At 69.0% G+C, this 112,668-nt stretch carries 104 protein-coding genes, 2 tRNA genes and 2 pseudogenes (1 of these 108 only partly in view); 42 read left to right on the top strand and 66 right to left on the bottom strand.

What is annotated here, in order from left to right; translation table 11 throughout:
* The 4 genes in view from EIZ45_RS31975 to EIZ45_RS31960 are tightly spaced (at most 9 nt apart) and all read right to left on the bottom strand, a layout consistent with a single transcriptional unit that may run on beyond the window.
* A protein-coding gene (locus EIZ45_RS31975) for an SDR family oxidoreductase (RefSeq protein WP_134667471.1) crosses the window boundary here: on the bottom strand, window positions 1-66 show its 5' end (the start). 672 nt of this gene lie to the left of the window's left edge; 66 of the gene's 738 nt are visible here — the first part of the coding sequence; it begins with the start codon at window positions 64-66; its stop codon lies off the left edge, out of view.
* Window positions 67-75: 9 nt separating this feature from the next.
* Complete coding sequence (locus tag EIZ45_RS31970; protein WP_134667472.1) at window positions 76-444, bottom strand: DUF1707 domain-containing protein; 369 nt, start codon at window positions 442-444, stop codon at window positions 76-78.
* Window positions 441-1,010, bottom strand: a complete 570-nt coding sequence (locus tag EIZ45_RS31965; RefSeq protein WP_134667473.1) for a phosphatase PAP2 family protein — start codon at window positions 1,008-1,010, stop codon at window positions 441-443. The genes EIZ45_RS31970 and EIZ45_RS31965 overlap by 4 nt, the downstream gene beginning before the upstream one ends.
* Window positions 1,007-1,609: a DedA family protein gene (locus EIZ45_RS31960; RefSeq protein WP_134667474.1), complete on the bottom strand. Its 603-nt coding sequence runs from the start codon at window positions 1,607-1,609 to the stop codon at window positions 1,007-1,009. The genes EIZ45_RS31965 and EIZ45_RS31960 overlap by 4 nt, the downstream gene beginning before the upstream one ends.
* Window positions 1,610-1,699: 90 nt before the next feature.
* On the opposite strand from EIZ45_RS31960, the gene EIZ45_RS31955 reads away from it, so the two are divergent.
* Window positions 1,700-2,077: a BlaI/MecI/CopY family transcriptional regulator gene (locus EIZ45_RS31955; RefSeq protein ID WP_043828018.1), complete on the top strand. Its 378-nt coding sequence runs from the start codon at window positions 1,700-1,702 to the stop codon at window positions 2,075-2,077.
* A 3-nt stretch (window positions 2,078-2,080) separates the two neighbouring features.
* Complete coding sequence (locus EIZ45_RS31950) at window positions 2,081-3,079, top strand: M56 family metallopeptidase (RefSeq protein ID WP_205670191.1); 999 nt, start codon at window positions 2,081-2,083, stop codon at window positions 3,077-3,079.
* A 156-nt stretch (window positions 3,080-3,235) separates the two neighbouring features.
* Here EIZ45_RS31950 and EIZ45_RS47045 read toward each other — a convergent pair.
* A pseudogene (locus tag EIZ45_RS47045) lies at window positions 3,236-3,679 on the bottom strand (polysaccharide deacetylase family protein); the annotation flags it as partial.
* A complete protein-coding gene (locus EIZ45_RS31940) occupies window positions 3,676-4,686 on the bottom strand; it encodes a glycosyltransferase (protein ID WP_134667475.1) in 1,011 nt (336 codons plus the stop codon). The pseudogene EIZ45_RS47045 and the gene EIZ45_RS31940, both read right to left, overlap by 4 nt.
* A gap of 209 nt (window positions 4,687-4,895) precedes the next feature.
* On the opposite strand from EIZ45_RS31940, the gene EIZ45_RS31935 reads away from it, so the two are divergent.
* The gene (locus EIZ45_RS31935) at window positions 4,896-6,362 is read left to right on the top strand and encodes an LCP family protein (RefSeq protein WP_134667476.1); all 1,467 of its coding nucleotides are present in this window, start codon (window positions 4,896-4,898) and stop codon (window positions 6,360-6,362) included.
* A gap of 696 nt (window positions 6,363-7,058) precedes the next feature.
* Here EIZ45_RS31935 and EIZ45_RS31930 read toward each other — a convergent pair.
* Window positions 7,059-8,228: a thioester domain-containing protein gene (locus EIZ45_RS31930; RefSeq protein WP_167756612.1), complete on the bottom strand. Its 1,170-nt coding sequence runs from the start codon at window positions 8,226-8,228 to the stop codon at window positions 7,059-7,061.
* Between the two features lie 256 nt (window positions 8,229-8,484).
* On the opposite strand from EIZ45_RS31930, the gene EIZ45_RS31925 reads away from it, so the two are divergent.
* Window positions 8,485-9,315: a TIGR02569 family protein gene (locus tag EIZ45_RS31925; protein WP_134667477.1), complete on the top strand. Its 831-nt coding sequence runs from the start codon at window positions 8,485-8,487 to the stop codon at window positions 9,313-9,315.
* Here the strand turns inward: EIZ45_RS31925 and EIZ45_RS31920 are convergent.
* Both EIZ45_RS31920 and EIZ45_RS31915 read right to left on the bottom strand, forming a co-directional pair.
* Window positions 9,308-10,201 carry a 2-hydroxyacid dehydrogenase gene (locus tag EIZ45_RS31920; protein WP_134667478.1) on the bottom strand — a complete coding sequence of 298 codons (894 nt, stop codon included), beginning with the start codon at window positions 10,199-10,201 and terminating at the stop codon, window positions 9,308-9,310. The two genes, EIZ45_RS31925 and EIZ45_RS31920, sit on opposite strands and share 8 nt — an antisense overlap.
* Entirely contained in the window at window positions 10,198-11,475 is a 1,278-nt protein-coding gene (locus EIZ45_RS31915) for an MFS transporter (RefSeq protein WP_134667479.1), read from the bottom strand. Before EIZ45_RS31915 ends, EIZ45_RS31920 begins: the two co-directional genes overlap by 4 nt.
* A gap of 120 nt (window positions 11,476-11,595) precedes the next feature.
* On the opposite strand from EIZ45_RS31915, the gene EIZ45_RS31910 reads away from it, so the two are divergent.
* Window positions 11,596-12,336, top strand: a complete 741-nt coding sequence (locus EIZ45_RS31910) for an IclR family transcriptional regulator (protein ID WP_134667480.1) — start codon at window positions 11,596-11,598, stop codon at window positions 12,334-12,336.
* A gap of 4 nt (window positions 12,337-12,340) precedes the next feature.
* On the opposite strand, the gene EIZ45_RS31905 is transcribed toward EIZ45_RS31910, so the two are convergent.
* From EIZ45_RS31905 to EIZ45_RS31890, 4 genes are all read right to left on the bottom strand, one after another.
* The gene (locus EIZ45_RS31905; RefSeq protein ID WP_167756611.1) at window positions 12,341-13,207 is read right to left on the bottom strand and encodes a trypsin-like serine protease; all 867 of its coding nucleotides are present in this window, start codon (window positions 13,205-13,207) and stop codon (window positions 12,341-12,343) included.
* 611 nt (window positions 13,208-13,818) lie between these two features.
* Window positions 13,819-15,387 (bottom strand): amidase, encoded by a 1,569-nt coding sequence (locus EIZ45_RS31900; RefSeq protein ID WP_134667481.1) that lies wholly within the window; start codon window positions 15,385-15,387, stop codon window positions 13,819-13,821.
* 13 nt (window positions 15,388-15,400) lie between these two features.
* Window positions 15,401-17,971, bottom strand: a complete 2,571-nt coding sequence (locus EIZ45_RS31895) for an FtsX-like permease family protein (protein WP_134667537.1) — start codon at window positions 17,969-17,971, stop codon at window positions 15,401-15,403.
* Between the two features lie 5 nt (window positions 17,972-17,976).
* Window positions 17,977-18,717, bottom strand: a complete 741-nt coding sequence (locus tag EIZ45_RS31890; RefSeq protein ID WP_037820432.1) for an ABC transporter ATP-binding protein — start codon at window positions 18,715-18,717, stop codon at window positions 17,977-17,979.
* 147 nt (window positions 18,718-18,864) lie between these two features.
* Between EIZ45_RS31890 and EIZ45_RS31885 the strand changes: the two genes are divergently transcribed.
* The 3 genes from EIZ45_RS31885 to EIZ45_RS31875 all read left to right on the top strand — a co-directional run bounded on the left by EIZ45_RS31885 (window position 18,865) and on the right by EIZ45_RS31875 (window position 20,965).
* A complete protein-coding gene (locus tag EIZ45_RS31885; protein ID WP_167756610.1) occupies window positions 18,865-20,064 on the top strand; it encodes a sensor histidine kinase in 1,200 nt (399 codons plus the stop codon).
* Complete coding sequence (locus tag EIZ45_RS31880; RefSeq protein WP_043836645.1) at window positions 20,052-20,693, top strand: response regulator transcription factor; 642 nt, start codon at window positions 20,052-20,054, stop codon at window positions 20,691-20,693. The genes EIZ45_RS31885 and EIZ45_RS31880 overlap by 13 nt, the downstream gene beginning before the upstream one ends.
* A 71-nt stretch (window positions 20,694-20,764) precedes the next feature.
* Window positions 20,765-20,965: a hypothetical protein gene (locus EIZ45_RS31875; protein ID WP_037820428.1), complete on the top strand. Its 201-nt coding sequence runs from the start codon at window positions 20,765-20,767 to the stop codon at window positions 20,963-20,965.
* A gap of 44 nt (window positions 20,966-21,009) precedes the next feature.
* On the opposite strand, the gene EIZ45_RS31870 is transcribed toward EIZ45_RS31875, so the two are convergent.
* The 13 genes from EIZ45_RS31870 to EIZ45_RS31810 form a co-directional block, all read right to left on the bottom strand.
* Complete coding sequence (locus tag EIZ45_RS31870) at window positions 21,010-24,318, bottom strand: serine hydrolase (RefSeq protein WP_134667483.1); 3,309 nt, start codon at window positions 24,316-24,318, stop codon at window positions 21,010-21,012.
* Between the two features lie 106 nt (window positions 24,319-24,424).
* A complete protein-coding gene (locus EIZ45_RS31865; protein WP_134667484.1) occupies window positions 24,425-25,387 on the bottom strand; it encodes an ABC transporter ATP-binding protein in 963 nt (320 codons plus the stop codon).
* A 121-nt stretch (window positions 25,388-25,508) separates the two neighbouring features.
* Window positions 25,509-27,416, bottom strand: coding sequence for a dipeptide/oligopeptide/nickel ABC transporter permease/ATP-binding protein (locus EIZ45_RS31860; protein WP_134667485.1), 1,908 nt, complete (start codon window positions 27,414-27,416; stop codon window positions 25,509-25,511).
* A gap of 1 nt (window position 27,417) precedes the next feature.
* Window positions 27,418-28,398 carry an ABC transporter permease gene (locus EIZ45_RS31855; protein WP_043836638.1) on the bottom strand — a complete coding sequence of 327 codons (981 nt, stop codon included), beginning with the start codon at window positions 28,396-28,398 and terminating at the stop codon, window positions 27,418-27,420.
* Entirely contained in the window at window positions 28,398-29,990 is a 1,593-nt protein-coding gene (locus EIZ45_RS31850) for an ABC transporter substrate-binding protein (protein WP_134667486.1), read from the bottom strand. The genes EIZ45_RS31855 and EIZ45_RS31850 overlap by 1 nt, the downstream gene beginning before the upstream one ends.
* A gap of 10 nt (window positions 29,991-30,000) precedes the next feature.
* Window positions 30,001-30,894, bottom strand: coding sequence for a serine hydrolase (locus EIZ45_RS31845; protein WP_134667487.1), 894 nt, complete (start codon window positions 30,892-30,894; stop codon window positions 30,001-30,003).
* Window positions 30,891-32,276 (bottom strand): serine hydrolase, encoded by a 1,386-nt coding sequence (locus tag EIZ45_RS31840; protein ID WP_134667488.1) that lies wholly within the window; start codon window positions 32,274-32,276, stop codon window positions 30,891-30,893. The genes EIZ45_RS31845 and EIZ45_RS31840 overlap by 4 nt, the downstream gene beginning before the upstream one ends.
* Before the next feature lie 119 nt (window positions 32,277-32,395).
* On the bottom strand, window positions 32,396-33,283 hold the full coding sequence (locus tag EIZ45_RS31835; protein WP_134667489.1) for a serine hydrolase: 888 nt from the start codon (window positions 33,281-33,283) through the stop codon (window positions 32,396-32,398).
* Window positions 33,284-33,439: 156 nt separating this feature from the next.
* Complete coding sequence (locus EIZ45_RS31830) at window positions 33,440-35,092, bottom strand: CdaR family transcriptional regulator (protein WP_134667490.1); 1,653 nt, start codon at window positions 35,090-35,092, stop codon at window positions 33,440-33,442.
* Between the two features lie 77 nt (window positions 35,093-35,169).
* The gene (gene menC / locus EIZ45_RS31825; protein WP_134667491.1) at window positions 35,170-36,276 is read right to left on the bottom strand and encodes an o-succinylbenzoate synthase; all 1,107 of its coding nucleotides are present in this window, start codon (window positions 36,274-36,276) and stop codon (window positions 35,170-35,172) included.
* Entirely contained in the window at window positions 36,273-37,151 is an 879-nt protein-coding gene (locus EIZ45_RS31820) for a GNAT family N-acetyltransferase (RefSeq protein WP_205670194.1), read from the bottom strand. Before EIZ45_RS31820 ends, menC begins: the two co-directional genes overlap by 4 nt.
* Window positions 37,152-37,198: 47 nt before the next feature.
* On the bottom strand, window positions 37,199-38,356 hold the full coding sequence (locus EIZ45_RS31815; protein WP_240690845.1) for a M20 family metallopeptidase: 1,158 nt from the start codon (window positions 38,354-38,356) through the stop codon (window positions 37,199-37,201).
* Window positions 38,353-39,828, bottom strand: coding sequence for an amidohydrolase family protein (locus EIZ45_RS31810; protein ID WP_134667493.1), 1,476 nt, complete (start codon window positions 39,826-39,828; stop codon window positions 38,353-38,355). Before EIZ45_RS31810 ends, EIZ45_RS31815 begins: the two co-directional genes overlap by 4 nt.
* A 151-nt stretch (window positions 39,829-39,979) precedes the next feature.
* Between EIZ45_RS31810 and EIZ45_RS31805 the strand changes: the two genes are divergently transcribed.
* Window positions 39,980-40,366 (top strand): VOC family protein, encoded by a 387-nt coding sequence (locus EIZ45_RS31805; protein WP_134667494.1) that lies wholly within the window; start codon window positions 39,980-39,982, stop codon window positions 40,364-40,366.
* 4 nt (window positions 40,367-40,370) lie between these two features.
* Here EIZ45_RS31805 and EIZ45_RS31800 read toward each other — a convergent pair whose 3' ends face one another.
* The 7 genes from EIZ45_RS31800 to EIZ45_RS31770 form a co-directional block, all read right to left on the bottom strand.
* Window positions 40,371-41,258, bottom strand: coding sequence for an MBL fold metallo-hydrolase (locus EIZ45_RS31800; protein ID WP_134667495.1), 888 nt, complete (start codon window positions 41,256-41,258; stop codon window positions 40,371-40,373).
* Complete coding sequence (locus EIZ45_RS31795) at window positions 41,233-42,459, bottom strand: MFS transporter (RefSeq protein ID WP_037820409.1); 1,227 nt, start codon at window positions 42,457-42,459, stop codon at window positions 41,233-41,235. Before EIZ45_RS31795 ends, EIZ45_RS31800 begins: the two co-directional genes overlap by 26 nt.
* A complete protein-coding gene (locus EIZ45_RS31790; protein ID WP_134667496.1) occupies window positions 42,456-43,709 on the bottom strand; it encodes a carboxylesterase family protein in 1,254 nt (417 codons plus the stop codon). Before EIZ45_RS31790 ends, EIZ45_RS31795 begins: the two co-directional genes overlap by 4 nt.
* Before the next feature lie 115 nt (window positions 43,710-43,824).
* Window positions 43,825-44,013, bottom strand: coding sequence for a hypothetical protein (locus EIZ45_RS31785; protein ID WP_134667497.1), 189 nt, complete (start codon window positions 44,011-44,013; stop codon window positions 43,825-43,827).
* A 4-nt stretch (window positions 44,014-44,017) separates the two neighbouring features.
* The gene (locus EIZ45_RS31780; protein ID WP_134667498.1) at window positions 44,018-44,560 is read right to left on the bottom strand and encodes an RNA polymerase sigma factor; all 543 of its coding nucleotides are present in this window, start codon (window positions 44,558-44,560) and stop codon (window positions 44,018-44,020) included.
* A gap of 6 nt (window positions 44,561-44,566) precedes the next feature.
* Entirely contained in the window at window positions 44,567-44,758 is a 192-nt protein-coding gene (locus tag EIZ45_RS31775; RefSeq protein WP_205670195.1) for a ferredoxin, read from the bottom strand.
* A complete protein-coding gene (locus EIZ45_RS31770; RefSeq protein ID WP_134667500.1) occupies window positions 44,755-46,164 on the bottom strand; it encodes a fatty acid desaturase in 1,410 nt (469 codons plus the stop codon). The genes EIZ45_RS31775 and EIZ45_RS31770 overlap by 4 nt, the downstream gene beginning before the upstream one ends.
* Before the next feature lie 121 nt (window positions 46,165-46,285).
* On the opposite strand from EIZ45_RS31770, the gene EIZ45_RS31765 reads away from it, so the two are divergent.
* The 6 genes from EIZ45_RS31765 (at window position 46,286) to EIZ45_RS31745 (ending at window position 52,690) form a co-directional block, all read left to right on the top strand.
* Window positions 46,286-47,527 carry a CdaR family transcriptional regulator gene (locus EIZ45_RS31765; RefSeq protein ID WP_199818188.1) on the top strand — a complete coding sequence of 414 codons (1,242 nt, stop codon included), beginning with the start codon at window positions 46,286-46,288 and terminating at the stop codon, window positions 47,525-47,527.
* A 120-nt stretch (window positions 47,528-47,647) separates the two neighbouring features.
* Window positions 47,648-49,342, top strand: coding sequence for a GMC oxidoreductase (locus tag EIZ45_RS31760; protein WP_134667501.1), 1,695 nt, complete (start codon window positions 47,648-47,650; stop codon window positions 49,340-49,342).
* Between the two features lie 211 nt (window positions 49,343-49,553).
* Window positions 49,554-49,820, top strand: coding sequence for a hypothetical protein (locus tag EIZ45_RS31755; protein ID WP_134667502.1), 267 nt, complete (start codon window positions 49,554-49,556; stop codon window positions 49,818-49,820).
* A 456-nt stretch (window positions 49,821-50,276) separates the two neighbouring features.
* Window positions 50,277-50,420 (top strand): type VII secretion target, encoded by a 144-nt coding sequence (locus EIZ45_RS46260; RefSeq protein WP_167756609.1) that lies wholly within the window; start codon window positions 50,277-50,279, stop codon window positions 50,418-50,420.
* Window positions 50,420-52,102, top strand: a complete 1,683-nt coding sequence (locus EIZ45_RS31750; protein WP_134667503.1) for an alpha/beta hydrolase — start codon at window positions 50,420-50,422, stop codon at window positions 52,100-52,102. The genes EIZ45_RS46260 and EIZ45_RS31750 overlap by 1 nt, the downstream gene beginning before the upstream one ends.
* 9 nt (window positions 52,103-52,111) lie before the next feature.
* Window positions 52,112-52,690, top strand: coding sequence for an LppA family lipoprotein (locus tag EIZ45_RS31745; RefSeq protein ID WP_134667504.1), 579 nt, complete (start codon window positions 52,112-52,114; stop codon window positions 52,688-52,690).
* Window positions 52,691-52,780: 90 nt separating this feature from the next.
* Here the strand turns inward: EIZ45_RS31745 and EIZ45_RS31740 are convergent.
* The 3 genes from EIZ45_RS31740 to EIZ45_RS31730 all read right to left on the bottom strand — a co-directional run bounded on the left by EIZ45_RS31740 (window position 52,781) and on the right by EIZ45_RS31730 (window position 55,031).
* Window positions 52,781-52,854: transfer RNA gene (locus EIZ45_RS31740), tRNA-Leu, on the bottom strand.
* Between the two features lie 80 nt (window positions 52,855-52,934).
* On the bottom strand, window positions 52,935-54,263 hold the full coding sequence (locus tag EIZ45_RS31735; RefSeq protein ID WP_043836597.1) for an NAD(P)/FAD-dependent oxidoreductase: 1,329 nt from the start codon (window positions 54,261-54,263) through the stop codon (window positions 52,935-52,937).
* Between the two features lie 84 nt (window positions 54,264-54,347).
* Window positions 54,348-55,031 (bottom strand): uracil-DNA glycosylase, encoded by a 684-nt coding sequence (locus tag EIZ45_RS31730; protein ID WP_134667505.1) that lies wholly within the window; start codon window positions 55,029-55,031, stop codon window positions 54,348-54,350.
* 52 nt (window positions 55,032-55,083) lie between these two features.
* Here EIZ45_RS31730 and EIZ45_RS31725 point away from each other — a divergent pair, with 52 nt between their 5' ends.
* Window positions 55,084-56,574 carry a S10 family peptidase gene (locus tag EIZ45_RS31725; protein WP_043836594.1) on the top strand — a complete coding sequence of 497 codons (1,491 nt, stop codon included), beginning with the start codon at window positions 55,084-55,086 and terminating at the stop codon, window positions 56,572-56,574.
* Window positions 56,575-56,614: 40 nt separating this feature from the next.
* Here EIZ45_RS31725 and EIZ45_RS31720 read toward each other — a convergent pair whose 3' ends face one another.
* Window positions 56,615-57,217 carry a DNA-binding response regulator gene (locus tag EIZ45_RS31720; RefSeq protein ID WP_037820278.1) on the bottom strand — a complete coding sequence of 201 codons (603 nt, stop codon included), beginning with the start codon at window positions 57,215-57,217 and terminating at the stop codon, window positions 56,615-56,617.
* Entirely contained in the window at window positions 57,214-58,347 is a 1,134-nt protein-coding gene (locus EIZ45_RS31715; RefSeq protein WP_205670192.1) for a sensor histidine kinase, read from the bottom strand. Before EIZ45_RS31715 ends, EIZ45_RS31720 begins: the two co-directional genes overlap by 4 nt.
* Window positions 58,348-58,482: 135 nt before the next feature.
* Between EIZ45_RS31715 and EIZ45_RS31710 the strand changes: the two genes are divergently transcribed.
* From EIZ45_RS31710 to EIZ45_RS31695, 4 genes are all read left to right on the top strand, one after another.
* Window positions 58,483-59,367, top strand: coding sequence for an ABC transporter ATP-binding protein (locus EIZ45_RS31710; RefSeq protein ID WP_134667506.1), 885 nt, complete (start codon window positions 58,483-58,485; stop codon window positions 59,365-59,367).
* 18 nt (window positions 59,368-59,385) lie between these two features.
* The gene (locus EIZ45_RS31705; protein WP_037820275.1) at window positions 59,386-60,105 is read left to right on the top strand and encodes an ABC transporter permease; all 720 of its coding nucleotides are present in this window, start codon (window positions 59,386-59,388) and stop codon (window positions 60,103-60,105) included.
* A gap of 164 nt (window positions 60,106-60,269) precedes the next feature.
* Window positions 60,270-61,787 (top strand): alpha/beta hydrolase, encoded by a 1,518-nt coding sequence (locus EIZ45_RS31700; RefSeq protein WP_240690846.1) that lies wholly within the window; start codon window positions 60,270-60,272, stop codon window positions 61,785-61,787.
* 38 nt (window positions 61,788-61,825) lie between these two features.
* Window positions 61,826-63,334, top strand: a complete 1,509-nt coding sequence (locus EIZ45_RS31695; protein ID WP_205670193.1) for an alpha/beta hydrolase — start codon at window positions 61,826-61,828, stop codon at window positions 63,332-63,334.
* 41 nt (window positions 63,335-63,375) lie between these two features.
* Here the strand turns inward: EIZ45_RS31695 and EIZ45_RS31690 are convergent, their stop codons facing one another.
* The 7 genes from EIZ45_RS31690 to EIZ45_RS31660 all read right to left on the bottom strand — a co-directional run bounded on the left by EIZ45_RS31690 (window position 63,376) and on the right by EIZ45_RS31660 (window position 71,952).
* Window positions 63,376-65,076, bottom strand: coding sequence for a S8 family serine peptidase (locus tag EIZ45_RS31690; RefSeq protein ID WP_240690849.1), 1,701 nt, complete (start codon window positions 65,074-65,076; stop codon window positions 63,376-63,378).
* Between the two features lie 98 nt (window positions 65,077-65,174).
* Window positions 65,175-66,173: an ABC transporter ATP-binding protein gene (locus EIZ45_RS31685; protein WP_043836585.1), complete on the bottom strand. Its 999-nt coding sequence runs from the start codon at window positions 66,171-66,173 to the stop codon at window positions 65,175-65,177.
* Complete coding sequence (locus EIZ45_RS31680; protein ID WP_037820264.1) at window positions 66,166-67,191, bottom strand: ABC transporter ATP-binding protein; 1,026 nt, start codon at window positions 67,189-67,191, stop codon at window positions 66,166-66,168. The genes EIZ45_RS31685 and EIZ45_RS31680 overlap by 8 nt, the downstream gene beginning before the upstream one ends.
* A gap of 5 nt (window positions 67,192-67,196) precedes the next feature.
* Window positions 67,197-68,153: an ABC transporter permease gene (locus tag EIZ45_RS31675; protein ID WP_037820263.1), complete on the bottom strand. Its 957-nt coding sequence runs from the start codon at window positions 68,151-68,153 to the stop codon at window positions 67,197-67,199.
* A complete protein-coding gene (locus EIZ45_RS31670) occupies window positions 68,146-69,072 on the bottom strand; it encodes an ABC transporter permease (protein ID WP_043836579.1) in 927 nt (308 codons plus the stop codon). The genes EIZ45_RS31675 and EIZ45_RS31670 overlap by 8 nt, the downstream gene beginning before the upstream one ends.
* Window positions 69,073-69,175: 103 nt before the next feature.
* Window positions 69,176-70,804, bottom strand: coding sequence for an ABC transporter substrate-binding protein (locus EIZ45_RS31665; RefSeq protein ID WP_037820261.1), 1,629 nt, complete (start codon window positions 70,802-70,804; stop codon window positions 69,176-69,178).
* 194 nt (window positions 70,805-70,998) lie between these two features.
* Window positions 70,999-71,952, bottom strand: a complete 954-nt coding sequence (locus EIZ45_RS31660) for a Ppx/GppA phosphatase family protein (protein ID WP_043836576.1) — start codon at window positions 71,950-71,952, stop codon at window positions 70,999-71,001.
* A gap of 180 nt (window positions 71,953-72,132) precedes the next feature.
* Here EIZ45_RS31660 and EIZ45_RS31655 point away from each other — a divergent pair, with 180 nt between their 5' ends.
* A complete protein-coding gene (locus EIZ45_RS31655; protein ID WP_134667508.1) occupies window positions 72,133-72,870 on the top strand; it encodes an oxidoreductase in 738 nt (245 codons plus the stop codon).
* Window positions 72,867-73,601: an SDR family oxidoreductase gene (locus tag EIZ45_RS31650; protein ID WP_134667509.1), complete on the top strand. Its 735-nt coding sequence runs from the start codon at window positions 72,867-72,869 to the stop codon at window positions 73,599-73,601. Before EIZ45_RS31655 ends, EIZ45_RS31650 begins: the two co-directional genes overlap by 4 nt.
* Window positions 73,602-73,605: 4 nt before the next feature.
* On the opposite strand, the gene EIZ45_RS31645 is transcribed toward EIZ45_RS31650, so the two are convergent.
* Window positions 73,606-74,499 (bottom strand): LysR family transcriptional regulator, encoded by an 894-nt coding sequence (locus tag EIZ45_RS31645; protein ID WP_134667510.1) that lies wholly within the window; start codon window positions 74,497-74,499, stop codon window positions 73,606-73,608.
* A gap of 61 nt (window positions 74,500-74,560) precedes the next feature.
* Here EIZ45_RS31645 and EIZ45_RS47715 point away from each other — a divergent pair, with 61 nt between their 5' ends.
* Window positions 74,561-74,884: a hypothetical protein gene (locus EIZ45_RS47715; RefSeq protein ID WP_370318207.1), complete on the top strand. Its 324-nt coding sequence runs from the start codon at window positions 74,561-74,563 to the stop codon at window positions 74,882-74,884.
* Between the two features lie 155 nt (window positions 74,885-75,039).
* Here the strand turns inward: EIZ45_RS47715 and EIZ45_RS47710 are convergent.
* The 5 genes and pseudogenes from EIZ45_RS47710 to EIZ45_RS31620 form a co-directional block, all read right to left on the bottom strand.
* Window positions 75,040-75,489: pseudogene (locus EIZ45_RS47710) on the bottom strand (hypothetical protein); the annotation flags it as partial.
* A gap of 793 nt (window positions 75,490-76,282) precedes the next feature.
* Window positions 76,283-76,804 carry a DUF501 domain-containing protein gene (locus EIZ45_RS31635; protein ID WP_199818177.1) on the bottom strand — a complete coding sequence of 174 codons (522 nt, stop codon included), beginning with the start codon at window positions 76,802-76,804 and terminating at the stop codon, window positions 76,283-76,285.
* Between the two features lie 481 nt (window positions 76,805-77,285).
* Entirely contained in the window at window positions 77,286-77,651 is a 366-nt protein-coding gene (locus tag EIZ45_RS31630) for a septum formation initiator family protein (RefSeq protein ID WP_078870811.1), read from the bottom strand.
* Window positions 77,652-77,844: 193 nt separating this feature from the next.
* A complete protein-coding gene (eno, locus tag EIZ45_RS31625; protein WP_037820247.1) occupies window positions 77,845-79,131 on the bottom strand; it encodes a phosphopyruvate hydratase in 1,287 nt (428 codons plus the stop codon).
* Window positions 79,132-79,246: 115 nt separating this feature from the next.
* The gene (locus EIZ45_RS31620) at window positions 79,247-79,738 is read right to left on the bottom strand and encodes a glyoxalase/bleomycin resistance/extradiol dioxygenase family protein (protein ID WP_037820310.1); all 492 of its coding nucleotides are present in this window, start codon (window positions 79,736-79,738) and stop codon (window positions 79,247-79,249) included.
* A 70-nt stretch (window positions 79,739-79,808) separates the two neighbouring features.
* Between EIZ45_RS31620 and EIZ45_RS31615 the strand changes: the two genes are divergently transcribed.
* The gene (locus tag EIZ45_RS31615) at window positions 79,809-80,213 is read left to right on the top strand and encodes a tetratricopeptide repeat protein (RefSeq protein WP_037820246.1); all 405 of its coding nucleotides are present in this window, start codon (window positions 79,809-79,811) and stop codon (window positions 80,211-80,213) included.
* A 206-nt stretch (window positions 80,214-80,419) separates the two neighbouring features.
* A complete protein-coding gene (locus EIZ45_RS31610; protein WP_037820244.1) occupies window positions 80,420-80,602 on the top strand; it encodes a hypothetical protein in 183 nt (60 codons plus the stop codon).
* 399 nt (window positions 80,603-81,001) lie between these two features.
* Here the strand turns inward: EIZ45_RS31610 and EIZ45_RS31605 are convergent, their stop codons facing one another.
* Window positions 81,002-81,802: a murein transglycosylase gene (locus EIZ45_RS31605; RefSeq protein ID WP_134667511.1), complete on the bottom strand. Its 801-nt coding sequence runs from the start codon at window positions 81,800-81,802 to the stop codon at window positions 81,002-81,004.
* Window positions 81,803-82,070: 268 nt separating this feature from the next.
* On the opposite strand from EIZ45_RS31605, the gene efeU reads away from it, so the two are divergent.
* The 5 genes from efeU to EIZ45_RS31580 all read left to right on the top strand — a co-directional run bounded on the left by efeU (window position 82,071) and on the right by EIZ45_RS31580 (window position 86,917).
* Window positions 82,071-82,922, top strand: a complete 852-nt coding sequence (efeU, locus tag EIZ45_RS31600; protein ID WP_037820241.1) for an iron uptake transporter permease EfeU — start codon at window positions 82,071-82,073, stop codon at window positions 82,920-82,922.
* A gap of 2 nt (window positions 82,923-82,924) precedes the next feature.
* A complete protein-coding gene (efeO, locus tag EIZ45_RS31595; protein WP_134667512.1) occupies window positions 82,925-84,076 on the top strand; it encodes an iron uptake system protein EfeO in 1,152 nt (383 codons plus the stop codon).
* Window positions 84,073-85,332: an iron uptake transporter deferrochelatase/peroxidase subunit gene (gene efeB / locus EIZ45_RS31590; RefSeq protein ID WP_134667513.1), complete on the top strand. Its 1,260-nt coding sequence runs from the start codon at window positions 84,073-84,075 to the stop codon at window positions 85,330-85,332. Before efeO ends, efeB begins: the two co-directional genes overlap by 4 nt.
* 105 nt (window positions 85,333-85,437) lie before the next feature.
* Entirely contained in the window at window positions 85,438-86,502 is a 1,065-nt protein-coding gene (locus EIZ45_RS31585; RefSeq protein ID WP_240690847.1) for an LLM class flavin-dependent oxidoreductase, read from the top strand.
* A 4-nt stretch (window positions 86,503-86,506) separates the two neighbouring features.
* Complete coding sequence (locus EIZ45_RS31580; protein ID WP_037820238.1) at window positions 86,507-86,917, top strand: PPOX class F420-dependent oxidoreductase; 411 nt, start codon at window positions 86,507-86,509, stop codon at window positions 86,915-86,917.
* A gap of 74 nt (window positions 86,918-86,991) precedes the next feature.
* On the opposite strand, the gene EIZ45_RS31575 is transcribed toward EIZ45_RS31580, so the two are convergent.
* The 7 genes from EIZ45_RS31575 to EIZ45_RS31545 all read right to left on the bottom strand — a co-directional run bounded on the left by EIZ45_RS31575 (window position 86,992) and on the right by EIZ45_RS31545 (window position 93,616).
* Entirely contained in the window at window positions 86,992-87,555 is a 564-nt protein-coding gene (locus EIZ45_RS31575) for a hypothetical protein (RefSeq protein WP_134667514.1), read from the bottom strand.
* Window positions 87,555-88,895 carry a hypothetical protein gene (locus EIZ45_RS31570; RefSeq protein WP_134667515.1) on the bottom strand — a complete coding sequence of 447 codons (1,341 nt, stop codon included), beginning with the start codon at window positions 88,893-88,895 and terminating at the stop codon, window positions 87,555-87,557. Before EIZ45_RS31570 ends, EIZ45_RS31575 begins: the two co-directional genes overlap by 1 nt.
* Complete coding sequence (locus EIZ45_RS31565; RefSeq protein ID WP_037820234.1) at window positions 88,895-89,698, bottom strand: ABC transporter ATP-binding protein; 804 nt, start codon at window positions 89,696-89,698, stop codon at window positions 88,895-88,897. The genes EIZ45_RS31570 and EIZ45_RS31565 overlap by 1 nt, the downstream gene beginning before the upstream one ends.
* Before the next feature lie 21 nt (window positions 89,699-89,719).
* Entirely contained in the window at window positions 89,720-90,508 is a 789-nt protein-coding gene (locus EIZ45_RS31560; RefSeq protein ID WP_037820233.1) for a zf-HC2 domain-containing protein, read from the bottom strand.
* A 29-nt stretch (window positions 90,509-90,537) separates the two neighbouring features.
* The gene (locus EIZ45_RS31555; RefSeq protein WP_037820232.1) at window positions 90,538-91,092 is read right to left on the bottom strand and encodes an RNA polymerase sigma factor; all 555 of its coding nucleotides are present in this window, start codon (window positions 91,090-91,092) and stop codon (window positions 90,538-90,540) included.
* Window positions 91,093-91,706: 614 nt separating this feature from the next.
* The gene (locus EIZ45_RS31550) at window positions 91,707-92,621 is read right to left on the bottom strand and encodes a MazG family protein (protein WP_043836545.1); all 915 of its coding nucleotides are present in this window, start codon (window positions 92,619-92,621) and stop codon (window positions 91,707-91,709) included.
* A complete protein-coding gene (locus tag EIZ45_RS31545; protein WP_336162092.1) occupies window positions 92,618-93,616 on the bottom strand; it encodes a hypothetical protein in 999 nt (332 codons plus the stop codon). The genes EIZ45_RS31550 and EIZ45_RS31545 overlap by 4 nt, the downstream gene beginning before the upstream one ends.
* Before the next feature lie 81 nt (window positions 93,617-93,697).
* Here EIZ45_RS31545 and EIZ45_RS31540 point away from each other — a divergent pair, with 81 nt between their 5' ends.
* Window positions 93,698-94,111 carry a hypothetical protein gene (locus tag EIZ45_RS31540; protein WP_134667518.1) on the top strand — a complete coding sequence of 138 codons (414 nt, stop codon included), beginning with the start codon at window positions 93,698-93,700 and terminating at the stop codon, window positions 94,109-94,111.
* Window positions 94,112-94,505: 394 nt separating this feature from the next.
* Here the strand turns inward: EIZ45_RS31540 and mfd are convergent, their stop codons facing one another.
* Together mfd and EIZ45_RS31530 are read right to left on the bottom strand one after the other, a co-directional pair.
* Window positions 94,506-98,084 (bottom strand): transcription-repair coupling factor, encoded by a 3,579-nt coding sequence (gene mfd / locus EIZ45_RS31535; RefSeq protein WP_167756607.1) that lies wholly within the window; start codon window positions 98,082-98,084, stop codon window positions 94,506-94,508.
* Between the two features lie 6 nt (window positions 98,085-98,090).
* Window positions 98,091-99,032 (bottom strand): LLM class flavin-dependent oxidoreductase, encoded by a 942-nt coding sequence (locus EIZ45_RS31530; RefSeq protein WP_134667519.1) that lies wholly within the window; start codon window positions 99,030-99,032, stop codon window positions 98,091-98,093.
* A gap of 87 nt (window positions 99,033-99,119) precedes the next feature.
* On the opposite strand from EIZ45_RS31530, the gene EIZ45_RS31525 reads away from it, so the two are divergent.
* Window positions 99,120-99,896 carry a helix-turn-helix transcriptional regulator gene (locus EIZ45_RS31525; RefSeq protein ID WP_134667520.1) on the top strand — a complete coding sequence of 259 codons (777 nt, stop codon included), beginning with the start codon at window positions 99,120-99,122 and terminating at the stop codon, window positions 99,894-99,896.
* Here EIZ45_RS31525 and EIZ45_RS31520 read toward each other — a convergent pair.
* Both EIZ45_RS31520 and EIZ45_RS31515 read right to left on the bottom strand, forming a co-directional pair.
* Window positions 99,874-100,380 (bottom strand): DedA family protein, encoded by a 507-nt coding sequence (locus EIZ45_RS31520; protein ID WP_134667521.1) that lies wholly within the window; start codon window positions 100,378-100,380, stop codon window positions 99,874-99,876. The genes EIZ45_RS31525 and EIZ45_RS31520 overlap by 23 nt on opposite strands.
* Entirely contained in the window at window positions 100,352-100,987 is a 636-nt protein-coding gene (locus tag EIZ45_RS31515; protein WP_134667522.1) for a methyltransferase domain-containing protein, read from the bottom strand. The genes EIZ45_RS31520 and EIZ45_RS31515 overlap by 29 nt, the downstream gene beginning before the upstream one ends.
* Before the next feature lie 116 nt (window positions 100,988-101,103).
* On the opposite strand from EIZ45_RS31515, the gene EIZ45_RS31510 reads away from it, so the two are divergent.
* Genes EIZ45_RS31510 through EIZ45_RS31500 form a run of 3 tightly spaced genes read left to right on the top strand, consistent with a single transcriptional unit; the run spans window position 101,104 to window position 104,055 of the window.
* Complete coding sequence (locus EIZ45_RS31510; RefSeq protein WP_134667545.1) at window positions 101,104-102,228, top strand: sensor histidine kinase; 1,125 nt, start codon at window positions 101,104-101,106, stop codon at window positions 102,226-102,228.
* Window positions 102,225-102,878, top strand: coding sequence for a response regulator transcription factor (locus EIZ45_RS31505; protein ID WP_134667523.1), 654 nt, complete (start codon window positions 102,225-102,227; stop codon window positions 102,876-102,878). Before EIZ45_RS31510 ends, EIZ45_RS31505 begins: the two co-directional genes overlap by 4 nt.
* 19 nt (window positions 102,879-102,897) lie before the next feature.
* A complete protein-coding gene (locus EIZ45_RS31500; RefSeq protein ID WP_134667524.1) occupies window positions 102,898-104,055 on the top strand; it encodes a sorbosone dehydrogenase family protein in 1,158 nt (385 codons plus the stop codon).
* 2 nt (window positions 104,056-104,057) lie between these two features.
* On the opposite strand, the gene EIZ45_RS31495 is transcribed toward EIZ45_RS31500, so the two are convergent.
* On the bottom strand, window positions 104,058-104,774 hold the full coding sequence (locus EIZ45_RS31495; protein WP_134667525.1) for an SDR family NAD(P)-dependent oxidoreductase: 717 nt from the start codon (window positions 104,772-104,774) through the stop codon (window positions 104,058-104,060).
* A gap of 31 nt (window positions 104,775-104,805) precedes the next feature.
* Here EIZ45_RS31495 and EIZ45_RS31490 point away from each other — a divergent pair, with 31 nt between their 5' ends.
* From EIZ45_RS31490 to EIZ45_RS47040, 3 genes are all read left to right on the top strand, one after another.
* Window positions 104,806-105,339: a MarR family winged helix-turn-helix transcriptional regulator gene (locus EIZ45_RS31490; protein ID WP_134667526.1), complete on the top strand. Its 534-nt coding sequence runs from the start codon at window positions 104,806-104,808 to the stop codon at window positions 105,337-105,339.
* 10 nt (window positions 105,340-105,349) lie between these two features.
* On the top strand, window positions 105,350-105,748 hold the full coding sequence (locus EIZ45_RS31485; protein WP_167756606.1) for an NUDIX domain-containing protein: 399 nt from the start codon (window positions 105,350-105,352) through the stop codon (window positions 105,746-105,748).
* Window positions 105,749-105,867: 119 nt separating this feature from the next.
* Window positions 105,868-106,128 carry a VOC family protein gene (locus tag EIZ45_RS47040; protein WP_255443566.1) on the top strand — a complete coding sequence of 87 codons (261 nt, stop codon included), beginning with the start codon at window positions 105,868-105,870 and terminating at the stop codon, window positions 106,126-106,128.
* Between the two features lie 4 nt (window positions 106,129-106,132).
* On the opposite strand, the gene EIZ45_RS31475 is transcribed toward EIZ45_RS47040, so the two are convergent.
* Both EIZ45_RS31475 and EIZ45_RS31470 read right to left on the bottom strand, forming a co-directional pair.
* Window positions 106,133-106,723, bottom strand: coding sequence for a TetR/AcrR family transcriptional regulator (locus tag EIZ45_RS31475; protein WP_134667546.1), 591 nt, complete (start codon window positions 106,721-106,723; stop codon window positions 106,133-106,135).
* 139 nt (window positions 106,724-106,862) lie between these two features.
* Entirely contained in the window at window positions 106,863-107,822 is a 960-nt protein-coding gene (locus EIZ45_RS31470; protein ID WP_037820201.1) for an acyl-CoA desaturase, read from the bottom strand.
* Window positions 107,823-108,019: 197 nt separating this feature from the next.
* Between EIZ45_RS31470 and EIZ45_RS31465 the strand changes: the two genes are divergently transcribed.
* From EIZ45_RS31465 to EIZ45_RS31450, 4 genes are all read left to right on the top strand, one after another.
* Window positions 108,020-108,091: transfer RNA gene (locus EIZ45_RS31465), tRNA-Gln, on the top strand.
* 90 nt (window positions 108,092-108,181) lie between these two features.
* Window positions 108,182-109,861, top strand: coding sequence for a diguanylate cyclase (locus EIZ45_RS31460; protein WP_134667528.1), 1,680 nt, complete (start codon window positions 108,182-108,184; stop codon window positions 109,859-109,861).
* Window positions 109,862-109,906: 45 nt separating this feature from the next.
* Window positions 109,907-111,403, top strand: a complete 1,497-nt coding sequence (glmU, locus tag EIZ45_RS31455; RefSeq protein WP_134667529.1) for a bifunctional UDP-N-acetylglucosamine diphosphorylase/glucosamine-1-phosphate N-acetyltransferase GlmU — start codon at window positions 109,907-109,909, stop codon at window positions 111,401-111,403.
* Complete coding sequence (locus EIZ45_RS31450) at window positions 111,400-112,380, top strand: ribose-phosphate diphosphokinase (RefSeq protein WP_037820198.1); 981 nt, start codon at window positions 111,400-111,402, stop codon at window positions 112,378-112,380. The genes glmU and EIZ45_RS31450 overlap by 4 nt, the downstream gene beginning before the upstream one ends.
* The last annotated feature ends 288 nt before the right edge of the window (window positions 112,381-112,668 follow it).

The raw sequence follows: 112,668 nt of genomic DNA, 5'->3' as shown, positions 1-112,668 counted from the left end.
CGCGACCGCCCTGCCGATCCCGCGCGAACTCCCGGTGACCAACGCGACGCCCGTTCCCCTCTGCATGGCGTCAGTTTAGCGGTGCCCGAAGTGCTCTCCTTCGTCCGCGAAACCATGCATGGCAAGGAAAACCATCGCCGCCACCGCGAACATCAGCAGAATTCCGACCGCCAGCTTCCGCCGCGGCGGCGCGGCTCCGAAGTCTGTGACCAACTGGTGTCCGGCCAGCAGAAGCAGTGGCTGCCAGCTGGGCCTCGGCGCAGGTGCGGGCAGGTCCGCGACCACCGCGTCCAGCTCGTGCCGGTATTGCGCCGCGTAGACGACCGTGACCCGTTCCTCCACCTCGGCCAGGCTCAGCCGTCCTTCGCCCGCCGCGTTGTTCAGGGCTTTCGTCGTCTGCTCGCGTTCGGCGTCGGAGCAGCGGACGGGTCGATCGTCAGTCATGTTTTCCTCCCGGATACGACTGGAATCAGCCGAACCGCCACCTTCGCCAGCGGTTCGCGGACCACGAGCCCGAGCGCCCCGATTCCAGCCCCGACCACGAACCCCGCGAGCACGTCGTGCGGGTAGTGCGCCCCGACGTACACCCGCGAAATCCCCATCAGCACCGCGAAAACGAGCGCCCAGAGCCCCCATTTGCGGTTGACCAGCAGCAACGCCACCGCGAACGCGGCGACGATGACCGTGTGGTTGCTGGGAAACGCGTAGTCGGCCGGCGGATCGCACGGCAGCAGCGTGTGCACGCCCGGAACCACGCGGCATGGCCGGATCTCGGCGAACACGGACTTCAGCACGGTGTCCACGGCGAGCGCCGCCGCGATCGCGATCGGCACCCACGCCGCGGCCGCCAGCGCCGCCGGTCCGCGTGTCCGCGCTCGCCAGAGCAGCGCGAGGATCACCGGTGCCACCAGGAAAACCCCGTACTCGCTGAAGGTTGTTGCGATGCCCGCCAGCCAGTGTTGTGACCAGGCGAAATCCGTGACGTCGCGATACAAGCCAGCGTCGATCATCGCGGCACGCTCCGGCGGGCTCGGACGAGTTCGACCAGCAGCGGGCTCAGCGAAAGCAGCACCACCACGGCGATGATCGGCAGCAGGTACGTGTCGATGTTGGGCACCGACGCACCCAGCGCGTACCCGGCGAGCGTGACCCCGACCGTCCACAACAGACCGCCGATCACCTGCCACAACGCGAATTTCGCGGCAGGCATCCCGGCGATGCCGACGAGCGGGTTCAGCACGGTCCGGACCACCGGGATGAACCGCGCCAGCACGACCGCCTTGCCCAGCCCGTACCGGCTGAGCAGCGCCGATCCGCGCGCGATGCCCTCGTGCAGGTGCTTGCTGCGCACGCGAACGAGCAGCGCGCCTCCCCCGCGGCGGCCGAGGACGAATCCGGCCTGTGCGCCGAGCAGTGCGCCGGCCGCCGCGGCGACGATGACGGCCGCGAGGGGCAGGTGCAGCTTCGACGAGGCCGCGAGCACCCCGGCGGTGAACAACAGCGAATCGCCCGGCAGGAAGAAGCCCACGAGCAGGCCGGTCTCGGCGAACATCACCGCGAAGACGCCGAGCGGGCCGAACGCGGCCAGCAGCCACTTCGGGTCGAGCATGCCCACCTCCAACTACTACACAACTGTCGAAATTCTACATGAACGTAGTAGCGGGCTGGGCTGCTTCGACAAACCGGTAGAATTTGGGCCATGCGCAACGGACGGGGCGAGAGCGCCCGGCGGGCTCCCGGCGAGCTGGAGGCCGAGGTGCTCGCGGTGCTGTGGGAATCCGACGAGCCGATGTCGGCCGCCGGCGTGCAGGAACGGATCGGCGGCGGACTGGCCTACACCACCGTCGTGACGATCCTGTCCCGGTTGTTCGAGAAGGGCGTCGCGACCCGCGAGAAGCAGGGCCGCTCGTTCACCTACCGCGCCGCCGACGACGAACCCGGGCTCGCCGCCCGCCGGATGAGCAAGGTGCTCGACGCCGAAGCCGACCGGTCCAGCGTGCTGGCGAAATTCGTGTCGAACCTGTCCGAATCGGACGAGGCCGTGCTGCGCGACCTGCTGCGCCAGAACGGCGGCTGAGGCGTGAACCTCGACCTGCTCGTTCCGCTGCTGCTGCCGCTGGCGTCCTGGCCGGTGGCGCGCTGGGTCGCGCCCCGGTTGTCGCCGCGGCTGGGCAGCTGGCTGCTCGCCGGTTCCGCGCTGGTGCTCGCCGTCGGCAGCACGGCGACGCTCGCGGTCCTCGCGGCGGCAGGGCTCGCGCAGCTGCCGTTCGTCGGCGAGCTGGGCGATTTCTCCGCGGTCGCGTTCCGCGGGGCCGACGCGGTGAACCTGCCGCTGGCGATCGCCAGCGGGGTCGCGCTCGTCGTGGCCGGGGTCGCGTTGACGCGAGCGACGACGCAACACGTGCGCTGGCACCGGAAGGTGCACGCCGAGCTGAACGCGCACACCCGCGAGGCTGGCTTCGTGCTGCTGCCGGGCGAGGAACCGGTCGCGTTCGCGGTGGCAGGCGGCGGCGGCCGGATCGCGGTGTCCAGCGGGATGCTCGCGGCGCTGGAACCGCAGGAACGGCGCGCGTTGCTGGCCCACGAACGCGCGCATTTGCGGCTGCGGCACCACGTTTTCGCCGCGATCGTGACGGTCGCGACCACGGTCAACCCGGTGCTGCGTCCGCTCGGCGCGGCGGCCCGGTTCGCGCTGGAACGCTGGGCGGACGAGGCGGCCGCGGACCGCGTCGGCGACCGGAAACTGGTGGCCACGGCGGTCGCGAAGGCCGCGCTGGCCAGCCGGTCCCAGCCGTCGCTCGCGCTGGCCGCGACCGGCGGGCCGGTGCCGCAACGCGTGCGTGCGCTGCTTTCCGCCCCGTCGTCCGGTTCGCGGCGGAACCCGTTGGCGGCAGTGGCCGTGGCGGTCGTGCTGGGTGCGTGCGCCTGGTCAGCGGCCAGCACGCTCGACGCGGCGACCGATCTCCACTCCGGACTCGAGACCGCGCAGCACGCCGCTTGCGTGCTCGCGCAGGGGACCCACGGCGAACCCGCGCTCCAAGCATTCCGACACCAGCACCGGGACTGCGCCGAGCGCTGACCGCCATGCTCCCGGCGCGGCGGCGACGTCGGAGTCGTGCAGCAGAATCGTGCCGCCGCCGGTCAGTCGTCGGCACGCGGTGCGCACGACCGAGCGCGGAGTGGCGCGATTGGTCCAGTCAAATCCCCAGGTGCTCCACAAAACGGGCTGAAGTCCGAGCACGCGCGCTGAAAGCAGGGCGCTCGCGCTGAACACTCCGTACGGCGCGCGCAACCACTGCGGTCTCGTGCCGGTGATGAGTTCGATCAGGTCGACGGTGTGTGCCAGGTCGTCGTGCAGGGCCTTCGGGGAGCGGCGCAGGAAGCAGCGGTGATCCCAGCCGTGAACTGCGACCTCGTGCCCGGCGGCGGCGATCTCCCGGCCTAGTTCCGGTGCGGCGGCCAGTTCCCGGCCCAGTACGAAGAAGGTCGCGCGGACGTCCAGTTTTTCGAGGATTCGGAGGAATTGCGGCGTGGACTCCGGGTTGGGGCCGTCGTCGAAGGTCAGCGCCACGTGGCTGGGGTCGCCTCGTCCGGCGAGTCTTGCCGTCCGCAGCTGCGGTACGAACAATGCGGCTGGCGCTGCGTGTGCGACGGCTGCCGCGGCGAGCCCGCGGATCATCCGGCTGCCTTGACCGGTCGGCGCAGCAACCACTCGAGCGCCTCGGTCAGTTCGCTCGGCGAATGGACCCACGGGACGATGCCGTCGTTGTGCAGCACGGCGGCGTTGGCTCGGCCGTGGCCGGGCAGGCAGCGGTAGGTCAGCACCGGGAGGCCGGTCGCGAGCGCCTCCGACGTCGTCAGCCCGCCCGCGTTCTGCACCACGACGTCGCACGCGCGCATCAGTTCCGGCATCCGGTCGACCCAGCCGAAAACGTGCCGATGTCCGGTTTTCCGCAGTCTTTCCGCCAGCGCTTCGTTGCGGCCGCACACTACGACCGGTTCGACGAGGCCGGTCGCGAGGAGGTCGTCGGCGGTCTGTCCGATTTGGCCTACGCCCCAGGATCCGGCCACGACCAACGCGAGCGGGCCGTCATGCGGAAGGCCGAAGGTGAGCCGGAGCCGCAGCCGTTCGGTGATCCCGGCGGCGGGCCGGAAGGCGGGCGCGACCAGCGGACGCGAGACGAGCGTGCGACCGGCCCCGAGCGCTCGGGCTTGGCGAGCGGCGGTTTCGTTGGGAGCGACGGTGAGCGTCGCGTCCGGGCTCACGCACAGGCGGTGCACCGACGGGTCGGTGAGGTAGACGACCAGCGGCGCAGTCAGTTCGTTGGACCGCCGCAGCCGGGCGACCGCGTGCGTCGCAAGCGGATAGGTCGAGACGACGACGTCGGTGTTCTCCCCCAGCAGCTCGCGCAGTCGCGGCGTAGCGAGGCCGGCGAACCGACGGGCGGCTCCGGCCAGCGCGGGGGTGCCCAGTGCGCTGAGCAGCCAGTCCCAGCTGCGCGGCACGGTGTTGAGCTGCCGGTGGTAGGCGCCGCAGAGCAGTTCGCCGAGTCTTCCCGGCAGCAGGTCCAGGAAATCGGCGCGGACGACGTGTGCGCCGCGGCTGGAAAACCACCGGTCCAGCTCCCTGGCGGCACCGTCGTGTCCCGCTCCGATCCGGGCGGACACGATCACCACGCGGGCCATCGGGCACCTCTTTCTGCTTCTACACGGGTGTAGTAAAACTACATCCCTGTAGAATGAGAGTCGAGGCCGGACCGCCCGCGGCGATACACCCTCGGTCCGACATTCCGGGCGCCCTCTCCGCAATTTGGGGTAAGCGGTAACCCGTCCAGGTGAGACGCCCGCTACCGTGGGTCTTTCGACCACCGGATGTGGCAGGAAGAGGAACCCCGATGCGTCGCAAGACTTCCAGCGCGCTCCGCGTCGCCCAGGTGCTCCTGGCCGTCGTCTCGCTGCTGGTCCTCGGCGGCACCGCGTTCGCGTGGTCGAAGCTGAACCAGATCACCGACGGCCTGACCAGGTCCGATGTGATCGGCTCCGGGTCGAACTCGCCGATGGACGAGCAGAACATCCTGATGGTCGGCCTCGACACGCGCACCGACGCGGAGGGCAATCCGCTGCCCGAGGACGTACTCGACCAACTGCACGCTGGCGGCGCCGAGGACGGCGGCGACACGACGGACACGATGATCGTCGTGCACATCCCGGCGGGCGGCGGGAACGCCACGGCCATCTCGATCCCGCGTGACTCGTATGTCCAGCTTGCCGGGAAGTTCGGGAAGCACAAGATCAACTCGGCTTATACGTATGGGCAGACTGCTCGGAAGAACGAGCTGAAGGCACAGGGGGAGTCTGGGCCTCAGCTCGAGACGGACTCGGCGCAGGCTGGGGCCAAGACGGCGATCGAGACTGTGCAGCAGTTGACCGGGCTGACCATTACGCACTATGCGGCGGTCAATCTGGCTGGGTTCTACTACGTGAGCCAGGCTGTGGGCGGAGTTCCGGTTTGCCTTAAGGCCCCGGTTCGGGATTCTTACTCTGGGGCTAATTTCCCTGCTGGGCCGCAGAATGTTGCCGGAGCGCAGGCGTTGCAGTTCGTGCGGCAGCGGCATGGGTTGCCCAATGGGGACTTGGATCGGATCAAGCGGCAGCAGGTCTTCATGGCGAGTATGGCTAAGACTATTCTTTCCGCTGGCACGTTGACGGATCCGGGTAAGTTGGATGCGTTGATCGGGGCGGTCAAGAAGGCTGTCGTTGTTGATACCAACTGGGATTTGCTCGGGTTTGCTCAGCAACTGCATGGGATGAGTGCTGGGAGTATCAACTTTGTCACCGTGCCGGTGGTTAGCATTACTTTGAAGACGCCTAATGACGGGGATGCCGTGCAGGTGGATCCTCAGCAGGTGCAGAAGTTTGTCCGGGAGCAGACCGGGGCTGCTACTTCTGCTCCGTCTTCTTCTGCGCCGCCGTCTTCGGCTGCTGGGGATCCTGCGTTGGCTTCTTATGTGGTGGATGTGCGGAACTCGTCTGGGGTGGACGGGTTGGCCAACCGGGTTGCGGACAAGCTTGCTGCTGCTGGGTATCAGCGGGGGTCTGTCACTAATAGTGCTACTCGGCGGACTTCTACTGTCTATTACGGGCGGGGGCAGCGTAGTCAGGCTGAGGGTATCGCGGCGAAGCTCGGTGGGGTTGCGGTGGCTTCGGACAGTTCTTTGGACAAGGATCATTTCCGGGTTTATTTGGGGCAGAAGTATTCGGATGATTCCGGGGTGCATCCGGCTTCCGCTCCGGCGGTTATGGAGCCTCCTGCCGGGGGTGCTCCGGAGATTACTGCTGATGGGGTTACTTGTGTGAACTGACCCGGCTCGTGCTTCGCACATCGCGGGGCGGGAGTGCGGCGGGGCACCCCGAAGCTTGATTGTGATGACGGTCTGGGGTGGCTTGTCAAGGCGGGAAAGATGCCTTGACAAGCCACCCCAGACCGCATTTTGGCTTCGTATCGGGGCGCGGGGGTGGTGTGGGTGCACCGATCGTTGGGTGCATCGGCTGCGGATTGGTGAGCGGGGTGCTTGGCTTGGGTGCACCGGTTGCGGGTTGGCGGGTGGGGCGCGCGGCTTGAGCGCATCGGCGGCGGATTGGCGGGCGGGGCGCGGCTTGAGCGCTTGGTTGAGTGGGTTCGCGGCCGCCGGTTGCGGGGGCCGTGGAGCGCTGGCGAACTGAGGGACGCGAGCAGGTGCGTGAGGGGCCCCTCACGCACCGTCGGGCGGTCGTGAGGGGAACCCTGAGGGAATCAGCGGCCGTGAGGGTGGCCCTCACGGCACATTGTCGTCCGTGAAGGGCTCCTTGAGGGAACCCAAGTCCGTGAAGGAGTCCCTCACGGACCGGCCGCGCGTCGTGAGGGTGGCCCTCACGCACCGGCCGCGGGGGCGTGAAGGGCTCCTTGAGGGAATTAGATTCCCCCAAGGAGCCCTTCACGGACTTCCCGGGCGGGGAAGCAAAACGGGCCGGTCCTAAAAGGACCGGCCCGTTGCTAAAGCAGGGTCAAGCAGAGTAAATCAGGCGTTGCTGCGACGACGGCGAACCACCAGGATCATCGCGCCGCCCGCGATGACCAGGGCTGCGCCGATTCCGATGGGCAGGGCGGCGTTCACGCCGGTGTTCGCCAGCGGGGTCTGGCCCGAGTTGTTGCCGGCCGCGGGGGCGGTCGTGGCGGGCGCGGTGGTGACCGGGCCCGTTTCGGTCCAGGTGCCGGTGGCCGCGGCCTCGACCGCGCTCTTCTGCGACTGTGCCACGATCAGCGACTGCGCCGGGTTGCTGTCGTAGTTCTTGGCCACGAACAGGCGGCCCGTGTTGACGTCGCCGGTGGCCTTGATCGCGAGTTCGGCCGTGCCGGGCTTCGCGTCCTTCGGGACATCCAGGAACAGCTTCGTGCCGTTCTTGATCGCCGAGGACTTGAGCTCCTCGCCATTCTCGCCGACGACCTTCACGCCCTCGGGGAGCTTGCTCGTGAAGTCGGTGACGCTGCCGGTGGTGGCGACGGTGAACGGGCCGATCTTGGTGCCCGCTTCGCCGGTCGCCTTCGCCGGGGTGATGCTCAGCGCCGGCTTCTTCTCCTCGACGCCGGTGTTGGCGTCGCCGGTGAGGTACTTGTACAGCGCGAGAACGTCGGCCGCTTCGTCCGGGGAGCCGTTGGCCAGCGGGTTCTCGGCGTCGAGGTCCTTCGCGTCGCTGTAGTGCCACACCGCGGCCTGGGTCGCGGTCAGCGCTTCCTTCGTGGACAGACCGTCGTGGAGCTCGACGCCCTTGCCGGTCAGCGCCTTCTCGATGGAGGCGACGTCCTGCGACGGGTAGCTGTGGTGCAGCACCCAGTTGATGTTCTTGTTGTTCTTGCGGAACGGCGACTTCGCGTCGGGGTAGTCGTTCCAGGCGTGCTCGACCATGGTCTCGCCGAACCGCGCGCCGACCTCGATCTGCACGCAGTACATCTTCGAGATGGCGCCGTCGGACAGCTTGAAGTTGAACAGCGTCGTCTGGACCTTGCCCTTGTCGGCGATGTTGACGTCGAAGCCCGACGTGCCGCCGTACACCAGCTCGCCCGAGGCCGCGCCGCTGCGCGCCGTGGGGGCGTTGTCGTCCGCGAGGGCGACCGGCGCGGCGATCATGAGCGCCGCTGCCGCGGAAGCCGCCGCGGCCCCTCCCCGGACCAGAATTGACCTGCCGTGCATGCTTTCTCCCATCGAGTCCCGAACCACGAACGACGGACCGCGTGAGACCACATCTCCCCGACCACGGCGGCCACCAATTCGGGTGAAGAATCCACCCAGTCAAGCGATGGCGAAGCATACACAGGGCTCACATGTGCACTGTGGGTGGTCCCCTGAATGCGCTTCTGTACCTTCAGGGGGAGTCGTTCCTCCCCTTGCGTTGCTCTGGGTAGATATGCGAAGAGCTGCGGAAACCCGAGAGAAAAGGCGCAGAACGTTGAACAAGCAACCATCGGTGGACGTGCTGGACGCGTTCGGCTGCGCCGAGGACCCGGTTCGGTTGGAGGGCGGGAAAGGCGAGACCTGGCGCGCCGGGGACGTCGTGCTGAAACCGGTGGAGTTCGCTCCGGAAACGCGATGGCGGGCGGCGGCGCTCGCCGAGGTGGCGGAATCGGCGGAGTTCCGGATCGCTCGTCCGCTGCAGGCTCGCGACGGGGAATGGATCGCGGGAACATCCGTCGGCCAGAATTCATCCGGCGGTCATCCGTCGCTCGGCTGGGAGGCGAGCCGGCTCGTCCCCGGCCGCCCGGACACTTCCCGGCCTGACGACGCGATTCGGGCCGGGATCGCGTTCCATCAAGCGATCGCACACCTGTCGCGGCCGGATTTCCTCGTTTTCCGGACTGACCCCTGGGCGATCGGAGACCGGGTCGCCTGGGCGGAATTGCCGCCCGAAGGCACGGCGCCCGCTCGTGACCTCCTCCGCCCGTTGCTCGAGGCGCGCCGTCCGGTCGAGTCGGCCGCGCAGGCGGTGCACGGCGACCTTCCCGGCAACGTCCTGTTCGCGCCGGGACAGCCGCCCGCGGTGATCGACTGGGCGGTCTACTGGCGTCCGCCGGCCTGGGCCGCCGCGGTGGCGGTCGCCGACGCGTTGTGCTGGTACGGCGCGACTCCCGGGCTGATCGACCGCTGGGCGCATCTGCCGGAATGGCGGCAGATGCTGATCCGCGCGCTCGTCTACCGGATCGTCACGCACGACATCTCCGGCTCCTGGACGCCCGACCAGATCGCCGCCTACCAGCCCGCGGTCGAGTCCGTACTCAGCTGACGAGGTTCTCCAGCGGCTCGCCCTTCGCGTAGTGCGCGAGCTGGCGTTCGGCCAGCCGCTTCGCGCGCGGGTAGAAGGAGTCCGAGCCACCGGCGATGTGCGGAGTGATGATCGCGCCGTCGAGGGTCCACAGAGGATGGTCGGCGGGCAGCGGTTCCGGGTCCACGACGTCGAGCGCGGCGCGCAGGCGACCGGCGGAAACCTCGGCGGTGAGCGCGTCCGTGTCCACAGCGGTGCCGCGGCCGACGTTCACGACCAGCGCGGTGTCCGGCAGCAGCGCCAGTTCCTTGGCCCCGAAAAGGCCGCGCGTCTGCGCAGTGTCGGGCAGGACCAGGACCACGATGTCCGCGGTCGGCAGGAGCTCCGGCAGCTCGTCGATGCCGTGCACACCGGAGCGCGCGGTGCTGGCGACCCGGACCACCTCGGCCTCGCCGGCCTCCAGGTACCGCTCGATGGCTTGGCCGATCGAGCCGTAGCCGACCAGCAAGACGCGGCAGTCGGCGAGCGAGCGCGTGTGCACCCGGTCCCACGAGCCCTTCTGCTGCTGCGCGAACCAGCGCGGGAAATACCGTTGCGCGGCAAGGATCAGCGCGAGCGTGTGCTCGGCGACGCTGAGGTCGTGCAGGCCCCGGCCGTTCGCCAGCTGCACCCCGGACGGGACGAGCGGCAGCAGATTGTCGTACCCGGCGGAAAGCGTCTGGACCGCGCGCAGCGACGGCAGTTCCGGAATAAGCTTCGCCGCCGCCGGGCCCTGGTCGTAGGGCAGGACGTAGAACTCGACGTCGTCGAGGCCGTCCGGCGGGGTGCCGCGGCCGTCCCAGACGACCGCGTTCAGTTCGGCCGGGACGGAAATGTCGGACCAGGGCACCAGTACACGCGCGGTCATGCTCGCCTTTCCTTCGTCTTCACCGGAACCGCGAGCACCAGCACCGCGGCTGCGGCCATTGTCCCCGCCAGCATCAGGAACGCGGCAGCCGTGCTGCCGGTGACCGATTCGAGCCAGCCGACCAGGTAGGTCCCGAGGAACCCGCCGAGCGCGCCGGCGGCGTTGACCACGGCTACCGCCACCCCGGCGGTCCGCTGCGGCAGGAGTTCGGAAATCATCGCGAAGAATGGGCCGTACGGCGCGTACAAGGCGACCGCGGCGATCGCCAGCAGCACGAACGCCCACCAGAAATGCTGCTTGCCCAAGAGATACGAACCGTAGAACGCGACCGCGCCGGCGAGCAGCCACGGCCACACGAACCGCCGCCGCGCCCCGGTCCGGTCCGAACCGCGCGAGTTGATCAGCATCGCCACCACGGCGAACGCGTACGGGATCGCCGACAGCAAACCGGTCGCGCCGATCCCGGCCGACGAGCCTGCCTTGACGATCGACGGCAGCCAGAACACGAAGCCGTACACGCCGATGCTCCACAACAGATACTGCGCGGCCAGCAGCAGAACCGCCTTGGACCGCAACACTTCCCGCACCGGCCGCGCAGCCGGTTCCGGCAGCTGCGCCTGTTCCGCGGCGATCGCGTTTTCGACCGCGGCGCGACCGGCCGGGTCGAGCCAGGGAGTGTCGGCGGGCCGGTCGCGGACCTGCGCGCGGAACACGAAAGCCCAGATCAGCGCCGGAATTCCCTCGATGATGAACATGCCGCGCCAGGACGTCGCCTCGATCAGGTACCCGGACGCCGCCGACAGCCACATCACCGTGACCGGGTTGCCCAGGATCAGGAACGCGTTGGCCCGGCCGCGTTCGGCCTTCGTGAACCACCGGGCGAGCAGCACGACGAGCGCGGGCAGGACCGCCGCTTCCACCGCGCCGAGCAGGAACCGGACCACGATCAGCACCGGCACCGAACTGAGCAGGCCCTGCGCGGTCGCCAGGACTCCCCACGCGAGCACCGACCAGAAGATCAAGCTCCGCACGCTGCGGTGGTCGGCGTAGAGCACGCCCGGGACCTGCAGCAGGAAGTAGCCGAGGAAGAACGACGCGGCGATCAGGCCGGACGTCGTGCTCGTGAGGTGCAGTTCCTCGGCCATGCCGCCCGCGGTCGCGATCGAGAAGTTCGACCGGTCGAGGTAGGCGAGGCTGTAGGTGACGAAGACGATCGGGATCAGCCGCAGCCAGCGCTGCCTCCCGAGCGTGCCCGCCTGCTCGACGGTGTTCATCCGGTACTCCTGTCGCCGCTGACCCAAGTCCTTGACGAGCTTTCCGTCATATGGAAAGCTATTCCGCAATGCGGTGAGAGGCAGTGTGCGTCGCCGCGCGCGGGACGTCAAGGGGGTCCGATGGCGGACATGGTCGGCAAGGCTTTGCGGGTGCTGTCCCTGCTCGGCGGCTACCCCGAGGGCGTGCCGCTGTCCGAGCTCGCGCGCGCCGCCGGGTATCCGGTGAGCACCACGCATCGGTTGCTCAGCTCCTTGCAGAGCGAGGGATTCGCGCGCAATGACCCGGTGTCGAAGCGGTATTCGCTGGGGCTGCGGCTGTTCGAGCTGGGCCAGTCGGTGTCGCAGGCGCGCGGGTTCGCCGGTGTCGCGCTGCCGGTGATGCAGAAGCTGTCCGCGGAGACCGGCGAGCCGACGCTGCTGGCCGTGCTGGACGGGCACAACCAGGTTTACGTGCACTCGGTGCAGGGGTCGCAGCGGCTGCAGATCCGCGGCGAACCGGGCGCGCGCGGGCCGTTGCACTGCACGTCGATGGGGAAATGCCTGGTCGCGTTCACGCCGAACCGGGATGAACTGGTCGCTTCGCTTGAACTGCCGGCGCTGGGCCCGCGCACGATCACTTCGCGCGAGGCGTTCGCGGCGGAGATCGCGGCGGTGCGCGAACGTGGTTACGCGATCGCTGACGAGGAGCACGAGGAAGGCATCCGTGCGGTCGGCGTTCCGATCCGGACTCCGGACGGGACCGCGATCGCCGCGTTGTCCACCGCCGCACCGGCTTACCGGCTAAGCGTGGCTCAACTCGAGGAGTTCGTGCCCGCTTTGCGTGCTGCCGCGCGGGAATTGGCGGCGCTGCTGCCCCGGTGAGCGCTTACGCGCCGATCTCGCCCCGGATCCACGAGACGAGCTGGTCGACGCGCGCCGCGGTTTCGATGCCGGGCTGAGGACAGTCCGGTCCGAAGTTCTCGACCGCGATCAGCGTGTTTTTGCCCTTGATCGGCACGAAGAACGGCGAACCCGAGTCGTCCGGGCAGGGGCTGTTCTCGACGGTGCGCTTCTTCAGCGGTTCGAGGGTGATCTCGTTCTTGCGCACTTCGTCGACCTGGAAGTCGCCGCGTTTGATGTGGTCGGTCTGCACGATGACCTTCGAGGACAGCGAACCCCAGCCGACGAACGTCGTGTGCTGCCCCGGGTCCGGCGGACCGTCCGGCAGCGCGAGCGGTTCGATGTCAGTGACCGGCTCGGACAGCTTGGCGAGCGCGAGGTCGTTCACCGCGGACTGGCGCGTGTCCACGATCTTCAGCACGTGCCCGCGCGGATCGGAGTCGGTGAGCTTCCCGATCGCGGCGGTCATCGTGTAGTCGGGTTTGCCGCTGACGCGCGTGCTGTCGAGGTCGTGGAAGCAGTGTCCCGCGGTGACGATCCACTGCGGGGCGATCAGCGACCCGCTGCACCCGCCGGTGCGGACGCCGCCGCCCTTCTCTGGAATGTCCTTTGAGGACAGTTTGACGCTGAACGGGGTCGGATGATCGGGCAGCGCGGGCGGCTGCGCGGAGGACTTGCCGCCGGTGTTGCCCGTGCCGCCGCTGACTGTGCTGCTGGCGTTGCCCGCGTTGCCGCCGGCACTGCGCGCGACGGCGACGTTCGACACCGGTTTGGCCGTCTCCGCCTCCGCCGTCCGGTGCAGGCCGACGTAGGCCCCGGCGAGCCCGGCCCCCAGCACCGTGGCAGCCGCCACGGCGCCCAGCCGAAGGCTCGCCCGCTGAGCGGAACGTGACTTTGCGTGCACCACGGGGTCCAAGATAGCGAAGTTGTTAACCCGAATGAGTGAGAGTGCCCGATTAATCCGGTGACCAGGGTAGAAACTGACGGCCTCGATACGCCGGGTTCGCGGTTGGTCACGGAATGCTAACGGCGGCGGGGTGTTTTGCCTGGAGGCTGGGCCGTTTGGCGGCAGGGGGCGGATTGTGGGGTTGTTCCCGATCAGCGGGACATCTGCGGGGCTGGCTTGGGTTGGGCGGGCTCGGTTCGGGCTGGCTCGGGTCGGGCGGGCTCGGCTCCGGCGGGCTCGTCCGAGCGGCGTCGGGTCGGGCCGCCTCGATGGGGTTGCTCGGGTGCGCGGAGGGTCAGCAGTGGCGGTGTCGGCGAGAGCGCTGCGGAGGACGGGCCGACGAAAACGTGCCGGACGGCTCTCGCTCGCGCCGAAGTCCGTGAAGGGCTCCTTGAAGGAATCTGGTTCCCTCAAGGAGCCCTTCACGGACCACTGGCATCACGCGCCTGGTCCGCCGCGGCTGGGGCGCGCGCCGGATCTCGGCCGCTTCTCCTCCCGCAGCCGGGAGCTCGACTCGGCTAGGCAGCGGGCAGGTACCGAGGAGCCTGCCGCGCGTGTGACGCCTGCTCGTACGCGTAGGCGAAGTTGAGCAGCTGCGCATCGTGATACTTCGTGCCCAGGAACGAGACCCCGACCGGCAGCGGACCCGCGAAACCGGCTGGCACGGTGATGTTCGGGTAGCCCGCGACGGAGGTGTTTCGCGTGCTGCTCATGAACTTCGGGTCGCCTGGGCGGTCCAGCGGCGAAGCAGGCAAGCCGCTCAGGGTGACGATTGCGTCGAGGCTCTTCGAGGCAAGGACGTCGTCGATCGACCGTTGTGCGATGCCCGTCGCGGCGGCGCGCTGGCGGCGGTAGGTCTGGTCGGTCAGGTTGCCGTCGGCCTTGTTCGCTTCGATCAGCAGGCTTTGGTCGAACAGCGGCATCTCGACGTCGCGGTGCTGGTCGTTGTAGGCGATCAGCTCGGACAGGTTCCGCGGGTGGTTGCCGGGGGTCGCGCTGAGGTAGGCGTTCAGGTCGTGTTTGAACTCGGTCAGCAACGCCGGGAAAAGGTCCGGTTTGACTGACCAGGAAATGTCCTCGACGTCCGCGCCCTCGACGACCGTCGCGCCCAGTGAGCGCAGAGTGTGCACTGTGGACTCGAAGACGCGGTCCGCCTGCTGATCGATGCCGGTGTGGCCCTTGCGCCAGATGCCGATTCGCTTGCCGCGCAGGGCGTTGCGATCCAGACGGAGGTCCTTGGGAATCGCGGGCGCGGCGGCGACTGAGGCGAGATCAGCTGGGTCGGCACCGGTGATTACGGCGAGGGTGAGTGCGGCGTCGGTGACGTTGCGGGCGATCGGGCCGGGGGTGTCGTGCTGGGTGGTGATCGGCACGACGCCGCTGCGGCTCACGACGCCTAGGCTGGTTTTCACGCCGACGGTCGAGGTCGCGGCCGCTGGGCACACGATCGAACCGTCGGTCTCGGTGCCGATGGCGACCGTCGCCAGACCGGCTGCGGCAGCGACTGCCGAGCCGCTCGAGGAGCCGCACGGGCTGCGGTCCAGTGCGTAGGGATTGCGGGTCTGGCCCGCGACTCCGCTCCAGCCTGGGATTTGCCCGCCAGAGCGGAAATTCGACCATTCCGACAGGTTCGCTTTGCCGAGCACGATCGCCCCGGCGGCGCGCAGGCGCTGGACCAGGAACGCGTCTTTGGCGGGGCGTGAACCGAGCATCGCGGTGGACCCGGCGGTGGTGGTTTGCCGGTCTGCGGTGTCGGTGTTTTCCTTCAGCAGAACCGGAATTCCTTCCAGGGCACTGCGGGAGGAGTGGGTCCGGCGGCGGGCGTCGCTTTCCTTCGCCGCCGCCAGTGCGTCCGGATTGGTTTGCACGACGGCGTGTAGTTTGGGGTTCAGTTCTTCGATCCGGCGCAGGTAACCGCGCGTCAGCTGTTCCGACGTCAGTTGCCTGCGGTCCATGGCGCGCTGCAAATCGGGAATGGTGGACTGGTCGAGGAAACGAGCCGGCGAGGCGTCCGCCGCGGCGGGCAGGAGCAGGCCCGCCGCGGTGAGGGCCGCCACCGAAAGCCGTTTCAGCGAGGTGGTGCGCATGGGTTCTTCTTTCTTATTCGCGGAGGCCGATGGCGTCGATGGGCTTGGCGCGCAAGGTGACCCGAGTGGACAGACCGAGCGAGACCAGGCTGAGCAAGAAGGCTCCGGCGATGATTCCGCCGAATACCGCGGGGGTTCCGGACGGGAGCGGAGTGTCGCGCAGGGCAAGGTTGAGAATCGCCAACGGAATCGCCGCCACCACGGTGCCGATCAGTGCCGCGATGCCCGCGGTCGTCAACGCTTCCAGGCGCATCATCCGCACGACCTGGCCCCGGGTGGTGCCGATCAACCGCAGCAGGGCGAATTCCCGCGAACGCTGCGCGGTGGTCATCACCAGCGTGTTGGCCACCGAGATCACCACGTAGCCGAGGATCACACCGACCGCGACGAGGTTCAGGTAGAACTGCTGCTGTGCCGAAGCGCTTTCCAGCGCGGAAACCGTGGAGCTCGGAGTCACGGTGAGGCCTGGGTAGCGCGCGCTGAGGTCGCGCAACGCGGCGGTCACTGCGGCTGGGTCCGCGTTCGGGTCTTGGCGCACCAGAACGGAACTGTCCATCCGGTCCCCGGTGTGCGCGCGGGCGAGATCGGCGGGCAGCACGTACTCGCCGAACGCCTGGTTGTGCGTGTAGACCGCGACCAGTTTCACCTTCGCGGGGCTGCCGTCGCCGAACCAGAAGTCGACCTCGTCGCCGATTTTCTTGTCGTACCAATCGGCTTCGCTCTTGCTCATCGCGACGGTGTCGCCGCGCAGGTCGGCCAGATTCCCGGACACGACGCCGAGGTCGAGCACGCCGCGGACCTGGTCGCCGTTCAGCCCCTGCGCCGGGTACTTCATGACGCGCAGCCGCTGGTCCTCCTTGACCGTGGTGACGACGTCGGTGCGGATCACCGAGGTAGCCGCCGCGACTCCGGGGATGGCCCGCGCCGCCGCGGCGACCTCCGGGGACAGCGCGCCGGTCGTGCTCGTCAGGACGTGGTCCGCGGTCGTCGACCGGACCGCCTGCTCCCGGGTGGCGGCGGCGGACGACGTCTGGCTGTAGAACATCGAGATCGCGAACGCGACCGCCAGCATCACCGGGGTCACCGCCGAGGCGAGCCGCCGGGCGTTGGCCTGGTTGTTCGCCGCGGCGAGGTAGCCGCTGATGCGCGAGAAGCCGGAGTACAGCGGGCCGATGATCCGCGTCATGAAGGCGACCACCTTCGGCCCGAGCACCGAAAGCCCGATCACGACCACCAGCGCGGACATCGAGGAGGCGGCGAGCGCGCCCGGTCCGGTCACGTACATCGGGACGGTCGCGCCGCCGAAGCCGAGCGCCACCAGCACCCAGCCGACGACGAGGCGGGCCCGGCCGAGTTCGCGGCGTTCGACAGCCGCCTCGCCGAGCGCTTCGATCGGGCGGATCGACGACGGACGCCGTGCCGCCGACCACGCGGCCAGCCGGGCCGCGCCCAAGCCGAGCAGGAACGCGACGACGAGCGGGAGCGGGCCGATCGCGAGGCCGAAGTCCTGCGGGATCACGCCGACCGCGGCGAAGGAGTTGCGCAATCCGTAGCCGACGGCCACGCCGAGACCCGCGCCGAGCACCCCGGCGATCGTCGCGACCAGCATGGTTTCGGCGCTGATCAGCTTGCGGATCTGCTTCGGGGTGGCGGCGATCGCCCGCAGCAGCGCGAATTCCCGCCGTCGCTGGTTGATCACCAGCGCCAGCGTGCTCGCCACGACGAACACCGCGACCAGGATCGCGTACCCGCCGAACGCGCCCGCGAGGATGAACAGCAGCATCCGGGTCTGGCTCACGTCGAGGAATTCGACCGTGCTGCGTTCCATCCCCGCGGTCACCGTGACGGGTTCGCCCTTGACCGCCGCGTTGACGCGGTCTTCCAGATCGCCCGCCGCGACCCCGGGAGCGGCGAGCACGCCGATCGCGTGGACCTGCCCGGGCTTCCCGGAAAGATCGGCGGCGCGCGCGGCGGAGAAGTACAGGGCCGACTGCCGGCTCAGCCCGCTGGCGGACTGGGGCGTGGCGATGCCGCTGACCCGGAACTCCATCGGCGTGGACCGGGTCGAGACCCGCACTGTGCTGCCGACTGAAACTCCGGCGCGGGCGGCCAGTTCCGCGTCGAGAACGACTTCGTTCGCCGCTTCGGGCGCGTGGCCTTCCCGGATGGAGAGCGGGGCGAGCACGGCCGCGTCCCAGTTGTGCCCGCGCGACTGGGTGCCGTTCGGGCCGGTGAGCACCTTGCCGCCGGACGTCACGACGTTCGCCGGGAAGTCCTGCTCCGGCACCGCCTGGCGCACCCCTGGCACCGACGCGATCCGGTTGACCAGCGTCTCCGGCACCGTGGTCTGTTCGGTGACCTGCTCGGACTCGCCGAAATCCGATCCCGGCGGTTTCGTGGTCTGCACCCCGCCGACCACCACCGACGCGTCGGCGTAGCGCTCGGTCGGGACTCCGGCCCGGAGACCGGATTCCATGAGGATGCCGCAGCCCGCGACGAGCGCGGTGCCGCAGAGAATCGCGATGAACGCGCCGACGAACCCGCTCAGCCGGGCCCTCGTCGTCTGCCAAGCCAACGACCACATGGCGGTCACCACTCCCCGAGGTGCGTCAGCCGCTGCGCGACCCGCTCCGGGGTCGGCTGCGCGAGGTGGCCGGCGAGCTTGCCGTCGGCGAGGAACAGCACTCCGTGCGCGGCGGACGCGGCGACCGGGTCGTGGGTGACCATCAACACGGTCTGGCCCATCTGGTCGACCACGGTGCGCAACAGGTCGAGCACCTGGCGCGCGGTGCGGGTGTCGAGCGCGCCGGTCGGTTCGTCGGCGAGCACGACCTCGGGCCGGGTGATCAGCGCGCGGGCGATCGCGACGCGCTGCTGCTGCCCGCCGGACAGCTCCGCCGGGCGGTGCTCGAGCCGCTTCGCGATGCCGACGCTGTCGACGATCTCGCGCAGCCAGCGCGCGTCGGGTTTCTTGCCCGCCAGGCGCATCGGCAGGGTGATGTTCTGCAGCACGTTCAGCGACGGCAGCAGGTTGTAGGCCTGGAAAATGAACCCGATCCGGGTCCGGCGCAATTCAGTGAGCGCGCGCTCCCGGAGTCCGCCGAGCTCGGTTTCGCCGAGCAGCACCTTTCCCGAACTCGGCCGGTCGAGCCCGGCCGCGCAGTGCAGGAAGGTGCTCTTGCCGGACCCGGACGGCCCCATCACCGCGGTGAACGAGCCTCGCTGGATCCCGACCGACACCCCGTCCAGCGCGGTGACCGCGCCGTCGCCGGAGCCGTAGATCTTGCGCACCGCTTCCAGCCTCAGGGCGTGTGTTCCGCCTGTGTTCATGTTCGTGTCGCTCCTCGGACCAGCAGATTTCTGTCTCTACGAAGCTATGGCGGCGGCGAAGCGGAAACGATCCCGAGCGCGAGAGTCTTGGGGGTAGCGCAGGCACCACCACGCCCGGTAGGGAGGTCCTAATGGGACACTGTGCGGGTGAAAAGGTGGCTGCGCTCGTGGTGGTCCGGACTCCGCTATTTGCTGGTGGGAGCCGCGACCGCGTTTCTCGCGATGCTGCTCTTTTTCGCGATGGCCATCGTGCTCGCGACGTGTTTGATCGGCGTCGGGATCCCGGCGCTCCCGGTCGCGCTGAAACTGCTCCGCTACCCGCTGCGGTTCGAACGCCGCCGTGCCGGGCGCAGGCTCGGCGAGCCGATCGCGGAGCCGTACGCCAACGTTTCGCCCATTCGTGACCCAGCGAGCCTGCGCGACCTCGCGTGGCTCGCGGTGCACGCCGTGGTCGGCTTCCTCGTCGGGGTGCTCGCGTTCGGCCTGCCGCTCGGCGGACTGCGGCAGATCCTCACCGGCGTGTTCTGGTGGCTGGTGCCCGGCGGGATCCAGAGCTCGCTGGAGTTCATGGTGAACTCGTGGCCGTCGGCCGCGCTCTGCATCTTCAGCGGGATCGTCATGATCGCGCTCACCTTTTGGGCCGCGCCGCTTGCTCGCTGGCAAGCCCTGGCGACGCGGGCGCTTCTCGGCCCGCGGCCCGGTGCCTCACTGACCGACCGGGTCGTCGAGCTGACCGCGACCCGCGCCGCCGCGCTGGAGGCGCATGGCGCCGAACTCCGCCGTCTCGAACGCGATCTGCACGACGGGACGCAGGCGCGGCTGTCCGCGGTCGTGCTGCAACTCGGGATCGCCGATCAGCTTTTCGAGGGAAATCCGGCCAAGGCAAGGGAATTGCTCGGCAAGGCGCAGGACGCGGCGACCGAAGCGCTCGCCGAATTGCGCACGGTCGTGCGGAGCATCCACCCGCCGCTGCTGACCGACCGCGGGCTCGGCGGCGCGATCACCGCGCTCGCCGACCGATGCGCGGTTCCGTGCACTGTGGACGTTCGCAGCTCCGCGCGCCGCCCGGCTGCGGTCGAGGCGGCGGTGTACTTCATCGTCGCCGAAACGCTCGCGAACGTGACCAAGCATTCGGGCGCGGAACACGCGTCGATTACGCTCGACGGCACCGTCGACACCGTGCGGATCGAAATCCGCGACGACGGCCGCGGCGGCGCGGACGAATCCCAGGGCAGCGGACTGGCCGGGATCCGGAAACGCGCCGAAGCTTTCGACGGGACGGTCACGCTGACGAGTCCGCCCGGTGGACCGACTGTTCTGGAAGTGGAGTTGCCATGCGGGTCGTGATCGTCGAGGACGACGCCCTGCTGCGAGAAGGTTTGGTGCTGCTGCTGGACACCTCGGGCATCGAGGTGGCCGCCGCTTTCGACCACACCGACGACTTCCTCGCGTTCGTCCGCGAGGACCGCCCGGACGCGGTGATCACCGACGTCCGGCTGCCTCCGACGCACACCGACGAGGGCCTGCGCGCGGCCGTACAGGCGCGGCAACTGCACCCCGGGCTGCCAGTGCTGGTGCTCTCCGCGCACGTCGAAACCCGCTACGCGGCGGAACTGCTCGCGGACGGCAAGGGTGCGGTCGGGTACCTGCTCAAGGAACGCGTCGGCAAGGTCGCCAAGTTCCTCGATTCGCTCCAACGGGTGGTCGAGGGCGGCACGGCGATGGACCCGGAGGTGGTGACCCAGCTGCTGGCCCACCGCCGCGACCCGCTCGACGCGCTGACCGCACGCGAACGCGAGGTGCTCGGGCTGATGGCGGAGGGCTACAACAACGCCACGATCGCGGAACTGCTGGTGGTCAGCGACGGGACGGTGCTCAAGCACATCCGCAACATCTTCGCGAAACTGGGACTGCCGGAGGACAACGGACACCGGCGGGTGCTCGCGGTGCTGGCTTACCTGAACGGGAAGAGGTAGCGCAGGCGCTACCGTGAAGTTGGGTGCTTACGGCCTGTTTGCGCCCTTCGCCGCTGCATAGTGTTCTCGGCATGGAGACTTCCCGAAGCCGCACCGCCGGCGGCCCTGTTGTGACTACCTTGCTGTGGCTGGTTTTTCTCGCCGGTGCCGCCGCCAACTCGATCGGCCAGTTCGCTGGCTTGGAGGCGACTTACCGGTATATCGGCGGCGGGATAGCGGTGGCGTGCCTGGTGTTGCTGCTGGTGCGTTACCTGGCGCGCCGCAAGGACTGACCAGGGTTGAGGGGCCGGGCAGCGCATGCCCGGCCCCTCAAGCCTCAGGACACCTTCGGCGTCGCCCGCGCGCCGAAGTGCAGGTACGGCTCCCCCGTCGGCAGCGTGTAGAACAGCACCGGCGTCCAGAACTGCCCGCCCGGCATGCGGAGCAGGAACAGCGTGTCCGTGACCGCCACCAGGTCGAACTCCTGGACCTTGTCCGGCGTCAGCTCCGCCAGCGGTCCGGTCGTCGTGTACACGACGCGCAAACCGCCCTCGCGTTCCACGACCTCGACGTGCGCGCCAGCCCGTTCGTACACCCCGACGTGGCGGCTCGCGTCCACCGTGACCGGCGTGGCCGGGGGTTCGAGCGGGCGCGGCATGGCGACGTCGGCGAGTTCGGCGAAGATTTCCCGGTACAGCTCGGTGTACAGGTCCCGAGCGTGGCCGCCGTTCGTCAGCAGGGTGACCGCGAGGCCCGCGTCCGGCAGCAGGCGCAGGAACGCCGACTGGCCGATCGTGTTGCCGTCGTGGCCGATGACGCGGCGGCCGCCCCACTCGTCGCGGATCCAGCCGAGGCCCCACGAATCGCCGAGGGTGTGCTTGTCCGGGACGTCGGCCTGCTTGTCCGCCATGGCCGCGGCCGATTCCGCCGACAGGATCCGCGTGCCGTCCTCGGTCAGGCCGCCGGTGAGGTGCAGGCGGGCGAAGGCGAGGACGTCCTTCGTGCGCGAGGTGATCAGGCCGGCCGGTCCGGCCGAGCGGGGCAGCTGCCAGACCGGAGCCGGAGCCAGTTCTTCGCCCTCCGGCGCGTCGTGGCCGACGGCAGCGCGGAACAGCAGCGCTTCCTCCGGCAGCGTGACGGTGTGCGTGAGGCCGAGCGGTGTGTACAGCTTGTCCCGCATCGCGGCGTCCCAGGTTTTCCCGGTGAGCTTCTCGATCACCCGGCCCATGAGGACGAAACCTGAGTTGCAGTAGGAGAAAGTCGCGCCGAGAGGATGGTTCTGCGCGGCGTCCTCCAACAGGTCGACGAACTTCTCGACGCAGTCGTCGCCGCGGCCGGTGTCGGTGAAGATGTCGCCGTCAATACCGCTGGTGTGCGTCAGCAGGTGCCGCATGGTGACGCGCTTGGTCACTTCCGGATCGGACAGCCGCAGTTCGGGCAGCACGTCGACGATCGGGGCGTCGAGGTCGAGCAGCCCCTCGTCCACGAGCTGCATCACCACGGTCGACGTCCACACCTTGGAGATCGAGCCGATCTGGAACAGCGAATCCTCGGTGACCTCGACCTCGGTCGCCTTGCTCAGCACGCCGTGGGTCGCGAACACCTCCTCGCCGGTGTCAACGCGCAGGATGCCCAGCGACGCACCGGGAACGTCGTGCTTGCGCGCCAGTTCCGCCAGGCGGCGGCTCCAGTGCGCGGCCTCGATCGGCACCCGCGAACCGGCGTACTGCTCGACCCAGTCGACCACGCGCCGGTTGTAGTCGACGCGGTGCGACGGCGGACCGTCCAAAATGAACAGATGCGCGCCGCCCGGGTACAGCACCAGCCGGGACGGCACGTCGCGCTCGCGCAGCGCGGTGAACCACTGCTCGGCCTGCCCGACCGGGCACCGGACGTCCTCGCCGCCGTGCAGGATCAGCGTCGGGGTGCGGACATTCTCGACCTGCGCGTGCGGGGAGGAGTTCTCGTATTGACCCGACGAGAGCCCGGCGAATTCGTTGACAGCCATGAAGTGTCCGCCGTCGGACGTCCCGGCCAGGCTGGTCAGGTCGCTGACTACGCCACCGGCCACCGCGGCGGCGAAGCGGTCGTCACGGCTGGTCAAGTAGCAGGTCATGAAGCCGCCGTAGCTGTAACCCGTCACGGCGAGCCGGTCCGGGTCGGCGAGGCCTTCGGCGACGAGCTGGTCGATTGGTTCGAGGAAGTCCGGTGCGTCCGCCTGACCCCACGCGCCGATCGCCGCGGTGTAGAACGCTTCGCCGTAACCGTCGCTGGCTCGCGGGTTGATCAGCAGCACTGCCCAGCCGCGTGCGGCAAGGGTCTGGTGGTACAGGTGAATCGAGTCCGCGGCACCGTTCCAAGCGTTGTGCGGACCGCCGTGGATATCGATCAGCAGCGGCTGCGCGCCAGTGCGTTCGGTGTCGCGGATGAGCCAGCCCTGCACGACGGTGCCGTCGCTGATGGTGAATTCGCGCGATTCACGGGTGAACAATTCCGCTTCGGACACCGCGTCGCCGTGCTTCGTGCGCACGTCGACCTTGCCCGTGGTGCGGTCGACAACGGCGACCTCGCCGAAGGAATCGTTGGTAGTCAGCACAATCGCGGCCCGGTCGCCGACCAAGTCCAATCCGGACACTACGTTGCCGTCGCCGGTCAGCACCGCACGAGGCTCGCCACCGGCAAGGTCCACTTCGTACAGATGGGTGCAGCCGCGGTCGCGGATCGCGAACACCACGACGTCGCCCGCCTCGGTCAGCTGCGGCAGTGCGCCCGGGTAGCCGGGGCCGCCGGGCATCACGTTGCGATCGAGGCCGGCGGCCAGGTCGACCGTCTCGCCGCCGTCCAGCGGGACGCGCAGCAGGCCGAGGTGCCCGGTGGCGGTGTCGGTGCGGCCGACCACCAGGAGCGCCGTGCCGTCCTTGGTCCAGCCGGCCGTGCCCGCCATGCCCTGGTCGGTGCCGACCAGGCGCGGTTCGGCGTTTCGCTCGGTGACGTCGAGAACGTAAGCGGCGGAACGGAAAGTGAGGTCGGCGTCGGCGTCCAGGGCCGCGGTGAACGCGACGTGCTTGCTGTCGGGCGACCAGGCGGGCTGGCCCGCGTGCCAGTCGCCGGAGGTGCGCTGCTGGACTTCGCCGGTCGCGACGTCCAGGACGTGCACGTGGCTGCGGAGCGTCTTCAGCAGGCCGGGGCCGTCGGACTTGTAGTCCAGCCGCTCGGCGACGATCGGCGTGTTCGCCGGCGGCGCTTCGACGACCGCGGCGAGATCGATCGCCGAGGAGAACGCGATCTTGCTGCCGTCCGGGCTCCACACCGGTGCGCCCGCGCCGAGCGGCAGCTTGGTGAGCTGCTCGGCCTCGCCGCCGTCCGCCGGGAGGACCCAGATCTGCGGCGGGCCGTCCTGGGCGCGCAGGAACGCGAGCCGGGAACCGTCCGGGGACCATTTCGGCGCCGCGTCCGCATTGCCGCGCGTGAGCTGGCGGGCTTCGCCGGAGGAGGCGCCGACCGTCCACAGCGCGTCGACGTTCCGGTCCTCCTCCCGGTCCGCGGTCCGGACCACGTAGGCGATCCGGCTGCCGTCCGGCGAAAGCGCGGGCTGGCTGGGCGCGGCGAGGTCGTAGAGGTCATCGATGCCGAGACGGCGGGTCATACGCTGGCTCCTTGAGAGATCGCGGGCTCATGGCCCTCGGATTCGGCACTGTGCTGATCGTTCCTAATCCGGCCACAGCCACGGCCTAATGGCTTCTCAGCAACGGTTACGTGCCGAGTGGGGGGCGGCCTTCTTTTGGCCGGATTAGGAAATGGCAGGCCGATGCGTGCCGCCGGGGCGCGGCGTTCTCGGCCGGATCGGCCCGGAGGCAGATCTCGCGGTCGCTGCGCACCAGCGGGCCGACCGGGCAGCGCGGGTGGTACCGGCAGCCGGCGGGCGGATGGTGCGGGTCCGGCGGTTCCGCGTCCGCGGTCGCGCCGGGCTCCTGGTCGAACAGCGACTTGTGCGCCGACGGGGCGGCGTCGAGCAGGTCGCGGGTGTAGGGATGCTGCGGATCGGCGAGCACCTGCTCGGCCGGTCCGGCTTCGACGATCCGGCCGAGGTACATCACCGCGACGAAATCGCTGAGATACCGGATCACGGCGAGGTTGTGCGAGATGAACAGCATCGACAGGCCGAGCTGCCGCTGCACCGAACGCACGAGGTTGAGCACCGCGCCCTGCACCGAAACGTCGAGCGCGGAGGTGATCTCGTCGGCGATCAGCGCCTGCGGCTGACCCGCGAGCGCCCGGGCGAGCGCGACGCGTTGCCGCTGCCCGCCGGACAGCTGCCCCGGCAGATGCGCGGCCCGCTCGGGATCGAGATTGACCAGTTCGAGCAGCCGGGCGACCTCGGCCGAGCGGTCCGCCCCGCGCGGCATCGCTTCGGCGATCGACTCGCCGATGGTCATCCTGGGGTTGAGCGAGGAATACGGGTCCTGGAACACCATCTGCAGCGGGCGTCGGCGCGGCAGTTTCCGCACGTCGACGCCGCCGAGCAGCACCCGACCCGCACTCACCGGCGACAATCCGACGGCCGCCTTCGCGAGCGTCGACTTGCCCGAACCCGATTCGCCGACAAGCCCGACGACCTTGCCCGCCGGGACGGTCAGCGACACGCCGTCCACCGCGGTGAGCCCGCGCCGCCCGCCATACCGGACGCTGACCGAATCGAAAACCAGCTCGCTCATTCCGCCCCTCCCGCCACTGCTTCGTTCCGCCCGGCGCGATGGTCCGTGAAGGGCCCCTTGAGGGAATCTGATTCCCTCAATGAGTCCTTCACGGACCTTGGCCAGCGGAGGTCAGGGTCGGTCATTTCGTGCCTCCCGAGGCGGTGGCGACTGCTTCTTCCGGCAGTGCCGCATCCGGATGCCAGCACGCCACCCGGTGTTCCGGCGCGAGCACGGTCAGTTTCGGGTCCTCCTCGCGGCACCGGTCGGTCGCCACCGGGCAGCGGCTCGCGAACGCACAGCCGGGCGGCATCTGGTCCGGTTCCGGCGGACGGCCGGGGATCACCGCGAGCGGCGCTTCCGGGTCCGTCTCCAGGTCGAGCGTCGTGGCCAGCAGCGCCCGCGTGTACGGATGCCGCGGCGTGATGTCCGGTCCGGCGGCGGGCAGATCCTCCACGATCCGTCCGGCGTACATCACCAGGATCCGTTCGCAGGTTTGAGAAACGACCGCGATGTCGTGGCTGATCAGGATGATCGCGGTGTCCCGTTCGGCGCGGGTCTGGGCCAGCAACCGCAACAGCTGCCGTTGCACGGTCACGTCCAGCGCGGTCGTCGGTTCGTCGGCGATGATCAGCCGGGGATCGCCCATCAGGCCCATGCCGATCATCGCGCGCTGCCGCATGCCGCCGGAAAACTCGTGCGGGTACTGCTTCGCTCGCCGTTCCGCCGCCGGAATCCGTACCGCACGCAGCCGGTCGACGGCCCGCTCGAAGGCCTTGGCCCGCGAAAGCCCGTGGTGCTGCTCGGAAACCTCGGCGAGCTGGCGGCCGATCCGCCGGGTCGGGTTCAACGACGTCATCGGGTCCTGGAACACCATCGCCAGCGACGTCCCGAGCAGCGTCCGCAATTCGCGTTCCGGCGTGGTGAGCACGGGCGTTCCGGCGAAGTCCAGCCGGTCCGCGGTCACCGAACCGGGCGCTTCGATCAGCCGCGACACCGCGAGCCCGGTCAAGCTCTTGCCCGAACCGGATTCGCCGACGACTCCGATCGCCTCGCCCGCTCGCACGGTGAAGCTCACGCCGCGCACCGGAACCGTCCAGCCCGTCGGCCGCGGGAACGCGACTTCCAGGTTTTCCACCACCAGCACGGCGTCGTCCGCGGAGACGGGGTCCACTTTGGACTTGCGCCGTACGCGGGGCGTCAACCGGGGCAACCGGGTCCGCACGCCGATCACCCCGGCGACAGTCTCGCCGAACAGGTTGAACGCGAGCCCCGCGATCACCACCGCGACACCGGGCGCGAGCGCCGCCGCCGGGCTGATGTAAATGCCGTTGAGACCTTCGTTGAGCAGCCGTCCCCAGTCGTAATCCGGGGCCTGCACGCCGATGCCGAGGAACGACAGTCCGGAGAACGCGAGCAGCGAACCGCCGGCGCCGATGGTGGCGTTGACCGCCAGCGGCTCGCCGATGTTCGGCAGGATGTGCCGGAACAGCAACCGGATCCGGCCCACTCCGGCGACCCGGGCCGCGGACACGAAGTCCCGCCCGGCCACCGAAGCCGACAACGTCTGCGTCAGCCGGGCGAACTGCGGAGCCAGCGCGAACCCGATCGCCATCACCGCGCCTTGCGTGCCCACGCCGAAGATCACCGCGAAGAACAGCACCAGCAGCAGGCCGGGGAACGCGACCGCGATGTTGATCGCCGCCGTCAGCAGTCTGCCGAGCGGACGCGGCAGCACCGCGGGAAGCATGCCGAGCACCAGACCGGTCGCGACGCCGAGCGCCGCGGCGATCAGCGCCAGCAGCACCGACAGCCGGGTCGCCACGAGCACGCGGTAGAAAATGTCGCGGCCCAGTTCGTCGGTGCCGACTAGGTGGTCGCCCGAGGGACCCTGGCTGATCGCGTTCGTGTCGATCGCCGAAGCCGCGTCCTGCCACAGGATCGGGCCCAGCACCGCGATCGCGACCACCAGCACGAGCAGGGCGGCGGCGAACGCGCCGAGCGGGGTGCGCACGGCGGCCAGCCACTGTTGTCCGCGCCGTTTCGCCATCTCAGTTCTCCCGGATCGTCGAACGCGGATCGAGGACCGCCAGCAGCAGGTCCACGATGAGGTTCACCAGCAGCACGCCGATGCCGTACACGAGCACGATCCCCTGCACCAGCGGATAGTCCTTCTGCAGAATGGATTGCGAGATCGTGGAGCCGAGGCCGGGCCAGGCGAAGACGTTCTCCACCAGCACGGTGCCTGCGACGAGGCTGGTGAGCATCAGCCCGCCGAGCGTCAGGGTCGCGGTCAGCGCGTTCGGCAGCGCGTGCCGCAGGTAGACCAGCCGGGCGGGCAGCCGTTTCGCCCGCGCGGTGCGGACGAAGTCGTTGCCCAGCACGGAAAGCGTCTCCACTCGGACGATCCGGGACAGCGTCGAGGTCGGGCCCAGCGCCAGCGCGATGATCGGCAGCACCAGCGAACCCGCGCCGTCGTGTCCGGCCACCGGGAACCAGCCGAGCTGCACCGCGAAGAACGCCACCAGCGCCACCGCGACCAGGAACTCCGGGATCGCGGCGAACAGCACGGTGGCCGAGGTGAAGCCCAGCTCGGCGCCGCGGCGGCGGCCGCCGCGGGTCAGCACGGCGAACGTCAGCCCGATCGGGATCGCCAGCCCGATGACCACGACGAACGCGGGCAGGGCCAGCTGCAGGGTCGCCGGGAGCCGGTCGGAGATGACGTCGCCGACCGGCTGCCCGGTCAGCATCGACGTGCCGAAATCGCCGCGGAAGAGTCCGCCGAAGTAGTCGAGGTACTGCTGCCACAGCGGATGGTCCAGCCCGAGCGCGGCGCGGCGGGCGTTGATCAGCTCGATCGGCGCGGTCAGGCCGAGCGCGGCGCGCACCGGATCGCCCGGGATCAGCTGGATCATCAGGAACGCCATGGTCACCAGCACCCACAGCGACACCACGAACCGCCCGAGGCGGCGGGCGCCGAAGGTCAGCCAGGGACTGACCTTCGGGCCCGCGACGGCGATCGCGCCGGTCATCAGGCGTACATCCGGATCGTGGTCGGCTTGAGGTAGCCGTTGACGATCTCGAACTTCGCGTTGCTGCCGTAGGTCGGGACCACCGTGTTCGCGAACTGCACGACGTCCTGCTTCTCGAACAACGCCGATTCCGCGGCCATCCAGTCCGCGCAGCCCGCTTGCCCGGCCTGCGTGGCGGCCTTGGCGACCAAGGCGTCGTACTGCGGGTTCTTGATGTGCGCGAAGTTCGTGCCCTGCGGCGGCTGCCCGCCGGACACGAACGGCACCAGCTGGCTGGGCAGGGTGAGACCGAGCGGCGCCATCGAGATGTCCCACTCGCCGGTGGCGAACAGTGCCTGGCTGATGCCCGGGCTGTCGAGGCCCTTGAGCGTGACGTCGACGCCGACGGCCTTCCAGCCCTGCTGCATCAACTCCGCGCTGGGAGGCATCGTCGGACCGGCCTGCGTGCCGTAGATCGCGGTCAGCGAGAGCCGCTTCCCGTCCTTCACGCGGATGCCGTCCGGTCCCGGTTTCCAGCCCGCCGCGTCGAACGCCGCCTTGGCCGCGGCGACGTCGAAGCCGGGGATCTTCCCGGTGACCGAATCGCCCTCGCACGGCGGTGGTTGCGCCGTCACCATTCCCTTGACCGGAGCACTGCTGTCCCGGGTCAGCACCTTCGCGACCTGCGGAAGGTCGATCGCTTGGGTCAGCGCGCGGCGCATCGCCTGGTCCGCGCCGAACCGGCCGGGCGCCTGGTTGAAGAACAACTCGCCGAGCGGGGCCACGAGGTCGGCGTGGTACAGCCGCTGCGCCTTCAGCCGCTGCTGGTCCTGCCCGATCACCGAGCCGGCGTTGACCTCGCCGGACAGCAGCAGGTTCGACGTCGTCGTCATGTTCGGGATGACCCGGATGTTGATCTTCTCCGGCAGTCCCTTCTGCTTCGGGTCGAACTGGCCGGGACCCCACGTGTAGTCCTTGCGCCGGGTCAGCGTGTAGTGGTCGTTCGGGACGATCTCGGTCATGGTGAACATGCCGGTGCCGTTCTCGCCCTTGGCGAGCGTCTTCCGGTCGGCCAGTCCCTTGGCGCACACGATCGGCAGACCGGCGATGTTGCGAAGCAGGAACGCGTCCGGCGCGCCGCTGGTGATCGTGACCTGGTCCGCGTTGGCGACCGCCTTCGTGCGCGGGGCCACTGTCACGCCGGCGAGCGGGGACTTGTTCGCCGGGTCGCCGATGAAGTTGATGTTCGCCGCCACGTCGGCCGCGGTCAGCGGGCTGCCGTCGGAGCAGGTGATGCCCTTGCGCAGAGTGAACGACGCGGTGGTCGTCGTGGCTTCCCACTTCTCCGCGAGTGCCGCCTCCGGTTCTCCTTGGGAGTCGAGATTGATCAGGCTGTCGTACAGGAACCCGTCGAGGTTGCGGGCGACCGACAGCACGGTGATCGCCGGGTCCAGCGTTCCCGGATCAGTCGGGATCGCGTAGGTGAAAGTCTTGCCGTCGACCAGTTTCTGATTCGCGGTCCGGTCCGTCCCGGATTGCGCTGATCCCCCGCACGCGCTCACGGTCAAGGCCACCACGCCCGCCATCGCGGCGGTGAGCCGGGCAGTTTTCATGGGATTTCTCCTACGGGGTCACGCTCTGGAGGTGGTCGACAGCCAGCCGGGCGGCGGCGCCGATGGACGCGTCGACCGCGGGAAGGCGGTCTTCGAGAGAGTGCGCGCGAGTGAACACCGCGACCGCGAACCGGCGGCCGTCCCCCAAGGTCACCACGCCTGCTTCGTTGCGGATTCCGGGCAGCGTCCCGGTTTTCGCCGCGATCGCGACGCCGGACGGGAAGCCCGACGACAGCCGGTGCGGCCAGATCTGCTGCGCCATGATCGTGCGGACCCGTTCGCACGCTTCGGGTTCGCCCGCGCGCTCGGTCCAGATCGCGTCGAGCAATTCGGTGATCTCGCGCGGCGTGGACGACGTGGTGCGTTCCGGATCCCGGACCGACAGCTTGTCCAGCTGCTCCGGCGCGGCCCCGCCGAGCAGAGCTTCGAGATCGGACTCCGGCGTGCCGCCGAGATCGGAGACGACCGACGCGAACAGGTCCTCGCAGCAGCCGATCAGCCGGGTGCGCTCGAGGCCGAGGTCGTTCAGCACCCGGTCCACCGTTTCCTGGCCGAGCCGGTGGTAGAGCACGTCGGTCGCGGCGTTGTCGCTCATCGTGAGCATGAAGTGCGCGAGGTCGCGCCAGCTCATCTCGACGTCGTCGGCGCAGCCCGCGGTGCCGATGCCGCCGATCCGGTACCGCGCGGTCACCTTCGTCCGTTCGGTGTCGTCCAGCCGTCCGGCGGCGACCTCGCGGGCGTAGGCGAGTGCCACCGGGATCTTGAACACCGACGCGAGAACGACCGGGTCGTCCCCGCCCGCCGACACTTCCGGACCCGGCACGCCGATTTCCCGGGCGTGCAGGAACCCTTCCGCGCCGGCGTCGGCGAAGACGGCCTCGATCCGCTCGCGGATCCCGCTCACTGGGAGACCCGTCGGTCCGCGCGTCCAGTGTGGAGGAACTGCGCGCGGCCGTGGCCGTCGTCGCCGACGAACGCGTGTGCCATGTAGACACCTGGCATCTGCTCGGTTTTCGCGACGAACGTGTCGCCCTGGCACGGCAGCAGTTCTTCCTTCCCCGAAGGCGCGCCGATCTCGGCGAAGATTCCCTTCGGGGTGCGTTCCATCCAGAGCTTGCCGTCTTCCTCGCTGACGACGGTGTCGGCGACCATCGAGGTGTACTCGCCCACGTACCGGAAAAAGTCGGCCGGAGCGGCCGCGGGGTTCGGCTCGGGTCGTGCCGGGACAGTGACGCCCGCGAGTTCGTCCAGCAGCTTCGCGAAGATCTCCTGGTACACGTTCATCGGCTGACCGCCGTTGGTCAGCAGCGCGACCGCCACGCCCTTCTCCGGAACCACGCGCAGGAAGGCCGACTGGCCGATGGTGCCGCCGTCGTGGCCGATCACCTTGCCGCCGTCCCAGTCGAAGAGCATCCAGCCGAGGCCCCAGTGGTCGGACATACCGAGGTAAGGCACGTCCACCTGCGCTTCGCGCATCGCGAGCAGCGACTCCGGCTGCAAGACCTGGGTGCCGTCGTCGGCCTTGCCGTCGTTCAGGTGCATCCGGACGAAGGTCAGCAGGTCGCGCGGGCGCATCGCGAGCGTCGACCCGGCGGGCGAGTTCGAGCGGGTGAGCGCCCAGACCGGCGCGGGCACCGGGTCGTCGCCCGGTTTCGGGGTGACGTGACCGATCGCGGCGCGGTAGCGGATCGCGTCGTACGGACCGGACGCCGCATGGGTCAGGCCGAGCGGCGCGAAGAGGTGGTCGCGCACGCAGTCGTCCCAGCACTTGCCGCGCAGCACCTCGATGACGCGGCCGAGGACGCAGTAACCGGCGTTGTTGTAGGAGAACCGCTCGCCTGGCGGGAAGAGCTGCGGCACGTCGGACAGCGTCGCGACGAGCTTCTCCACGCAGTCGTCGCCGGGTCCGGTGTCGGTGAAGATGTCGCCCTCGAAACCGGCGGCGTGACAGGTCAACTGGCGGACGGTGATCGCCGCCGCGGCCTCGTCGTCGCCGAGCACGAACTCCGGCAGGTAATCCCGCACCGGCCGGTCGAGGTCCAGCTTGCCCTCGTCGACCAGCTGCATGGCCAGCGTGGTCGTCCACACCTTGGTGATCGACCCGATCTGGAATACCGAGTCCACAGTGGACTCCACGCCGGTGCCCTTGTTCACGACGCCCGCCGCGTGGTCGATCACCTCGCCGTCGGCGAGCACCGCGATCGCGGCTCCGGGAACCTGATGTTTGGCCAGCAAAGCAGCGAAATTCTCCTGAAGCCAGGTCTCGATTTCGGAAATTTTCGACATGTGCACCTTCTGTCCGAGGGATGGTGGACCGGCGTTTCGGAAATGCTAGGTCGGTGGCGGACGTCACTTGTTCGTCCGGACCGAGGAGAGCGCGGGGAAAGTTCCTCCGCTCCGACGAATCAGGCCGTGCGCAGCGACTCCACCGCCGTCGCGGCGGCGAAACCGATGAACGCGTCGCGCTCGGGCACCCGGGAGCGGGAGTCCTCGGCGCGGGTGAACACGGCGACCGAGTACCGGCCGCCGTCCGGGTACTCGACCACGCCGACCTCGTTGCGCACGGCGGGCAACGTGCCGGTTTTGCCGCTCGTGCGGATCCCGTCGTCCGGGAAGCCGGAACGCAGGCGATGCGGCCACACCTGCAGTTCCATCCAGCGGCGGACGTCCGCGCACGCCTCCGGCGCGGCCGCTTCGTCGCGCCAGATCAGTCCCAGCAAGCGGGTCATTTCGGCGGCGGTGGTGCGGCAGGACTTTTCCGGTTGCAGCGCGCGCAACCCGGAAACCTGTTCGTAGGTCAGTTCGGCGAGCGCCCGTTCGTCGTCCTCGTAAGAGATGCCGAGATCTTCGCCGATCGTGGCGAGCAGTTCGCCGCAGTCCTGCGGCACGACGGTCTGCGTGAATCCCAGGCGGCGCAACGTGCTATTCACCGCGTCTTTGCCGACCTCGGCGAGAATCAGGTCGGTGGCTACGTTGTCGCTGATTCCGATCATCAGGATCGCCAAATCGTGCCAGGACATCCGGACTTCGTGGCGGAAGGTGGCGAGACCGTACGGACTCGGCGTCGGGTGCCCGGGTTCGACGGTGACGGGGGCGCCCAGATCGAGCGTTCCTTCGGCGGCCTGACGCGCCAGCTCCAGCGCGATCGGGACCTTGAACACCGACGCGGGGACGACCGGGACGTCCTCGCCGATGCCGAGACTTCGGGTCCCGTCGACCTCGGCGGCGTGCAGCCGGACCTCGACGCCGACCTCCTCGGCGCGGCGGGCGATCGTTTCGGATGCGGTAGCCATGACCCTCCTGTCTACAGTGGACACTTCGGGCAGGAAGTTCTTGGCGTGAACCGGGAATCGCCGCCTGCCGGTCTCCCATTGTCTCGGCGGGGCCGGGGCCGGGGTTGCTGCGTTCGCGGGAAGGTCGCGGTCCGTTTCCCGTCAGGAGAGCAAGACTCAGGCCTCTTCGGGCTTCTCGATGCGCGGCAGCAAGTGCAGTTGCACCATCGCCGCGAACCGGTCCCCCGGATCGTCGAGGTCGATCCCGCCGACCTCGGCGAGGCGGCGCAACCGGTACCGGAACGTGCTCGGATGCACGTACGCCGCCGCCGAAGCCGCGCTGATGTCCCCGAACGAATCGAGCCAGCACCGCAACGTGTGCACGAGCTGGGATTGATGTTTGGTGTCGTACTCCAGCAACCGCGCGATCGGCCCCGTCGCGACGTCGCCGCGCGCCGCGGAAAGGTCGGCCAGCTCCAGCATCAGCGCCTCGATGTGCGCGTCCTCGGCGGCGATCACCCGCTTCGAGCCGCCGTTGGTGAGCAACACGCGCAACGCTCGGTCGGCCCCGTCGCGAGACGCGCGCAACCCGGATCCGTCGAGAGCCAGCGGCCCGATGCCGATGGCCGCGGCGACCCGGCGGCCGGTGCGTTCCAGGAAGGTCGACGCGACGCGTACCGAGCGTTCGCGGCAATCGCCGTGGTTCCCGGGCATCGGGACGATGCCGTAGGCGACGTCGCCGACCAGCGCTACCGCCGATCGGGGCTGGACCGCGCTGAGGTGCATGGCGAACGCGTCGGCGACCCGCTGGCGTTCCGCGACCAGCCGGAGATCGTCGTCGGGCGCCTCGAGCAAGCCCATGGCGAGCACGATCGTCGGCTGCCCCAGCAACCCGAGCCGCGCGATGGCTTCCTGCGCCCCGGAACCGCCTTCGAGCGCGGTGCTGACCAGATCGGCCCGCAACCGGCGTTCGACGTCGGCGCCCGCGCGGAGCCGAAGCATGTGCAGCGCAACGATTTTCGAAGCGTCGATCAACGCCGCGGTACGTTCTTCGCTTAGCTCTTTGTCGACAGCGGCCCAAATCGACCCGAGAACTTCGTCACCGGCCCGGACCGCGAGCGCCGCGCGCGGCATGACGATCTTCTTGTCGTAGCCGTCTCCCGGATAGACGTAAACCGGGCCCTGATCGCGGTACAGCCGCTCGAAAACGCCGTCCTTCTCCAGCTCGCGAGTGAACCGTTCGGGCACCTGGCGGCCGAGGATCGTCTCGACGCGCGAGGGGTCGGCCTCGTCCTGACGGCCGGAGAACGCGAGCACGCGCGAGTTGCGGTCCTCGATGGTGACCGGCGCGTCGAGCAGCGCGGCGATGGCGTTGGCGAGGGCGAAAAGATCGCCGGATGGCATCCCGCCGAGTGTCTGCGGGGAAACGTCGCCGACGTCGCCCTCGGCGAGCAGCGTGCGGAGCATGGCGGCCAGCTGCGCCCAGGACGCGCCGCTGGCGAGCCCGAGCAGCGCGACCCCGGAGGAATTAGCCGCCCGCACGAGTTCTGTCGACGCGGCGACCGGCGACCGCACGACCAGCGCGGTCGCCCCGCGTGCGGCGACGGCGTGCATGAGCTGCACGATCTCGTCGGATTCGCGGACCCCGACGCCGAGGACCACCGCCTGCGCCGGGAACTCCGCGTCGTCGTGCGGATCGTGGATCACCACCCCGCCGAGGTGGCGGCGCGTGTCGCGGCCGACCGCGACCGGTTCGAGGAGCACGTCCCCGAGCGCTTCGAGGACGCGTCCCAGACTCGTGTGCGGCTTGCTCGGCACCGGTGTCAGCACCCCCCGAAGGTAGATCCGGCCTCGCCTCGACCGGCTGGTCCGATCCGACCAAATCTACCTCCGGAATTCGTAGCGGGCTACGAACCGATCCACACCTTTGCCGTGGTCACCTCGTCGAGCAGCTCCGGAATCGGTGCCACGCCGAGTCCCGGTCCGGTCGGCACCGGCAGGTGCCCGCCGTCCAGCACGAAGGGCTCGGTGATGTCGGTCCGGTAGAACCGGCCGGACGCCGAGGTGTCGCCGGGCAGGGTGAAGTTCGGCAGCGAGGCCAGCGCGACGTTCGCCGCCCGGCCGAGGCCGGTCTCGATCATCCCGCCGCACCACACCGGGATCCCGTGCGCCGCGCACACGTCGTGCACCCGCCGCGCTTCCAGGTAACCGCCGACGCGGCCGGGTTTGATGTTCACGATCTGGACCGCGCCCAGTTTGATCGCGTCCGCCGCCGCGCGCGCCGACACGATCGACTCGTCGAGGCAGATCGGCGTCTGGATCCGCCGGGCGAGTTCGGCGTGGCCGAGCACGTCCTCCTCTTCCAGCGGCTGCTCGATCAGCAGCAGGCCGAACGGGTCGAGCTTGGCCAGCTGCGGTGCGTCGCCGAGGGTGTAGGCGGTGTTCGCGTCGACCTGCAGCAGCACGTCGTCGCCGAAGCGTTCGCGGACCGCGCGCACCGGCTCGACGTCCCAGCCGGGCTCGATCTTGAGCTTGATCCGCACGTAGCCCTCGTCGAGGTACCCGCCCACGACGTCGAGCAGCTGCGGAATGGTGTCCATGATCCCGACGGAAACGCCGCAGGGCACGGAATCGCGCACCGACCCGAGTTCGGCGGCGAAGGACCGCTCGTGCGCGCGCAGTTCGGCGTCGAGCACCGCCATTTCCAGCGCGCCCTTGGCCATCCGGTGGCCCTTGAACTTCGCCAGCAGCGGCGTCACCTTCGCCGCGGTGACGTCTTCCGCGGCCAGCAGCGCCGGGATCAAGTGGTGCTGCAGCACGTGTTCCGCGCCGTCGTTGTACTCCGACGAGTACACCGGTCCGGCCATCGTCACGCATTCGCCCCAGCCCTCGCCCGCCGGCGTGACCGCGCGCAGCAGCAACAGCTCGCGCACGGACTGAGTGCCGAACGAAGTCCGGAACGGGGCGACGAGCGGCATCTGCACCCGGCGCAGTTCCACACCGCTGAGTTTCACTGCTCCTCCTTGGAGATCACGTAGAAGCCGGCTCGGTCGAAGCCGGTCACCCGGCCGCCGGCGGCCATCAGCCCGCCGAGCGATTCGCGCAGCGCGGCCCGCCACGCGTCCGCCTTGCCGAGATCGGTGGTGCGCAAGCCTTCGATGTCCGGCGGTACCGCGACGAGCACCACCGGGGCGTCCGCTTTGCCGTCGGCCGGACCGCCGTCCGCGGCAACTTCGAGCGCCACTGCCGCGCCTTGGTCGAGCAAAACCTTCGCGTCCGTGCGGATCGGTTCGCCGAACGCGGCGGTCCGCACGGACGGACTGGCCAGGTCCCAGGACACCATCAGCCGATCGGTGTCGCCGGAACCGTTGATGCCGTCCGCCATCGGCCCGTAGAAGTCCCGCAGGTACCGCACCGGGAGCGCGCCGAGTTTGCCGAGGTTGAAATAGGCGTTGCGGCGCACCAGCGGATCGAAGGTCCATTTGATCGCCGAGACGTCCTGCGCCAGCGCCCAGCCGCGCTGATGCAATTTCAGCGCGTACCCGATTCCACGACCGGCGCCGGCCTTGGAAACTCCGGCGATGTGACTGTGCAGGCTGCCTTTTCCGGGATTTCCGAAAAAGCCGACGCAGGCGCCGAGCATTTCCCCGTCGGCGAACGCACCTGCCACGTAATTCCCCGCCGACGACAGCGCGCGCAGCAGTTCCGTGGTCACCGGCCGGGTTCCTGGCGCCGACCGCCAGATCGTCTCGAACAGCACCCCGACCGCGGTCATTTCCGCGATCTCGGTGATTTCCCGGACTTCGACCCCCGAAGCGACGGCCGCCGCCTGAGCGGCCGCGACCGCCTCGTCGCACGTTTCCGCCGCGACGGGTCTTTCCGTGTTCATCGCAAGATTCGTCACGGGACGATCCTTTCCCGGCTTCCCCCGAAGAGTCACCGTCGTGCTCGACCAGAATCGCCGGTCGGATTCGTCGGAACCGACGGACTCCCCTTCGTCAGCACGTTCTCCACCAGCGCGGCCAGCAACGCCGTCCGCCGCGGCAATTCCTCGACCAGGACATGTTCGTGGTCAGCGTGCGCGCCGCCGCCGACCGCACCGAGACCGTCGAGCGTCGGTACGCCCAGTCCGGCGGTGTAATTGCCGTCCGAAGCACCGCCGACGGCCGCCTCGGTCAATTCCGGCAAGCCCAGTTCCGCAGCCAATTCCTTGGCCAGGCCGTACAACGCGGCCGACGAGACCGCGTCGAGCGGCGGCCGGTTGATGCCGCCGGCGACCCGGACTTGCGCGTCTTCCAGCACCGGTTGCAACGCGCGCACCGCACGGTCGACGCGAAGCTGCTCTTGTTCGTCCCACACGCGTACGTCGACCTCAACCGCGGCGGCGGCGGGAACGGTATTCACTGTGGTACCAGCCGAAAGCACCGTCGGCACGACGCTGGTTCCCCGCTCCGGACTGGCGAGCGCGGCGACCGCGAGCACCTGATGCGCGATCTCGATCCCGGCGTTGATCCCCTTTTCCGGCTCGAGACCGGCGTGCGAGGCGCGTCCGATCACTTCGATCCGGTAGTGGGACACGCCCTTGCGCCGGGTCTTGATCGCGCCGCCGTCCGCCGAAGCCTCCAGCACGAACGCCGCCGCGCAGCCCTGCGCCTCTTCCTCGATCAGCCCCCGCGACGACGGCGAACCCAGTTCCTCGTCTCCAGTGACCAAAATGGACAGTCCACTTCGGTCTGCCAGCGAAGCCGCGACGTGCAGCGCCATCACGACGCCGGTCTTCATGTCGAAGCAGCCCGGACCGCGCAAGACCCCGTCCTGCACGGAAAACGGATGCGTCTCCAGCGAGCCCATCGGCCAGACCGTGTCGTGGTGACCGAGCAGCAGGACCCGCGGCGGACCGTCACCGAACCGCCAGCGCAGATGCGTCCGTCCATCCAGGACAATCCGCTCCGGTTCCACGCCAAGCAAGGCCTTGCCGACGCCGGTCAGCACGTCTGCGCTGTGCGCCACCGCGTCGAGATCAGACGATGGGGATTCACAGCACACCAACGTTTCGATATCGGCGAGCAGAGCGTCCACATTGAACTCGGTCATCGCGGCTCACCTCGCAGCGGCTGGCCGGGGAACGCGTCGGTGAGCAGCTGCCCGTCACGCACCACCGGGGTGCCCGCGACGAACAGGTGGCGTACGCCGACCGCGGGCCGGGTGGCGTCGAAATACGTTGCGGTGTCGGTGATCGTGGCCGGGTCGAGGACGACGATGTCCGCGTCCGCACCCACGTCCAACCGGCCCTTGGCCCGCGCACCGGGCGCGACCTCGTCAAGCACCCGCGCCGGAAGGTAGGAGCAGCGCCGGAATGCCTCCAGCCAGGTCCAGACCCCAGCCTCGCGCACCATCAGCCGCAGCGACTTCGAGAACGTCCCCGCCGTCCGCGGATGCGTCGCCCCTCCCGGCGGCAACGGCCATTCGGTGGATTCGTTCGCCCCGTTCTGCCAGTACACCGGCATGGCGTCGCTCGCGACGATCGAGTCCGGGAACGCGAGTGTCTGGTGCAGCAGCGCGCGGTCCACCGGGTCTTCCTCGTCGAGAAACTCCAGGATGCAGGGCGCACCTGGCGTCTCGGCGCGGACCTGCAGCAACCGGCCTTCGTCCGCGATCCGCTCGCCGGTCTCCAGCAGGATCACGCGAGTCGGGTTGAGCCCCTTCATTTTCAACCGCTCCGGCGAGATGAAGAACGCGCCGACCGCGGTGCTGCCCGCGCCGTACGGATAGGCCTCGACCGTCACCCGCGACCCGGCGGAGCGGCCCGACTCCAGCGCGGCGAGCACGCGGTCGATGTGCCGTCCGGAAGTGCTGTTGACGTGGCAATGGTGCATCGCCGCACCGGTCTCGGCCGCGATGATCGCGATCTCCTCCGACCCGTCGGCAGGCGTGCCCGGATCGACCTCGACCAGCTCGCGGACGTGCGTGTACGTCGGCGCCTCGGCCTGTTTGGCGAGCTTCGCCAAGGCCAGGAACTCCGCCGGATCGCTGGCCGGCGCGTACCCGAGCAGCACGCCGACGCCGAGCGCGCCCGCCGCCAGCTCACCCTCCACAAGGGACAGCCACGCGGCCAGCTCGGTCTTCGACGACGACCGCTGCCAGGCCGGATTGCCGAGCACGGAAAGCCCGGTGTTGATGTTCGCGTCCGGCTCGATGCCCGCGAGCACCTTCGCCCGCGCGGAACCCCACGAAGCCGAGAAGCCGTAGTGCAGCGGACGCCCCGCCGCGGCGGCCTCGGCGTAGGCCCGTTCGACCGGCATCAGCCCGGCCTCGAGGTCGAGCGCCGTCGTGACGCCGTCCATCGCCTGCAGCCGCTGTCCCGCGATCGAATGCACGTGGCTGTGCAGATCGATGAACCCCGGTCCCACGATGTACCCGGCGACGTCGATCTCGACCTGGTCGTCCGCGCTCGGCAGTCCCGGTCCGACCGCGATCACCTCGCCGTCGGATACCAGCACGTCAGCCGTACCGTCGAAGCCCGTAGCCGGGTCGATGACGCGACCGCCACGCAGCAGTGTCCGCATGCTTGCCTCCTCGCCTCGCTGCTGGCGACCCTAGGAGGTTTCCCGGGCAGTACGTTCGTGCGCGCGGACGAATCCGGGGCGGCAGATCTATCCGCGCGCACAAACCGGAATTCGCTGGGCCGGGGTGCGCGCGGGCCTTAAGCTCGCGCACATGGCCTGCCGGATCACCGAACTCGTCCTCGACTGCGCCGACCCGCAACGGATGGGTGATTTCTGGTGCGAAGTCCTCGGCTACGTCGAACTCGGCTGGGACGGCGAAGACCTCGAAATCGGCCCGCCCGACGCCGGTTTCGGCGGCCCGCAGCCCACCTTGATCCTCAGCCGCAGCACCGACCCGAAGCCGGCGAAACTGCCGCTGCACCTGGACGTGAACCCGACCGACCGGGACCAGGACGCCGAACTGGAACGCCTGCTCGCGGCCGGTGCGCGGCCCGCCGACGTCGGGCAGACCGGGGAGGAGTCGTGGCACGTGCTGGCGGACCCGGAGGGGAACGTGTTCTGCCTGCTCCGCCGCCGGGTCGACCCGGTACCCGGCTGAGCGGCTACGCCCGGTAGCGGAACTGCCCGGACCGGAGCAGATCGGCGGCGAACTCGAAGCCGTACCCGTCCCGGCCACGCCGGACCCGCCCCGCCGAGGGGGCCGGGAAATGCGTCGGGAGCAGGACCGAATCCTCCGCGGCCGCAAGCAGGCGGCTCCGGACCCGTGCCGCCTCCCCCGGATCAACGCAGTACCTCGTGCTCAGCTCCGGATGCCGGATCTGCACCCCGTGGTGCATCGTGTCCCCAGCAAGCAGCATGGTCCCGGCACTGCCGCGCACCCGCACGCACACGTTCCCCGGCGTGTGCCCAGCAGCGGGTACGAGTTCGGCGTGCTTGCCGACCACCGCATCCGGGGCGACGAAACTGAGCTGTCCAGCCTGCTCGATCGGCAGCACGCTGTCGGTCAGGTAGTCCCCAGTCCGGCGCATCGCCGCCCCGCCAGCCTCGCTCGACCAGTACCGGAACTCCTCCTCGACCACGAAGTGCGGGGCGTCCGGAAACACCGGTTCCCGCTGCACAGTGGCGGCCCCGACGTGATCGGTGTGCAAGTGGGTGAACACCACCGCGTCGACGTCCGCGGGCCGCAGCCCGGTCGCGAGGAACTGCCGCATCCATCGGTCCGGCAGGTGGTCGAACTCCGCGCGCTGGCGCTCCTTCCCCGCCCCGACGCACGCGTCGACCACCAGCACCTCGTCCGCCGAGCAGACGAGGAACGACTGGATGACGAAGACCAGCTTCCCCGCCGCCCGGTCGAACCACGGCTCCTGGGCGTACCAGTCGGACAGGTCCGGTTCGAGTCCCGGGAAGAACTCCCCGGGCTCGATCAGCAGCCGGTCGTCCTCGACGAGGGGAACGACCGCGACGTCACCGAGATCGAACCAGTGCGCCATCGCGCTCCCTCCTCGCCGCCGGCCGCACGCGGCTCAATCCCACCGCGCAAGCGATTGCGACCAGCACCGGAACGGCGGTCACCAGGACGATCGTCTGCGCCGACAACGCCAGCGCGAGCAGCAAACCCGCGACGCCCGGTCCGACGATCGACCCGATCCGCCCCAGCGCCGCGGCCCAGCCGACGCCAGTGGTGCGCGTGCGGGCGGGATAGATCGAAACCGCGAGGGTCAACTGGCCGATCTGCCCGGCCGTGACCCCGAAACCGGCACCGGCCAGCAGCACGAACAGCAGCGTCTCGCCGACCGGCACGGTCGCGACGAGAACCATGCACACCGCCCCGATCGCGGGCATGAGGATCAGCGCGCGGGCGATCCCGATCCGCGCGGCCAACGGAATGAGCACCAGGCCGCCCGCGATGCCGCCCAGGGTGAGGAACGCGAGTCCCAGCGGGGCCTTGCCAGCCGCGAAACCGTATCCGGTGAGCAGCGTCGGAACCCAGGAAATCAGGACGTACGCGGTGATGAAGATGAGGAACGAGAACGCCCAGATGAGCGACGTCGGCAGGCGCAGTCCCGGTCCGAAGAGCCTGCTCACCTTGGCTTCCTGCTTCGCGCTGCTCTCCACCGACGGCTCGCGGGCGGGCAGCACCACGGCCATGACCGCGGCCAGCACCAACGGAGCCAGCCCGGCGACGTAGAAGACGCCGGCGGACCCGACGCTGTGCAGCAGTTTCCCGCCGAAGAACCCGCCGAGGCTGCTCCCGGAAGCGAGCCCGAGGGTGACCGCCACCGAGACCAGTTCCCGGCGGCCTTCCGCGCTGTGTTTCGTCGCGAGCGACACCCCGGCGGGCAGCACCAGCCCGAGGCCCAGCCCCGTGACCAGGCGTGCCGCCGCGAAGACCGGCATGGACTTCAGGTGCAGGATCGCGGCGGTCAGCACGGTCGCGCCCGCGAAGATCAGGACGCCGGTGAGCACGACGGACCGTGCCTTCATCCGGGCACCGATGTAACCCGCGGCCAGGTATCCCATGACGACCCCGATGTTGGTCAGCACCAACGGCAGGGTGAAGGCAGCCGGAACCGCACCCCATTCATGCGACAGCGTCGGGATCGTGAACGACAGTGCGGCGGTGTCGAAGCCGTCCAACAGGACAGCGAGGAAGCAGAGCAGGACGACGGGCCAATGAATGCTCTTGCTCATGGCGTGTTCTCCAGTGTCTGAAGGGAATTCCCGATCCGGACGCCGCTCCGCGGTCCTGGCGAGCCCGATCGCGCGAATTCCGTCCACCACAAGCGCATTTGGGTGCCGAGGCGTTCGACCTCGGCCCAGCTGGTGTCGCCCAGCATCGGGCTTCCCCGCCAGGATTCCGGAGTGCCCAGCAGGAACGGCAGTTCGAGACAGTGGATCGCGCCGTAGCCGCCGTGTTCCGGAGCCCAGTCGAATTCGTAGGAGTACGCGCCGTACTGCTGTGCCAGCTCACGCGCCGGACGACCGAAAAGCGGATCGGTCTGGTCCAGGATCGCTTGCCGGATCCCCTCGTCCGGCAGCCCGATCGCGAACGCCGCACACTCCCGCGTGGTGTATCCGATCATCAAGTCCGGCAACGGATCGGACAGTCGCACGTCCAGATCGACCAGCCCGAACGGCGGCCGGGTAGACGTCGGGTCCTTCGCGGCGTTCCATCGGAGAGTGCGCAGCTGTGCGGCCAGCAACTGGTCCACCGAAGCGGTGGCCGGGTCGCCGTCGACCGCGTCGGCGAAATACTGGCCGATCTCCAGCGCCGTCGCACGTTTCTGAATGATCCCGGGGTCCGGCGAACTCTGGACGATCGCCCGGCGGATGAGCGGACGACTGTCCGGTTTGGACAACAAGGCGAGCGTCGACAGCGCGCCCGCGGACTGCCCGAAGAGGGTGACGTTGCCCGGGTCACCACCGAACGCCGCGATGTTGTCGCGCACCCATTCAAGCGCGAGCGCCTGGTCCGCCAGGCCGAGATTGCCCTCGCTGACGCCGTCGCAGACCAGGTAGCCGAACGCCCCCAGCCGGTAGTTGACCGACACGACGACCACGTCGCCGTCCGCGGCGAGCCGTCCCCCGTCGTACCAGGGAAGGGTGCCGCCTCCGCTCAGGAAACCGCCGCCGTGCAGCCACACCAGCACCGGACGTGAGCCGCTCAGCGCAGGCGTCACGACGGCAAGATTGAGACAGTCCTCGGACTGCGGCGGTTCATCCCGCGGCGGCCCCATCGCGGCTTCCAGACGCGAGCCGAGCTGCGGGCAGATCGGCCCGGGCAGGCTGGCGTCGGAACGAGGCGCGGCAGGCAGCGGCAGCTGGAACCGCTCGGCGGTGCCGTACCGCACGCCACGGAACCGCAGCAAACCGTCGTCGCTGTGCTCGCCGATGACCGGACCGGACGGCGGCTGGGCAGTGACAGGCTGGCATTCGGTCATCTCGGCTCTCCTTTGAGCGGGTGTCCGGCACCTTCGACCCGCTGTCAGGCTAAGAAAGTCCGGAATGCCTGACCAATGCTCTTTGCCGCCCGAGACATGTTTGCCCGGCTATACCTCACCGCCCAACGCGGCTCCCTGCCTCCACCCGCGCCATCCGAGGCGCGGGCTCGACGCGCTTGCCACCGCCGGAGAAGGCGTCCGAGAGCTTCCCGATCAGCATTCCGAGCAGCGGAAGCCAGATCGGGCACAGCATCAGCACCAGCAGTGGTCCCATGATCTTGAAAATCTCGAGGAATCCGTGCATGCCCTCACGCCTTCTCGGTCTCGGCCAGCAGCGTCGCGAGCGTGCGCACCGCGCGGTGCTGCAGCGCCCGGATGCTGTTGGGGTTCTTGTTCATCGTTTCGGCGACCTCGGCGACGGACAGTCCGGCGAAAAACCGGAGCCGCACGCACTCGCGCTGCGGTTCGCTGAGGTCGGCCAGGCATCGCCGCAGCGCCGCCGCTTCGATGCGGGCCAGCGCGAGCCGGTCGGCTCCGCCGCGGAGGTCCGGTCCGTCGTGGTCTTTCCCGTCGAGGAGTTCACGCCGGTAGCGGGCCGATTTGCGGTGGTCGCGCAGCAGGTTGTCGGCGATCGTGTACAGCCAGCCGGTGAACGAGCCGACGTCCGGCCGGAAGTCCGGCAGTTTCCGCCACGCGCGCAGAAAAGCCTCGCTCGTCAGGTCTTCGGCGACCGTCGGCGTCGGCACCCGCATCCGCAGGTAGCGGAAGACCGGCGGCGCGTGTTCCCGGTAGATGACGGCGAACGCGGCCTGGTCGCCAGACCGCGCCCGCCCCAGCAGCTCCGTCTCCACCGGGCCTCAATCCTGCAGCCGCAACGCCGCGACCGGACACGCGCGCACCGCTGCATCGACGAAGTGCCGCTCCGCTTCGGGCGGGGTCTCGTCGAGGACCTGCACCACTCCGTCGTCGCCGACCTCGAAGAACTGGTCGGCCATCGCTTCGCACATGCCGAGGCCTTCGCATTTGCCGTGGTCCGCGAAGATCTTCAGCACGCCGCCTCCCGCACCACGGGCACGAAGTCGACCTTGTCGCGCACGCCGCAATCGGGGCACGTCCAGTCGTCCGGGATCTCCGACCACGCGGTTCCCGCGGCGAAGCCCTCCAGCTCGTTGCCCTCCGCGACGCGGTAGATGTAGCCGCAGCCAGGGCACCGCGCGGCGTCCACGTCGTCGGCCAGCTTCGCCCGCGTGTCCGCGACGGGTTCGTCCGCGGCAGCGGCGACGACCGGGTATTCCCTCAGCAGCGACGGGAGTTTGCCCGGCTGCACGTTCGCCTGCCGGATGTCGCCGTCGAAATGCCGGTAAACCCGCGGGTCCATCACCTTGCGGAACCACGCCGGGACCAGCGCGACGACCATCATCCCGGTGTAGCCGGTCGGCAGAACCGGGCTTTCCTTGAAGTCGCGCAAAGTCTGGAACCGGCGCGTCGGGTTCGCGTGGTGATCGCTGTGCCGTTGCAGGTGGTACAGCAGCACATTCGTCGCGACGTTGTTGGAGTTCCAGGAATGCGCCGGAGTGACCCGCTCGTACCGGGTCTTGGCGCCGTGGGTGACCTGCTTGCGCAGCATCCCGTAGTGCTCCATGTAATTCACGATCTCCAGCAGCGAGAACCCGAACACCGCCTGAATCACCAGATACGGCAGGATCCCGACGCCGAGCCAGGCGATCAGCACGCCCCACAGCACCACGCTCATCAACCATGCGTTGAGCACGTCATTGCCGAGGTGGAACGGGTGAGTTTGCTTGCGGGCGTACCGTTTCCGCTCGACACCCCAGGCGCTGCGCAGCGAACCGAAAACCGTGCGCGGCCAGAAACGGTAGAAGCTTTCGCCCAACCGGCTCGACGCCGGATCCTCCGGAGTGGCGACGCGGACGTGGTGCCCACGATTGTGCTCGATGTAGAAATGCCCGTAGAAACACTGCGCCAGCGCGATTTTCGCGGCCCAGCGCTCAGTGCTTTCCCGTTTGTGGCCGAGTTCGTGCGCGGTGTTGATCGCGATTCCGGCGACCGTGCCCAACGTGATCGCGAGGCCGATTTTGCCCCCGACGGACAGTTCGCCGCGCGCGAGCATCCACGCACCCGCCACGAAACCGGCGTACTGCAACGGCAGGAACAGGTAGGTGATCCAGCGGTAATAGCGGTCTTCCTCCAGCGCCTCCATCACCTCGTCCGGCGGGTTGGTGTGGTCGTATCCGGCGACGAGGTCGATCAGCGGCACGAGCACCAGCACGACGAGCGGGCCGAGCCACAGCACAGCGTCGGATCCGGTCGCGGCGTGCAATCCGATCGCGCCGAACGGCAGCAGCGGCACCACGAGCCCGAGCAGCCACAGGTGCCGCTTCCGGTCGTGCCAGGCGGTTTCGCCGTTCGGTCCGGCGAGGCGGTACTTCTTCATGGCGGCCTCCACTGTCGTTTTCCTGAAGGTAGGAATTCGCGGGCGGCGGGACACTGTGCGCGAAACCGAAACGCTCGGCTGCGTTGGGTCTCGGGCACGAACCGGGCGTACGGTGCTGCCTGTGACGTCGACGGCTGCCGCCACGCTGGCCAAGGTCGCGGACTCGGTCCTGGCCGAGCTCGCGCTGCTCCGCGCGCGGATCGTGGCGGAGGTCTCCGCCGAACTGCCATCGCTCGCCCCGGACGCGCAGGCCGCTGAGCTGCTGGACAGCACGGTGAGAGAGAACCTGGTCGCCGCGCTGAGCGTGCTCGGCGGCGCGACCGAACCGGTCGACGTGGGGGCACCGCCGGTCGCGCTGGAGTTCGCCCGGCGGCTGGCCCAGCGGCGGGTGCCGATCACCGCGATGCTGCGTGCGTACCGCCTCGGCCAGGCGGCCTTCCAGCAGGAGATGATCGCCCGGATCGCCGCCGAGCCGGTGGAGGCCGCGGACGTCGCGGTCGCCGCCACCGAGCTGTCGCAGGTCGCCTTCACCTACATCGACAAGATCTCCGAAGAGGTCGTCGAGGCCTACCAGCTGGAACGCGACACCTGGCTGCGCCACCGCAACGCGGCCCGGCTCGCGAAGGTGCAGGCAGCGCTGTCCGGCAAGCCCGTCGACACCGCCGACGTCGAGAAGACCCTCGGCTACGCGCTCTCGGACCGGCACGTCGGCGCGGTGCTGTGGTGCGGCCCTGAGCTGGACGAAAGCACCCGGCTGACCACCCTCGAACGACACGCGGCCCTGCTCGCGAACGCCCTGGGCGCCACGCCGCTGGTCGTCGCCCCGGACGCCTCGACCGTGTGGGCCTGGTTCCCGGCCGCGACGCTCGACCTCGACGCGGTGTCCGCCGCGCTCGCCGGCTCACCCGATCCGGTGCGCGTCGCGCTGGGCGACCCGGCGAACGGGCTGGCCGGGTTCCGCACCACCCACCAGCAGGCCCGGCAAGCCGAAGCCGTCGCGCAGATGACCGAGCGGACCCAGCCGCGCCCGGTCACCGCGGCGGCGCAACTCGGACCGTTGGCGCTGGTCGCGGCGGATCCGTCGGCGGTCGCGGGCTGGGTCCAGTCGGTGCTCGGCGCGCTGGCCGACGACGACGAGGGGCACCACCGGATGCGCGAGACGGTGTGGGCGTACCTGTCGAGCGGGAGCAGCCTGATGGTCGCCGCGCAAGAGCTCCACCTGCACAAGAACACCATCCAGTACCGGCTGCGCAAGGCCGAGCAGGAACGCGGCCGTCCCCTGTCCGAGGGACGGATCGACGTCGAAGTCGCGCTGCTGGCGTGCCGGCTGCTCGGTCCGGCAGTGCTCCGGCCGGTCGACTGATTTTTGTGCCGCGGGACCAGTCGGGCCCCACCCTCCCGGTCCGCGGACCGATGCCCCGCGCCTGACCTGGCGAGAAGACTCCGGGGTGACGAGTTCGCCACCGCGTCTGCGAGGACAACGATGAACGACCCCCGCGAAGAAACCGACGTCCTCGTGATCGGCTCCGGCTTCGGCGGCTCGGTAGCCGCACTGCGACTGTCCGAAAAGGACTACCGAGTCACCGTACTGGAAGCGGGACCTCGCCGTACCGAGAAGACGCTGCCCAAAACCTCTTGGGACGTCCGGAATTTCCTGTGGGCACCGCGGCTCGGCTGCTATGGAATCCAGCGCATCCACCTGCTCCGAGACGTCGTCATCCTCGGCGGCGCAGGCGTCGGCGGGGGTTCCCTGAATTACGCCAACACCCTCTACGAACCGCCCGCACCGTTTTTCGAGGACCCGCAATGGGCGCACGTCACCGACTGGCAAGCCGAACTGAAACCGCACTACGACCAGGCCCGCCGGATGCTCGGCGTCACCCAGAACCCCACTGTCACCAAGGCTGACGAGGTACTCCGCGAAGTCGCCGACGACCTGGGCGTCGGCTCGTCCTTCCGGCTCACCCCAGTCGGCGTTTTCTTCGGCGACAAGAACACCCCCGCCGGAACCGCCGTACCAGACCCATTCTTCGGCGGCGCCGGACCAGCCCGCAAAACCTGCACCGAATGCGGTTCCTGCATGACCGGCTGCCGCGTCGGCGCGAAGAACACCTTGGACCGCAATTACCTCTACCTAGCCGAAAAACGCGGCGCGAACATCATCCCCATGACCACAGTGCTGGACGTACGCCCCACAGACGGCGGCTACCTCGTCACCGCAGTCCGCACTGGAAAATCGCCGCGCCGCCGCAAAAACGTGCGCACCTTCTTCGCCCGCGACGTGATCTTAAGCGCAGGCACCTACAACACACAGAAACTTCTCCACCAAGCCCGCGAAACCGGCGCACTGCCGCGAATCTCCGCCAGCCTAGGCCGATTGACCCGGACGAACTCGGAATCCATCCTGGGCGCGAAATCGAAACGCAAGGACGTCGACTTCACCCACGGCGTCGCGATCACGTCGTCCATCCACCCCGACGAGCACACGCACATCGAACCGTGCCGCTACGGCAAAGGCAGCAATGCGATGTCGCTGCTGCAAACCGCCCTCACCGACGGCGGCAAACCAGTCCCGCGCTGGCTCACCTGGCTCGGCGCGTTCGCCAAAAACCCGCGCAACCTCACCTGGTTCTCGCCGCGCCGCTGGTCCGAACGCACCATCATCCTGCTGGTGATGCAAACCCTGGACAATTCCATCACGGTCTCGAGCAAACGCACCCGCACCGGACGGCGCAAACTGACCTCCAGCCCCGGCCACGGCGAGCCAAACCCCACCTGGATCCCCGCCGGAAACGATGCGGCCCGCCGCGTAGCCGAGAAAATCGACGGCATCGCCGGCGGCACCACCGGAGAAATCCTGAACATCCCCATGACCGCCCACTTCATCGGCGGCTGCGCCATCTCCACCGACCCGGCAACCGGTGTCCTGGACCCCTACCACCGCATCCACGGCCACCCAGGCCTCCACGTCGTCGACGGCTCGGCAATCTCCGCGAACCTGGGCGTCAACCCATCCCTGACGATCACCGCCCAAGCCGAACGCGCGATGTCCCTGTGGCCCAACCGCGGCGAGGCAGACCGGCGGCCTCCGCTGGGCGCACCGTATGCACGCGTCGAGTCGGTGGCGCCACGGAATCCTGTGGTTCCGGCTGGTGCTCCCGGTGCACTGATTCCATGATCGCTCGAGGCGACCAACGACGAATCCGCACCGGCGCTTCGAGGGCGAACTCCACCGAATTCGTCGACCGCCTCCCCACGTGCCTGGAACCCAACAGGCGAACACGGCGGCATGCTGTCCGGCGGCAAACGACTGGTCATCGCCCCCTACGGCAAGGTTCCCGATCTCGCCGTTCTGCGTAGCCCCGTCCCGCTTCGCTTACCGTTAATGGGTGACCACTGGAAAGCAGCCGGACTTGGACGAGATCGAGGCGCATTTCGTCGCGCTTCTCGAGGGACGGATGACCCGCGACGCTGTCGACCGATGGGCCGGTCGTTGGCTGACCGACGACAGTCTCTCGTGGAAGGCGCTGGACTGGTGGGCTTTGGATCTTCTTCACGGAATCGACCTGCGCGGTGGCCCCGGTGGTACCTACCTGCATGACGACAGCCAGGTGCGGGATTGGCTGGCCGAGTTGAGGAGCCGCCGCACCCGGTAACGGCGCCCCGGACTCACGACCGACTGCTGGCTGTCGACTGGACACCGCTGATGAAACCGCTTTTGCCCGGACGTCGGATCAGGTTTCCGGGGAGTGCGCGATGATCGCGTCGGAATAGGACAGATCAGCACACGGCCAGGGATACCACGACGCGTTCCTGAGTAGGCCTACTCAGGCAAGCCTGAGTAGGCCTTCGCGTTTTCGCAGCTAGCTACCCCTTCCAGGGTGAGAAACGTTGATCTCCCCGGGCCCGCACCCGTAGCGTGATCGGATGGCTACGGGAGGGCAGTCATGAGTTTCACGACGGTGCCGGACGCATTGAGAGCAGCGGGGAGATCGGCCGGGGAAAAGACTGCGAGTCTGCGCGACGCGGACTGCGCAGAAGCAGCGGGCAAGATCGCCAGCGCGATCAGAGGCGGAAAGGCTGCGGTCTCTGCCGGACGCTGCCGAGAGTCCATGTCCGTCACCTTCGCGCAGTGGTGCGACCAGGCCCAGCGGTTCAGCGACAACCTGGGCGTCGCGGCCGAGCGGTATCAGCGCGGCGACCACGCCGCGGCCGGAGTCTTTCCAACCGCCCCTACGATGCGGGGACCGCGCTGATGGTGTCGCTTGCCGATGTCCGGGCCTGGAACCCCGGCACGTTGGACGAAATCTGTTCCGTCCTGCGGACCCGGGCGCAGATCCTCGTCAACGACGGCGACGACTACGGCAAAATCCTGCCCGTCGAAAGCTGGACCGGGCCCGCCGCCGACAATGCCGCCGTCCAGCACAAGAACCACATGCAAGCGCTCGACACCTATGTGGCCGGCGTCTCCGCCCTGGGCAAGGCAGTCGGGCAGGCCGCGGACGCGATCCTCGGAGTGCAAGCCGCCATCCGTGACGCTGACGAACTGGCCCGCAAGTACGGGTTCGCGATCACCGCCGACGGCGCGATCGTCTGCGTCTACGCTGGCCAGCCACCGCCGGACCTGCACCCACAAGACCGAGCACGGGCGCAGCAACAGCTGACCGACGACGTCGCGCAGATCCTGCGCACCGCCGATGACATCGACACCGATCTCGCCTCCGTGCTCGACAGAGCCGCCGCCGGGCAGTTCGGTACCGGCAACGAAACGACCGTCGCCGCCGCAGCCGCCGACGGGCTGAAAGACCCGGGTCTGACGTTGCCCGAACCTCCTGCCAACGCGACCCCGGCTCAGAACGCCGCCTGGTGGGCGACTCTGTCCAAAGCCGGGCGGGACATCATGATCCGCGACCGTCCGGGCACGATCGGCGCGATGGACGGTCTGCCGGGCGGAGCCCGCGACAGGGCCAACCGAGCAGTGCTCGCGCAACAGCAAGCGGATCTCCAGCGGCAGCGCGCCGACCTCCAGCGTCGGATGGACGGGCTGAAGATGTCCGACCCCCAGCAGCAGAACGAGCACCATGACCTGCAAGTGCAACTGGACCGGATCAACGACCGGCTGTCCGAACTGAGCAAGGTCGACCAGGCGCTGCAGTTGCCGGGAGGTCGGCAGCTGCTGGTCCTCGACGGCAGCGGCGAACATCTGAGAGCGGCAGTCGCGTCCGGAAACGTAGACACCGCACGCAATATCGTCACGTTCACCGGCGGGCTCGGGTCCTCCGTCAACGGCGATCTCCTCGACTACGACAACCGAATGGACCAGATCCGGCAGGACGCCGACGACATGGCACGGAAATCCGGGGACGGCGGCAAATCGGCTGCGGTGACCTGGATGGGGTATGACGCACCACAGTCGCTCGACGTTCTCAGCACCGGGAAAGCCGAGAACGGCGCTGCGAAGCTGGCACCGTTCCTGGAGGGCCTGGACGCCTCGCGCGAGGGCGACCCGGCACGGCTGGTCGCCCTCGGGCACTCATACGGCTCCACCACTACTGGAATCGCACTCCGCCACGCAGGCGTCGACGCGGCGATCTTCGCCGGGTCCCCCGGGCTCGACACCGGTTCCATCTCCGATCTGAAAGTCCCACCCGGCGAGTCCTACGTGCTCAAGAACGATGGCGATCCCGTCGCCACTTCCGGCTGGTTCGGTACCGACCCGGCCCAGATGCCCGGCGTCCACCACATGTCCACTGACCGCTCGTTCCCGGCGGACGGCCCGCCGCTGGAAGCTACGACCGGGCATTCCAGCGTGGAGGAGTACCTGCGGCCCGGTACCACCAGCCAGCACAACATCGCCGCCGTTGTCGCCAACACCCCCGCCGAACGCACACTCCTGGACCAGCCGGGCTTCGAATACCAGCTGCCCGGAGGACGGTAGAAATCTCTTATGCCCCTGCACCGACCGCCCACCCGCCGCCCGACCTCGCGGGCCGCCGCCCGCCTCGCGGCGCTGGCCCTCGCGCTCGCCATGGCCGGCGGCTGCGGGCAGAAAGGACCCGACGTGTCCGACGCCTACGACCAGCTGATGAAACGCCCTGACGTCGATCAGGCTCAAGCCGCCTACACCGCCATGACCGCCGCCATCCGTGAGCGGCTCACCGCCGAATTCGGCCGCACCTGGGAACAAGGAGGCGAGCTCAGCGGAGGAACCTGCGGCAACGACTACCCCGGTCTCGACGCCGACGGTCGCGAGTTGCGCCTGCCCCGCTGGGATTCGCCCGGCAACCTGCCCGACAACGACTGGTCCCGCGCCCAGGCTCTGGTCGGCCAGATCGCCGCGGGCTACGGCTTCAACTCCACGCCCAAGGTCTTCACCAACCAACCCGGCACCCACACCGTGGCCTACGGCAAGCCCGACGGCGCACTCCTGCACTTCGGCACCGGCAAGTACACCACTCTACGTGTGGAGACCGGCTGCCATTTGACGGCCGAAGCACACCGCCGCGGCGGCCCCAAGCCCGATTAGCAGCAAACCCGCCCGGCGACCGAACGCACCAGCCGGGTGGTCCATACCTTTACCGAGCAGGCGGCGCACACCCGGGCGCAGCGATAACGGTGCCCCCGACGGGGTTCGAACCCGCACTGGGTCGATTTTAAGTCGACTGCCTCTGCCAATTGGGCTACGGGGGCCCACCCACCCTAGCGAACCCGCCCCCGGACACGACAAAGCCGGGCCGCCCGAAGACGACCCGGCTTCATCGGAAAACCGCTCAGCCCTTGCTGGCCCGGTTGAACTCTTCCTTCGGGTTGTTGATCTGCCCCAGCGAGATGACCTCGCGCCGGAACAGGCCGCCCAGCATCCAGTCGAACAGGATGCGGATCTTGCGGTTCCACGTGGGCATCGCCTTGAGGTGGTAGGCGCGGTGGAAGAGCCACGCCGGGAAGCCCTTGATCTTCAGGTTCAGCGCGTCCGCCACGCCCTTGTGCAGGCCGAGGCTCGCGACCGCGCCCAGGTTCTTGTGGAAGTAGTCCTTCGGCTGTCCGCCGCGGATCACCTTGATGATGTTCTTCGCCAGCAGGCGGGCCTGGCGGACCGCGTGCTGGGCGTTCGGCGGGCAGGTCGCCGTCGGGTCCTGTTCGGTGCGCGACAGGTCCGGGATGGCCGCGTTGTCGCCCGCGGTCCAGACGTCCGGGTGGCCGACCACCTGCATCGCGGCGGTGGCCTCGACGCGGCCGCGCTTGTCGAGCGGCAGGTCCGAGCCGGCGAGGACCGGGTTGGCCTTCACGCCCGCGGTCCAGATGATCGTGTCGGTGTCGAACTCGGTGCCGTCCGAGAGCACGACGTGGCCGTTTTCGAACGACTTCGCCGCGGTCGACAGGTAGACCTCGATGCCGCGCTTCTCCAGCTGCTGCACCGTGTACACACCCAGCGTCTCGCGCACCTCGGGCAGGATCCGCCCGGCCGCCTCGACCATCACCCAGCGGATGTCCGCCGGCTTGATGTTCGGGTAGTAGTTCTCGACCGCGAAGCGGGTCATGTCCTCGAGCTCGGCCAGCGCCTCGATGCCCGCGAACCCGCCGCCGACCACGGTGAACGTGAGCAGGCGCTTGCGCAGCTCGGGGTCGAGCGTGCTGGCGGCCTCGTCCAGCTTGGTCATGATGTGGTTGCGCAGGTAGATCGCTTCGCCGATGGTCTTGAAGGCGATGCCCTCCTCGGCGAGGCCGGGGATCGGCAGGATCCGCGCGACGGCACCGAGCGCGACCACGAGCACGTCGTAGTTCAGCGTCTCGATGTGGCCGTCGGCCGCCTCGACCGTGACGGCCTTGCGCTCGTTCTCGATCTTCGTGACCCGCGCGGTCAGCACGTGGCAGCGCTTCAGCACGCGGCGCAGCGGCACGACCACATGCCGCGGCTCGATCGCGCCGGCCGCCGCCTCGGGCAGGAACGGGGCATAGGTCATGTGCGGCTGCGGGTCAACGACGGTCACGGAGGCCTCGTTGGCGCGCAGCATCTTCTGAAGCCCGTACGCGGTGTACAGGCCGACGTATCCACCACCGAGGACGAGGATCCGAGTCGGTTCCGACTTCGCAGCAGCCATGTACCTATAGTCGCACTTCCGAAGCGGCTCCGCTCGGGTACCCCACCCCGCTGTGACCAGCATCGCCACGCTGGTTGTCACGATTCAGATGAGCCCGGCCGCCGAGGCCGCGGCGGTGAACGCGCTCACCACCATGGGCTGTGTCACACGACCGGTCTGGACATTGCGCGGTGACACGTGGTAGCAGCCGAACACCGCAAGGTCGCCGACCTGCATCCAGGCGCCGTGCGCGAAGGCCGGACGCGGTTTCGGCACCGGCCAGCCGGCGGCGGAAAGCACGGGCAGCAGCGCCTGCCAGCCGAACGCGCCGAGCACGACGATCGAGCGCAGGGTCGGGCGCAGCAGGTCCAGCTCGTCGGCCAGCCAGTGCCGGCAGGTGTCCCGTTCAGCGGGGGTCGGCCGGTTCTCCGGCGGCGCGCAGCGGACCGGCGACACGAGCCGGGTGCCGCGCAGCGTGAGGCCGTCGCCGATGGCGGCGGACACCGGCTGGGACGCCAGACCGACCTCGTACAGCACGCGGAAGAGGAAGTCGCCGGACGGATCGCCGGTGAACATCCGGCCGGTGCGGTTGGCCCCGTGCGCGGACGGCGCGAGCCCGACCACGGCCAGCGCGGCGTCCTCCGCGCCGAAACCGGGCACCGGCCGCGCCCAGTACTCCTGCCCGGCGAACGCTGCCTTCGTCCCCGCCACGCCCTCGCGCCATTCGACGAGCCGCGGGCACGCGCGGCACCGCACCAGCTCCGCGTCGAGCTCGGCGAACGTGCGCATCGATCTCCTCCGCTTGGTGTGCTGCCACGGTAACGCGGGATAGGTTGGGGCCATGGCCGACACCACCGCGGACGAGACCGCCGAGAAGACCAAGGACGAGGAGACGAAGGCGGCCGAGCCCGTCGACGACCTCGTCACGACGCAGCACACGCTCACCGTCAAGCGGCGCAAGCTCGCCTACACCGCCCAGACCGGCCGGATCGTGCTCCGCCAAGAGGTCAAGAAGGACGGCAAGTCCGAGGGCCACCAGGCCAAGGCCGAGGTCTTCCTCACCGCCTACACCCTCGACGACGCCGACCCCGGCACGCGACCGGTCACCTTCGCCTTCAACGGCGGCCCCGGTTCCTCCAGCATCTGGCTCCACATGGGCCTGCTCGGACCGCGCCGGGTGCTGTCCGGCGACGTCAACGACCCGGTGCCGCCGCCGTACGGGCTCGAGGACAACCCGGAAAGCCTGCTCGCGCACAGCGACCTGGTGTTCATCGACCCGGTCCAGACCGGCTACTCGCGGGTGACCGAGGGCGGCGAATCCCAGCCGTACACCGGTTTCCAGGGCGACGTCGAATCGGTCGCGGAGATCATCCGGCTGTGGGTTTCGCGCAACCAGCGCTGGCTGTCGCCGAAGTTCCTGGCCGGCGAGTCGTACGGCACGCTGCGCGCGGCCGCGCTGGCCGGGCACCTGCAGGAGCGCTACGGCCTGTACCTCAACGGCCTGATGCTCATCTCGTCCGTTTTGGACCTCGGCACGCTGCGGTTCCACGAGGGCAACGACCTGCCGTACTCGCTGTTCCTGCCCACCTACGCGGCGATCGCGCACTACCACGGCAGGCACGGCGAACGGCCGCTCGACGACGTGCTCGCCGACGCCGAGGACTTCGCCTCGAAGGAACTGCCGTGGGCGCTTTCCCGCGGCGCGCGGCTGTCCACTCAGGACCGCACCGAGGCGGTGCAGACGCTGGCGTCGCTCACCGGGCTCAGCGAGTCCTATGTGGACCGGGTGAACCTGCGGATCGAGCACGTCCGGTTCTTCACCGAACTGCTGCGCGACCAGGGCAAGACCGTCGGCCGGATGGACGGCCGGTTCACCACGTGGGAACCGGACGGCGGCGTCGAGCACATGAGCGACGACCCCTCGGTGTCGCGGATCATCGGCGCCTACTCCGCCGGGTTCAACCACTACGTGCGCGCCGAACTCGGCTACGAGAACGACCTGCCGTACGAGATCCTGTCCACCGAGGTGTTCAAGGCCTGGTCCTACAAGGAGTTCGAGGGCCGGTCGGTGTCGGTTGTGGACACGTTGAGCGCGGCGATGCGGGCCAACCCGCACCTGCAGGTCCACGTCGCGTTCGGACACTACGACGGCGCGACGGCCTACTACGCGTCCGAGTATGTGCTTTCGCAGCTGAAGATTCCGGAGGAGCTGCGGGAGAACATCGACACGGCTTACTACCCGGCCGGGCACATGATGTACGTGCACGAACCGTCGCGGGTGCAGCAGTCGAAGGACCTGGGCAAGTTCGTGAAGAAGGCGTCCAACCGCTGACCTCGTGAGTGCCTATGCCGGTTAGAACCGGCATAGGCACTCACAACCAGTCGTGCTCCCGCGCATACCGCGCCGCTTCGTGCCGCGTCCTCGTCTGCGTCTTCTGCATCGCGTTCGACAGGTAGTTGCGCACCGTCCCCTCCGCCAGGTGCAGCTGCGTCGCGATGTCCGCGACCGAATACCCCTCCCGCGTCGCCCGCAGCACGTCGATTTCCCGCACGGTCAACGGACAATCGTCCACCACGGCGAGCGCCGAGACGTCCGGGTCGATCCAGCGTTTGCCCTCGTCCAGCGTCCGGATCACCGCCGCGATGTGCGCCGGTTCCGCCGATTTGCTGACGAACCCCTGCACACCGAGCTTCAACGCCTTGCGCAGCACACCCGGCCGCGCGTGCCGGGTCAGCATCAGGATCACCTGCTCCGGCCGCTCCCGCCGGATCCGCGCGACCGCACCCAGACCGTCCACATTGGGCATCTCCAGGTCGATCACCAGCACGTCCGGCCGATGCTCCACAGTGGCCCGCACCGCCGCCTCGCCGTCTTCCGCCTCGGCGAGCACGGTGATCTCGTCCTCCATCGGCAGCAACGCGGCCATCGCCTTGCGGAGCAGGGCTTCGTCGTCAGCCAGCACTACCGTCGTCATCGCTTCTCCGGGAAGGCCGCGGCCGTCACGAATCGGCCGTCCTTCTGCTCCACGGTCAATTCTCCGCCCTCATCCGCCAGCCGGTCCGCCAAAGTGGACAGTCCACTCAGTACCGGCTCCTCGCGGTCCGGAACGCCGTCGTTGACGATGCTGATCCCCGTTTCGGTCAACGTGATCCGCACCTGCCGGGCCTGCGCGTGCCGCAGGATGTTCGTGGTGGTCTCGCGCAACACCTGGCCAAGCAGTTCGTCCGCCCCCGAACCGACCTCCGCGAGCCGTTCGACCCGCACGTGGATTCCCGCCGCCTCGAAGAGGTTCTTCGCGTTCTCCAGCTCCGCGGACAGATTGAGCCTGCGCTGGGCGTAAGCGAGTTCCTTGGTCTGCACGATGGTTTCGCCGACCAGGGTGTGCACCTCGCGCAATTCCTCTTGCGCGCGTCCGAGATCCCGGTGCAGCAGCTTCTCCGCGAGCGCGACCTTCAGCTTGACCACGTGCAGCGTGTGCCCCTGGATGTCGTGCAGCTCGCTGGCGAACCGGACGCGCTCCCGGACCACCGCCAGCTCGGCTTCCTTCTCCCGGGACTCCTCCAGCTCCACGACGAGGTCGTAAAGCTTCTGGCTGGCGAACATGAACACGGTCGACAGCGCCGCGGCCAGGGCCGGGGCGACGACAAAAGCGAGCAGCCGCCCGCCGACCTTGTCGTCGTACACCAGCAGGTTCGTCGCGCCGATCGCGCCGGTCAGCACCGCGAGGCCGACCAGTGCCGCGAACCGGTGCCGCACCAGCGGCGGGATCAGGAACGACCCGACCATGGTCAGTCCGTAGAACGCCGCGCTCTTGTCGCTGAGCGCGCCGGCGAGCCACACGAACGCGGTGAGCACCAGACACGGACGCGCGACGCGGAGGAAGTCGCCGGCGGTCCAGCGTTCCGCGGTCACCACGGCGGCCAGCAGCCCGATCACCTGGATGACGACGTGCCACCAGGTCTTCGACGCGAACACCACCAGCAGCAGCCCGACGAACACCAGCGGCGGCATCACCGTGATGAGGTTGAGCCGTCGCAACCGGTCCTGGACCACGCTGCTGGCCCAGGCCGTGCGGCGAGTCCACGGAGGACGGATCTCGATCATGGTGCTCCAGCTTCGGCCACGGAATTCGGTCCCAGCATGCCGCAGCCGCCAAGTGCCCACCAGTGACGCAGCGTCATGTCTTCGGCTGACGTGGCCGTACTACTCCCGACCAGCGGATCCGGCTGGAATCGGAGCATGTCCACGACCCCAGTCATCGAAGTCGACCGCCTGAACCTCACTTACGGCGACTTCCAGGCCGTGCGCGATCTGTCGTTCCAGGTCGCCCGCGGCGAACTGTACGCGTTGCTCGGCACGAACGGTGCCGGCAAGACCTCGACGCTGGAGACCGTCGAAGGCCACCGCAAACCCAGCTCCGGCTCCGTGCGGGTGTTCGGAAAAGACCCGCGCGACCGCGCTTCGGTGCGTCCCCGGATGGGGATCATGCTGCAGGAAAGCGGCTTCTCGCCGGACCTGACCGTGCGCGAGTCGATCCGGCTGATCGGCAGCCTGACCCAGCGCGACGACAACGTCGAGCGGCTGCTCGGCATCACCGACCTCACCCGCAAAGCCGCCACCAGGGTGTCGCAGCTGTCCGGCGGCGAGAAACGTCGGCTCGACTTCGCGACCGCCGTGTACGGGACACCGGACCTGGTCTTCCTCGACGAGCCGACCACTGGTCTGGACATCCAGTCGCGCGACGCGCTCTGGGATGCCGTGGACCGGCTCCGCGAGGACGGCACCACCATCATCCTGACCACGCATTACCTCGAGGAAGCACAGCAGCGCGCCGATCGCATCGGCCTGATGCACCAGGGCACGCTCAACCGCGAAGGCACCGTTGCCGAACTGACTCGGACGCTGCCCGCGACCATCCGCTTCGGACTTCCGCCGCACGCCCCGGCACCGCCGCTGCAAGCGACCCGCGAAGAGGACGGCCGGTTCCTCATCGAAACCTTCGGCCTGCAGAAAGACCTGCACACCCTGCTCGGCTGGGCAGCGGACTACGCCGTGGAACTAGCAGAACTAGAAGCCGGACCGACGCGTCTGGACGACGTCTTCCGCGCCATCAGCAACGCTTAAGCACCGAAAGGCTTTCCCATGCTCTCCATCGCCCGCGGCGAACTGATTCAGCTCTTCCGAAATCGCCTCGTGTTGGTCACCTCATTGATCCTGCCCGTCGCATTCAGTGCTTTTTTCATCTCCCGGCACGAAACCTTCGCTAAACTCGGCAGCCTCGGTTATATCGCAGCACTGACGCTTTTCTTCATTACCGCGATCGGCCTGTACACCACCACCGTCACCACTCTCGCCGCTCGACGGCAGAACCTCTTCCTCAAACGCCTGCGCTCCACCGCGGCGAGCGACTCCGGCATTCTCGTCGGCCTGCTCCTGCCGATCACCGCGATCACCACCATCCAGGTCGGCGTCATCCTCGCCGTGCTCGGCGCGGTCACCGGCGCGCCGAAAAACCCGCTGCTGCTGGTCGTCGCGGTCGTCGCGACCATCGGCATGATGGTCGCGCTCGGCCTGGCCACCGCCGGCCTCACGAACTCCCCGGAGCACGCCCAGGTCACCACGCTGCCCATCACGGTCGCGGTCCTCGCGGTAGCAAGTTGGATCGGAATCACCGGAACCGAACAGCTGCCCCTGCTGAAACGCCTTCTTCCCGGCGGCGCGGCCACCGAACTCGTATTGAATTCCTGGAATGGCGGAACCTCGACAACCGACTCGCTAGTCCTGTTCGGCCCGATCGCGGCGTGGCTGATTCTCAGCGTCACGCTGGCGACCCGGCTATTCCGCTGGGAACCGCGCCGCTGACCCCTTCCGGTGCCGAGGAGATCGGAGTAACGTCGGCGGCGTTCTCGATCATCGACGCGGCCGGGGGTCGGCCTGACCAGCGGTCGAACCGTCCGTGAACACAGCTTTCGTGCATTTCCCTTCAGTTCCTGAGTTCGCTTGTTCTCAGCAAAGGACGGAAACCCGTGCGAAAACAATTGCTCGCCGTACTGGCGGCCGCCACGCTCACGGCGACCGCCGTTCCCGCCCACGCCTCCCCGGCGAAATCCACGGTGAACTGGGGCGCGTGCCCGGCCGACGTCGCGTCGCCCGGATTGCAGTGCGCGTCGCTGGAAGTGCCGCTGGACTACCGGCATCCCGACGGGAAGAAGATCAGCCTCGCGATTTCCCGGCTGCCGAGCACCGACCCGGCCAAACGGCGCGGAGTGCTGCTGTTCAACCCGGGAGGCCCTGGCGAACCCGGGCTCGCCTTCCCGCCGACCTGGGCGCGGATCGGAGTGCCCGCGAGCCTGCTCGCCGAGTACGACCTGATCGGCTTCGATCCGCGCGGGGTCGCCCACAGCACGCCGGTGAGCTGCGATCTCGCTCCGGAGCAACTCGCCTTCACCCCGAAATACGCGCACAACCGCGAAGAAGTCGTGCAGGCCTCGGCGGCCGCCAAGCAGATCGCCCGGCAATGCGCCGCTTCGGCGTCCGCGGCGATCCTGCCCTACGTCACCACCGCGAACACCGCCCGCGACATGGACCGGATCCGCGCCGCGCTCGGCGAGCAGAAGATCTCCTACTTCGGCCTGTCGTACGGCACCTATCTCGGCGGGGTCTACGCCTCGCTGTTCCCGGGCCAGACCGACCGCGTCGTGCTCGACAGCGTCGCCGGGCCGACCGGCGTCGACCTCACCACCGCCCGCCGGTTCGCCGAGGGAATGCAGGACCGCTTCCCGGACTTCGCGAAATGGGCCGCGGTGCGCCATTCGACCTACGGACTCGGCAGCACTCCCGCCGAGGTCACCGCGACCTTCTTCAAACTCGCGGACAAACTCGACCAGCACCCGGCCTCCGGCATCGACGGCTCGCTCTTCCGGCTGGGCACGCACAGCCTCACCTACCAGACGCTGACCTTCCCCAGGCTGGCCCAGACGTGGCAAGCCCTCCTCAACGACCAGCCCCCGCCCGGCTCGCTGCTGCCGCCCGCCACGGGGCAGGAACAGAGCGAGCGGGCGACCATGCTGTCGGTCCTGTGCGGCGACAACGCCTGGCCCCGGACGATTTCGACCTACCAGCGGAATGTCGTGGCGGACCGGGCCGCTTATCCGATGCTCGGCGGCGCGACCGCGAACGTCTGGCCGTGCGCGGCCTGGCCGTACCAGCCCGTCGAACCAGCCGTGCAGTTCAGCGACCAGGGACCGTCGAACCTATTGCTGGTCCAGAACATGCGCGACCCGGCGACCCCACTGTCCGGTGCCCTAGAGACCCGTGAGGCGTTCGGCGACCGGGCCCGAATGGTCACTGTGGACCAGGGCGGCCACGGTGTCGGACTCCCGTACCTGAACGGTTGCGGTTTTAACGCCGTCGCTGACTACCTGGTAAACGGAATCCGGCCGACTGCGGACAAATTCTGCGGTGCCGAAGCGAGTGTCAAGTCGCTTAATCCGCAGCAACAGGAGGCCGCGAGCAAGTTGGCAGAGCGGCTGCGGCAGTACTGAACCGCCGTTCACCAGCTCACGACAGGAGGAAGGAAAACGTGCGAAAACAATTGCTCGCCGTACTAGCCGCAGCCGCGCTGACGGCGACGGCGCTTCCGGCGCACGCCTCCCCGGCGAAGTCCACGGTGGGCTGGGGCGCATGCCCGGCCGACGTCGCTTCTCCGGGATTGCAATGCGCGGCCGTCGAAGTACCGCTGGACTACCGTAATCCGGACGGCAAGAAAATCAGCATCGAAATCTCCCGGCTGCCGAGCACCGACCCGGCGAAACGGCGCGGAGTGCTGCTGTTCAACCCAGGCGGCCCCGGCGGTCCCGGCCTGGCCTTCCCGCTCCAGCTCACCCAGCTCGGACTCCCGGCCAGCCTCCTCGCCGAATACGACCTGATCGGCTTCGACCCGCGCGGCGTTGACCACAGCAATCCGGTCACCTGCGACCTCGACCCTCAGCTGTCGATCGGGCCGAAGTACGCGCACAACGCCGCCGAGGTCAGCGAAGCCGCGGCGCATGCGAAGCAGGTCGCGCAGCAGTGCGCCGCCTCGGGATCCGCGGCGGTCCTGCCGTACATCACCACCGCGAACACCGCGCGGGACATGGACCAGATCCGCGCCGCGCTCGGCGAGTCGAAGATCTCTTACTTCGGCCTGTCCTACGGCACCTATCTCGGCGGAGTGTACGCGTCGCTGTTCCCGGAACGGACCGATCGCGTGGTGCTCGACAGCATTCTCGGCCCCGGCGGCTACGACATCACCGCGGCCCGGCGGTTCGCTCAAGGATTGCAGGATCGCTTCCCGGACTTCGCGAAATGGGCGGCAGCACGCAATTCTTCCTACGGCCTTGGCAGCACTCCCGCCGAGGTCACCGCGACCTTCTTCAAACTCGCGGACAAACTCGACCTGCATCCGATCGGGACGCTGGACGGATCGGCCTTCCGATACGTGACACACGGCCTGACCTACCAGACCACGGCCTTCCCGAGATTGGCGCAGCTGTGGCAATCCGCCCTCGCGGACCAGGCACCCGATTCACTGCCGGGCACGGCCGGTCCGGAACAAAGCGAGATCGCCACCATGCTTTCGGTGATCTGCGGCGACAACGCGTGGCCCCGGCAGATCTCGACCTACCGGCGGAACGTCGCGCATGACCGGGTCACGTACCCGATGCTAGGCGGCGCGACTGCGAACGTCTGGCCGTGCGCAGCCTGGCCCTACCAACCACTGGAACCGGCAGTGCAATTCAGCGACCAGGGACCGTCGAACCTATTGCTGGTCCAGAACATGCGCGACCCGGCGACCCCGCTGTCCGGCGCGCTGGACACCCGCGAAGCGTTCGGCGACCGGGCTCGAATGGTCACTGTGGACCAAGGCGGACACGGCGTCGGACTCCCGTACCTGAACAGCTGCGGCTTCAACGCCGTCATCGATTACCTGGTCAACGGAATCCGCCCGACGACGGACAAATTCTGCGGCGCCGAAGCGACCGTCAAGTCGCTTACCCCGCAACAACAACAGGCAGCCGACAAGATCATGGACCGGCTGCGGCAGCACTGAAACAGGCGGCGGGGCGGAACTCCCGCCCCACCGCCGCTCGTTCAGCGCAGGTACGCCGAACCCCGCGTCACCGCGGAATAGGCGTCCACCGAACCATGTCCGTAGAAACCGTTGAACGATGCGTCACCCAGGCAGGTCGCCGTGAACGAGGCGTCCCGGCCCTCCTTCAGGTAATCGACCGTTCTCGGCACGGGGCACGCGATCGGCGCGGCCGTGCCTTCCAGCACCCGCTGCACCGCGTCCGGATCCATCGACGCGGAATGCCCGGTCTTCTTGCCGTACTGGGAAACGATCAGCGCCGCGACACCAGTCGCATGGGGAGCGGCCATCGAAGTCCCTTGCAGCCACTGGTAATAGCCGACCCGGCCGTCCGCCGCCGTCGCCTTCTGCACGCCAAGCGCGACGCCAGCCGGAGTCACATTGCCCGCTGCGTCAATGTTTCCTTCCGCGACACCCACATTGCGCGGGTACGTCGACAGGATCTCGTTCTCCACCGTCCGGTACCACGGCGTGCCGTAACCGTCGCGGAAATACCCGCCCGGCGCGGAAACGGAGATCTGCTCGGTCCCGTAGTTGGAGTAGTCCGCCTTCGCCTGCGTCGGACCGAACGAGCCGACACCGATGGTGTGCGGACCTTCGACCGGCAGCGAGAAGCACGAAGAATTGTCGATCTTGCGCGGATGCGTCCCGTTCGCGGGATAGTCCGGGCTCGTGACGTCGTCGTGCGGCGCGGCCATTTCGTCGTGCTGGTTGCCGAGCGCGACCACCATCGTCACGCCCTTGCGGTGCGCGTAGTTCAACGCCCGCGTGGCCGCTTCGATGATGGTGCGCTGTTCCGCCTGCTCGGCAGAAGAATCCGCCGGGTTCGAACGGCAGTTGTAGAGCCACGGGTCCACGTAGAAGCTCATGTTGACGACGTCGAGTCCGGCGTCGCCGGAATACGTCAGCGCGTCGACCATCGGCTGGAGGAAGAAGTACCCGGAATCCTGCCCGGCACGGACGTTCACCAGCGTCACGTTCGGTGCCACCCCGGACACGCCGAATCCGTTGGCAGCCGCGGCGATCGTGCCGGCGACGTGCGTGCCGTGGCCGTTGTCGTCGTGGTCCACCGGGTCGACGCAGCCGCGGTATTCGCACGGGCCGTCGACGACCGTGCCGTTGACGTCCGCGACGATGTCCTTGGTGAAGTTGCGCGAATCGGCTTTGTCGAAGTTCGGCGCGATGTCCGGGTGACTGCCGTCGACGCCGGTGTCGATGATGCCGACCTTCACCCGCTTGTCGCCAGCCTGCTTGGTGCGCGCGAGGTCGGAGCGAGTGGACTTGAGGCCCCAGAGCTGGTCGTCCAGCGGATCGGTGCCGACCGCCTTGTTCGCCGCGGCCTTGCGCGAAACGCTGCCGCGGCCTTCCTTCTCGACCGCGTCCGGCTTCTCCTTCTTGCCCGCCTTCGGCGCGCTGCCGATCGCTTTCGCCTTCGCCGCACCGAATACCGCGCGGTTCGCCGAAACCCGCTCAGTGAAGCCGGCAGCGGGCGCGGTGGCGGTGATGAGCCCGACCGCCGTGTTGGTCGCGACGATCGTGCCGCCGGCGTCGCGCACCGCCTGCTGCGCGGCGGCGACACTCTGGCCGTCCCGCGCCAGCACGCTGAATTCCGTTACCGGTCCGGCCGGTTGGGCCGACGCCGCTCCAACGGCGACGCCGGACACCGCACCGAACAATGGCACCGCGAGTGCCACAGCGAGCAATCTTGGTCTTTTCACGAGTCCTCCTGACCGAAACCGACAATGCAACGTACATAGCGGACACTGCGCACGGCAATCGGCAAACCGGAGGAATCGCCAGGTTACGGAACCACCGACTTCTCCTCGGCGAAGTGACAAGCCGACAGATGCCCGTCCGTCCTCGGTTCCAGCTTCGGCACCTCGGTCGCGCAAATATCCGCGGCCTTCCAGCAGCGCGTGCGAAAACGGCAGCCCGACGGCGGATCGATCGGGCTCGGCACGTCGCCCTCCAACCGGATCACCTGCCGCTGCCCGCGCACCGCGGGGTCCGCGACCGGCACCGCGGACAGCAACGCCTGGGTGTACGGATGAGACGGTCGCTCGTAGATCTCGTCCTCAGTACCGATTTCGACGATCTTGCCCAGGTACATCACCGCGACCCGGGTGGACAGATGCCGCACCACGGACAGGTCGTGCGCGATGAACACATAGGACAGTCCGAACTCGCCCTGCAGCTCCCCGAGCAGGTTCATCACCTGCGCCTGGATCGAAACGTCCAAAGCGGACACCGGTTCGTCGCAGATGATCACCTTGGGCCGCAACGCCAGCGCCCGCGCGATGCCGATGCGCTGCCGCTGCCCGCCGGAGAACTGGTGCGGATACCGGTTCACGTGCTCGGGGTTGAGCCCGACCACCTCCAGCAGTTCCTGCACCTTCTTCGCCCGCGAACCCTTCGGCGCCACGTCGGTGTGGATCTCGAACGGCTCGCCGACGATGTCGCCGACCGTCATCCGCGGATTCAGCGACGTGTACGGATCCTGCAGCACGATCTGGATTTCCCGGCGCATTCGCCGCAGTTCCGCACCGCGCAGCTTGAACAGGTCGCGGCCCTCGAAGGTCGCGCTGCCGCCGGTCGGCTCCTCCAGGCGCATCAGCACCTGGGCGAGCGTCGACTTGCCGCACCCGGATTCCCCGACCACGCCGAGAGTTTCACCCGGCTGCAGGTCGAAAGAAACGCCGTCGACGGCCTTCACCTGCCCGATGGTCCGTTTGAACAGCACACCGGTGCGCACCGGGAAATGCTTCACCAGTTCGCGCACACTGAGAATCGGCTCACCCACGGCTCTCCACCACCTCCTCGGCGAAGTGACACGCACTGACTCGCCCGAACCCGAGCGCGTGCGACGACGGCCGCTCGTCGCGGCACCGTTGCTCGGCCCGCTTACAACGTGGGTGGAACGGGCAGCCGGACGGAATGTCGAGCAGGCTCGGCGGCAGGCCCTTGATGGTTTCCAGGGTCTGTCCTTTGAGGTCCAGCCGGGGCAGCGAATCCATTAGCGCCGCGGTGTAGGGATGCCCCGGCGAACTGAACAGTTCCCGCACGTCGGCCTGTTCCACGATCCGCCCGGCGTACATCACCGCGATCCGGTCCGCGACCTCCGCGACCACGCCGAGGTCGTGCGTGATGAGCACGAGCCCCATCCGCCGTTCCCGCTGGATGTCCGCGAGCAGGTCCATGATCTGCGCCTGCACGGTCACGTCCAGCGCGGTCGTCGGCTCGTCCGCGATGAGCAGATCCGGGTCGAGCGCGAGCGACATCGCGATCATCGCGCGCTGCCGCATCCCGCCGGAGAACTGGTGCGGGTAATCCTTCACGCGCCGTTCCGCGGCCGGGATGCGCACCAGGTCGAGCAGTTCGACCGCCCGCTTGCGCGCGTCCTTTTTGGACATTCCCAGCCGGACTCGCAGCTGCTCTTCGATCTGGAACCCGACGGTGAACACCGGGTTCAGCGCCGAAAGCGCGTCCTGGAAGATCATCGCGATCTCCGCGCCGCGCACCTGCCGCCGCCGGTCCGCCGACGCGGTGAGCAGGTCCTCGCCGCGATACCGGATCGACCCGCCGGTGATCACCCCCGGCGGGGTGTCGAGGATTCCCATGATGGTTTGCGCGGTGACGCTCTTGCCGGAGCCCGATTCGCCGAGCACGGCAAGGGTTTCCCCGGCGTGCACCGAATAGCCGACGCCGTTGAGCACGTTGGCCACGCCGTCGGAGGTGCGGAACTCCACGTGCAGGTCTTCGACCTCGAGCAGCAGCTCGTGCTCCGTCGTCGGACCAGGTGAACTGGACACTGTGGACATTGCGGCTACCTCGACTTCGGGTCGAGCGCGTCGCGGATACCGTCGCCGAGCATCACGAACGCGAGCACGGTGATGGTGACGAACGCACCGGGGAACAGGAGCATGTGCGGGACCGCGCGGAAGTAGTCGCGCGCGTCGCTGATCATGACGCCCCACGACACCACCGGCGGCCGCACGCCGATGCCGAGGTACGCCAGCGTCGCCTCGGCGCCAATGGCCGCGCCGAGCGCGATCGTGGCGTACACGAGCACCGGCGCGAGCGTGTTCGGCAGCAGGTGCCGGAACACGATCCGCGGCGTGCTCGCGCCGAGCGCACGGGCCGCCTTCACGTAGTCCAGCTGCTTGGCCACCAGCGTCGCGGACCGCATGATCCGCATCGCCACCGGCCAGGTCAGCACCGCGATCGAGCACACCACCTGGACGATGATGGTGACCTGCCCGGGATTCGTGCCGGGAGCGTTGAACGTGGTGAGGATGACGATCGCGCCCAGCACGAACGGCAGACCGGCGAAGATGTCGCCGAGCCGGGACAGCAGGCTGTCGACGATCCGGCCGTAGTAGCCCGCGACGATGCCGATCAACGATCCGAAAAGGACAGTCAGCAGCGTCGCGAAAACGCCGACCAGAAGCGATGCCCTGGCTCCGTAGATGGTCCGCGCGTAAACGTCGTAACCCTGGTTGTCATAACCGAACCAGGCGTCCGCGGACGGGCCTTCGTTGGCGTGGGTCAGATCGTTGTATCCGGCGGGACGGTGCGAGAACAATCCCGGCGCGATCGCGATGAGCACGATCAGCAGGATGATCACCGCGGAGATGACGAACGTCGGCTTGCGGCGCAGTTGCCGCCACGCGTCGCCCCACAGACTGCGCGGCTTCTTCGGGCCGGCGTCGGCCGAGCTGTCCACATGCGACAACTGTGCCGCGTCGACCCCTCCGCCGCCGACGAGATTCGGGTCAGTCATAACGGATCCTCGGGTCGAGAACGGCGTAGAGCAGGTCCACGATCAGGCTCATCAGCAGATACACCAGCACCAGCAGCACGACGACGCCGACGACGGTCGCGCTTTCCCGGTTCTGGAGGCCGCGGAAGATCAGCCCGCCGAGACCGTTGATGTTGAACACTCCCTCGGTCACGATCGCACCGCCCATCAGGGCGCCGAGGTCGGTGCCGAGGAAGGTCAGCACCGGGATCACCGAGTTGCGCAGCAGATGAATGCCGATGACGCGGCTGTTGGGCTGTCCCTTGGCGATGGCGGTGCGGATGTAATCGGCGTGCCGGTTCTCCGCGATCGACGTTCTCGTCAGCCTCGCGACGTAAGCCATCGAGAGGCTGCCGAGCGCGATGCCGGGCACGATCAACTCGCCGATGCTCGGATCGTCCGAGACGCTGGCGTCGATGATGCCCAGGTTCACGCCGAGCACGATCTGCAGCACGATCGCCGTGACGAACACCGGCAGCGAGATCAGGAACGTGGTCGAGACCAGCACCAGGTTGTCGAGGAAACCCTTGCCGCGCAAGCCGGTCAGCACACCGGCGCTCAGGCCGATGACCGCCTCGATGAGCACCGCGACGACCGCGAGGCGCAACGTGATCGGGTAGGAGGTGGAGATCATTTCGCCGACCGAGGAGCCGTTGAACGTCTCGCCCCAGTCGCCGCTGAACAGGCTCCCGAGGTATTTGAAGTACTGGACGAACAGATTGTCGTTGAGGTGGAACTTCTCGGTCATCAAGTCGATATAGGCCTGCGGGCAGGCTTGCTGACCGCATTTGCCGGAGAACGGGTCCCCGGGCACGGCCCACACCAGTGCGTAGATCAGGAAGGTGGTGCCGAAGAACACCGGGATCAACTGGAGCAGGCGGCGCAGGACGTAGCGAATCATGCGTGGTTCCTCAGAGTGCGCGCCGGGCTCGTGAGCGCCCCGCCTGCTTGTGGCGGGCGCGGACGCTCACGAGCCGCGTGGTGGAAACGGACGAGTCAGCGCATCACTTCTTGAGGACCTCGACCGACGAGTAGTCCGCGCGGCGGCGGAAGTCGAGGACCACGGTCTTCGTGTGCTTCGACTTGGCCGCGACGCCCTTCTCGTCCCACACCGGGATCGAGGGCAGGTCCTTCGCGATCAGGTCCTCGGCCTGCTGGTACAGCTTGACCGCGGCGTCCTTGTCCGCCGTCGAGTCGGCCTGCTTCAGCAGAGCGTCGACCTGCGGGTTGGAGTACGTCGAGTCGTTCGACGAGGCCCCGGTCCGGTAGAGCGGGTTGAGGAAGTCCTCAATGGACGGATAGTCCGCCGCCCAGTCCGAACGGCCCATGCCGGTCAGCTTGTGCCCGGTCACGATGCTGCGCCACTGGCCGAAGTCGGTCGCGGGCACGAAATCGCATTCGACGCCGAGCGTGTTCTTGATGCTGTTGCACGCGGCCACCAGCGGTTCCTTGCGGCCGCCGTCGGCGTTCGAGGCGATGGTGAGCTTGCCCTTGAACCCGGACTTCGCGAACAGTTCCTTCGCCTTCGCCGGGTTGAACTTGCAGTACTCGCCGCACACACCCGGCCGGAAGCCCGCGATGCCTTGGGAGACATAGCCGTCGGCCGGGACGTAGGTGTCGTGCATGACCGTCTTGGTGATCTGCTCGCGGTCGATCGCCATCGAGATCGCCCGGCGCAGGTCGAGGTTGTTGTAGCCGGGCACGTAGTACGGCACCGCGATCGTGCTGATGCCGAGCAGGTGTCCGGTGACCAGGTTGTCCTTGAGGTCGGTCTTGTACTTGTCCGCGGTGAGCGCGGACGGCGGCAGCGTCTCGATGAAGTCGAGTTTGTTGCTCAGCAGGTCCTGGTAGGCGGTTTCCTGGCTGGCGTAGATCTTGACGTCCAGGTCCTTGAACTTGACCTTGTCCGGGCCCTGGTAGTCGTCGAACCGGGTCAGCTTGATGTCGACGTTCGGCGTGCGGCTGACGAACTTCATCGGCCCGTTGCCGATCGGGTGCTTCGCGAACGCGGCGGGGTCCTTGAAGAAGGAGTCCGGCAGCGGCGCGAACGCGGTGTAGCCGATCTTGGTGGTGAACACGGAGAACGGCGCGTCCAGGGTCACCTGGAACTCGTAGTCGCCCTTGACCGCCAGGCCGGACATCTTGTCCTTGGTCGGCTTCGCCGCCTTGTCGGCCGGGTGGACGTCGGCGTAGCCCGCGATGTTCTCGAAGAACGTGCTGTTGATCTGGCCGTTCGCCGAGTTGGCCCCGTAATTCCAGGCGTCGACGAAGTTCTTCGCCTTGACCTCGGTGCCGTCGTGGAACTTCCAGCCGTGCTTGATCTTGATGTCGAAGACCTTGGAATCGGTCGTGGTGATCGACTCCGCCATCAGGTTGTACGGTTCGCCGCTGTCGCCCTTGTACGCGACGAGCCCGGAGAACATCGGGTCGACGGCCTTGGAACCGCCGAGCTCGTTGGTGTTCGTGGGGATCAGCGTGTTCTGCGGTTCCGTGCCGTAGACCGTGAAGGTCCCGTTCGGATCCGCTTCTCCCGACGACCCGCTGCTGGATCCGCCGCCCCCACAGGCGGTCAGGAGCAGTGACAAGGTTGTCACGACTGCGGCCGCGCTCCAGAGCCTGGATGAACCCCGCATGTCCCCTCCGTTTCTCGCGTCCGAATAGCGAGATGGAGGCTAGCTGGATCAGCGCTTCGTAACCGGATCACCGGGTTGCACCTGAATAACAACACCGTTCATCACCCGGTCAGCTCACAACTAACTGCGCTTGATGACTTTCGGTGGTTTTGGTACGGGTGCGCGCGGCTGGTGACCCCGGCATTGCGGAGCGTTCAGGCGAGCGACAAAGCGATGCCGTCCAGGATGTCGTGCTCGCTGACCACCAGCTGGTCCGGACCACCGCGCGCGGCGAGTTCCTCCGCGAGCACCTGGACGACGACCGCGCCGCCGCCGATCACGTCGACCCGTCCGGGGTGGATCACCGGGTTCTCGGCACGGGTCGCGCGGTCGGCCGCGAGCAGCTGTCCGGCAAGCTGGTCGATCTCGCCGTGCGACAGCTTCGACAGGTGGACGCGCTCGGAGTCGTACTCGGGCAGGCCGAGCGAAACCGCTGACAACGTGGTCACGGTGCCGGCGACGCCGATCCAGGTGCGGGCCTTCGCGACGTCCACGATGTCGAACGCCTCGGCGAGGATGCCGCGGGCCAATTCGCGGGCGGCGGCGATCTCGTCGGCGGTCGGCGGGTCGCCCTTCAGCGCGCGCTCGGTGATCCGGACGCAGCCGATGTCGACGGATTTCGCGGCGATCACCTCGGCCTCGCGGCCGTTCCAGGTGCCGAGGACCAGTTCGGTGGAGCCGCCGCCGACGTCGACGACCACGAACGGCCCGTCGTCCGGGTCCTGCTCGCCGACCGCGCCGGTGAAGGACAGCCGGGCTTCCTCGTCGCCGCTGATCACCTCGGCCTCGACGCCGAGCGTTTCGCGGGTCATCGCGAAGAACTCGTCGCGGTTGCTCGCGTCGCGGGTCGCGGAGGTGGCGACCATGCGCACCTTCTCGACGCCCTTGCGCCGCGCGGCGACGGTGTAGTCCGCGAGCGCGGCGCGGGTGCGTTCGAGCGCTTCCGGCGCGAGTCTGCCGGTGGCGTCGACGCCCTGGCCGAGCCGCACGATGCGCATCTCGCGGTGCAGGTCGCGCAGGTCGACCGTGCCGTCGTGGCGCGGCGTCAACTCGGCGACGAGCAGACGGATGGAGTTGGTCCCACAGTCGATCGCAGCTACCCGAGGCATGTCCCCGACCTTACTTGGTCTCCGGCGCTTCGCGGGCGAGGCGGGCATAGGCGGGCCCTATGCCCCCTCGCCGACATTTGGTCTTTGCCTTTCTCGCTTTTCCGGCCGTACGGTTGACGTGTTCGCCGCATTTCTGTTCACGGCGGTTTTTCTTCTTCTTTTATCGAAAGGTTTAGTGGCATGCCCGATTACGGGATTGCGGGAAAGCGCGCGGTAGTCACCGGCGGTTCCCGCGGAATCGGCGCGGCGATCGTGGCGCAATTGCTGGCCGCGGGCGCGACCGTGCTCACCACCGCCCGGTCGGCGGGACCGGTGCCGGAAGGCGCGTCCTTCGTCGAGGCCGACGTCCGCACGCAGGCCGGCGCCCAGACGGTCGCCGCCGCTGCCCAGGAGGTCCTCGGCGGCGTCGACCTGCTGGTCCACAACGCGGGCGGCGCGCGTCCGCACCCCAGCGCGCTGGCGATCCCCGACGACGAATGGCAGGACGCGCTGTCGGTCAACCTGCTGGCCGCGGTCCGCCTGGACGCGCTGCTGGCCCCGGGCATGCGCGACCGCCGATCGGGCGCGATCGTGCACGTCTCCACCGCCGCGATCCGTCCGCCGTTCCCGCCGTTCCTGCACTACGTGGCGGCGAAAACGGCGCTGGAGGCCTACAGCCAGGGCCTGGCCGCCGAACTGGCCCCGTCCGGCGTCCGCGTCAACACCGTGTCCCCCGGCCGGACCGCCACCCCCGGCGGTGTGGCGACGCGCGAGCAGTGGGCGAGCCTGTCGTCCGGCTTCGCTCTCCCCGACGTCCCGCTCGGCCGCGACGGCGAACCCGACGACATCGCCAACGCGGTGCTGTTCCTGCTGTCCGACCAGGCGAACTGGCTGACCGGAAGCGGACTGGCCGTCGACGGAGGCGAATACCCGCGATGAATGCATATCAGGGCAAAACCGCGGTCATTACCGGCGGCAGCACCGGAATGGGTTTCGCCACCGCGAAATTGTTCACCGACGGCGGAGCGCGGGTAATCATCACCGGCCGTTCCCAATCCCGCCTCGACGCGGCTTTGGCTCGACTCGGCGAGGACGCGCTGGCTGTCCGCGGCGATGTGGCGTTGCTCTCCGATCTGGACGCGCTGGCCGACCAGGTACCCGGCCCGGTCGACGCGCTGTTCGTCAACGCCGGGATGGCCCGGACGGCACCGTTCGCGTCGGTCACCGAGGAGCAGTTCGACGCGGACTTCGCGGTGAACGTCAAGGGCGCGTACTTCACCGTGCAGAAGCTCGCGCCGCTGCTGCGCTCGGGAGCGGGCGTCGTGCTGACCACGTCCACGGCGAACGTCATGGGACTGCCGGAAACGAGCGTCTACTCGGCAGGCAAGGCGGCGCTGCGTTCGATGGCCCGCACACTCGCCGCCGAACTGCTCCCGCGCGGCATCCGGGTCAACGCGATCAGCCCCGGCCCCATCGACACCGAGATCCTGGAAGCCGGGATGTCGGCCGAGGATGCCGCGCAGTTCAAGGCCGCGCGAGCCGCCGCGAACCCGATGAAACGGCTGGGCACCCCCGAAGAGATCGCCCGCGCCGTCGCGTTCCTGGCCTTCGACGCCACCTTCGCCACCGGCATCGAACTGGTCGTGGACGGCGGCGACACGCAGCTCTGAGCTTTCAGGCAGCCGGAGACACCGGCTGATACCAGGTCTCCTGCCGCAGAAACTCGAGCAACGCCATCTCCGCGGGCCCCGCCCCGGGCCGGACCGCCGCGACGACGGGCTGGGACACGACCGGAAACACCGGCCGGACGAGGTGCTCATGTCCTTCGGGCACCGCCGACGCCGGAACGAGCGTCACTCCCAGCCCGTGCGCGGCCCACCGCACCGCTGTCGAGGTCTGCGACACTCGCGCGACCGCCGTCGGCTTCAAACCGTTGTCGCGCAACACTTCGGTCAGGAACCCCTCGAGCGCGCTGGCCGGGTCGAACCTGATCCACTGCTCTTCTTCCAGCTCCCGCAACGCGATCCGGTCCTTCTTGAGCAACCGGTGGCTGGTGCCGAGGACGACCACGAACTCCTCGTCGCCGAGGTGGTGCCCCTCGTACAGGCCCTCGTCACACGCCGAGCCGAGCAACGCGAGATCCAGCACCCCGCGCCGGGCAAGCTGCTCCAGCTCAGCCGGATTCGGCTCCTCGAAAACGGTCACGGCCAGCCGCGGATACTTCCGCCGCAACGCGGCCAGCGCCCCCGGCAACTGCCGAGTCCCCAACCCCATCTGCGCCGAAACGAGCAACTCGCCGGCCAGCTCGTCCGCCCCCGCCCGCGCGGTAGCCTGCGCCCGCCGCGCGGCCCGCACCGCGACCTCCGCGTCCCGGAGAAACGCCCGCCCGACGACGGTGGGCACGAGCCCGGTGGGCGTACGGGAGAAGAGCTGCACGCCGAGTTCCCGCTCGAGCCCCCGAATCTGCTGCGAAACGGACGGTTGAGCGACGTGCAGCACTTCAGCCGCAGCGGTCACCGACCCCGCCTCGGCGACCGCCAAGGCGTACTCGAACTGACGAAGACTCATCGTCTCCCCTGCGGTGTGGCGAGGTTTGTCATCGAGGCTACCTGTTTGTCAGCCAGGAGCCGTGGCACTGCTCGACGGATTGCCGTTCGACGACGAGGTACAGGTCGAAGTCGTCGACGGCGGTGTCGAGGCTGGCGTCGTCGAGGTACTGGATCCGCAGGTCGGAGTGCTGGAGTCGGTACTCGGCGCACCGGACGTACTGCCCGGAGGCGTCCCGCTCGGACTGTTCTGCGGCGGCAACCCAGTAGGCGTCACGGACGGACCACCCGTGGCAACCGGCGGCAAGTCGGTAGTCCTCGGCCGCTCCCCCGGACTCGCAGGCGGCGCGGAACTGGTGGTAGCCGGAACCGGACTGTCCGGCACCTGCGCGACGCCCTTGCGGTAAGCCTCGGCCCAGAGAATGACCGTGGTGACGTAGGCGTCGGAGTTGTTGTAGCGGTAGATCGCGGTCCTGAGCTGATCCGGATTGGCCAGGTCGAGCCCGCCGGAGCAGAGATAACGCGCCGCCGCGAGCGAGGAGTCGAAGAGATTGCCCGGGTCAGCTTTGCCGTCCCCGTTGCCGTCCGCCGCGTAGGTCCGCCAGGTCGCGGGGATGAACTGGAACGGCCCCACCGCGCGATCCCACACCGGATCCTGGTCGAGAACTCCATGATCGGTATCGGGAATCGCCGCGAACGGCCCCGTGCCATTGAGCTGCGGCCCAAGAATCGGCTGGAGCGTGGTCCCAGCGGCGTCGACATACCCACCACGCGCGTGATCCGACTCGATCCGCCCGATACTCGCGACGAGCGCCCAGTCGATATGACACGCCGGCTGCTCTTTCCCCAAGACGTCCCCCGCATGCCGATACGCAGCAAGCGCAGTAGCCGGAATCCCGAGTGGCCCGTCCGGAAGGTCATACGCAGGCAGTGGGACCGGTGCAGGCGCGTCAGGCAACCGCCCGTCGACGGAGACGCCGCGAATGCCTGGGTCGTACCCCTGATCAGGCATGACGTCCGCCGAGTGCACGACGGGCATCCGCCCGACCCAGCCGACGACCACGCCCGCGCCTACGGTCGCCGGAAGCACTCCCAGCAGCCCGGTGAGCACTGCGACGGCCGTGCGATGCCGCGACGCCACCCGCCGAGCGCGATAACGCCCCCGCCGAGCCCGGATCCTGGCTCGGCCGATCAACCGCGCTTTCTCCGGCGGGGGTCCGATGAGGGGTGGGGTTCTTTTGGTTCGGGCCGGGTTCGCCTGAGCGGCTGCCGCTTCGCCGGTTTCTTCGGCGGCTAGTTCCGTGCTGTTTTCACCGTCCGCTGCGTCGGCGATTGCTTCATCGGCGACGTCACCGTCGCTGCGGTCGCCCCTTGGATCGGCGGCAACCGCTTCGCCAGCTAGTTCGCCGCCGTTGCCCGCGCCGTCGGCAACTGCCACCTCAGCACCAGCAGCCGCCGCACCGTCGGCAACCCGCTCACCCGCGCTACCGGCAACCCGCTCGCCCGCCCCGTCCGCGGCTGGCTCGCCCGCACCCTCCTCGATCGGCCCGTCCGCTACGTGCGCGATCGGCCCGCCCCCACCGTCCGCGACCGGCTCGACCTGACCGCCCGCAGCAGGAGAACCCTCAGCGCGCACCGATCGCCGAGGTCTGCGTGGCACCCGCACTTTCCGCCCCTCCCCGGCCCGCCCGGCGGTGCACTCGGGCTCGCCTGCTCGGTGTGAAGCTCCGGTGCGCGCCGCGAAGCATTCCCACCCAGGCGGGCACCGGCCTCTGCTGTGCCTATCCGCGCCCGAGACCGGAGCGTTACCCGGCGCAGTCGCCCGTCGGCCAGCCCTGTTCGCGGACCCAGGCGAGGGTCTCGTCACCGAACGGGTTCACCCCGGGTCCGGCCGCGAGGGTGTGCGCGAGGTGGACGTGCAGGCATTTCACCCGCCCGGGCATCCCGCCCGCGGTCACCTGCGTGCCGAGCGACTCGATGGCATCCCGCTCAGCGAGGTACGTCTCGTGCGTGCGCTGGTAGGTCGCCGCGAGTTCCGGGTCGGTGGTGAGCCGTTCGGTCATCTCCTTCATCACGCCGGACGCTTCCAGCGTGCCCACCATCGACGTCAACCGAGGGCAGGTCAAGTAATACAACGTCGGGAACGGCGTGCCGTTCTCCAATCGCGGACTGGTCTGGACCACTGAAGGATGCCCGCTGGGACACCGCGCGGCCACCGCCCGCAAAGCCCGCGGCGGGCGTCCAAGCTGCTGCGCGATGACCTCCCGGTCGGCATCGGTGACGGGCTCGAATCGGGGTGTCTCCGTGCTGCTGTTCACGCTCTCCAGGCTAATGCTGCCGTCCGACCACCCCCTCGCGACCTCCGCCGAAACGGCCGAGTTGTCCACAACCGGCACACCGTGTGGACAACTCGCCGCATCGCCCTCCGCCACCCTTCCGATGTGGTTAGCGTGGAAGGCAGTCGAAGCTTCGCCACGAAATCAAGCCATCGAAGAGAAAAGGAGAATCAGAAACGCCGATCGACGATCAGAACCGCACGCACGGCACCCGTCAACCATGACGCCCAAGCCTCGACCCGCCGCGACAGGGATCAAGCATCCGGAAGGCGCGGAAGTCGTCCTGCACCTGGCCGAAAAAGCCCCGTCAACGGTCCAGCCCGGTCAACGACCACGCCTGGCTAGTGAACCCCGCCAGGCACCAACCTCACCCAGCCAGTGAGGCTCGCCCAGCCGCCAACCTCAGCCGATCAGCAGCCCCAACCAACCGCCAGCAAGCACCGCGTGCAAGAACCGCACCCGGCCAGGCACCTCAACCCCCGGAAACCTGCGCCCACAGGTTCTCGTACCAAGGCGCCTGCGGAGCGGGCTGCTGTCCAGGCTGGGCGGCCGTCGGCGAACCGGGCTGGTCCTCGGGCAGCTGGACCATCCACGGGGTCTCGCCTGGTTTCACGTACCGGAGCCGGCGGCGGGCTTCCGCCTCGATCTGGGCCGGGTCGCTCAGCTGGGCTTTGCGGTCGCGCAGCTGGGCGACCTCGTGCTGGAGCTGGGCGAGCTGCGCTTCCTGGTCGCGGACCTCGGAGCGCTGGGAGAGGTAGGTGCGCAACGGGACCGCGACGGTGAACGCCAGTGCGCACACCACGATCGCCACCACGGCGGCGCGCCGGGTGGTGGACATGCCGAGCACTTTGGCCGCACCGGAGGCGCGTTTCGCCGCCAGGCCGCGGCGCAGCCGGGCCCTGGTCGTCTCCGTCGTGCCCGCGCCGGTGCGGCGCCGGGCCGACGCGGGACGGCGGGCCCTGCTGGACCCGCTTCCCGCTGCCCGGCCGTCGCGGCGGCTGCGCGCCCTCCCCCGGTCGGCCATGTGCCCCTCAGGCCTCCGCGCTGAACCGCGGGAAGGCGAGGTCGCCGGCGTAGCGCGCGGCGTCCGCGAGGGTTTCCTCGATGCGCAGGAGCTGGTTGTACTTCGCGATCCGCTCGCCGCGGGCCGGGGCGCCGGTCTTGATCTGGCCGACGCCGGTCGCGACCGCGAGGTCGGCGATGAAGGTGTCCTCGGTCTCGCCGGACCGGTGGCTCATCATCGACTTGTAGCCGTACGACGTGGCCAGCGACACCGCGTCCAGCGTCTCCGACAGCGTGCCGATCTGGTTGACCTTCACCAGCAGCGCGTTCGCCGCGCGGCGGGTGATGCCCTCCTCGAGCCGGTCCGGGTTGGTGACGAACAGGTCGTCGCCGACGAGCTGGACCTTGTCGCCGATCTCGGAGGTCAGCTGGACCCAGCCGTCCCAGTCGTCCTCGCTCAGCGGGTCCTCGATGGACACCAGCGGGTAGTCGCGCAGCAGTTCGCCGTAGTACGCGGACATCTGCTCCGCGCTGCGCTTCGAACCCTCAAAGGTGTAGGCGCCGTCGGAGTAGAACTCGGTCGCAGCGACGTCCAGCGCGAGCGCGACGTCACGGCCCGGCGCGTAGCCTGCCTTCTCGATCGCGGCGAGGATCAGGTCGAGCGCCTCGCGGTTGTTGGAGAGGCTCGGCGCGAAACCGCCCTCGTCGCCGAGGCCGGTGGCCAGGCCGCGGCTCTTCAGCACGCCCTTCAGCGCGTGGTACACCTCGGTGCCCCAGCGCAGCGCCTCGCGGAACGACTCCGCGCCGATCGGCGCGATCATGAATTCCTGGATGTCGACGTCGGTGTCGGCGTGCGCACCGCCGTTGAGGATGTTCAGCATCGGCACCGGCAGCACGTGCGCGTTCGGCCCGCCGAGGTAGCGGAACAGCTCCAGTTCGGACGATTCCGAGGCGGCCTTCGCGACGGCGAGCGAAACGCCGAGGATCGCGTTCGCGCCCAGCCGCGACTTCGCGGGCGTGCCGTCGAGGTCCACCAGCTTCTGGTCGACGATCCGCTGGTCGACCGCGTCGACGCCGACCAGGTCCGGGCCGATCTCGTCGAGCACCGCGGCGACTGCGCGCTCCACGCCCTTGCCGTTGTAGCGGCCGGTGTCCCCGTCGCGCAGCTCGACCGCTTCGTGCTCGCCGGTCGACGCCCCGGACGGCACCGCCGCTCGGGCCAGCGTGCCGTCGTCGAGCGCCACCTCCACCTCGACGGTCGGGTTCCCGCGCGAATCGAGAATCTCGCGCGCGCCTACCTGCTCGATGAGAGCCACGCTCTGCTCCTTGGTGGGTCGTGCCTGCGGTGACGCCGCCCAGAGTAACCGCCCAGCGGGTTCACCCGTTGGAGGCCAGGCCGGTGCGGGGCCGTTCCGCTGCGTGTTCTCCAGCTCAGCCGGGCACTTCGCCGGTCTCCTCGGCCTCCTGGTCCTCCGGCCGGACCTCGCGCCACCCCGACGGCAGCTCGACCTGGTCGGTCACCTGCTGCCAGAACGTCCAGCTGTTGCCGCCCGGATCGGCCACGGTGAAGATCCGCGCACCGTAAGGCTGGTCCTGGGGCGGTTCCGGCGCGGCGTCCTCGCCGAGCGCCGCGGACACGCGCTCGTGCTGCGCGTCGACGTCGGTCACGTACACGACGTTCAACTGCCCGACCGGCCCCTCGACGCCCTTGGCCTCCCAGTATTCGGGACCGACCCCGGCCAGCTGCAGACGCGCGTCGCCGGCGCGCAGCGTCGCCTGGAAAACCTCGCCGGACCCGTCCTCGAAACGGACTTCCTCGGTGAAGCCGAACACCCTGGTCAGCCACGCGAGCGCGGCGGTCGCATCGCTGTAGTAGAGGTACGGCGCCAGTCCCACGTAATCGGGTTCCTGATCGCTGCTCATGGCGGAACAGTCCATCACGACTCGTCTGACGGTCGTGCAACGCCCTCCGCGCCGGTATCGTGAAGCGACCATGACGGACGCCGCAGCAGCCCCCGAACCCGACGGCGAATCGCGCTTCCGCAGGTTCCGCAACGCCGAGCATCTGGTCGCGCGGCGACGCCCTCTCGACGCGCTCAAAGAGCTGGAACCCCTGCTCGCCGACGAGCCGGACAAGCCGAGCGTGCAACTGCTCGCCGGGCGCGCGTACTTCCACTCCGCCCAGCTGCGCCGCGCCGAACGCGCCTTCACCCGCGTCCTGGAACTGGACCCCACCGATCACTACGCCCGGTTCGTGCTCGGCCGCACCCTCCAGCGCCTCGGCCGTTTGGCCGAGGCGCTCGCACAACTGCGGATGGCGTCGGCGATGAACCCGGTGCCGGAGTATCTCGAGGCGATCAGCGAGGTCAGGGCGAGGATCACGCTGAGCGACCGCTGAGCCCGCGTGTCCCGAACGTGCACCCGCGGAGGCACTCGCGTGCAACCACCGGATCCAGCGCGGCCCCGGCGCGTCTTCTGAAGTGAACAGGGCAACGGGGAAGCCTGGCCATCCGGCGACCCGGCTCGGCCAGTCGGCCGATCCGGGCAGACCGGGCGAAGCGCGATCCTTGGTGTCATCACAGAGAGCGATTAGAGGAGGCCGACATGACCGCGCTGACCGTGATCGGAGCGACCGCCGGGCTGCTCGTGCTGGTGCTGATGGCGCTGGCGCCGGCGCTCGTGGAATTCAACGAACGCCACCCGGTCCAGCCGCGCAAGCAGCCCGTGCGCGCCGAGGCTCTGCCGCAGAAACCGGTGCGAGTGAGCGCCGCTCTGTCGACGCACTAACTGCCGATTTTGCCGAGCAGGCCACGGTCTCGGCCGTTCGCCGGGACCGGATTGTTCTGAGGAAGCACGCGACGGGCGCGGAGGCAGGGGCGCGCTCGACCGCTGAACGTGCCTGCACGGAGTGCCGCGCGCAGACAGGCCACGAGCAAGCTGCTTCGGCCGCCCATCAGCGACGGCCAGCCAGATGGCCCGTGCCGAATCGAGGCAGGCTGGCCGAACCGCCACCGACCGAGCCAGCCAGTTCGACGCTCCACACTCGCCGCCGCACAGGGAACCGGCCGAAGTGAACATGCCTCCTCCGACCCACCCAGCCAGCCAGCCAGCTCAGGCGCTCCACACTCGCCGCCACACAGGGAACCGGCCGAAGTGACCATGCCTCCGCCGACCCACCCAGTCAGCTCAGGGCGCCACGCTCTCGGCCGCATACGAATCCGCCGCGGTGAAGACGTCCTGCACGTAGTTGACCGCCGGGTTGTAGAGCAGCATCGCTTTCCACCAGCCCGCCGGGGCACCCAGGTCGTCGTCGCCGGAGCAGAGGTAGCGGGCGGCGGTGAACGCCGCGTCGTCGAGGTTGCGGGGGTCCGCGGCTTTGCCGTCGCCGTTCGCTCGCTGGGCGTGTTTGTGCCAGGCGGCAGGCATGATCCGCAGCGGGCCGACGCGGTGGTCGGCGGTGCGGTCGCCGTCGAGTTTTCCGGTGTCGGTGTCCGGGCCTTCCGCGGGACCGGGGTTCAGCGTCAACGTGCCGTCCGGGCCGGGTTTCTCCGCTCCGAAGGCCAGATTTCCGATCGCCGCGAGCGTCGCCCACGACAGGTGGCACGACGGTTTCTGCCGCTGCATCCACATTTCCGCGCGCCCGTACGCGGCGAGCACTCGCGCGTCCAGTCGCGTCTTTCCGGCGACCCGGGTTGCCCACGCGTCCAGCTCTGCCTGGTCGGACACGAGCGGGCGGTCCGGCGGCGCGGCCAAGCCGACTCGCGGGGCTTCGGAGCCGGGTTGCGGGCGCGGTTCCGCCTTGGTCGCCACCGGCGGCGGAGCGGCCGCGGCGGGAGGGGCGGGCGGGTTCGGGTTGCGGATCCCGATGGTCACCACCAGCACGACCCCGGTCAGCACCAGACCCAGCGCGAACGCGATCCGGCTCGGGTAGCGGCGCGGCGGAACCGCCGGAGACGGCGTAATAGTCGGCTGAGTGGTATCGGCCACTCGGACAGGTTACTGATGAACCCGCCCGGGGGACGCTGGACTGGGCGAATGGCAAGCGGATGGTTAACTCCCCGCTTGAGCCGCCCAGGTCACACAATTCGTTACGTGACCTGTCGGCGACGCTCTGACCTGCGGTTACCCTAACCTAACTCCCGTCAGAACGCCGTTTTGCGTATTTTGCCGGACCCACTCAGCGAACTTTCCTCTGGACTTACAGGCAAGCCTTACCTAAAAACATCAGGTCAGGTAGTCGAAGGAGGGCTGAACAGTGGTGTTTTCCAGCGCGCTCATCGGGCTGCGCGAAGGCCTCGAAGCCGCGCTTGTGGTCAGCATCCTGGTCGCCTTCCTGGTGAAGACCGAACGACGGCACGCGCTGCGGTTCGTGTGGCCGGGCGTCGGCGCGGCGGTACTGCTGTCGGTCGGTGTCGGCGCGATCCTCACCTACAGCACCGCGCAGCTGAGTTTCGAGCATCAGGAACTGCTCGGCGGAAGTCTTTCCATCGTCGCGGTCGTCTTCGTCACCGCAATGATCTTCTGGATGCGCAAGGCTTCCCGGCACATCGCGGCCGAGTTGCGCGGCAAGATGGAGGACGCGCTCAAGGTCGGTCCGGCGGCGGTGCTGCTGCTGTCGTTCCTCGCGGTGGGTCGCGAGGGGCTCGAAACCGCCGTGTTCTTCTACTCGGCCGTGCAGACCGCGCAGTCCGACACCCTGCAGCCGCTGATCGGGTTCGTGATCGGGATCGCCGCCGCGGTCGTGCTCGCCTACCTGCTCTACCGCGGCGCGGTGCGGTTCAACCTGGCGAAGTTCTTCACCATCACCGGCGTGCTGCTGGTGTTCGTCGCCGCCGGCGTCCTCGGCTACGGCCTGCACGACCTGCAGGAAGCCGGGTTCATCCCCGGGCTGACCACGCTCGCCTTCGACGCGTCGAGCACGCTGCCGGAAACCTCCTGGTACGGCGCGCTGCTCAAGGGGATCTTCAACTATTCGCAGCAAACCACTGTGCTGCAAGCGATCGCGTGGGTCGCCTACGTGGCGATCGTGCTGCCGCTGTTCCTCAAGCCTGCCCGCAAGAACAAGACCGAGGCGGCTCCGGCCGCCCCGGCCGCCGCCAAGGAGTGATCGTGCCCCAGTTCCGCAAAACCTCGACGGCTGTGCTCACCGGCCTCGGCGCCCTCGTGGCGCTGACCGCCTGCGACAGCACGAACTCCGCGTCCGGTCCCTCCGGCGCGGCCGCGGGCGGGCCGATCAAGGTCGAGGCGTCCGACACCGCCTGCTCGGTGTCGGCGACGACCGCCGCCGCGGGCAACCTGACCTTCGAGATCGCCAACAAGGGCAGCAAGGTCACCGAGTTCTACCTCTACGCCGAGGGCGACCGGATCATGGGCGAGGTCGAGAACATCGCGCCGGGGCTGAACCGGCGGCTCATCGTCGAGGTCCCGGACGCGGGCAAGTACCAGACGGCGTGCAAGCCGGGCATGGTCGGCAACGGCATCCGCGGCGACTTCACCGTCACCGGCGGCGCGCAGAGCCAGAACAGCGCAAGCGCACAGAAAGCCGCTGCCACCAAGAGCTACGCGACCTACGTCGAGAACAACAGCTCGGCGCTGGAGACCGAAACGGCGAAGTTCGTCGCCGCGGTCAAGGCGGGCAAGGTCGACGAGGCGAAGGCCGAGTACGCGCGCACCCGCGTGTTCTACGAGCGGATCGAGCCGGTCGCGGAGAAGTTCGGCGACCTCGACCCGGCCGTCGACGCGCGCGAGGCCGACCTCGAGCCCGGCCAGCAGTTCACCGGCTTCCACCGGCTGGAGAAGGACCTGTGGAGCACCGGGCTGAAGCCGGACAGCCCGCAGATCGCGGACAAGCTGCTCACCGACGTGAAGGCGCTGGTCGCCAAGGCGAAGACGCTGCAGCTGAGTGTGCTGGACCTGGCCAACGGCGCGAAGGGCCTGATGGACGAGGTCGCCACCGGCAAGATCACCGGCGAGGAGGAGACCTTCTCGCACACCGACCTGTGGGACTTCCAGGCCAACCTCGACGGTTCCAAGGGCGCGATCGCCGCGCTGCGGCCGATCATCCAGGAGCGCGACGCGGCTCTGGTGTCCACTTTGGACAAGGAGTTCGCGAACGTGCAGGGGCTGCTGGACAAGACCCGTTCCGGGGACGGTTTCAAGTACTACAACGAACTCTCCCAGGACCAGATCAAGGCGTTCGCCTCGGCGGTCGACGCGCTGAGCGAGCCGCTCAGCAAGGTCGCGGAGGTCGTGTCGAAGTGACCGAGGAGGGAACGCAGGTTTCCCGCCGGAAGCTGTTCGGGCTCGCCGGCGCCGGGGTCGCGCTGGCGGGCGCGGGCGCGGCGGCCGGCGTGGGCTTCGACCGGCTCGGCGGCGACACCCCGGCCGCGGCCGCGACGTCCACTGTGGACTTCCACGGCGACCACCAGGCCGGGATCGACACGCCGACGCAGCAGAACCTGCACTTCGCCGCGCTCGACGTGACCACCAAGGACGTCAAGAAGCTCCGCGAACTGCTGCGCACCTGGACGGCCGCGGCACGGCGGATGACCGCGGGCCAGGACGTCGGCCCGAACGGCGCGCTCGGCGGGTCCGCGCAGGCCCCGCCGGACGACACCGGCGAGGCGCTCGACCTGCCCGCCTCCGATCTGACGCTGACGATCGGCTTCGGCCCCTCGCTCTTCGACGACCGGTTCGGCCTCGCCGCGAAGCGCCCGCCGCAGCTGATCGACCTGCCCGCGTTCCCGAAGGACAAGCTCGACCCGGCCCGCAGCGGCGGCGACCTGTGCATCCAGGCCTGCGCGAACGATCCGCAGGTGGCGGTGCACGCGGTGCGCAACCTGGTGCGGCTGGGCTTCGGCGTCACCGAGGTGCGCTGGTCGCAGCTCGGGTTCGGCCGCAGTTCGTCGACCTCGCGCTCGCAGCAGACGCCGCGCAACCTGTTCGGTTTCAAGGACGGCACCAACAACATCAAGGCCGAGGACACCGACGTGCTCCGCGACCAGGTGTGGGCGCAGGCCGGCGACGGACAGGCGTGGATGGCGGGCGGCACGTACCTCGTCGCCCGCCGGATCCGGATGCACATCGAAACCTGGGACCGCGAAACGCTCGCCGGGCAGGAGCAGATTGTCGGGCGCACCAAGGGAACCGGTGCCCCGCTCGGGCAGACCGGCGAGTTCGACCAGGTCGACCTGCAGGTCGGCGGCGCGGGCGGGACCCCGTTGATCGCCGAGGACGCGCACATCCGGCTGGCCTCGCGCCAGACCCGCAAGGGCGTGCAGATCCTGCGCCGCGGCTACAACTTCGTCGACGGTTCGGACGGAGTCGGGCACCTCGAGGCGGGGCTGTTCTTCCTCGCGTTCAACCGGGACACCCGCACGCAGTACGTCCCGATGCAGCAGGTGCTGTCGTCGAAGGACGCGATGATGGAGTACCTGCAGCACACCGGTTCCGCGCACTTCGCGATCCCGCCTGGCCTCACCCTGACCAGCAACTGGGGTGACGGGCTCTTCGCCTGACCAGTACAAACCTCCCCGCCCCGCCACTGCGTGGGACCGGTTGCCGGTGCCTTCCGGGCAAGCGACGGTGACCGCGTTCATCCGCGCGAGGTGAGGAGTTCGGTCGTGGTCGCTGTGGCACAGCCGCGGTTCGGGGTGTGGGCGGTCGTCTACGGGTCGTGGGGCCCGTTCGATCATCCGGACGATCCGGTGGACGCCAGCTGGGAGCGCAACCGGCGGCTGATCGTCGAGGCCGACCGGCTCGGCTTCGATTCGACGCTCATCGCGCAGCACGTCGTGAACCCGTTCGGCGACGAACTGGACCAGCTGGAAACGTGGACGTCCGCGGCGGCGCTCGCCGCGCTCACCGAGCGGATCGAGATCATCGCGGCGATCAAGCCGTATCTCGTGCACCCGGTGGTGCTGGCGAAGCAGGCCCTGCAGATCCAGGAGATCAGCGGCGGCCGGTTCGGGCTGAACCTCGTCAACGCCTGGTACAAGCCGGAGCTGGCCCGGGCGGGCATTCCGTTCGCCGAGCACGACGCGCGGTACGAGTACGGCCGCGAATGGATCAGTGTCGTGCGCGGGCTGCTGGCCGGCGAGCGGGTTTCGTTCGAGGGCAAGCATTTCCAGGTCGACGGGTACCAGCTGCGACCTGCTGCTTCGGCACCGACCGTGTACGTCGGCGGCGAATCCGACCCGGCGCGGGCGCTGGTCGCGGACAAGGCCGACGTGTGGTTCATCAACGGGCAGCCGAAGGAGAACGTCGCCGAACTGATCGCGGACGTCGCCGCCCGACCGCGCGCCGTAGCGCCGGTCCGATTTGGACTGTCCGCGTTCGTGGTGGCTCGCGAAACCGACGCCGAGGCGGAAGCGGAGCTGGCGGCGCTGTGGGAACTGGCGGAGGCGGGCAAGGCGCGGTGGGAGGCGCTGGTCGCGGACGCCGATCCGAAGGCGGTGATGTTCCAGACGTTCGCGAAGTACCCGCACATCGGCACGAACGGCGGCACCGCGGCCGGTCTGGTCGGCAGCTACGACACCGTCGCCCAGCGGATCCGCGAGTGGGCTGACCTGGGAATCGAGACGTTTATGCTGCAATTTCAGCCCTTCGAAGCGGAGATGCGGCGGTTCGCCGAGCACGTGATTCCGCGCGTGCGCTTGACTTCAAGCAAGCTTGAACTTGCACGGTAGGTGCATGTTCACCGAAGCGGAACTCACCTACCTGGCCACCCAGCCGCTGGCCCGGGTCGCCACTCAGCAGCCGAACGGAACTCTGCAGGTCAGCCCGGTCGCGTTCACCTGGAACCCGGAGACGCAGACCATCGACGTGTCCGGGTACCACCTCACGAAAAGCCGGAAATACCGCAACGTCGAGGACAACGGCCAGGTCGCCATCGTGATCGACGACCAGCCCTCGACGAGCCCCATGCGCATCCGCTGCCTGGAGATCCGCGGCCGGGCAGAAGCGGTGCCGGACGCCTTCGAACCGGACGGCCACCTCGACGGAGCCGTCATCCGCATTCACCCGCAACGCATCATCAGCCTCGGCATCGAAGATCCCGACCGCGAGCCGCTGGAGGTGAAGCCGAACAACCGGAACGTCTGACGCCGCGCCGGTCCGCAGTCCCGCCCCTGCCCGGGGGAGGGACGGGACTGCGCCCGGCTCGACGTTCCGCTGGTTCATCTGCGCGCACCCGCCACCGTGTACGCCGCCGTTCCCGCCGCGAACAGCAGCCCGGCCGTCCACCACGCCGCGGCGGAGGCTGCCGTCGCCATAGGCCAAGCCACGAAGTCGTAGACCTGGCCGACAGCGCTCGGGACGAATATCGCCGTCATCGCCCAGCCCAAGGGCAGCGTCCAGCCGAACTGGCCGCCGAACAGCGTGGCCGCCAGCCCGGTCAGGCCGATGAGCCCGGCCGCGTTGCGGAGGATCCAGCCGGATTCCATGGGGTGGTCGACAAAGCCTTGTGCCGCAATCATTACTCCACCGGCTACCGCCCCGATCAGCAGCAGGTGCCCGAGCCGTCGGGGCGGCCAGCGGAAAGAGGCCGTGCGGTCCAGGTCGATGTCCTGTCCGCTGAGACCCACGCCTGCCACCGCGACCGCGGCACCGAGGGTGAAGGTCGCGAAGAGCGTCGCCCAGTTGTCGCCCAGCAGCGGCGGGAGAACGACGGCACAGAGCAACACCGCCGCCAGCGACACTGCGAGGTGGCGCGAACGCGCGTACAGCGCTGTCCACCGCATCAGCGGGCACCTTCCATGAGGACCTTCAGTGGGTCACCGGTGCAGGTCAGTTCCAGTTGCCGAGCGGCGGCCACGCGGGCGGTCTGCTCCGGCTCTGGTACTGCGTTGAGGGCTGCCCACGCTGAGTCCGTCCATGCCTGAGGCGCAACGTACGAAGACGGCGGAGAGTACGAGCCGACCAGCCACTGCGCCATTACCCAGCGCGCAGCGTCCTCCCGGTCGTTTCGCTCACCTCCGTAGGACGCCGCGTGACATTGCGTTGTCCCGGCACCGCTAAGCAGCGTCATGGTGAGGCGGGGGCCGCTTTTGTCGGATAACACGTAGTTGTCCTTCTGCAGCAGCACCCGGGACGGATCTCGCGGGCCCACCTTGTTGTCCCGGTACGGCTCTGTCGATTCCACTACCCGAGTCGGGTGTTGCGGCAGCTTCTCCAGGCGCTGCAAGACTTCCTTGCCTGGACTGGCCACAGTGGACAACCAGTCCTCGTGCAAGCGCGTCACGCACACCGGACCGTCGCAGACGAGAGCGGCTGCCGTCTCGTCCGGGACGTAGTTTTCGGCCGACGACGCGGGGAAGAGCGGCAAAGCCACCGCCAGCCCGGCCCCCACTGGGAGCAGCGCGAGCACCCGGATCCGCGCCGAACGGGCCAGCAGCAGCACGATTCCGGCCGCGGCGATCCCGAGCAGCCAGGCCAGCTGCCCGATCTCCACCGCGGGCTTCGGCAGATCGAACGGGCCATGCGGCGCCACTTGCCCGATCCCCAGCAACGCCACCGCGTTCGACGCCACCCCGTTCACCCCCGACACCTGCGTGAAGAGGCCGCCTGCCAGCACGAGCACGGCCAGCGCCGGTGCGGTGATCGGATACGGCAGAAGCCGCCCGACGCCGAGCCCGAGCGCGACACCGGCGAGCACGGACAGCACCCCGAGCACCAGTTGCATCGCCCACGCCGTGGTGAACAATCCGCCCGTCGCCACGACCTGCCCGACCCCGGCGGCGACGAGCACCAGATAGCCCACGGCCGCGGCGAGACCGAGGGCAAGGCCGAGCTTGGCGGCTCGCTGCCCGGAGGGCCGGGGCGTGGAGCCGAACAGTTCGACGACTCCCGCGCGGGCATCTCGCATGCCCTGGATCGCCGCGGCTCCGACGATGATCGGCCACATCAGCACCAGCAGATAGCGAGGCCACCGCACTGCGGTCAGCCAGGTCTCGTTCCAGGCTGCGGAACCGTGGCTCCACGGCCCGCGCGAGAACAGCAGCAGTCCCAGGCTGACCACGAGCATCGCGACGGGAACCCAGGGCGCGACGGTGCGCCGGAGTTCGATCCGGAACACGCTCATCACCAGGACCCCTTTCCCTGTGCGTGGCCGAGCAGCGCCGAATAGCCGCGCTCGATCGGGCTGTCGCCGACGTCCGCCTCGCTGCCCGCCGAGGCCAGATCGGCTGGCGTGCCTTGGAAAACCAGCTTCCCGCCGGCGAACAGGACGACGTCCGAGCACGCCGCGGCGACGTCTTCGACCAGGTGGGTGGACACGACGACGCACGCGTCCCTGCCGATTTCCTGCAGCAGCTCCCGGAAACGCAGCCGCTGCGCCGGATCGAGCCCGGCGGTGGGTTCGTCGAGCAGCAGGACCACCGGGTCGTTCACGATCGCCTGCGCGATGCCGACCCGGCGGATCATGCCGCCGGACAGGGTCTTCATTTTGTCCCCGGCGCGTTCCGCGAGACCGACCCGCTCGATCGCGCGCTGGACCGCGCCCGGCACCTCGCGCTTGGGCATTTCCTTGAGCCACGCCATGTATTCGACGAACTCGCGGACGGTGAACCGCTTGTAGTACCCGAAGGTTTGCGGCAGATAGCCGATCCGGCGGCGCAGGCCGCGCTGGTCGAAGTGCCCCCCGACGGGCTCTCCGAGCAGCGCCAGCTTGCCTTCCGTCGGCCGCAGCACCGTGGCCAGGGTGCGGATCAAGGTGGTCTTGCCCGCACCGTTCGGCCCGAGCAGCCCGTGCACGCCCGTGCCGAGCGCGAGGTCGAGGCCGTCGACCGCCATCTTCTTGCGGCCGACCCGAACTTTCAGTCCCTGTGCCTGGATTTCCCAGGCGTAGGTCGCCGGAGCGACCTCGGCGGCTTCCACAGCCCGCATCGGTGTCCCCTCTCGTTTCCGTCAGTGATGCGCAGCAAGCTGCGTGAAGGTGTTCCGGCGAAGCACTACGAACACGGTCGCGACGACAGCGGCCGCCAGCCAGCCCGGCCAGGCGACGTCCTGTAGCAGGACCGAACTCCCGAACGCGACGCTCGGCACCACCAGCGCGCCGAGCCACAGGCCGACCAGGATCGACGCCGCCCAGGCGACGCCGATGAACGTGCCGAGCGCGAGAGTCCCCGTGGTGAACGCGAGACTCGGCAACAGCCCGAATCCCATCCGCGCGCCGACCAGCCAGCCGGCGGCGAGCAGCACCGCCAGCACCGGCACCACGACCGCCGTGGTCCGGCGCAGGATCAGCTCCAGCCCGGCGCGCGGGGTGGCCGCGGTGAGTTCGTACGACGGATCGAGCCCGCGGGTCCACGCCGCCGCCACCCCGAAGACCGGCAGCACCGGGGAAAGCAACTGCACGAACGACAGCCCGTCGTGCAGTGACCGGTCGAGGTAGACCGACAGCGCGCCGACCACGAGGACCATCAACAGCCACGGCATCATCACCGGGGTCGCCCAGCAATGCAGCCATGCCGCGGCCCGGCGCGGCATCGGCTGCGGTGCTTGGGCGAGGTCCGGTTCCAGCCCGGCCCACACGGTGTCGAGCAGACCGGTCACCTCGGCGGTGGACGCGCCGGCGAGCCGCGCCCGGCATTGCGCGCAGTTCTCCAGGTGCCCTTCGATCGCCCATGCCTCGTCGCCCGGCAGGTCCCGGCCGGCGACGTAGCCGGCGAGCATCCGGTCGGATACGTGGTTCATGGCTTGACCTCCTTCAGACAGTCCTGGTTTCACGACAACGCCTCCCGCATCGCGATCCGGGCGCGGCGGGCCCGGGTTTTGACCGTGCCCTCGGGCAAGCCGAGCAGGATCGCGGTTTCCCGTACCGACAATCCGTCGAGCGCCATGGCTTGCAGGACCTCGCGCAGTTCGGGCGCGAGACTGCGCAAGGCGTCGCCCACCGAATCGCCGACCGTGCTCGCCAGCGCCTCCTCCTCGGCGGCGGGCGCGGACAGCGACTCGTGCACCCCCGGCGGCGGATGCGCGTGATGCGCCCGCCGCCGGAACGCGTCGATGAGGCGGCGCACCGCGATCGTCCACACCCAGCCCACGGCGGAACCGCCGGCGACGACGCCCGCGAACGAACCCGCGGCGCGCCACACGGCGAGGTAGGTCTCCTGCATCACCTCCGCGATGATCTGGTCATCGGAGCAGCGGTGCCGCAGGCGTATCGCGAGCCACGGCGAGGTGCGGCGGTAGAGCTCTTCGAACGCCGCACGATCACCGCGGGCGGTGCGCCGGAGGAGGCGTTCCTCGTCCGGCTCCCTGGGTGGCTTGTGCTTCACACCCGGCAAGACGCCACCTCCGCGCTTACGGTTCTCTGAAATGAGTGATCTGGGTCACATTTCTCATCGGGCTGCCGGACATCATCGTGGCGCGGGGGTGGTGGGGGTGTGGGTGGATGGGGCGGGGCTCCGTCGTTCGAGTGAGGGTGGCTATTCGGCGGGGGGCGGCCGAAGTGCGAGACGCCGGAATGGCGTGCGGGGTTGAGGGGGAGCTTTGGCACGGGCGGTGCGGCTGGGGAAAGGCTGGTGGTCGCAACGGCGCAGGTGAGCGCGGGTGCGTGGGATGCGCGCGAGCAGAGGGCGCGCAGGGCTGTGGGCTGGCACCGCACGGCTGGGTTCTCGGGAGTGTTGGCCGGTTGGAAGCCGCGTCGGCACTCGCGGACTCCGGGCAAGGGGCATGAGCAGCCGGCACGGCACGGCACGGCACGGCACGGCACGGCACGGCACGGCACGGCACGGGCGAGGATCGCAGCAGGCCCTGAGGAAAGCAAGCCGCGCACCAGACACCCATCGCGCCCAGGAGAAAGCAAGCCGAGCGCCAAATCCCCCGGCAAACCCGCCGGTCGTCAATCACGCCCGCGCCGCAAAAACTCAAGCAGCGCAGCGAAATCGGCTCAAGCCGAAGGCCAGAACTTTCGCCAGCCCTCAGCCTCCAGCGTCGTCGGTTCGACTCCGGCTTTCCGGGCGGCCGTCTCCGCCGCGCGGATGTCGCGGGCGAACTGCTTCGCCACTGCCCGCAGTTCTCCTTCGGGGTCCAAGCCGCCTCGGCGGGCGGTGGCTGCTGTTCGGAAGAGTTGGGCTGGGGCCGAGGAGTCTTGCGGGAACAGGTCCAGCGGGATGCCTGCCCGGCCGCTGCGCTGGCCCAGTTTTCCGGCCAGGGCGACCGCGGGCTGGCCCAGTGCGACACCGTCCACAATGGACTTGCGTTGCTTCTCGGCCTGTTTCAGCTCTTCCCACTTCAGTTCCTGGTGCTCCGCCGAGGCGATGCGGGCCGCGTCGGCGAAGACGTTGGGGTGGCGGCCTACCAGTTTGTCCACCAGGTCGCTGGCCACGTCGTCGATGGTGAAGGGCGCGCGGCCGTGTTCGGCGGCTACCCGGGCGTGGAACAAGACCTGCAGCAGGACATCGCCCAGTTCCTCGCGCAGGGCCGCGCGGTCGTTGTCCTCGATGGCTTCCAGCAGTTCGTACGTTTCCTCGACCAGGTACTGGCGGAGGGATTCGTGCGTCTGCCGGGCGTCCCACGGGCAGCCGCCGGGTGAGCGCAGGCGGTCCATGACCTCGACCGCTTCGACGAGCGGGGGCACAGGGGTTTCGATCAACCGTGCGCCGGCGGCGAGCATGGCGGCCGCGGTCGGTTCGGTGCGGGAAGCGGCTAGCAGCACGATGTCCGCGAAGGACTCGCCGACCGGCGGGACACTGAACTGCGCAGGGTCGACGTCGGTCGCGGCGTACACGGCACTGGTGCGAAGCAGGGGCAGAGCGGCCGCGGGCAGGGTCGCGCCGCGGACGAGGATTACCGTGCCGGTCACTGCTGCGCCGGGGCACCGCCGTGCAGCGGCACGGCCACGCCCGTCACCTCGGCCGCGCTGGGGGCGAGGTTCATGCCGACTGCGTCCCATACGCCGTAGCGCGGGTTGATTTTGAAGTCCACGTTGCCAACGTACGGCTGGAGCATCCGCACGCCGATCGCACCCAGCTGAGCCGCGGTCGGCTGCTGGACCTGGTCGGTGGCGACCTTCGCGTCCGTCGTCCGCTTCCGCACCACGGCGGTGACCCACCAGGTCGGCGCGCTCGCCGGGTTCGGCTGGAACGCGATCGCGGTGTTCGCGGGCACGCCGAACAGCACGGTCGCGGCGTCCTGCGGCGACGACAGCGCGGGAGCCTGCTGGCCCACGTTGCCCTGCGCGCCGCTCTGGATGTCGGCCTGGATCTTGCCCGGGTCGCTCGCGTACTCCTCGGCCTTGGCGATGGCCTGGCTGCGCGCGGCCTTCGGGTCGATCGACGGGGCCTGGCTCTCCGAGGTCGGCGCGCCGATGCTGGTGTAGTCGAAGTTCACCGAGAGCGTCGGGAGGTACTTCAGCGCGATCCGCTGCTGCAGGTACTGGTCGGTGATGGCCTCGCGGTGATCGCGCAGCCGCCAGACGAGCTGGGTGACCGCCGCGGACTGGTCCTGCGTGACGGCCTCGGGCACCGGCGACGCGAGCGGATCTTGTTGCATGGCCTCGCTGACGGTGGCCTCGTCGACGGCAATGCCTTCCTTCTGCGCGGCCTTAACGACGACCTCGTGCAGCAGCGTCTGCCGGACGATCTCGCGCCCGACAAGGTCGAGCTGGTGCCGCGACGCGAGCTGCCGGGCGTACGGCTGCTCCTGCACGGCGCGGTCGAGCAGCGCCTGAACCTGGTCGATGGTGGTGACCTGACCGTCGACGACCGCGGCCATGCCCACCTGACTGGGGCCGGTACCGCATCCGGCGAGGAGGAAAGCTCCGGCGAGAACGGCGCCCAGCGCACGGCGGCGCCCCATGATCCGCATCACAGGCCCTACCCTCTCACATGGCCTCGAAACGCAACACCATCGAGGCATTCAGCGGGCTATTGTCGACATATGGACTCTTGGTTGTCGATCGAAGTCCTCGACGGGGCCTTCGCGGCGAGCGCGTGGCAACGTGCTCACGGCGACCGTCTGACCGAGGCCGCGCTGACCCACGGCGCCGAGCAGTGGACGTGGCACGTCCATCGCTGGGGCGTGACGCTGGAGATCGAGTTCGCGTCGGAGCAGGCACGAGATCGCTTCCGGCACCTGCCCGCGGTGACCGCCGCCCTCGACGCGGTGCCGGATCCGGAACGCGGACTGCTCGTGTATCCGGGCCGCGGCGGCGGTTCGGGAGCCCGGGTGCCGCGACATCCACGGCCGTTGCCAATGTCCGGCTGCGGGGCGCTGCCTACGCCACAGGAGGAAGCGGCACTGCGGCTGCCCACGGCGCAACCACCGGGGTTCGAGGTCTGCTCGGCTAGCTGACGCTTGGCCACGGAAAGCACGTCGCGGCCAGAGCGGCAGAACCTCGCCACGGAAACCGCCGCGCGCGCCCACTTTGTACGGCAGCACGGTGGGCCAGGCTCGCGGCGACGGTTCGGGGGCCCGGGTGCCACGGCCGTTGCCGATGTCCGGCTGCGGGGCACTGCCTACGCCGCAGGAGGACGCGGCGCTGCGGCTGGCCACGGCGCAACCGCCGGGGTTTCGGCTAGCTGACGCCTGGCCACGGAAAGCACGCCGCGGCCAGAGCGGCGGCACCTCGCCACGGAAACCGCTCGGGGTACGTCCGCGGTTCGGGAGCCCGAGTGCCGCGGCGGTGCCTCGCCATCGAGACCGCCGCGGGCAGCGGCGGCGGATCAGGCGAGGCACGCCGCAGCGCTCACACCGCGGCTGGGGTTTTCGTCAACTGCGCCAACAGCTTCGTGCACCAGTCGAGCAGTTCCTGGTCCCGCAGCACCGGCGCGCCCATTCGGCCGCCTGCTGGGCCTTCGGTCGGCTTCGGCACCGACACCGTGTTGGTGATCGCCTTGTACAACGCCTTGGGGTACAAGCGTTTCAGCCGCACCAGCTGCGAGTCCATCAACGGCAGCGGGGCGAACCGGATCGTGTTGCCTTGTGCCGCGACCTCGGTGACGCCTGCGGCGCGGCAGGCGTGCCGGAACGCTGCGACTGCGAGCAGCCGGGTGACCGGGGCGGGTGGCTGGCCGTAGCGGTCGACCAGTTCCTCGCGTACCGCGTCGAGGGCCGCAGTGTCCGGGGCTGAGGCGATCTTGCGGTACGCCTCCAGCCGCAGCCGTTCGCCGGGGACGTAGTCGTGCGGGATGTGCGCGTCCACGGGCAGGTCGACGCGGACTTCGGCCAGTTCCTCGTCCTCCGCCGGCTCCGCGCCCGCGTGCCGCCGGAAGGCCTCGACCGCTTCGCCGACGAGCCGGACGTACAGGTCGAATCCGACGCCCGCGATGTGCCCGGACTGTTCCGCGCCCAGGATGTTGCCCGCGCCGCGGATTTCGAGGTCCTTCATCGCGACCGCCATGCCCGCGCCGAGTTCGGTGTTCTGCGCGATGGTGGCGAGCCGGTCGTGCGCGGTTTCGGTGAGCGGCGCTTCCGGCGGGTACAGGAAGTACGCGTACCCGCGTTCGCGTCCGCGCCCGACCCGGCCGCGCAGCTGGTGCAGCTGGGCGAGGCCGAGCATGTCGCCGCGTTCCACGATCAGCGTGTTGGCGTTGGAGATGTCCAGGCCGGTCTCGACGATCGTGGTGCAGACGAGGACGTCGTACTCGTTCTCCCAGAAGCCCTGGATGATCTTTTCGAGCTTGTCCTCGTTCATCTGCCCGTGCGCGGTGACGACGCGCGCCTCCGGCACCAGCTCGCGGATCCGTTTCGCCGCCTTCTCGATCGACGACACCCGGTTGTGCACGTAGAACACCTGGCCGTCGCGCAGCAGCTCGCGCCGGACCGCGGCGCCGACCTGCTTGTCGTCGTACGCGCCGACGTAGGTCAGGATCGGGTGGCGGTCTTCCGGCGGGGTGAGGATGGTCGACATCTCGCGGATGCCCGCCAGCGACATCTCGAGCGTGCGCGGGATCGGCGTCGCCGACATGGTCAGCACGTCGACGTGCGTGCGCAGCGCCTTGATGTGTTCCTTGTGCTCCACGCCGAACCGCTGTTCCTCGTCGACGATCACGAGGCCGAGGTCCTTGTAGCGGATGCCGGTCTGCAGCAGCCGGTGCGTGCCGATGACGATGTCGACCTCGCCGTCGGCGAGCTGTTCGAGGATCCGGTCCGATTCGGCCTTGTGCGTGAACCGCGAAAGGCCCTTGATGGTGACCGGGAACGACCGCATGCGCTCGGTGAACGTGTTCAGGTGCTGCTGCGCGAGCAGCGTGGTCGGCACCAGCACGGCCACCTGCTTGCCGTCCTGCACCGCCTTGAACGCCGCGCGCACCGCGATCTCGGTCTTGCCGTAGCCGACGTCGCCGCAGATCACCCGGTCCATCGGGACGCCGCGTTCCATGTCCGACTTGACCTCGTCGATGGCCGCGAGCTGGTCGTTGGTCTCGGTGAAGGGGAAGGCGTCTTCCAGCTCGGACTGCCACGGCGTGTCCGCGCCGAACGCGTGCCCGGGCGCGGCTTGCCGGGCGGCGTAGAGCTGCACCAGTTCCGCGGCGATCTCCTTGACCGCCTTTTTGGCCCGTGCCTTGGTGTTCTTCCAGTCCGAGCCGCCGAGCTTGTTGAGCGTGGGCAGTTCGCCGCCGACGTAGCGGGACACCTCGTCGAGCTGATCGGTGGGCACGAACAGCCTGTCCCCGGGTTGACCGCGCTTGGACGACGCGTACTCCAGCAGCAGGTACTCGCGCGTCGCGCCGGCGACCGTGCGCTGCACCATCTCCACGAACCGGCCGATGCCGTGCTGGTCGTGCACCACGTAGTCGCCCGCCTTGAGCGCCAGCGGGTCGACCGCGCCGCGGCGGCGCGACGGCATCTTGGTGTTCAAGTCCTTTGTGGACGATCCGGCGGTGGCGCCGCGGCCGGTCAGGTCGGCCTCGGACAGCACCACGAGCGCGCGCTCCGGCGAGACGAAGCCCTCCGCGAGCCCGCCGCAGGTGACCGTGACGACCCCGGCCGGCGGCACGTCGGCGAGCACCTCGACGTGTTTCGCCGGGACCTCGGCGGCCATCAGCTGCTCGACCGCGCGGCTGGCGGTGCCCTGCCCGGCGACGACGAGCACGCCGGTGCCGCCGGACGCGAGGTGCGCGCGCAGGTCGGTCATCGCGCGTTCCAGCTCGCCCCGGTAGGCGGGCGCGGGCTCGATGCCGACGCGGTAGACATCCGGGTCTTCGCTGGTCAGCTGGGTGAGCGTCCACCACGGGCGCTTCGTCTCCTGCGCGTGCGACGCGATCTCGGCCAGATCGCGGTACGCCGACGCGCCGAGGTCGATCGGGGCCTGCCCGCCCGCCGCGGCGGTGGTCCAGGAGGCCTCGAGGAACTCCTGCCCGGTGCGGACGAGGTCGGCCGCGCGGGCGCGGATCTTCTCCGGATCGGCCAGCAGCACGTGACTGCCCTGCGGCATCGCGTCGGTGAGCAGGGCCAGCTCGCCCTCGCAGAGGACCGGGATGAGCGCCTCCATGCCCTCGACCGGGACGCCGCCGGACAGCTTGGTGAGCATTTCGGCCAGGTGCGCGTCGGCCTCGTACGTGGTGGCTAGCTCCGCCGCGCGCTCCTTGACGTCCGGCGTGAGCAGCAGCTCGCGGCACGGCGGCGCGGTGACCCGCTGGATCTCGCCGGGCAGCGAGCGCTGGTCGGACACCGCGAACGCGCGGATCTCGCTGACCTCGTCGCCCCAGAACTCGACGCGGACCGGATGCTGCGCGGTGGGCCCGAACAGGTCGAGGATGCCGCCGCGGACCGCGAACTCGCCGCGCTTCTCGACCATGTCCACGCGCGTGTACGCCAGCTCGACAAGCCGTTCGAGCAGGTCCTCGAAGCTCTGTTCCTCGCCGACGACCAGGTCGATCGGCGCGAGCGAGCCGAGCCCGGGGGCCATCGGCTGGATGAGGCTGCGCACGGTCGCGACCACGACCCGCAGTTCGTCGTCTCCGGTGTGCAGCCGGTGCAGCACTTCCAGCCGCCGCCCGACCGTGTCCGCGCGCGGCGAAAGGCGCTCGTGCGGCAGCGTCTCCCAGGACGGGAAGTCGGCCACGCGATCCGGGCCGAGCAGCGCGCCGAGCGACGCGGTGAGCTCGTCGGCCTCGCGTCCGGTGGCGGTGACGGCCAGCACCGGACGGCCCGCGCCGCCGCGCTCGGGGTCTTCGGCCAGCGCGGCGGCCACGAGCTGCCGTACGGCGACAGCGCCTTGCAGTTCGAGCAGTGGGGCGCCGGCGCGCTCGACAACGCCGCGCAGCGCCGGGTCGGGAAGGATGGCTTGGAGGAGTCCGGACAGTACAGCGTCGGTCACCATCCCAGCCTACGTCGCGGCACCGACAAGTTTTCGCTCCCCGGCGATCATCTCCGCCAACAGGGGCAGCTGCTGCTCGACCGCGCCGGGTTCGAGGGAGCCGACGCGCAGCAGCACGTGCTCCGCTCCGGCCTCGGCGTAGCGGCGCACCGTCGCCGCGACTTCCGAGATCGGACCGGTCACGGTCGCCTGGATGGTGCTGATCTGCGCCAACGACCGCCGGTAGGTCGCCTGCGCGTAGTCCTCCAGAACGCGACGGCCGCGGCGCGGGTCAGGGTCGACGTAGACCGTCAGGAACAGCGACGGCGTGACCGGACGATCGCTGGCTGCGCGGATCGTCGCGAGGCCGGACGCGTAGTCCGCGGGGTCCGGCGGATACGGGAGCCAGCCGTCGTAATGCAGCGCGGTTCGGCGGAGCGCGGCCGGTGTCGCGCCGCCCAGCCAGATCGGCGGACCGCCGGGGCGCGCGGGCCGGACCGCCGGCGGCAGCCAGTCGTAGTGCAGCACCTTGCCGTGGAACGACTGCGGCTGCCCGGTCCACAGCTCACGCCAGAGCGTGACGACGTCGTCCAGATGCGAGAACCGTGTCCGGAAATCGACCCCGGCCAGCTCGAACTCCCGCTCGCTGAAGCCGGGGAAACCCGCACCGACGCCGACCGCCAGCCGTCCTTCGGAGATCAGGTCGACGGACGCGAGCGTCATCGCGGTCTGCACCGGATTGCGGTGTGCGGGCAGCAGCACGGCAGTGCCGACGGTGACGCGTTCGGTGGCCTGCGCGACCGCGGTGAGCAGGGTGAGCGGTTCGATCCGGGGACGGGAAAGCGAGTCACCGGCCCAGATCGACGCGAATCCGAGCCGTTCGGCTTCGCGGGCCAATGCGACGAGGGCACGCGGGGTGCCGCCTGCTTCGAGCTGTGCCTGTCCGGCAGGAAGAAGAAGTCCGAATTCCACGCCGCCGACGATCCAGCGCGGCCGGGCGTCCCGGCAATTCCCTGCGGGGAATGGCAGGCGGACACGAGCACCGGCCAGAATCGCGCAGTGCCCACTTCGTTCGCCGACGCCTTGCGCGACGCTCGTTCCCGCCGTCGGCTCAGCCAGCTCGACCTCGCGCTGAAAGCCGGGACGACGCAGCGCCACGTCAGCTTCATGGAACGCGGCCGTTCGATGCCTGGCCGGGGCATGGTGGTGCGCGTCGCCGAGGCGCTCGGCCTGCCGCTGCGCGAGCGCAACGCCTTGCTGCTGACCGCCGGATACGCGCCGGTATACCCCGAAACCCGGATGGACGACCCCGCGCTGACACCGGTGCTGGAGTCGCTGCGTGCGCTGCTCGCCGGGCACGAGCCGTATCCGGCGCTGGTCGTGAACCGCTACGGGGATCTCGTCGCGGCGAACGACAGCTTCGGCCTGCTCACCGAGGATGTCGCGGCGGAGCTGCTGGAACCGCCGGTCAACGTGCTGCGGCTGGCGTTGCACCCGCGCGGGATGGCGCCGCGGATCCAGAACTTCGCCGATTGGGCGCAGCACGTGCTCGAACGTCCTCGCCGAGGTCTGGCGAACGGACCCGACCCGCGCCATCAGGCGTTGCTGGACGAACTCACCGGCTACCTGCCGTCGCCCGGCGAACCGTCCGGCGACCACCTCGGGTTCGCCGTGCCGCTGCAGTTGTCCAGCTCGGCGGGCGAACTGCGGCTGCTCACCGCGATCACGCACTTCGCCACGGCGGTCGACGTGACGGTCGCCGAGCTGAGCCTCGAAACCTTCCTGCCCGCCGACGCTTCCACCGCGGAACTGCTCAAGGCGCGACCCACCCGGTGACCTGACCCAACGTCAGCTCCACCCCCGCCCACAGCACTGCCGCGCACACGCTTCCGACGAAGAAGCGTCGGTACGACAGTCCAGCGGAACCGGCGACGCGCGGCACGAGAGTGCGTACGCCCGCGAGGCACCGCCCTATGACGACTGCTGGCACGCCATAACGCGCGACGGTCGCTTCAGCCTTGTCCCACTTCGCTTCGCCGATCCGCTGCCCTACGCGCGACCGTCGCAGCTTCGGACCCCACAGTCGCCCCTCCCAGTACGCGAGCTGATCCCCCGCTAACGCCGACACAACGCAGACCGTGAGCGCTGGCCACAGCTGTAAAGTCCCGCGCTGCACAAGGAAACCCATGAGCAGCAAGGTGGACAGCGTCGGCAGCACGATGCCGGGCAGCAGCGCCGTCTCGGCCATGATCACCAGCGCGCAGATCAGGTAGACGAGCGGCGCGGGAGCGTCAAGAAGCGGCTGAAGCAGGCTGTCCATAGCGGTCCAGTCCCGACCGCACCGGCAAAGCCGCGCGGTACACGTACGCCGGCGGCAGGTTCCGCCAAACCACACTGGTGCGTTCGACAACCGCGAAGCGGCTTCGCAGCAACCGTGCGAACCGACGCGCTGGCGGCGTCCACGCGGTGTGCGCGTACGCGAAGGTGGTGAAGCGGCCTTGTGGCGACAGCACTTCGCAGACGGCATTCAGTACCGCAGCCTGTGGTGCGGCGTGCATGGCTGTCCACGGCAGGCCGGAGACGACCACGTCGACCGGCATGGTCACGTACGCAGCGACGTGTTCCGCGGAGCCTTCCGCAACATGCAGCGAGGGGAAGCGCTCGCGAAGCTCCTGTACGAGGTGCCTGTTGATTTCGACCGCGGTGAAATGCGCGTCGCGCTGAAGGACGCGAAGCAGCGCTTCGGTGAACACGCCCGTTCCCGGCCCTAGCTCCACGACGCTGTGCGCGCTTTCGACGCCCAGCCCGGCAGTCATCACTCCGGCCAGCCGTGCCGAGCTGGCGGCGATCGCGCCGGTACGCATCGGATGCCGGAAGAACTCCCTGGTAATCGACATGTTTTGTACGGTAGGAAGCGGCTCGGTCATCGCGGATCGACTCGGTCGGCGGGAAAAGTCGTCCGCTCGGAGGACCACCGCCATCCTCCGGAACGACGCGCGCGACGACGTGCGCGAGTTACGTTCGTTTCGTGCGTGGACTGGTGATGTGGGGACGCAAGCAGCGTTGGCTGCTCGACTTGCCGCTGTACGCCGTCTTCGCCGCCTTCGGCCCCAACATCGCGGATCAGGAGACCTGGCCGATCCGCATGGTGTCGATGCTGTTCCTGCTGCCGCTGTTGGTGCGTCGCCGCTATCCGCGCACTGTTGCGCTCCTGATCCTCATCGGAGTCGCTGTCGTCTATACGAACGAGATCTGGGCGTACGACCGCGGCCGCAGCGACCTCGCGATGGCAGTCATGCTGTACACGCTCGTCAAAGCGGGCGACAGATGGTTCATCGGCTTCGCGGTAGCTGTCGTCGGCCTGGACACTTTCTGGGGATTCACCTGGGGTGCCAACACCCTGAACCCGACGCTCACCATCTTCGGCCCACTGCCGCTGTACCTGGCAGCGTGGGCGCTCGGCGCGTTCTTCCGCACGAAGGAGCAACTGTCCGAAGAAGAACGGTTAAGAACGGAGCTAGCGGCGTCCGAGGAACAAGCGCGCAGTCGCGCTTCAGTCGCCGAAGAGCGCACACGGATCGCGCGCGAGCTTCACGACGTACTCGCACACAGCATGAGCGTGATCGTCTTGAACGCCGAAGGAGCGAAGCTCGCGCGCCATCACGATCCGGACGCTGTCGACCGTACGCTCGACACCATCAGCAAAACCGGCCGTTCCGCGCTCGCCGAACTACGGCGACTGTTAGAAGTGATGCATGCTGGCGAACCCGCACGCGCTCCGCAGCCGACGCTCGACCAGTTGCGCACGCTCGTCGCACAGTCCGGCCGCGACACCACCCTCGAAGTCGACGGCGACATCGCCGACCTGCCCGCAGGCGTCGCGCTTCAGGCGTACCGCATCGTCCAGGAGGCCTTGACCAACATGCTCAAACACGCGCCGCCCGACGCGACCGGCCGGGTCCGGGTCGCCTTCGCCGGTCCGGAAATCCGCGTCGAGGTGACCAACTCCGGCGGACGGCAACCGGCCGCGGCGGGACTGCCCGGGTCCGGGCGCGGCCTCACCGGCATGGCGCAGCGCGTCGCGATGTATCACGGCAAGCTCGAAACCGGCGAGTTGCCGGACGGCGGCTACCGCGTGGCGGCCACGCTGCGGACGGACGCCGCATGACGTCCGTGCTGATCTGCGACGACCAGGAACTCGTGCGCGTCGGGCTGCGGATGATCGTCGACAGCCAGCCCGACCTGGAGGTGGTCGCCGAGGCGGGCGACGGCGCGGAAGCCGTCGAACTCGCCCGTGCGCGACGGCCGGACCTCGTGCTGATGGACGTCCGGATGCCGGTGCTCGACGGCGTCGCGGCCACTGCGCAGATCTGCGCTGAACTGCCGGACACCTCGGTCCTGGTGATCACGACCTTCGACCTCGACGAGTACGCCTACTCCGCGCTGCGCGCCGGGGCCAGCGGATTCCTGGTCAAGGACGCGCCGTCGGACGAGATGCTGGTGGCGATCCGCGGCGTGCTGCGCGGCGACGCGGTGGTGTCGCCGTCGGTCACGAAACGCCTGCTCGATCGCTATCTCAGCGCACACCGGACGCCGCTGGACGAGCAGAAACTGGAGACGCTGACCGAACGCGAGAAGGACGTGCTCGGCCTGATCGCGCGCGGACTGTCGAACACCGAGATCGCCGGGACGCTGTTCATCGGCGAGACGACGGTGAAAACGCACGTCGGCCGGTTGCTGAACAAGCTCGGGCTGCGCGACCGGGTGCACGCGGTCGTCTTCGCGTATGAATCCGGATTGGTACGCCCCGGCGGCTGAATCGGGGCATGCTGGACCCATGCGTCTCGTCGCGGTGCTCGCCTCGGTCCTGCTGCTCGCCGCCTGCTCGGCGGCGCCGGCCTCGGCCCCTGCCCCGGCCAAGCCGGAGCAGGGCCGGTTCGCCGTGCAGGAGGTCGCGGACGGCCTCGAACACGCCTGGGACGTCGCCTTCCTTCCCGACGGTTCGCTCCTCGTGCCGCAGCGGCCCGGCAAGCTCGCGCTGGTCCGCGACGGCCGGACGACCGACGTGCGCGCCAATTTCTCCGACGTCCTCGTGCAGGGCGAAGGCGGCCTGATGGGTCTGGTGCTGGCGGCGGACTTCGCGACCTCGCACGAGTTCACGACCTGCCAGACCCACCAGGAAAACGGCCGCGCGGTGGACGTCCGGCTCGTCACCTGGCGGCTCGCCGACGACGGCGCGAGCGCGGCGAAGGTGCGCGACCTGCTGACCGGGCTGCCGGTGAATCCGAGCGGACGCCATTCCGGCTGCCGTCCGACGCTCGCTCCCGACGGCGCGCTGCTCGTCGGCACCGGCGACACCGCGCGGTCCACGGTCGCGCAAGATCGGCACAGCCTCGGCGGCAAGGTGCTGCGGATCAACGCGAAGACCGGGGAACCGGTGCCGGGCAACCCCTTCCTGTCCTCCTCCGACCCGAACGAACGCCGGATCTACACCTACGGGCACCGCAACGTGCAGGGCGTCGCGATCCGGCCGGGCACCGGTCAGGTGATCACCTCCGAGCACGGACCGGCATTCGACGACGAGGTGAATCTCCTGCGCCCAGGCGGGAATTACGGCTGGGATCCGTCGAAGGGCGGCACCGACCCCAGCTACGACGAGAGCGTGCCGATGACCGACACCAAGCGGTTCCCGGACGCGGTTCGTCCACTGTGGACGACTGGCCAGATCACCGAGGCGACCAGCGGCGACGCCTTCCTCACCGGCAAACAGTGGGGTGCGAACGAAGGCGCGCTGGTCGTGGTCGCGCTGAAGGGACAGAAACTCCTGCTGCTGCACCTGGACGCGGCCGCGAAGGTCACCGGAGTGACGCTGCCCGCGGAATTCAACGACAAATTCGGCCGGTTGCGCGCGGCCCGAAGCGGACCCGACGGCTCGCTGTACGTGACGACCTCCAACGGCAGCAACGACAAAGTGCTGCGCGTGACCCCCGGCTGAGGTCAGCCGACGTATGCGCCGCCGTTCACGTGCACGACCTGGCCGGTGACGTGCCCGGCCTCCGGGGAAGCCAGGAACCGCACCATCTCGGCGACGTCCTCCGGCTTGCCCGCGCGTTTCGTCATCGTGTTCTCGATCAGCCGCTCCTGGCGTTCAGCGGAGAGTTTCCCGCGGAAGAATTCGGTGTCCACGATCAATCCCGGCGCGACGATGTTCGCCGTGATCCCGCGCGGCCCGAATTGCCGTGCGGTTTCGGTATTCCACACCTCCACCGCGGCTTTCGCCCAGCCGTACGATTCGGCGCCGGTGTGCCCGGCGATCGAACCGATCGTGACGATGCGGCCGTTGTCGGCGAGCCGGTCCCGCAGCGCCGTCGTCACGAACGCCGCGCTGAACAGGTTCGCGCGAAGATTGGCCGTCCAGGCAGCGTCGAGCGCTTTCAGGTCTTGACCGTCTTCGTGCAGGAAATCCGTGTTGCCACCAGCGTTGTTCACCAGCACGTCGATCCGTTCGGGCAACTGGTCGCGCGCCGCCTCGACCGCCTCGGGATCGCTCGCGTCGAAGCTCACCGCACGCGCGCCGAGCAGCGCCGCCGCCTCGGTGAGCACGTCCTCGCGCCGCCCGGTGATCGTGACCCGGTCGCCCGCCCTGGCAAACGCCGCGGCGATCGCGTACCCGATTCCGGTACCGCCCCCGGTTACTACCGCTTCCCGATTCATCCCCACGTCCTTTATTGCTAAAGTACCTCTGGTGGACGACGGTACCGGCGGCGGGGAAAACCCGTCAAGCGACGAGGTGGACGAGATTCAGCGGGCGTGGCTGCGGGAGCGGCCGGGCACGCCGGTGTCGTCCATCGGCGTGATCACGCGGATCTGGCACATCGCGAAACTGCTGGAGGACGACCGGCGCGCGACGATGCTCGACCTCGGGATGGACGCCTCCACCCGCACCCTGCTCAGCACGCTGCGCCGGGCCGGGCCGCCGTACCGGCTCAGCGCGGGCGAACTCGCGAAACGCTGCCGGGTCAGCCCCGGCGCGATCTCCCAGCAAACCGCGCGTGCCGAACGCGACGGGCACGTCCGCCGGGTGAAGTCCACTTCGGACCGTCGCGGGGTGTACGTCGAGCTCACCGACGCTGGCCACGAGCTGATCGAGCGCACCGTCGGAGACCTGCTGGAGCACGAGGAAACCCTGGTGTCCGCGCTGTCCCCGGCGCAGCGCGATCAGCTCGCCGACCTCCTGCGCATCCTGCTCGCGGACCTCGACCGGCGGGCGCGGAGGTAGGGTGGCGGACATGCCCTCCATCGACAAAGTCGCCTGGCTGCACGTGGTCGACGGCAAGCTGCTCGCCGCGCGCTCGGCAGGCAAGGACACCTGGTACCTGCCCGGCGGGAAACGCGAGGAGGGCGAGTCGGATGTCGAGACGCTGGTCCGGGAAATCGCCGAGGAACTGAGCGTGACGCTGGATCCGGCTTCCGCGCAGCCGGCCGGAACCTGGGAAGCGCAGGCGCACGGCAAGGCGGACGGCGTCGTGGTGCGGATGACCTGCTACACCGCGAAGTACACCGGCGAACTGAAGCCGAGCAGCGAGATCGAATCGTTCGGCTGGCTCGCCCATGCCGATCGCGACCAGGTGTCGGCGACGGTCCAGCTGATCCTGGACGACCTGCACACGCAAGGAAAACTGGTCTGATGCTGCGACTCGGGACAACGGTGCTCGGAGTCGCCGACGTCGAACGCGCGATGCGGTTCTGGTGCGCGGCGCTCGGGCTTGTCGAGGATCCGGAATAGGCGAGCGCGACGTGGAAGACGCTGGCCCACCCCGGCGGCGCGCACGCGCTCGGCCTCATGCGAAGCGACTCGCCCGCCGAACCCCTGCCGCGGCTGCACCTTGACCTCTACACCGACACCGCGGACGAACAGCGCGCCGAGGTGGAACGGCTCATCGGGCTAGGCGCGCAGAGGGTCGACTGGCCGCATTACCCGCCCGAGCCGGACTTCGTCGTCCTCGCCGACCCGGACGGCAACCTGTTCTGCGTCGTGGATTTGAGCAACGCGCCGTCCGGAAGCTGAGGACTCAGCCGAGCAACCGGGGCTTGTTCTCCAAGTGGGACAACCCGTTCCAGGCGAGATTCACCAGATGCGCGGCGACCTCGTCCCGCTTCGGCTTGCGCGCGTCCAGCCACCACTGCCCGGTGAGCGCGACCATGCCGACCAGCGCCTGCGCGTAAAGTGCGGACAGCTTCTCCTCATACCCGCGCGCGGCGAACTGCTGCGCGAGGATGTGCTCGACCTGGCTCGCGATGTCGTTGAGAACCGTCGAGAAGGTGCCGGTGGAACTGGCGACCGGGGAATCGCGGACGAGAATCCGGAAACCGTCGTGGGAATCCTCGACGTAGCTCAGCAACGCGACGGCCGCCTGCTCCAGCATCACCCGCGGGTGTCCACCGTGGAGGGTCGAGATCATCCGGTCGAGCAGCAGCTGCGTTTCCCGGTCGACGACGACGGCGTAAATGCCTTCCTTGCCGCCGAAGTGCTCGTAGACAACCGGTTTCGACACGTTCGCCCGCGCGGCGATCTCCTCGACCGAGGTGCCGTCGAACCCTTTTTCGGCGAACAAAGCGCGTGCCACGTTGAGCAACTGCTGCCTGCGCTCGCTGCCGGTCATGCGCACCCGGGCGACCGGTGCGGCCGGCCGCGCGCCGGTGACCGCCGCTTCTCGTTTCGCCCGTCGTCTCCCCGCCATTCACTGCAGGGTAGTCGTGAGTGGCAATCCCGGTTAGAACCGGGATTGCCACTCACCACCGTTACTTGCTTTCGGCCGCGATCCGAGCCAGCCGCTGCGGAGTCGGCCACCTGACGTCGTGCACCCAGCCGAACTTCTCGAACATCCAGATCAGCCGCGCCGACATGTCGATCTGGCCGCGCTTCACGCCGTGCCGGGCCGAGGTCGGGTCGGCGTGGTGCAGGTTGTGCCAGGACTCGCCGAAGGAGAAGATCGCCAGCGGCCAGAAGTTCGCCGAACGGTCGCGCGCGGCGAACGGGCGCTCGCCGATCATGTGGCAGATCGAGTTGACCGACCACGTCACGTGGTGCAGCACGCACACGCGGACCAGGCCCGCCCAGAAGAACGCGGTCACCGCGCCCCACAACGACCACGAGATCAGGCCGCCCAGCAGCGCCGGTCCGAACAGGCTCACCAGCGACCACAGCCAGAACAGGTCGTCGACCTTGCGGATGGCCGGGTCCTTCACCAGATCCGGCGCGAACCGCGCCTGGTTGCTCTGGTCCCGGTCGAACAGCCAGCCCATGTGCGCGTGCCAGAAACCCTTGGCGATGGCCAGCGGCGAGGTGCCGTACGCCCACGGCGAGTGCGGGTCGCCGTCGCGGTCGGAGAACGCGTGGTGGCGCCGGTGGTCGGCCACCCAGGTGATCACCGGGCCCTGCAACGCGATGCTGCCCGCGATCGCCATCACGACGCGCAGCCACGGCTTGGCCTTGAACGAACCGTGGGTGAAGTAGCGGTGGTAGGCGACGGTGATGCCCAGCCCGCTGATCCCGTAGAACACGACGAAGAGCGCGACGTCCGTCCAGGTCAGCCCCCAGCCCCAGGCGAACGGAACCGCGACCAGCAGCGCCACGATCGGCAGCAGCACCCCGAAGTACACCGACAGCTGAACGCCGATCCCGCGCTGTCCGTCGATGATCGGCTTGGGGCCCTTCGGCGGGTCGCCCGCTGACTGAGAACGATCGAGGGTGGCCGTCATGCGCTCACTTCTTTCCTCTCACAACCCCTTGCGAAGGGTGCCCTTACCTACGGTGTCGTAAGTTACGGTACAGGAGGTTTCCGGCGCTGTGGAGGCCCGAAAAGTCCGATTGCCCGATGCCCGGGACGGCCCTGTGGCGCACGCCTCCCCCTCCTGGCGCCCCCGTCCTCGATCATCGCTATCCTGACCTGGACCGATCCGCCGTAGTGTAATCGGCAGCACTTCAGATTTTGGTTCTGACAGTTCAGGTTCGAATCCTGGCGGCGGAGCTGCACATCCGGCGAGGGCGATGGGAGTGGGGGCGGCTGAGCGAGGAACCGAGCGACCCCGCGGGCGCCCGTCGCCCGACCCTGGTCGAAATGTCGGACGCGTGGCTGGTCGGGCGCGCGCGGGAACTCATCGCGGCCGTTCAGCGCCAGGAACACGAAAACCAGCTCGAGATCGTCAAGATCATGGACGAGCTGCTCGAGGAAACCCTCCGGCGGGGAGAACCCACGCTCGTCGCCCAGCTGCTGCGCGCCTCCGCGTTCTCCCGGCTCGTCACTCGCGGTCTCGCGGCCGAAGCGGAGCCCCGGCTCGACGAGATGCTCGCGCACACCCGGCGGCACGGCCTTTCGCTGCTGCGCGCGGACGCGCACGCGTTGCGCGGGCGTCGGCTGGTGCTCGCCGCGCAGGAGGACGCCGCGCTCACCGAGATCGCCCGCGCGCTCGCGATCCTCGACGACTCCACGATCCCGGACCGCCAGGTCGGCGTCCGCAACTGGAACCGCATGCAGTCGATGGCACTCATCGACTGCTGGATAGTGCTCAACCAGCTCGGCGTCTACGAGGCCGCCGAAGAGGTGATCGGCCGCGCGCACCAGGCGATCCGGGAAAGCGCGAGCCCGCACGAGATCACCTTGCAGCTGATGAACCGGGTCAAGATGCTGCTCGGCTGGGGTCTCCGGCTCGAGCGGATCGAGCAGTACGACGAATCGGCGGAGAAGTTCCGCACCGCCGCGTCGATGGCGGTCGCCGCCGAGGGCCCGTTCGCCGAATCGCTGTTCCCGCGCAAGATCGGCGTGTCCGCGGTCGACCAGGTCGGCGTGCTGGCCGCGGCGCTCGCACTGCACGACCCGTCGGCCGAGCACGTCGAACGGTTGCAGGGCATGCATCTCGGCCACCACTACCCGCACGAGCAGGAGCTGGTCGCGATCGCGCTGGCCCGCTGTCTCGACGCGGCCGGCCGCCGCTCCGACGCGCTGCAGGTGCTGCGCGAGTCCCGCGACGTGCTGGCCGAGGACGTCTCGCAGCCGTCGATGCGGCTCACTCTCTCCCGCGAGCTCGCCCGGCTCGACCCGGAAGCCGCGAGCCAGTCTTTGATCGACTACGCGACCGCGCTGGAAACCGAAATGTGGGCGCTGCGCGAATCGCAGATCGCCACGCTGAACGCGCGCCGCGAGCATGAACGGCTTTCCGCCGAGCACGGCGCGATCACCCAGCAGGCACTGCAGGATCCGCTCACCGGCCTGCCGAACCGCCGCGCGCTCGACGAACGGCTGCGCGCGCTCGCGTCGTCGGCGGACGCCCAGCCGCTCGCCGTCGCGCTGGTCGACCTCGACGGGTTCAAAGGCGTCAACGACAAGCAGTCGCACGCCGAGGGCGACAACGTTTTGCGTGTTGTCGCAAGCACTCTGCGCGACGCCCTGCGCGGCGACGACGTGGTGGCCCGTTACGGCGGCGACGAATTCATCGTGCTCCTGCCCGGCGCACCGGCGTCGGCGGCGAAGATGGCGCTCGGCCGCGCGGCCACATCGGTCGCGACACTGCCGCATCACCTGTCGCACGGTGTGACGTTGTCCATTGGCTTGGTGTCGCTGCGTCCGCAAGAGCGGGCCGAACAGGTCCTCGCACGCGCAGATGCGGCGATGTACGAAGCGAAACGCGGCGGTGGCAACCAGGTCGCGTCGGCCAACTCGATGGCTGGCGACGGCACGACCGGCTGGCCTGGGGAAACGGCTCCGACCGACCCCGCGTGGAGCGCTGAGGACCCCACGTAGGATCGTTGGTGCTCGTCAACGCACCGGTGAATCGTTGGGAGACTCGTGAGCGGCCCGCTGAGCACGCTGATCCTCGCTGCGGGTGAGGGCACCCGCATGCGTTCCTCCACTCCTAAGGTGTTGCACCCGATCGCCGGAAGGCCGCTGGTGGAACACGCAGTGCGCGCCGCCGCCGGCCTCGCGCCGCAGCATCTGGTGGTCGTGATCGGACACGGCCGCGACGCCGTGCGCGCCGAACTCGACCGGGTCGGCGAGGCACTCGGCCGCGAGGTCGCCACTGCCGTGCAGGAAGAGCAGAAGGGCACCGGGCACGCCGTTTCGTGCGCGCTGGCCGAGCTGCCGGAAGGACTCACCGGCACTGTGGTCGTCAGCTACGGCGACGTTCCGCTGCTGGACACCGAAACCCTGGAATCCCTGCGGGCAGAGCACGCCAAGGCGGGCAACGCGGTCACCGTGCTCACCGCCGAGGTCGCCGACCCCACCGGCTACGGCCGCATCGTCCGCGGCGCCGACGGTTCGGTCAGCGCGATCGTCGAGCACAAGGACGCGACGCCGGACCAGCGTGCGATCACCGAAATCAACTCCGGCGTCTACGCCTTCGACGCGGCTGTCCTGATCGACGGCCTGTCGCGGCTGTCGACGGACAACGCGCAGGGTGAGCTTTACCTCACCGACGTCCTCGGCATCGCCCGCGAGGACGGCAAGGGCGTTGGCGCGCTGGTGGTCGACGACCCGTGGGTCACCGAGGGCGTGAACGACCGCGTGCAGCTTTCGGTGCTCGGCGCCGAGTACAACCGCCGCATCGTGCGCCGCTGGCAGCGCGAAGGCGTCACGGTGATCGACCCGAACACCACCTGGATCGAGGCGGACGTCACGCTCTCCCGCGACGTGCTGATCGAGCCGAACACCCAGCTCAAGGGCCATTGCTCGGTCGGCGAGGGCTCCGTTGTGGGCCCGGACACCACGCTGACCGACGTGCGGATCGGCGCGGGCGCGTCGGTGGTCCGCGTGCACGGTTCGGGCTCTGAGCTGGGCGACGGCGTCAACGTCGGTCCGTACACGTACCTGCGGCCGGGCACGAAGCTCGGCGCGAAGGGCAAGCTGGGCGCGTTCGTCGAGACGAAAAACGCGCAGATCGGCACCGGGACGAAGGTGCCACATCTCACGTACGTAGGCGACGCGATCGTCGGCGACCACAGCAACATCGGCTGTTCCAGCGTCTTCGTGAACTACGACGGGGTGAGCAAGCACCAGACCGTTGTCGGTTCGCATGTCCGGCTTGGGGCGGACAACACGCTGGTCGCGCCGGTGCGGATCGGGGACGGCGCTTACAGTGGAGCCGGTGCGGTCATCCGCGACGACGTTCCGCCGGGTTCACTGGCGCTGTCGGCCGGTCCGCAGCGCACCATCGAAGGCTGGGCGGTCCGGCGCAGGCCGGGGACGCCCGCGGCGGAGGCAGCGGAAGCTGCTCTCGCCGCCCAGCAGCAGGACACCGTTGTGTCCGAGTCAGCAGCAGGAACCGACGGGGAGTCGCCAGCATGAGTCCGAAGTCAGGTACGCCGAAGAAGAATCTGATGCTCTTCTCCGGCCGTGCGCACCACGAGCTCGCGGAAGAGGTCGCCAAGCACCTCAACGTGACGATCACCCCGCAGACGGCGCACACGTTCGCCAACGGCGAGCTGTTCGTGCGGTTCGAGGAGTCGGTGCGCGGTACCGACGCGTTTGTGATCCAGGCGCACACCACGCCCATCAACGAGTACGTGATGGAGCAGCTGATCATGGTGGACGCGCTCAAGCGCGCGAGCGCCAAGCGGATCACCGTGGTCATGCCGTTCTATCCGTACGCGCGGCAGGACAAGAAGCACAAGGGCCGCGAGCCGATCTCGGCGCGGCTCATCGCGGACCTGTTCAAGACCGCGGGCGCGGACCGGATCATGACGGTCGACCTGCACACCGCGCAGATCCAGGGCTTCTTCGACGGCCCGGTCGACCATCTGCTGGCCCAGTCGGTGCTCGCCGACCACATCAAGTCGACCTACGGCGACGCGGACATCACCGTCGTTTCGCCGGACTCGGGCCGCGTGCGCCTCGCCGAGAAGTGGGCGCAGCAGCTCGGCGACCGGCCGATCGCGTTCATCCACAAGACCCGCGACCCGGACAAGCCGAACCAGGCTGTCGCCAACCGCGTGGTCGGCAAGGTCGAAGGCAAGCTCTGCGTGCTGATCGACGACATGATCGACACCGGCGGCACGATCGTGAAGGCCACCGAGGCACTGCTCGAGGAGGGCGCGGCGGACGTGGTCATCGCGACCACCCACGGCATCCTCTCCGACCCGGCCACCGAGCGGCTCTCGCAGTGCAAGGCCCGCGAGGTCATCGTGACGAACTCGCTGCCGATCCCGGAAGAAAAGCGCTTCCCGGGACTGACGGTGCTGTCCATCGCCCCGATGCTGGCGGAAGCCATCCAGCAGGTCTTCGAGGACGGCTCGGTCACGTCGCTGTTCGACGGCAACGCCTGAGTCTCAGCAGCTTTCCAACGACGCGGCCCGGGTTGGCGGCGCGGCCTGGATCAGGTCGCAGCGGCCGGCTCGGGTCGCGTCGTTTGGCGACCGAGCCTTCTGCTCCCGGCGAACGTACGTGAGGGGAACCCTGAGGGAATCAGATTCCCTCAGGGTGGCCCTCACGTACGTTCACCGGGGTCACGCAGCCCGGCCAGCCACGACTCAACCGCACCCGCAACCTCGCCTTACGTTCCTGGCATTGAATCCGATTCCCTCAGCTTGAGTTTTAAGGTGCGGGTGTGGGTG

It is taken from the genome of Amycolatopsis sp. CFH S0740, from assembly GCF_004522315.1.
Lineage (GTDB): Bacteria > Actinomycetota > Actinomycetes > Mycobacteriales > Pseudonocardiaceae > Amycolatopsis > Amycolatopsis nivea.
The sequence above is the reverse complement of the archived record's forward strand: the minus strand, read 5'-3'. Positions and strand labels throughout refer to the sequence as shown.

Excerpts from the sequence above, each read along its gene's own strand:
- EIZ45_RS31810 (WP_134667493.1), bottom strand. The coding sequence starts at position 39,828 with ATGCGGACACTGCTGCGTGGCGGTCGCGTCATCGACCCGGCTACGGGC.
- EIZ45_RS31475 (WP_134667546.1), bottom strand. The coding sequence starts at position 106,723 with ATGACCGGCAGCGAGCGCAGGCAGCAGTTGCTCAACGTGGCACGCGCT.
- EIZ45_RS31935 (WP_134667476.1), top strand. The coding sequence starts at position 4,896 with ATGCGTCGCAAGACTTCCAGCGCGCTCCGCGTCGCCCAGGTGCTCCTG.
- EIZ45_RS31485 (WP_167756606.1), top strand. The coding sequence starts at position 105,350 with ATGCCCTCCATCGACAAAGTCGCCTGGCTGCACGTGGTCGACGGCAAG.
- EIZ45_RS31965 (WP_134667473.1), bottom strand. The coding sequence starts at position 1,010 with ATGATCGACGCTGGCTTGTATCGCGACGTCACGGATTTCGCCTGGTCA.
- EIZ45_RS31890 (WP_037820432.1), bottom strand. The coding sequence starts at position 18,717 with ATGAACACAGGCGGAACACACGCCCTGAGGCTGGAAGCGGTGCGCAAG.
- EIZ45_RS31645 (WP_134667510.1), bottom strand. The coding sequence starts at position 74,499 with ATGAGTCTTCGTCAGTTCGAGTACGCCTTGGCGGTCGCCGAGGCGGGG.
- EIZ45_RS31745 (WP_134667504.1), top strand. The coding sequence starts at position 52,112 with ATGCCCCTGCACCGACCGCCCACCCGCCGCCCGACCTCGCGGGCCGCC.
- EIZ45_RS31565 (WP_037820234.1), bottom strand. The coding sequence starts at position 89,698 with ATGCGGGCTGTGGAAGCCGCCGAGGTCGCTCCGGCGACCTACGCCTGG.
- EIZ45_RS31860 (WP_134667485.1), bottom strand. The coding sequence starts at position 27,416 with ATGGCGAAACGGCGCGGACAACAGTGGCTGGCCGCCGTGCGCACCCCG.
- EIZ45_RS31955 (WP_043828018.1), top strand. The coding sequence starts at position 1,700 with ATGCGCAACGGACGGGGCGAGAGCGCCCGGCGGGCTCCCGGCGAGCTG.
- EIZ45_RS31665 (WP_037820261.1), bottom strand. The coding sequence starts at position 70,804 with ATGCGGGGTTCATCCAGGCTCTGGAGCGCGGCCGCAGTCGTGACAACC.
- EIZ45_RS31495 (WP_134667525.1), bottom strand. The coding sequence starts at position 104,774 with ATGAATCGGGAAGCGGTAGTAACCGGGGGCGGTACCGGAATCGGGTAC.
- EIZ45_RS31880 (WP_043836645.1), top strand. The coding sequence starts at position 20,052 with ATGCGGGTCGTGATCGTCGAGGACGACGCCCTGCTGCGAGAAGGTTTG.
- EIZ45_RS31970 (WP_134667472.1), bottom strand. The coding sequence starts at position 444 with ATGACTGACGATCGACCCGTCCGCTGCTCCGACGCCGAACGCGAGCAG.
- EIZ45_RS31930 (WP_167756612.1), bottom strand. The coding sequence starts at position 8,228 with ATGCACGGCAGGTCAATTCTGGTCCGGGGAGGGGCCGCGGCGGCTTCC.
- EIZ45_RS31940 (WP_134667475.1), bottom strand. The coding sequence starts at position 4,686 with ATGGCCCGCGTGGTGATCGTGTCCGCCCGGATCGGAGCGGGACACGAC.
- EIZ45_RS31450 (WP_037820198.1), top strand. The coding sequence starts at position 111,400 with ATGAGTCCGAAGTCAGGTACGCCGAAGAAGAATCTGATGCTCTTCTCC.
- EIZ45_RS31710 (WP_134667506.1), top strand. The coding sequence starts at position 58,483 with ATGTCCACGACCCCAGTCATCGAAGTCGACCGCCTGAACCTCACTTAC.
- EIZ45_RS31630 (WP_078870811.1), bottom strand. The coding sequence starts at position 77,651 with ATGTCCACCACCCGGCGCGCCGCCGTGGTGGCGATCGTGGTGTGCGCA.
- EIZ45_RS31570 (WP_134667515.1), bottom strand. The coding sequence starts at position 88,895 with ATGAGCGTGTTCCGGATCGAACTCCGGCGCACCGTCGCGCCCTGGGTT.
- EIZ45_RS31500 (WP_134667524.1), top strand. The coding sequence starts at position 102,898 with ATGCGTCTCGTCGCGGTGCTCGCCTCGGTCCTGCTGCTCGCCGCCTGC.
- EIZ45_RS46260 (WP_167756609.1), top strand. The coding sequence starts at position 50,277 with ATGTCCGTCACCTTCGCGCAGTGGTGCGACCAGGCCCAGCGGTTCAGC.
- EIZ45_RS31470 (WP_037820201.1), bottom strand. The coding sequence starts at position 107,822 with ATGACGGCCACCCTCGATCGTTCTCAGTCAGCGGGCGACCCGCCGAAG.
- EIZ45_RS31580 (WP_037820238.1), top strand. The coding sequence starts at position 86,507 with ATGTTCACCGAAGCGGAACTCACCTACCTGGCCACCCAGCCGCTGGCC.
- EIZ45_RS31680 (WP_037820264.1), bottom strand. The coding sequence starts at position 67,191 with ATGTCCACAGTGTCCAGTTCACCTGGTCCGACGACGGAGCACGAGCTG.
- EIZ45_RS31805 (WP_134667494.1), top strand. The coding sequence starts at position 39,980 with ATGGCCTGCCGGATCACCGAACTCGTCCTCGACTGCGCCGACCCGCAA.
- EIZ45_RS31760 (WP_134667501.1), top strand. The coding sequence starts at position 47,648 with ATGAACGACCCCCGCGAAGAAACCGACGTCCTCGTGATCGGCTCCGGC.
- EIZ45_RS31855 (WP_043836638.1), bottom strand. The coding sequence starts at position 28,398 with ATGACCGGCGCGATCGCCGTCGCGGGCCCGAAGGTCAGTCCCTGGCTG.
- EIZ45_RS31660 (WP_043836576.1), bottom strand. The coding sequence starts at position 71,952 with ATGCCTCGGGTAGCTGCGATCGACTGTGGGACCAACTCCATCCGTCTG.
- EIZ45_RS31610 (WP_037820244.1), top strand. The coding sequence starts at position 80,420 with ATGACCGCGCTGACCGTGATCGGAGCGACCGCCGGGCTGCTCGTGCTG.
- EIZ45_RS31750 (WP_134667503.1), top strand. The coding sequence starts at position 50,420 with ATGGTGTCGCTTGCCGATGTCCGGGCCTGGAACCCCGGCACGTTGGAC.
- EIZ45_RS31655 (WP_134667508.1), top strand. The coding sequence starts at position 72,133 with ATGCCCGATTACGGGATTGCGGGAAAGCGCGCGGTAGTCACCGGCGGT.
- EIZ45_RS31620 (WP_037820310.1), bottom strand. The coding sequence starts at position 79,738 with ATGAGCAGCGATCAGGAACCCGATTACGTGGGACTGGCGCCGTACCTC.
- EIZ45_RS31870 (WP_134667483.1), bottom strand. The coding sequence starts at position 24,318 with ATGACCCGCCGTCTCGGCATCGATGACCTCTACGACCTCGCCGCGCCC.
- EIZ45_RS31735 (WP_043836597.1), bottom strand. The coding sequence starts at position 54,263 with ATGGCTGCTGCGAAGTCGGAACCGACTCGGATCCTCGTCCTCGGTGGT.
- EIZ45_RS31900 (WP_134667481.1), bottom strand. The coding sequence starts at position 15,387 with ATGCGCACCACCTCGCTGAAACGGCTTTCGGTGGCGGCCCTCACCGCG.
- EIZ45_RS31960 (WP_134667474.1), bottom strand. The coding sequence starts at position 1,609 with ATGCTCGACCCGAAGTGGCTGCTGGCCGCGTTCGGCCCGCTCGGCGTC.
- EIZ45_RS31510 (WP_134667545.1), top strand. The coding sequence starts at position 101,104 with ATGTGGGGACGCAAGCAGCGTTGGCTGCTCGACTTGCCGCTGTACGCC.
- EIZ45_RS31850 (WP_134667486.1), bottom strand. The coding sequence starts at position 29,990 with ATGAAAACTGCCCGGCTCACCGCCGCGATGGCGGGCGTGGTGGCCTTG.
- EIZ45_RS31575 (WP_134667514.1), bottom strand. The coding sequence starts at position 87,555 with ATGCGGTGGACAGCGCTGTACGCGCGTTCGCGCCACCTCGCAGTGTCG.
- EIZ45_RS31875 (WP_037820428.1), top strand. The coding sequence starts at position 20,765 with ATGGAGACTTCCCGAAGCCGCACCGCCGGCGGCCCTGTTGTGACTACC.
- EIZ45_RS31505 (WP_134667523.1), top strand. The coding sequence starts at position 102,225 with ATGACGTCCGTGCTGATCTGCGACGACCAGGAACTCGTGCGCGTCGGG.
- EIZ45_RS31615 (WP_037820246.1), top strand. The coding sequence starts at position 79,809 with ATGACGGACGCCGCAGCAGCCCCCGAACCCGACGGCGAATCGCGCTTC.
- EIZ45_RS31460 (WP_134667528.1), top strand. The coding sequence starts at position 108,182 with ATGTCGGACGCGTGGCTGGTCGGGCGCGCGCGGGAACTCATCGCGGCC.
- EIZ45_RS31840 (WP_134667488.1), bottom strand. The coding sequence starts at position 32,276 with ATGTCGAAAATTTCCGAAATCGAGACCTGGCTTCAGGAGAATTTCGCT.
- EIZ45_RS31795 (WP_037820409.1), bottom strand. The coding sequence starts at position 42,459 with ATGAGCAAGAGCATTCATTGGCCCGTCGTCCTGCTCTGCTTCCTCGCT.
- EIZ45_RS31920 (WP_134667478.1), bottom strand. The coding sequence starts at position 10,201 with ATGACCGCGCGTGTACTGGTGCCCTGGTCCGACATTTCCGTCCCGGCC.
- EIZ45_RS31520 (WP_134667521.1), bottom strand. The coding sequence starts at position 100,380 with ATGGACAGCCTGCTTCAGCCGCTTCTTGACGCTCCCGCGCCGCTCGTC.
- EIZ45_RS31815 (WP_240690845.1), bottom strand. The coding sequence starts at position 38,356 with ATGACCGAGTTCAATGTGGACGCTCTGCTCGCCGATATCGAAACGTTG.
- EIZ45_RS31730 (WP_134667505.1), bottom strand. The coding sequence starts at position 55,031 with ATGCGCACGTTCGCCGAGCTCGACGCGGAGCTGGTGCGGTGCCGCGCG.
- EIZ45_RS31650 (WP_134667509.1), top strand. The coding sequence starts at position 72,867 with ATGAATGCATATCAGGGCAAAACCGCGGTCATTACCGGCGGCAGCACC.
- EIZ45_RS31720 (WP_037820278.1), bottom strand. The coding sequence starts at position 57,217 with ATGACGACGGTAGTGCTGGCTGACGACGAAGCCCTGCTCCGCAAGGCG.
- EIZ45_RS31915 (WP_134667479.1), bottom strand. The coding sequence starts at position 11,475 with ATGAACACCGTCGAGCAGGCGGGCACGCTCGGGAGGCAGCGCTGGCTG.
- EIZ45_RS31670 (WP_043836579.1), bottom strand. The coding sequence starts at position 69,072 with ATGATTCGCTACGTCCTGCGCCGCCTGCTCCAGTTGATCCCGGTGTTC.
- EIZ45_RS31515 (WP_134667522.1), bottom strand. The coding sequence starts at position 100,987 with ATGACCGAGCCGCTTCCTACCGTACAAAACATGTCGATTACCAGGGAG.
- EIZ45_RS31770 (WP_134667500.1), bottom strand. The coding sequence starts at position 46,164 with ATGAAGAAGTACCGCCTCGCCGGACCGAACGGCGAAACCGCCTGGCAC.
- EIZ45_RS31540 (WP_134667518.1), top strand. The coding sequence starts at position 93,698 with ATGGACTCTTGGTTGTCGATCGAAGTCCTCGACGGGGCCTTCGCGGCG.
- EIZ45_RS31785 (WP_134667497.1), bottom strand. The coding sequence starts at position 44,013 with ATGCACGGATTCCTCGAGATTTTCAAGATCATGGGACCACTGCTGGTG.
- EIZ45_RS31790 (WP_134667496.1), bottom strand. The coding sequence starts at position 43,709 with ATGACCGAATGCCAGCCTGTCACTGCCCAGCCGCCGTCCGGTCCGGTC.
- EIZ45_RS31800 (WP_134667495.1), bottom strand. The coding sequence starts at position 41,258 with ATGGCGCACTGGTTCGATCTCGGTGACGTCGCGGTCGTTCCCCTCGTC.
- EIZ45_RS31865 (WP_134667484.1), bottom strand. The coding sequence starts at position 25,387 with ATGAGCGAGCTGGTTTTCGATTCGGTCAGCGTCCGGTATGGCGGGCGG.
- EIZ45_RS31715 (WP_205670192.1), bottom strand. The coding sequence starts at position 58,347 with ATGATCGAGATCCGTCCTCCGTGGACTCGCCGCACGGCCTGGGCCAGC.
- EIZ45_RS31705 (WP_037820275.1), top strand. The coding sequence starts at position 59,386 with ATGCTCTCCATCGCCCGCGGCGAACTGATTCAGCTCTTCCGAAATCGC.
- EIZ45_RS31675 (WP_037820263.1), bottom strand. The coding sequence starts at position 68,153 with ATGACTGACCCGAATCTCGTCGGCGGCGGAGGGGTCGACGCGGCACAG.
- EIZ45_RS31895 (WP_134667537.1), bottom strand. The coding sequence starts at position 17,971 with ATGTGGTCGTTGGCTTGGCAGACGACGAGGGCCCGGCTGAGCGGGTTC.
- EIZ45_RS31910 (WP_134667480.1), top strand. The coding sequence starts at position 11,596 with ATGGCGGACATGGTCGGCAAGGCTTTGCGGGTGCTGTCCCTGCTCGGC.
- EIZ45_RS31560 (WP_037820233.1), bottom strand. The coding sequence starts at position 90,508 with ATGAACCACGTATCCGACCGGATGCTCGCCGGCTACGTCGCCGGCCGG.
- EIZ45_RS31835 (WP_134667489.1), bottom strand. The coding sequence starts at position 33,283 with ATGGCTACCGCATCCGAAACGATCGCCCGCCGCGCCGAGGAGGTCGGC.
- EIZ45_RS31545 (WP_336162092.1), bottom strand. The coding sequence starts at position 93,616 with ATGGGGCGCCGCCGTGCGCTGGGCGCCGTTCTCGCCGGAGCTTTCCTC.
- EIZ45_RS31820 (WP_205670194.1), bottom strand. The coding sequence starts at position 37,151 with ATGAACACGGAAAGACCCGTCGCGGCGGAAACGTGCGACGAGGCGGTC.
- EIZ45_RS31725 (WP_043836594.1), top strand. The coding sequence starts at position 55,084 with ATGGCCGACACCACCGCGGACGAGACCGCCGAGAAGACCAAGGACGAG.
- mfd (WP_167756607.1), bottom strand. The coding sequence starts at position 98,084 with ATGGTGACCGACGCTGTACTGTCCGGACTCCTCCAAGCCATCCTTCCC.